General features: G+C 72.9%; 74 protein-coding genes and 1 pseudogene (1 of these 75 only partly in view). 22 read left to right on the top strand and 53 right to left on the bottom strand.

The genetic code is table 11. The annotated features are described in order from the left end of the window. The 8 genes and pseudogenes from ACN27A_RS28435 to ACN27A_RS28400 form a co-directional block, all read right to left on the bottom strand. Window positions 1-3,916 (bottom strand): annotated as a pseudogene (locus ACN27A_RS28435) (type I polyketide synthase); its annotated part reaches 5,297 nt to the left of the window's first position; the annotation flags it as partial. A 66-nt stretch (window positions 3,917-3,982) separates the two neighbouring features. Further along, a complete protein-coding gene (locus ACN27A_RS28430) occupies window positions 3,983-14,830 on the bottom strand; it encodes a type I polyketide synthase (protein ID WP_421457650.1) in 10,848 nt (3,615 codons plus the stop codon). A gap of 22 nt (window positions 14,831-14,852) precedes the next feature. Beyond that, the gene (locus ACN27A_RS28425) at window positions 14,853-25,217 is read right to left on the bottom strand and encodes an SDR family NAD(P)-dependent oxidoreductase (RefSeq protein WP_421457649.1); all 10,365 of its coding nucleotides are present in this window, start codon (window positions 25,215-25,217) and stop codon (window positions 14,853-14,855) included. A 4-nt stretch (window positions 25,218-25,221) separates the two neighbouring features. Continuing rightward, window positions 25,222-30,426: a type I polyketide synthase gene (locus ACN27A_RS28420; protein ID WP_421457648.1), complete on the bottom strand. Its 5,205-nt coding sequence runs from the start codon at window positions 30,424-30,426 to the stop codon at window positions 25,222-25,224. A 30-nt stretch (window positions 30,427-30,456) separates the two neighbouring features. Next, window positions 30,457-30,804 carry a hypothetical protein gene (locus ACN27A_RS28415; protein ID WP_421457647.1) on the bottom strand — a complete coding sequence of 116 codons (348 nt, stop codon included), beginning with the start codon at window positions 30,802-30,804 and terminating at the stop codon, window positions 30,457-30,459. A 5-nt stretch (window positions 30,805-30,809) separates the two neighbouring features. Further along, the gene (locus tag ACN27A_RS28410) at window positions 30,810-32,378 is read right to left on the bottom strand and encodes a fatty acid--CoA ligase (protein ID WP_225851891.1); all 1,569 of its coding nucleotides are present in this window, start codon (window positions 32,376-32,378) and stop codon (window positions 30,810-30,812) included. A 36-nt stretch (window positions 32,379-32,414) separates the two neighbouring features. Next, window positions 32,415-32,987, bottom strand: a complete 573-nt coding sequence (locus ACN27A_RS28405) for an FcoT family thioesterase (protein WP_421457646.1) — start codon at window positions 32,985-32,987, stop codon at window positions 32,415-32,417. A gap of 55 nt (window positions 32,988-33,042) precedes the next feature. Next, the gene (locus ACN27A_RS28400) at window positions 33,043-34,071 is read right to left on the bottom strand and encodes an AfsR/SARP family transcriptional regulator (RefSeq protein ID WP_421457645.1); all 1,029 of its coding nucleotides are present in this window, start codon (window positions 34,069-34,071) and stop codon (window positions 33,043-33,045) included. Window positions 34,072-34,362: 291 nt separating this feature from the next. Here ACN27A_RS28400 and ACN27A_RS28395 point away from each other — a divergent pair, with 291 nt between their 5' ends. The 3 genes from ACN27A_RS28395 (at window position 34,363) to ACN27A_RS28385 (ending at window position 38,918) form a co-directional block, all read left to right on the top strand. Next, window positions 34,363-36,669 carry a TOMM precursor leader peptide-binding protein gene (locus ACN27A_RS28395; RefSeq protein ID WP_421457644.1) on the top strand — a complete coding sequence of 769 codons (2,307 nt, stop codon included), beginning with the start codon at window positions 34,363-34,365 and terminating at the stop codon, window positions 36,667-36,669. 44 nt (window positions 36,670-36,713) lie between these two features. Then, window positions 36,714-38,183 (top strand): SagB family peptide dehydrogenase, encoded by a 1,470-nt coding sequence (locus ACN27A_RS28390; protein ID WP_421457643.1) that lies wholly within the window; start codon window positions 36,714-36,716, stop codon window positions 38,181-38,183. Window positions 38,184-38,312: 129 nt separating this feature from the next. Further along, the gene (locus tag ACN27A_RS28385) at window positions 38,313-38,918 is read left to right on the top strand and encodes a response regulator transcription factor (protein WP_421457642.1); all 606 of its coding nucleotides are present in this window, start codon (window positions 38,313-38,315) and stop codon (window positions 38,916-38,918) included. Here ACN27A_RS28385 and ACN27A_RS28380 read toward each other — a convergent pair. The 13 genes from ACN27A_RS28380 to ACN27A_RS28320 all read right to left on the bottom strand — a co-directional run bounded on the left by ACN27A_RS28380 (window position 38,814) and on the right by ACN27A_RS28320 (window position 56,625). Beyond that, window positions 38,814-40,013, bottom strand: coding sequence for a histidine kinase (locus ACN27A_RS28380; RefSeq protein WP_421457641.1), 1,200 nt, complete (start codon window positions 40,011-40,013; stop codon window positions 38,814-38,816). The genes ACN27A_RS28385 and ACN27A_RS28380 overlap by 105 nt on opposite strands. A 544-nt stretch (window positions 40,014-40,557) precedes the next feature. Continuing rightward, the gene (locus ACN27A_RS28375) at window positions 40,558-41,133 is read right to left on the bottom strand and encodes a sigma-70 family RNA polymerase sigma factor (protein ID WP_421457640.1); all 576 of its coding nucleotides are present in this window, start codon (window positions 41,131-41,133) and stop codon (window positions 40,558-40,560) included. Between the two features lie 263 nt (window positions 41,134-41,396). Beyond that, window positions 41,397-42,176, bottom strand: a complete 780-nt coding sequence (locus ACN27A_RS28370; protein ID WP_421457639.1) for an ABC transporter ATP-binding protein — start codon at window positions 42,174-42,176, stop codon at window positions 41,397-41,399. A gap of 171 nt (window positions 42,177-42,347) precedes the next feature. Further along, window positions 42,348-43,448: a FecCD family ABC transporter permease gene (locus tag ACN27A_RS28365; protein ID WP_421457638.1), complete on the bottom strand. Its 1,101-nt coding sequence runs from the start codon at window positions 43,446-43,448 to the stop codon at window positions 42,348-42,350. Between the two features lie 5 nt (window positions 43,449-43,453). Next, window positions 43,454-44,482 (bottom strand): ABC transporter substrate-binding protein, encoded by a 1,029-nt coding sequence (locus ACN27A_RS28360; protein WP_421457637.1) that lies wholly within the window; start codon window positions 44,480-44,482, stop codon window positions 43,454-43,456. Further along, on the bottom strand, window positions 44,479-45,960 hold the full coding sequence (locus tag ACN27A_RS28355) for an MFS transporter (RefSeq protein WP_421457636.1): 1,482 nt from the start codon (window positions 45,958-45,960) through the stop codon (window positions 44,479-44,481). The genes ACN27A_RS28360 and ACN27A_RS28355 overlap by 4 nt, the downstream gene beginning before the upstream one ends. Continuing rightward, window positions 45,957-49,787 carry an amino acid adenylation domain-containing protein gene (locus ACN27A_RS28350; RefSeq protein ID WP_421457635.1) on the bottom strand — a complete coding sequence of 1,277 codons (3,831 nt, stop codon included), beginning with the start codon at window positions 49,785-49,787 and terminating at the stop codon, window positions 45,957-45,959. Before ACN27A_RS28350 ends, ACN27A_RS28355 begins: the two co-directional genes overlap by 4 nt. Beyond that, the gene (locus tag ACN27A_RS28345) at window positions 49,780-50,049 is read right to left on the bottom strand and encodes a phosphopantetheine-binding protein (RefSeq protein ID WP_225851889.1); all 270 of its coding nucleotides are present in this window, start codon (window positions 50,047-50,049) and stop codon (window positions 49,780-49,782) included. Before ACN27A_RS28345 ends, ACN27A_RS28350 begins: the two co-directional genes overlap by 8 nt. 59 nt (window positions 50,050-50,108) lie before the next feature. Then, window positions 50,109-50,981 (bottom strand): (3R)-3-[(carboxymethyl)amino]fatty acid oxygenase/decarboxylase, encoded by an 873-nt coding sequence (gene scoE / locus ACN27A_RS28340; protein WP_132240686.1) that lies wholly within the window; start codon window positions 50,979-50,981, stop codon window positions 50,109-50,111. A 105-nt stretch (window positions 50,982-51,086) separates the two neighbouring features. Beyond that, window positions 51,087-51,932, bottom strand: coding sequence for an alpha/beta fold hydrolase (locus tag ACN27A_RS28335; protein WP_421457634.1), 846 nt, complete (start codon window positions 51,930-51,932; stop codon window positions 51,087-51,089). A 44-nt stretch (window positions 51,933-51,976) separates the two neighbouring features. Continuing rightward, a complete protein-coding gene (locus ACN27A_RS28330; protein ID WP_421457633.1) occupies window positions 51,977-54,526 on the bottom strand; it encodes a heavy metal translocating P-type ATPase in 2,550 nt (849 codons plus the stop codon). Then, window positions 54,513-55,526, bottom strand: coding sequence for a hypothetical protein (locus tag ACN27A_RS28325; protein ID WP_357579770.1), 1,014 nt, complete (start codon window positions 55,524-55,526; stop codon window positions 54,513-54,515). Before ACN27A_RS28325 ends, ACN27A_RS28330 begins: the two co-directional genes overlap by 14 nt. 76 nt (window positions 55,527-55,602) lie before the next feature. After that, window positions 55,603-56,625: a 3-oxoacyl-ACP synthase III family protein gene (locus tag ACN27A_RS28320; RefSeq protein ID WP_421457632.1), complete on the bottom strand. Its 1,023-nt coding sequence runs from the start codon at window positions 56,623-56,625 to the stop codon at window positions 55,603-55,605. Between the two features lie 615 nt (window positions 56,626-57,240). Between ACN27A_RS28320 and ACN27A_RS28315 the strand changes: the two genes are divergently transcribed. Further along, window positions 57,241-58,431: a sensor histidine kinase gene (locus tag ACN27A_RS28315; RefSeq protein WP_421458637.1), complete on the top strand. Its 1,191-nt coding sequence runs from the start codon at window positions 57,241-57,243 to the stop codon at window positions 58,429-58,431. An 81-nt stretch (window positions 58,432-58,512) separates the two neighbouring features. On the opposite strand, the gene idi is transcribed toward ACN27A_RS28315, so the two are convergent. From idi to ACN27A_RS28280, 7 genes are read right to left on the bottom strand one after another with little or no spacing between them, the layout of a single operon-like run. Next, the gene (idi, locus tag ACN27A_RS28310; protein ID WP_421457631.1) at window positions 58,513-59,097 is read right to left on the bottom strand and encodes an isopentenyl-diphosphate Delta-isomerase; all 585 of its coding nucleotides are present in this window, start codon (window positions 59,095-59,097) and stop codon (window positions 58,513-58,515) included. A gap of 21 nt (window positions 59,098-59,118) precedes the next feature. Continuing rightward, complete coding sequence (locus ACN27A_RS28305; RefSeq protein ID WP_357579774.1) at window positions 59,119-60,084, bottom strand: UbiA family prenyltransferase; 966 nt, start codon at window positions 60,082-60,084, stop codon at window positions 59,119-59,121. Between the two features lie 57 nt (window positions 60,085-60,141). Beyond that, a complete protein-coding gene (locus tag ACN27A_RS28300) occupies window positions 60,142-60,948 on the bottom strand; it encodes a TauD/TfdA dioxygenase family protein (protein WP_311414122.1) in 807 nt (268 codons plus the stop codon). Beyond that, window positions 60,945-61,931 carry an L-tyrosine/L-tryptophan isonitrile synthase family protein gene (locus ACN27A_RS28295; protein ID WP_421457630.1) on the bottom strand — a complete coding sequence of 329 codons (987 nt, stop codon included), beginning with the start codon at window positions 61,929-61,931 and terminating at the stop codon, window positions 60,945-60,947. Before ACN27A_RS28295 ends, ACN27A_RS28300 begins: the two co-directional genes overlap by 4 nt. Beyond that, window positions 61,928-64,675 carry an AAA family ATPase gene (locus ACN27A_RS28290; protein ID WP_421457629.1) on the bottom strand — a complete coding sequence of 916 codons (2,748 nt, stop codon included), beginning with the start codon at window positions 64,673-64,675 and terminating at the stop codon, window positions 61,928-61,930. The genes ACN27A_RS28295 and ACN27A_RS28290 overlap by 4 nt, the downstream gene beginning before the upstream one ends. Window positions 64,676-64,720: 45 nt before the next feature. Next, complete coding sequence (locus tag ACN27A_RS28285; protein ID WP_421457628.1) at window positions 64,721-65,512, bottom strand: thioesterase II family protein; 792 nt, start codon at window positions 65,510-65,512, stop codon at window positions 64,721-64,723. A gap of 54 nt (window positions 65,513-65,566) precedes the next feature. After that, window positions 65,567-65,740, bottom strand: a complete 174-nt coding sequence (locus tag ACN27A_RS28280) for a hypothetical protein (protein ID WP_421457627.1) — start codon at window positions 65,738-65,740, stop codon at window positions 65,567-65,569. Between the two features lie 500 nt (window positions 65,741-66,240). Between ACN27A_RS28280 and ACN27A_RS28275 the strand changes: the two genes are divergently transcribed. After that, window positions 66,241-67,083: an AfsR/SARP family transcriptional regulator gene (locus ACN27A_RS28275; RefSeq protein ID WP_421457626.1), complete on the top strand. Its 843-nt coding sequence runs from the start codon at window positions 66,241-66,243 to the stop codon at window positions 67,081-67,083. 89 nt (window positions 67,084-67,172) lie between these two features. Here the strand turns inward: ACN27A_RS28275 and ACN27A_RS28270 are convergent, their stop codons facing one another. After that, window positions 67,173-68,405 carry a cytochrome P450 family protein gene (locus tag ACN27A_RS28270; RefSeq protein ID WP_421457625.1) on the bottom strand — a complete coding sequence of 411 codons (1,233 nt, stop codon included), beginning with the start codon at window positions 68,403-68,405 and terminating at the stop codon, window positions 67,173-67,175. Between the two features lie 240 nt (window positions 68,406-68,645). Between ACN27A_RS28270 and ACN27A_RS28265 the strand changes: the two genes are divergently transcribed. Both ACN27A_RS28265 and ACN27A_RS28260 read left to right on the top strand, forming a co-directional pair. Continuing rightward, window positions 68,646-69,509: a 3-hydroxybutyryl-CoA dehydrogenase gene (locus ACN27A_RS28265; RefSeq protein WP_151453515.1), complete on the top strand. Its 864-nt coding sequence runs from the start codon at window positions 68,646-68,648 to the stop codon at window positions 69,507-69,509. 29 nt (window positions 69,510-69,538) lie between these two features. Next, the gene (locus ACN27A_RS28260; protein ID WP_421457624.1) at window positions 69,539-70,027 is read left to right on the top strand and encodes a pyridoxamine 5'-phosphate oxidase family protein; all 489 of its coding nucleotides are present in this window, start codon (window positions 69,539-69,541) and stop codon (window positions 70,025-70,027) included. A gap of 28 nt (window positions 70,028-70,055) precedes the next feature. On the opposite strand, the gene ACN27A_RS28255 is transcribed toward ACN27A_RS28260, so the two are convergent. The 7 genes from ACN27A_RS28255 to ACN27A_RS28225 all read right to left on the bottom strand — a co-directional run bounded on the left by ACN27A_RS28255 (window position 70,056) and on the right by ACN27A_RS28225 (window position 79,211). Beyond that, window positions 70,056-70,688 carry a hypothetical protein gene (locus ACN27A_RS28255; RefSeq protein WP_421457623.1) on the bottom strand — a complete coding sequence of 211 codons (633 nt, stop codon included), beginning with the start codon at window positions 70,686-70,688 and terminating at the stop codon, window positions 70,056-70,058. A 3-nt stretch (window positions 70,689-70,691) separates the two neighbouring features. Continuing rightward, entirely contained in the window at window positions 70,692-72,416 is a 1,725-nt protein-coding gene (locus tag ACN27A_RS28250; protein WP_421457622.1) for an acyl-CoA dehydrogenase family protein, read from the bottom strand. 102 nt (window positions 72,417-72,518) lie between these two features. Continuing rightward, window positions 72,519-73,568: a methyltransferase gene (locus ACN27A_RS28245; protein ID WP_421457621.1), complete on the bottom strand. Its 1,050-nt coding sequence runs from the start codon at window positions 73,566-73,568 to the stop codon at window positions 72,519-72,521. Continuing rightward, the gene (locus ACN27A_RS28240) at window positions 73,565-74,308 is read right to left on the bottom strand and encodes an N-acetyltransferase (RefSeq protein WP_421457620.1); all 744 of its coding nucleotides are present in this window, start codon (window positions 74,306-74,308) and stop codon (window positions 73,565-73,567) included. Before ACN27A_RS28240 ends, ACN27A_RS28245 begins: the two co-directional genes overlap by 4 nt. Before the next feature lie 17 nt (window positions 74,309-74,325). Then, the gene (locus ACN27A_RS28235; protein ID WP_421457619.1) at window positions 74,326-75,084 is read right to left on the bottom strand and encodes a leucyl/phenylalanyl-tRNA--protein transferase; all 759 of its coding nucleotides are present in this window, start codon (window positions 75,082-75,084) and stop codon (window positions 74,326-74,328) included. Beyond that, a complete protein-coding gene (locus ACN27A_RS28230) occupies window positions 75,084-78,098 on the bottom strand; it encodes an amino acid adenylation domain-containing protein (protein WP_421457618.1) in 3,015 nt (1,004 codons plus the stop codon). Before ACN27A_RS28230 ends, ACN27A_RS28235 begins: the two co-directional genes overlap by 1 nt. A gap of 246 nt (window positions 78,099-78,344) precedes the next feature. Further along, the gene (locus tag ACN27A_RS28225; RefSeq protein WP_421457617.1) at window positions 78,345-79,211 is read right to left on the bottom strand and encodes a helix-turn-helix transcriptional regulator; all 867 of its coding nucleotides are present in this window, start codon (window positions 79,209-79,211) and stop codon (window positions 78,345-78,347) included. Window positions 79,212-79,377: 166 nt separating this feature from the next. Here ACN27A_RS28225 and ACN27A_RS28220 point away from each other — a divergent pair, with 166 nt between their 5' ends. Continuing rightward, window positions 79,378-80,319: an isopenicillin N synthase family dioxygenase gene (locus tag ACN27A_RS28220; protein ID WP_421457616.1), complete on the top strand. Its 942-nt coding sequence runs from the start codon at window positions 79,378-79,380 to the stop codon at window positions 80,317-80,319. A gap of 132 nt (window positions 80,320-80,451) precedes the next feature. On the opposite strand, the gene ispH is transcribed toward ACN27A_RS28220, so the two are convergent. Continuing rightward, complete coding sequence (gene ispH, locus ACN27A_RS28215) at window positions 80,452-81,396, bottom strand: 4-hydroxy-3-methylbut-2-enyl diphosphate reductase (RefSeq protein ID WP_421457615.1); 945 nt, start codon at window positions 81,394-81,396, stop codon at window positions 80,452-80,454. A 104-nt stretch (window positions 81,397-81,500) separates the two neighbouring features. Further along, window positions 81,501-82,085, bottom strand: a complete 585-nt coding sequence (locus ACN27A_RS28210) for a TetR/AcrR family transcriptional regulator (RefSeq protein WP_421457614.1) — start codon at window positions 82,083-82,085, stop codon at window positions 81,501-81,503. 93 nt (window positions 82,086-82,178) lie between these two features. On the opposite strand from ACN27A_RS28210, the gene ACN27A_RS28205 reads away from it, so the two are divergent. Continuing rightward, window positions 82,179-83,570, top strand: coding sequence for an MFS transporter (locus tag ACN27A_RS28205; protein WP_421457613.1), 1,392 nt, complete (start codon window positions 82,179-82,181; stop codon window positions 83,568-83,570). Window positions 83,571-83,752: 182 nt separating this feature from the next. Here the strand turns inward: ACN27A_RS28205 and ACN27A_RS28200 are convergent, their stop codons facing one another. The 7 genes from ACN27A_RS28200 to ACN27A_RS28170 all read right to left on the bottom strand — a co-directional run bounded on the left by ACN27A_RS28200 (window position 83,753) and on the right by ACN27A_RS28170 (window position 92,576). After that, window positions 83,753-84,412: an NPCBM/NEW2 domain-containing protein gene (locus ACN27A_RS28200; protein WP_421457612.1), complete on the bottom strand. Its 660-nt coding sequence runs from the start codon at window positions 84,410-84,412 to the stop codon at window positions 83,753-83,755. 108 nt (window positions 84,413-84,520) lie between these two features. Continuing rightward, window positions 84,521-86,668, bottom strand: coding sequence for an alpha-N-acetylglucosaminidase TIM-barrel domain-containing protein (locus tag ACN27A_RS28195; protein WP_421457610.1), 2,148 nt, complete (start codon window positions 86,666-86,668; stop codon window positions 84,521-84,523). Window positions 86,669-86,670: 2 nt separating this feature from the next. Further along, window positions 86,671-88,005 (bottom strand): Gfo/Idh/MocA family protein, encoded by a 1,335-nt coding sequence (locus tag ACN27A_RS28190; protein ID WP_421457608.1) that lies wholly within the window; start codon window positions 88,003-88,005, stop codon window positions 86,671-86,673. 20 nt (window positions 88,006-88,025) lie between these two features. Next, on the bottom strand, window positions 88,026-88,886 hold the full coding sequence (locus ACN27A_RS28185; RefSeq protein WP_421457606.1) for a carbohydrate ABC transporter permease: 861 nt from the start codon (window positions 88,884-88,886) through the stop codon (window positions 88,026-88,028). Next, window positions 88,883-89,839, bottom strand: coding sequence for a carbohydrate ABC transporter permease (locus ACN27A_RS28180; RefSeq protein WP_132240876.1), 957 nt, complete (start codon window positions 89,837-89,839; stop codon window positions 88,883-88,885). The genes ACN27A_RS28185 and ACN27A_RS28180 overlap by 4 nt, the downstream gene beginning before the upstream one ends. Continuing rightward, window positions 89,836-91,209 carry an ABC transporter substrate-binding protein gene (locus tag ACN27A_RS28175; protein ID WP_421457604.1) on the bottom strand — a complete coding sequence of 458 codons (1,374 nt, stop codon included), beginning with the start codon at window positions 91,207-91,209 and terminating at the stop codon, window positions 89,836-89,838. Before ACN27A_RS28175 ends, ACN27A_RS28180 begins: the two co-directional genes overlap by 4 nt. Window positions 91,210-91,244: 35 nt before the next feature. Then, on the bottom strand, window positions 91,245-92,576 hold the full coding sequence (locus ACN27A_RS28170) for an alkaline phosphatase family protein (RefSeq protein WP_421457602.1): 1,332 nt from the start codon (window positions 92,574-92,576) through the stop codon (window positions 91,245-91,247). 132 nt (window positions 92,577-92,708) lie between these two features. Between ACN27A_RS28170 and ACN27A_RS28165 the strand changes: the two genes are divergently transcribed. After that, window positions 92,709-93,731: an Lrp/AsnC family transcriptional regulator gene (locus ACN27A_RS28165; RefSeq protein WP_416612060.1), complete on the top strand. Its 1,023-nt coding sequence runs from the start codon at window positions 92,709-92,711 to the stop codon at window positions 93,729-93,731. A 43-nt stretch (window positions 93,732-93,774) separates the two neighbouring features. On the opposite strand, the gene ACN27A_RS28160 is transcribed toward ACN27A_RS28165, so the two are convergent. Then, window positions 93,775-94,434, bottom strand: a complete 660-nt coding sequence (locus tag ACN27A_RS28160) for a kinase (protein ID WP_421457600.1) — start codon at window positions 94,432-94,434, stop codon at window positions 93,775-93,777. A 211-nt stretch (window positions 94,435-94,645) separates the two neighbouring features. Between ACN27A_RS28160 and ACN27A_RS28155 the strand changes: the two genes are divergently transcribed. Next, a complete protein-coding gene (locus ACN27A_RS28155) occupies window positions 94,646-95,767 on the top strand; it encodes a peptidoglycan DD-metalloendopeptidase family protein (protein ID WP_421457598.1) in 1,122 nt (373 codons plus the stop codon). Window positions 95,768-95,871: 104 nt separating this feature from the next. Here the strand turns inward: ACN27A_RS28155 and ACN27A_RS28150 are convergent, their stop codons facing one another. Together ACN27A_RS28150 and ACN27A_RS28145 are read right to left on the bottom strand one after the other, a co-directional pair. Next, a complete protein-coding gene (locus ACN27A_RS28150; protein ID WP_421457596.1) occupies window positions 95,872-96,180 on the bottom strand; it encodes an NIPSNAP family protein in 309 nt (102 codons plus the stop codon). Window positions 96,181-96,681: 501 nt separating this feature from the next. After that, window positions 96,682-97,731 (bottom strand): LacI family DNA-binding transcriptional regulator, encoded by a 1,050-nt coding sequence (locus tag ACN27A_RS28145; RefSeq protein WP_421457594.1) that lies wholly within the window; start codon window positions 97,729-97,731, stop codon window positions 96,682-96,684. Window positions 97,732-98,003: 272 nt separating this feature from the next. Between ACN27A_RS28145 and ACN27A_RS28140 the strand changes: the two genes are divergently transcribed. Continuing rightward, entirely contained in the window at window positions 98,004-98,573 is a 570-nt protein-coding gene (locus ACN27A_RS28140; protein ID WP_421457592.1) for a CGNR zinc finger domain-containing protein, read from the top strand. Between the two features lie 174 nt (window positions 98,574-98,747). Here ACN27A_RS28140 and ACN27A_RS28135 read toward each other — a convergent pair whose 3' ends face one another. Continuing rightward, a complete protein-coding gene (locus ACN27A_RS28135; protein ID WP_421457591.1) occupies window positions 98,748-99,488 on the bottom strand; it encodes a class I SAM-dependent DNA methyltransferase in 741 nt (246 codons plus the stop codon). 298 nt (window positions 99,489-99,786) lie between these two features. Between ACN27A_RS28135 and ACN27A_RS28130 the strand changes: the two genes are divergently transcribed. Further along, complete coding sequence (locus ACN27A_RS28130) at window positions 99,787-103,335, top strand: CHAT domain-containing protein (RefSeq protein WP_421457590.1); 3,549 nt, start codon at window positions 99,787-99,789, stop codon at window positions 103,333-103,335. Here ACN27A_RS28130 and ACN27A_RS28125 read toward each other — a convergent pair. Continuing rightward, complete coding sequence (locus ACN27A_RS28125; RefSeq protein ID WP_421457588.1) at window positions 103,312-103,884, bottom strand: restriction endonuclease; 573 nt, start codon at window positions 103,882-103,884, stop codon at window positions 103,312-103,314. The genes ACN27A_RS28130 and ACN27A_RS28125 overlap by 24 nt on opposite strands. Beyond that, window positions 103,871-104,110, bottom strand: a complete 240-nt coding sequence (locus ACN27A_RS28120; protein WP_421457587.1) for a transposase — start codon at window positions 104,108-104,110, stop codon at window positions 103,871-103,873. Before ACN27A_RS28120 ends, ACN27A_RS28125 begins: the two co-directional genes overlap by 14 nt. Window positions 104,111-104,653: 543 nt before the next feature. Here ACN27A_RS28120 and ACN27A_RS28115 point away from each other — a divergent pair. The 8 genes from ACN27A_RS28115 (at window position 104,654) to ACN27A_RS28080 (ending at window position 113,653) form a co-directional block, all read left to right on the top strand. Next, complete coding sequence (locus ACN27A_RS28115) at window positions 104,654-105,820, top strand: nucleotide disphospho-sugar-binding domain-containing protein (protein ID WP_421457585.1); 1,167 nt, start codon at window positions 104,654-104,656, stop codon at window positions 105,818-105,820. Continuing rightward, window positions 105,817-107,148, top strand: coding sequence for an aromatic ring-hydroxylating oxygenase subunit alpha (locus tag ACN27A_RS28110; protein ID WP_421457583.1), 1,332 nt, complete (start codon window positions 105,817-105,819; stop codon window positions 107,146-107,148). The genes ACN27A_RS28115 and ACN27A_RS28110 overlap by 4 nt, the downstream gene beginning before the upstream one ends. Further along, entirely contained in the window at window positions 107,145-107,672 is a 528-nt protein-coding gene (locus tag ACN27A_RS28105; protein WP_421457581.1) for an aromatic-ring-hydroxylating dioxygenase subunit beta, read from the top strand. The genes ACN27A_RS28110 and ACN27A_RS28105 overlap by 4 nt, the downstream gene beginning before the upstream one ends. Before the next feature lie 143 nt (window positions 107,673-107,815). Next, window positions 107,816-108,202 (top strand): carboxymuconolactone decarboxylase family protein, encoded by a 387-nt coding sequence (locus tag ACN27A_RS28100; protein WP_421457579.1) that lies wholly within the window; start codon window positions 107,816-107,818, stop codon window positions 108,200-108,202. Beyond that, window positions 108,192-108,728, top strand: coding sequence for a hypothetical protein (locus ACN27A_RS28095; protein ID WP_421457578.1), 537 nt, complete (start codon window positions 108,192-108,194; stop codon window positions 108,726-108,728). The genes ACN27A_RS28100 and ACN27A_RS28095 overlap by 11 nt, the downstream gene beginning before the upstream one ends. A 116-nt stretch (window positions 108,729-108,844) precedes the next feature. Continuing rightward, on the top strand, window positions 108,845-109,786 hold the full coding sequence (locus ACN27A_RS28090; protein WP_421457576.1) for a glycosyltransferase family 2 protein: 942 nt from the start codon (window positions 108,845-108,847) through the stop codon (window positions 109,784-109,786). A 194-nt stretch (window positions 109,787-109,980) separates the two neighbouring features. Next, on the top strand, window positions 109,981-111,876 hold the full coding sequence (locus ACN27A_RS28085) for an ABC transporter ATP-binding protein (protein WP_421458636.1): 1,896 nt from the start codon (window positions 109,981-109,983) through the stop codon (window positions 111,874-111,876). After that, window positions 111,869-113,653 (top strand): ABC transporter ATP-binding protein, encoded by a 1,785-nt coding sequence (locus ACN27A_RS28080; RefSeq protein WP_421457574.1) that lies wholly within the window; start codon window positions 111,869-111,871, stop codon window positions 113,651-113,653. Before ACN27A_RS28085 ends, ACN27A_RS28080 begins: the two co-directional genes overlap by 8 nt. A 27-nt stretch (window positions 113,654-113,680) precedes the next feature. Here the strand turns inward: ACN27A_RS28080 and ACN27A_RS28075 are convergent, their stop codons facing one another. After that, entirely contained in the window at window positions 113,681-113,989 is a 309-nt protein-coding gene (locus ACN27A_RS28075; protein ID WP_421458634.1) for a YcaO-like family protein, read from the bottom strand. On the opposite strand from ACN27A_RS28075, the gene ACN27A_RS28070 reads away from it, so the two are divergent. Next, window positions 113,954-114,310: a hypothetical protein gene (locus ACN27A_RS28070; RefSeq protein ID WP_421458759.1), complete on the top strand. Its 357-nt coding sequence runs from the start codon at window positions 113,954-113,956 to the stop codon at window positions 114,308-114,310. The two genes, ACN27A_RS28075 and ACN27A_RS28070, sit on opposite strands and share 36 nt — an antisense overlap. On the opposite strand, the gene ACN27A_RS28065 is transcribed toward ACN27A_RS28070, so the two are convergent. Next, window positions 114,271-115,236: a transcriptional regulator protein gene (locus ACN27A_RS28065; protein ID WP_421457572.1), complete on the bottom strand. Its 966-nt coding sequence runs from the start codon at window positions 115,234-115,236 to the stop codon at window positions 114,271-114,273. The two genes, ACN27A_RS28070 and ACN27A_RS28065, sit on opposite strands and share 40 nt — an antisense overlap. Window positions 115,237-115,343: the final 107 nt, after the last annotated feature.

Below are 115,343 nucleotides of genomic sequence, written 5' to 3'. Positions count from 1 at the left end.
GGCCGGGGTTCTCGGACGCGGCCGAGCGCAGCAGGCCCCACACGGCGGCGAGCGCCGGCCGGGTCGCGTCGGTGGCCCCCTCGGTCAGCACGACCAGGCGGGCGGCGGCGAACCGGTCGTCGGCGAGCCACTCCTGGACGGCGGCGAGGGCGTGCTCCACCGCCCGGTAGGTGGCCCCGACCAGGTCGTCGCCGTCGGCGGTGACCGGGAGGACCACGAAGTCGGGGACCTCGCCGATCGCGGCGAGGCTGTCGTACGCGGTGGCGCCGGGCAGCTCGCCGCCCACGACCGCCAGCGTGGCCGCGCCGTCGGTCACCGGGACGGGCACCCAGTCGAGCACGTGCATCGCCTGGTGGCGCGGGTTGGTCAGGTCGGCGAGCGCGTTCGCGGGCAGGCGGCGCACGGCCAGCGCGTCGATCGTGGCCACCGGCGCGCCGGCGTGGTCGGCGACGGTCACCGCGACGGCGTTCGGGCCCGCCGACCGGATGGTGACCCGCAGCCGGGCGGCACCGGTGGCGTGCAGGGTCACCCCGTGCCAGGCGAAGGGCAGCCAGGGCCCACCCTCGCCGTCGTCGGAGGTGAACACGCCCAGGCCGAGCGGGTGCAGCGCCGCGTCGAGCACCGCGGGGTGCAGGCCGAAGCCCGCGACCTTCGCCGCCTCGGGGGCGGTGACCTCGGCGAACAGCTCGTCGCCCCGCCGCCACACCGACCCCAGGCCGCCGAAGGCGGGGCCGTACGTCACGTCGAGCGCCGCGAACCGGTCGTACAGCTCGGCGGTGTCCAGGGCCTCGGCGCCCTCGGGCGGCCACACGCCCGCCGGGGCCGCCGCGCGGTCGTCGGCGCCGGAGGTCCCGGTGCCCAGGGTGCCGGTGGCGTGCCGGGTCCACGGCCCGTCGCCGTCGGGCCGCGAGTGGACGGTCAGCCGCCGGGCGCCGTCCGGGCCAGGCTCGCCGACGCGGAGCTGGACCTGCACCGCGCCCCGCTCCGGCACCACCAGGGGCGCTTCGAGCGTGAGCTCCTCGACCTCGGTGGCGCCCACCTCGTCGCCGGCGCGGACCGCCAGCTCGACGAAGGCCGTGCCGGGCAGGAAGATCCGGCCCGCCACCCGGTGGTCGGCGAGCCACGGGTGCGCCGAGGTCGACAGCCGGCCGGTGAGCAGCACCCCGTCCGCGCCGGCCAGCGACACGGTCGCGCCGAGCAGCGGGTGGCCGGTGGAGCCGAGGCCGAGGCCGGTGGCGTCGACCGGGCCGCCCGCCCCGCTGGGCCAGTAGGTGCGGCGCTGGAAGGCGTACGTGGGCAGGGCGACCGGTCCGGCGGGGGCGGTGACCAGCGTGGCCCAGTCCGGCTGCACGCCCCGGGTGTGCGCCTGCCCCAGCGACAGCAGGAACCGGCGCAGGCCGCCCTCGTCGCGGCGCAGCGTGCCGACGACCGAGCCGCCGCCCGCCTCGTCGAGCAGGTCCTGCACGGCGGGTACGAGCACCGGGTGCGAGCTGACCTCGACGAAGGAGTCGATGCCGTCGGCGATGACACCGCGTACGGTCTGCTCGAACTCGACGGTCTGCCGCAGGTTGCGGTACCAGTACTCGGCGACCAGCTCGGCGGTGTCGAGCAGCTCACCGGTGACGGTCGAGTAGAGCGGCACGTCGCCGGTGCGGGGCCGCACGGGGGCGAGGACCCGGAGCAGCTCGTCGCGCATCGACTCGACGTGCGCGGAGTGCGAGGCGTAGTCGACGTCGATGCGCCGGGCGCGTACCCCGTCGCGCTCGCACTCGGCGAGCAGCTCGTCGAGCGCCTCGGGCGCGCCGGAGACGACCACGGTGGACGGCCCGTTCACGGCGGCGACGGACAGCCCGGGCCGCAGCCGCCGGGCGAGGGTCGCGACCGGCTCGGACACGGACACCATGCCGCCCCGCCCGGCGAGGTCCACGGCGATCAGCTGGCTGCGCCGGGTCACCACCAGGGCGGCGTCGTCCAGGGTGAGCGCGCCGGCCACGCAGGCGGCGGCGATCTCGCCCTGGGAGTGCCCGACGACGGCGGCGGGCTCGATCCCGTGGGAGCGCCACAGCGCCGCCAGCGAGACCATCATGGCGAACAGCGCCGGCTGGACGACGTCGACCCGCTCCAGGGAGGCGGCGCCGGGAACGCCGCGCAGCACGTCGAGCAGCGACCAGTCGGTGTGCCGGTCCACGGCGGTGGCGCACTCCGCCATCCGCTCGGCGAAGACGGGTGCGGTGTCCAGCAGCTCGGCGGCCATCCCCAGCCACTGCGAGCCCTGGCCGGGGAAGAGGAACGCGGTGCGCTCGCCGGCGTCGGCGAGCCCGGTGACGAGGTTGCGGGCCGCACCGCCGTCGGCGAGCGCGTCGAGCGCGGCGGACAGCTCGTCCCGGTCCCCGACGAGGACGGCGCGGTGCGGGAGGCGGGCGCGGGTGCTGGCGAGCGCGTACGCGACGTCGTGCGTGCCGAGGTCGTCGCTCAGGCGGTCGCGCAGCCGGACCGCCTGCTCGCGCAGCGCCGCCTCGGTCCGGGCCGACAGCACCCAGGTGGCGGGGCCCTCGGCCGGCGGGGCGCTCTGCGGGGCCTCGGCGGCCGGTGGCTCCTCGATCAGCACGTGGGCGTTGGTGCCCGAGATGCCGAACGACGAGACGCCCGCCCGCCGCGGGTTCTCGCCCCGTGGCCACCGCACCGGCTCGCTGAGCAGCTGGACGGCGCCGTCGGCCCAGTCCACGTGGTGCGACGGCTTGTCGACGTGCAGGGTGCGGGGCAGCTCCTCGTGCCGCAGCGCCATGACCATCTTGATCACGCCCGCGACGCCGGCGGCGGCCTGGGTGTGGCCGAAGTTCGACTTCACCGAGCCGAGCCAGAGCGGCCGGTCACGCTCCTGGCCGTAGGTGGCGATGAGCGACTGGGCCTCGATCGGGTCGCCCAGCGTGGTGCCCGTGCCGTGCGCCTCGACCGCGTCCACGTCGGCCGTGGTGAGCCCGGCGTTCGCCAGCGCGGCCCGGATGACCCGCTGCTGCGACGGCCCGTTCGGCGCGGTGAGGCCGTTCGACGCGCCGTCCTGGTTGACGGCCGAGCCGCGCACCACCGCCAGGACGCGGTGCCCGTTGCGGCGCGCGTCCGACAGCTTCTCCAGCACGAGTACGCCGACGCCCTCGCCGAACGCGGTGCCGTCCGCCGCCGAGGCGAACGCCTTCACCCGGCCGTCCGGGGCGAGCCCCTTCTGGCTGGAGAACTCGATGAACGTGCCGGGCGTGGAGATGACGCAGGTGCCGCCGGCCAGCGCGAGGTCGCAGTCGCCGCTGCGCAGCGCGTGCGCGGCCACGTGCACCGCCACCAGCGACGACGAGCAGGCCGTGTCCACGGTGACGGCAGGGCCCTCCAGCCCCAGCACGTACGACACCCGGCCGGACACGACGCTGCCCGCGACCCCGGTCATCGTGTAGCCGATCAGCGCGTCCACGTCGCGCTGCATGGCGTTCAGGTACTCGACGCTGTTCGCGCCGACGAACACGCCGGTCCGGCTGCCCCGCAGCGAGTGCGGGTCGATCCCGGCGTGCTCGAACGCCTCCCACGACGTCTCCAGCATCAGCCGCTGCTGCGGGTCCATGGCGAGCGCCTCGCGCGGGCTGATGCCGAAGAAGCCCGCGTCGAAGTCGGTGGCGTCCGGGATGAAGCCGCCCCGCCGCACGTAGCTGGTGCCGGAGCCGCTGTCCGGGTCGAACAGGTCGTCCAGGTCCCAGCCCCGGTTGGTGGGGAAGTCGGTGATGCCGTCGCCGCCGGACGACACCAGCTCCCACAGGTCGTCGGCGGAGCGCACGCCGCCGGGGAAGCGGCAGCCGATGCCGACGATGGCGATCGGCTCCCGCTCCGTCGCGGTACGCAGCTTCCGCCGCGTCTCGTGCAGGTCGGCCGTCACGCGCCGGAGGTACTCGACAAGCTGCTCTTCGTTCGCCATCAGTAAGCCCTCCTCAGCGCGTCCGGTTCAGGCGGCGCCGAGTTCGTCGTCGATGAACCGCAACAGCTCGTCGGCGGAGGCGGTCTTCAGCACCAGGCCCACGTCGGGTCCGTCGGGTTCGGCGTCCACGTCGGACCTGCCACGCCAATTCGACATCACCGCGTGCAACCGATCGGTAATCCGTGCCTTGACCGCGTCCTCCAGACCCGCCGCACCGGCCTGGGCGAACGAGCGTTCCAGCCGGTCCAGCTCGGCCAACAGCCCTGCGGCCGGGTCCACCTCGGCCGGGGCCAGCCCGGCCAGCAGGTGGTCGGTGAGCGCCGCGGCGGTCGGGTGGTCGAACACCATGGTGGCGGAGAGTTTCAGGCCGGTGGCCGCCTTCAGCCGGTTGCGGAACTCGACAGCGGTGAGCGAGTCGAAGCCCAGCTCGGTGAACGGCCGGTCGGGGTCCACGGCGCTCGCGCCGGCGTGGCCGAGCACGGCGGCGGCCTGTGCCTTGACGAACTCCAGCGCGGTGTGCCGCCGCTGCGGGCCGCTCTGGCTCGCCAGGTGGTCGCGCAGGGCGCCGGGCGACTGTGCCGCCTGCTCCACCGACCGTCGGGACGGGCCCCGCACCAGGCCACGCAGCAGCGCGGGCAGCAGGCCCGACCGGCCCAGCTCGCGCAGTGCCGCCGGGTCCATCGGCATCGGCACCAGCAGCGCCTCGTCGACCAGCTCCGCCGCGTCGTACAGCGCCATGCCCTGCTCCACCGACAGCTCCAGCAGGCCGACGCGGGCCATCCGGGCGCGGTCGTTGGCGTCGAGGTGCGCGGTCATCCCGCTCGCCTCGCTCCACAGGCCCCAGGCCAGCGAACGGGCGGGCAGCCCGGCCGCCCGGCGCCGCGCCACGAGCGCGTCCAGGAAGGTGTTCGCCGCCGCGTAGTTGCCCTGCCCGGGGCCGCCCATCGTGCCGGCCGCCGCGGAGAACACGACGAACTCGGCCAGCTCGGCGTCCAGGGTCAGCTCGTGCAGGTTGACCGCCGCGTCGACCTTGGGCCGCAGCACCGCGTCGACCTGCTCCGGGGTCAGCGCGGCGACCAGGCCGTCGTCGAGGACGCCCGCCGTGTGCACCACGGCGGTCAGCGGGTGCGCGGCGGGCACCCGGGCCAGGGTCCCGGCCAGCGCCGCGCGGTCCGCCGCGTCGCACGCCGCGACGGTGACCTCCGCGCCGTACGAGGTCAGCTCGGCCACCAGCTCGGCGGCCCCGGGGGCGTCCGGGCCACGGCGGCTGGTCAGCAGGAGGTGCCGCACCCCGCGCCGGGTCACCAGGTGCCGGGCCAGCAGACCGCCGAGGGTGCCGGTGCCGCCCGTGACGAGCACCGTGCCGTCGGGGTCCCGCCGGGGCGGCGCGGTGAGCACGAGCTTGCCGACGTGCCGGGCCTTGGACATGAACCGGAACGCCTCCGGGGCGCGCCGGATGTCGTACGACCGCACCGGCAGCGGCGTGAGGTCGCCCGTCCCGAACAGGGCGACCACGTCGCGCAGGATCGCGCCGACCCGGTCCGGGTCGATGGCGAGCAGGTCGAACGCCTGGTAGGCGACGCCCGGGTGGTCGGCGGCGACCCGGTCCGGGTCCCGCACGTCGGTCTTGCCCATCTCGACGAACCGGCCGCCCGCGCCGAGCAGGCGCAGCGAGGCGTCGACGAACTCCTTCGCCAACGAGTCGATCACCACGTCGATGCCGGCCGCGCCGAAGCGCTCCTCGAACTCGAGGGTGCGGGAGTTGCCGATGTGCGTGTCCGGCAGCCCCATCGCGCGCAGCGCGTCCCACTTGCCGGTGCTGGCGGTGCCGTACACCTCCGCGCCGAGGTGCCGGGCGAGGCGGACCGCCGCCATGCCGACGCCACCGGCCGCGGCGTGCACCAGCACCCGCTCCCCCGGCTTGACCTGGGCCAGGTCGACAAGCGCGTAGTAGGCGGTGCAGAACGCGATAGGCGTCGACGCCGCCGTGGCGAACGACCAGCCCGACGGCACCGGCACGACCATCCGCGCGTCGGTGACGACCTCGGTGCCGAAGGCGCCGTAGAACAGGCCCATGACCCGGTCGCCGACCGCGACGGCGGTCACGTCCGGCGCGGTCTCGACGACCACGCCGGCGCCCTCGCCGCCCATCACGCCGCCGCCGGGGTACATGTCGAGGGCGATCAGCACGTCCCGGAAGTTCAGGCCGGCGGCCCGCATCGCGATGCGCACCTGGCCCGGCCCCAGCGGACGCGGTTCCTCCGCCTCGGGCAGCAGCGCCAGGTTGTCCAGCGTGCCGCGTTCGGTGACGTCCAGCCGCCAGCGCTCGGCCGGCGGCGCCGCCAGCGCGGGGCTGCTCGCCGCGCGGGCGAGCCGGGGGGCCAGCAGGACGCCGTCGCGGACAGCGAGCTGCGGCTCGTCGGCCGCGACCGCCGCCGCGAGCGCCCGGTGCGGCTCGCGGTCGTCGACGTCGAGCAGGACGAAGCGGTCCGGGTGCTCGCTCTGGGCCGACCGGAGCAGTCCCCACACCGGCGAGCTGGGCAGGTCGGGGGCCGCCTCCTGCACGCTCACCGCGTCCCGGGTGACGACGACCAGCCGGGCGTCGGCGAACCGCTCGTCGGCGAGCCACTCGCGCAGCACCGCGAGGGTGTCGTGGACGACCCGGTGGGCCGCCCCGGCGGCGTCGTCGGCCGCGCCGGCCGCGCAGGGCAGCACGACCAGGGCGGGCGTCGGCGCGCCGTCGGCCACCCGGGCCCGCAGGGTCGCCAGGTCCGGGTACGCGTCGGTGACGAGGCCGGCGTCCTGCGGCAGGGTGCACCCGCCGAGGGCCGCCCAGCGGGCGTCCGGCGCGGTCGCGGGGGCGGCGACCGGGGTCCACTCCAGGCGGAACAGGGCGTCGTGGTGCGTGGCCGGCTGTGCGGGGGCGCTGGCCTCCCGCAGCACCAGCGACTCGACCTCGGCGACCACGGTATTGCCCTGGTCGGCGACGGTCACCGCGACCGTGTTCCGGCCGCGCGGACGCAGCCGGACGCGCAGCTCCGTCGCCCCGATGGCGTGCACGGAGACGCCGCTCCACTCGAACGGCAGCAGCGCCCCGGTGCCGCTGGTGACGAGCGCGAGCGGGTGCAGCGCGGCGTCGAGCAGCGCCGGGTGCAGGCCGTAACCGGCCGCCGTCCGGGCGGCCTCCGCCGGCAGGGCCACCTCGGCGAAGATCTCCTCGCCCTGCCGCCACACCCGGCGTACGCCCTGGAACGTCGGGCCGTACGTGAGACCGGCCGCGGCCAGGGTGGCGTACAGCTCGTCGGACGCGACCGGCTCGGCCGCCGGCGGCCACGCGGTGTCGAAGCCGCCCGCCGGCTCCCCGGGGGCGAGCAGGCCGACGCCGTTGCGCACCCACGGCGCCGCGTCGGTGGCGACCCCGTCCGGCCGGGAGTGGACGGTCAGCTGCCGCTGCCCGTTCTCGTCGGGCGCGCCGACGCGCAGCTGCACCTGGACCCCGCCCTTCTCCGGCAGCACCAGGGGCGCGGTCAGGGTCAGCTCCTCGACCCGGCCGCAGTCGACCTCGTCGCCGGCACGCACCGCGAGATCCACGAGCGCGGTCCCGGGCACGAACACCTGCCCGCCGACCCGGTGGTCGGCCAGCCACGGGTGCGCGGCCACCGAGATGCGGCCGGTGAACAGCAGGCCGTCGGTGTCGGCCAGCGCGACCGCCGCGCCGAGCAGCGGGTGCTCGGTGGCGGCGAGCCCCAGCCCGGCCGCGTCGGCGGTGGCCGTGCCGACGGCCGGCCAGTACCGCTCGTGCTGGAACGGGTAGCCGGGCAGCCGGACCCGGCGCGCGCCCTCGACACCCCACGTGGGGTGCACGCCGTGCACGTGCGCCTCGCCGAGGGAGAGCAGGAAGCGCGCCAGTCCCCCCTCGTCGCGGCGCAGCGAGCCGACCACGGTGGCGGTGGCCTCCGCGTCGTCGATGACGTCCTGCACGCCGATGGTGAGCACGGGGTGCGGGCTGACCTCGACGATCGTGGTGACGCCCGCGTCGAGCAGGGCCCGGACGGCGGGCTCGTACCAGACGGTCTGGCGCAGGTTGCGGTACCAGTACTCGGCGTCCATCGCGACGTCGTCCAGCCAGCGGTCGTCCACTGTCGAGTAGAGCGGCACCTCGGGCCGGCGGGGCGCCAGCCCGGCCAGCACGTCGCGCAGCTCCTCGTGCAGCTCCTCCACGTACGCCGAGTGCGACGCGTAGTCCACGTCGATGCGCTTGGCGCGCACGCCGTCGCGCTGGCACTCCGCCAGCAGCTCGTCGAGGGCGTCCAGCTCGCCGGCCGCCACCGTCGAGCGCGGCCCGTTGACGGTCGCCACGGTCACCCGGCCGTCGAAGCGCTCCAGCCGGTCGCGCACCTCGGCCACCGGCAGCGGCACGGAGACCATGCCGCCCTTGCCGGACAGGCGCAGCAGGGCGCGGCTGCGCAGGGCGACGACCCGGGCCGCGTCCGCCACGGAGAGCGCGCCCGCCACGCAGGCGGCGGCGATCTCGCCCTGGGAGTGCCCCACCACGGCGGCGGGCTCGACCCCGTGGGAACGCCACAGCTCGGCCAGCGACACCATGACGGCGAACAGGACGGGCTGGACGACGTCCACCCGGTCCAGCTCCTCCCCCTGCCGCAGGACGGCCTCCAGGGACCAGTCGACGTGCGGCGCCAGCGCGGCCTCGCACTCGGCCATCCGGGCGGCGAAGACCGGGGCGGTGTCGAGCAGCTCCACGGCCATGCCGATCCACTGCGAGCCCTGCCCGGGGAAGGAGAACGCCACCTTCCCCGGCGTGCCGGCGGCGACCCCGGTGGCCAGGTTCGGCGCGGGCTCCCCCGCGGCGAGCGCGGCGAGGCCGGCGCGCAGCTCGTCGGCGCCGCCCACCACGACCGCGCGGCGCGGGTGGGTGGCCCGCAGCGCCAGCGAGTACGCCAGGTCGCGGGGCGCCACCTCGGCCAGAAGCGGCTCGAGGTCGGCGGCCTGCCGGCGCAGCGCCCCGTCGGAGCGGGCGGAGAGCACGAGCGCGACCGGCCCGTCGTCGGGCGTCCGCTCGGCCTCGGGCACCTCCGGCGCCTCCTCGATGACGAGGTGGGCGTTGGTGCCGCTGAACCCGAACGACGAGACGCCGCCGCGACGCGGGTGGCCGTTGCGGCCCCACGGCTGCGGTTCGGCGAGCAGCCGCACCCCGCCCGACCAGTCGACGTGGGCCGTCGGCTCGGCCACGTGCAGGGTCCGGGGCAGTTCGCCGTGCCGCAGCGCGAGCACCACCTTGATCACCCCGGCGACGCCGGCGGCGGCCTGGGTGTGCCCGATGTTCGACTTCACCGAGCCCAGCCAGAGCGGGCGCTCGGCGGCGCGGTCCCGGCCGTACGTGGCGAAGAGCGCGTCGACCTCGATGGGGTCGCCCAGCGTGGTGCCGGTGCCGTGCGCCTCGACCACGTCCACGTCGGCGGTGGAGAGCCCCGCGTCGGCGAGCGCCTGCCGGATGACCCGCTGCTGCGAGGGGCCGTTGGGCGCGGTCAGCCCGTTGGACGCGCCGTCCTGGTTGACCGCGGTCCCGCGTACCACGGCGAGGACCTCGTGGCCGGCGGCGAGCGCGTCGGAGAGCCGTTCGAGGACGACCACGCCGATGCCCTCGCCCCAGTTGGTGCCGTCCGCGCCGGCCGCGAACGCCTTGCAGCGCCCGTCCGGGGCGAGCCCGCGCATCCGGCTGAACTCCAGGAACGCGCCCGGCGTCGACATGGCGGTGACGCCGCCCGCGACCGCCATCGCGCACTCGCCCGAGCGCAGCGCCCGCACCGCCAGGTGCATCGCCACCAGCGACGACGAGCAGGCGGTGTCCACGGTCACGGCCGGGCCCTCCAGCCCCAGCACGTACGAGAGGCGACCGGAGAGGATGCTCGCGGCGTTGCCGGTGGCCATGAAGCCTTCCGCGCTCGCCCCGGCCGCGCCGGTGATCCGGGCGTAGTCGACGTTGTTGGCGCCGACGTACACGCCTGTCGCGCTGCCCCGCAGCCCGGTCGGGTCGATGCCGGCGTCCTCGAAGGCCGCCCAGGACGCCTCCAGCACCAGCCGCTGCTGCGGGTCCATGGCCTCCGCCTCGCGGGGGCTGATGCCGAAGAAGGCCGCGTCGAAGCCCGGCAGGTCGGCGAGGAAGCCGCCCTCGCGGACGTAGCTGGTCCCGGAGTGCTCCGGGTCGGGGTGGAACAGGCCGTCGAGGTCCCAGCCGCGGTCGGTGGGGAACGGGCCGATGCCGTCGCGCCCCTCGCGCAGCATCGTCCACAGCTCCTCGGGCGAACTGACGCCCCCGGGGAAGCGGCAGCTCATGCCGACGATGGCGATCGGCTCGTCGGCGGCGACGGTGCCGACGACCACCTCGGTGCGACCGGTCTCCAGCAGGTGCTCGGCCAGCGCGACCGGGGTCGGGTAGTCGAAGGCGACGGCCGCGGAGAGCCGTACGCCGGTGGCCTCGACCATCCGGTTGCGGAACTCCACGGCGGTGACCGAGTCGAAGCCCAGTTCCTTGAACGCGGAGGCCGGCTCGACCGCCTCCGGGCCCGCGTAGCCGAGCGTGAGCGCGACCTGGGTGCGGACCAGCCCGACGACGTGGTCGAGGCGGTCCGCCTCGGGCAGGTCGGCGAGCCGGCGGGCGAAGTCCGACGAGGTGGCGGTCTCGGCCGGCTCCTCGTCGGCCACGGCCTCGGGGATGGTGTCGAAGAGCCGGCTCGGTCGCAGCGCGGTGAACGACGGCACGAAGGTGGCCCAGTCCACGTCGGCGAGCACGACGTCCGTGTCCCCGGCCGCCAGGGCCGTACGCATGGCGGCGACGGCCCGCTCCGGGGCCATCGGCGCCAGGCCCCGCTTGCGCAGCGAGGCCGAGATGTCGTCGTCCACCAGCGTGCTCTCGGCCCACGGGCCCCAGGCGAGGGCGATGGCGACCTGTCCCCGGGCGCGCCGCGCCTCGGCGAGGGCGCACAGGTGCGCGTTGCCGGCGGCGTAGGCGGCCTGCCCGCCGCTGCCCCAGACGCCGGCCACGGAGGAGAAGAGCACGAACTCGTCGAGGTCGCGGTCTGCGAAGATCGCGTCGAGGTGGGTGGCGCCGGCGACCTTGGCGGAGACGACGTCGGCGTACTCGGCGAGGTCCATGTCGACGATGCCGGTCAGCTGTGCCAGCCCCGCCACGTGCACCACGGCGCGTACGTCGGGGTAGCCGTCGACGACCGCCGCCAGGGCTCCCCGGTCGGCCACGTCGCAGGCGACGACGTCGACCTGCGCGCCCAGTCCGCGCAGCTCGTCGAGCGCCTCGGCGGGGGCGGTGCCGCGCCGGCTCAGCAGCACGACCCGCTCGGCGCCGTGGCGCGCGTACAGGCGGGCGGCCTCGATGCCGAGGGTGCCGGTGCCGCCGGTGATCAGCACGGTGCCGGACGCGCCGCGCCAGCGCGGGGAGCCGGTCACCGGCGCGCGGTGCAGCCGGCGGACGAACACCCCGTCGGGGCGCACCGCGACCTGGTCCTCCCCGATACCCGCGAGCACGCCGGCCAGCGCGGCGGCGGCGCGCCCGTCCAGCTCGGCGGGCAGGTCGACCAGGCCGCCCCAGGTGTCGGGCAGCTCCAGCGCGGCGACCCGGCCGAGGCCCCACACCTGCGACTGGGCCACGGCGGTCAGCGGGTCGGCCGGGGAGGTCGCGACGGCCCCACGGGTGAGGCACCACAGCCTGGCGCCCCGCCCGGCGAGCGCGCGGATCAGGTCGAGGGTGGCGGCGGCACCCGCCGGGACGCCGGGGTGGCCGGGCAGGAACGCCTCGTCGAGCGCGAGGAGGGAGACCACGCCGGCCGGTTCCGCGTCGAGGTGGTTGGCCAGGTCCGCCGGGCCGGTGGTGACGACCGTGGCGCCGTGCGCGGTGAGCGCGTCGGCCACCGCCGCGCCCGCGTCGCCCGGAGCCGCCGGGTCGGCGACCACCAGCAGCCAGGTGCCGGTCAGCGTCGCCGGGGTGCCGCCGGGGCGGCGCTCCCAGCGGGCCTCGTAGCGCCAGCGGTCCAGCGCGGAGCGCTCCTGCCGTCCCCGGCGCCACGCGGAGAGCGCGGGCAGCACCGACGCCAGGGGCGCCTGCGGGTCCACGTCGAGCGTGGTGACCACCGTGTCGAGGTCACCGCTGTCCACCGCCGCCCACAGGCCGTCGTCGTCGCCGGCCTGGCCGGAGCCGGCCGGGTCCACGCTGTCCTGCCAGAAACGCTCGTGCTGGAAGGGGTACGTCGGCAGGTCCACCCAGGACCGTCCGGACCGGTGGTAGAACGCCTCCGGGTCCAGCGTGACACCCCGGGTCTCCAGCCGCGCCAGCGCCTCCACCAGGGCAGTCGGCTCGTCGCGGTCCCGGCGCAGCACCGGCGCGGCCAGCACGTCGCCGTCCAGGCAGTCCGCCGCCATGGTGGCGAGCACCGAGTCCGGGCCCAGTTCGAGGAACGTCGTGGCGCCGGTCGCGGCGGCGGCGCGTACCGCGTCCGCGAAGCGCACCGTCGCGCGGACCTGCCCGACCCAGTAGTCGGGCGTCGCCAGCTCGTCGCCCGCGGGCGCGCCGGTGACCGTGGAGACCAGCGGGATGTTCGGCGGCGCGTACGAGACCGTCTCGGCCACCGCCCGGAACTGCGCGAGCATCGGGTCCATCAGCGGCGAGTGGAAGGCGTGCGACACGGTCAGCCGCCGGGTGCGGCGGTCGGCGAACCGCTCGGCCACGGCCGCCACCGCCTCCTCGGTGCCGGAGACGACCACCGAGTCCGGGCCGTTGACGGCGGCGATGTCGGCGTCCGTACCGACCAGCGGCGCGACCTCGTCCTCGGTGGCCTGCACGGCGAGCATCGCCCCGCCGGCCGGCAGCGCCTGCATCAACCGGCCCCGGGCGGCGACCAGGCGGGCCGCGTCGGCGAGCGTGAACACCCCCGCGACGTGCGCGGCGGCCAGCTCGCCGATCGAGTGCCCGGCCAGGACCGAGGGGGTGACGCCCCACGAGCGGACGAGCCGGTACAGGGCCACCTCGACGGCGAAGAGGGCAGGCTGGGTCCAGCCGGTCAGGTGCAGGTCCTCGGTGTCGAGGACGTCGCGCAGCGGCCGGTCCAGGTGCGGGTCCAGGGCGGCGCACACCTCGTCGAACGCCGCCGCGAACTCGGGGTACGCCGCGTACAGCCCGCGGCCCATGCCGAGGCGCTGCGCGCCCTGCCCGGAGAAGAGCATCGCGACCCCGCCGTCGGCCACCCGGCCGCGGACCAGGTTGGCGGCCTGCTCGTCGCGGGCCAGGGCGCCCAGGCCGGCGGCCAGTTCCTCGGCGGTGCCGCCGAGCACCGCGGCCCGGTGCGCGAAGCGGGACCGGGTGGTGGCCAGGGCGTAACCCAGCTCGGCCGGCTCCACCTGCGACACCACGGCGGAGAGCCGCCGCGCCTGGTCCCGCAGCGCGTTGGCGTCGCGGGCGGTGAGCAGCAGCGACGTGACCGGCGCGGCGGCCGGCTCGGGCGCGGCGGCGGCCGGCGCCTGCTCCACGATCACGTGGGCGTTGGTGCCGCTGAACCCGAACGACGAGACCGCGGCCCGGCGCGGCTGCCCGGTCTGCGGCCACTGCGTGGCGGCGGTCAGCAGCCGTACGTTGCCGGCCGTCCAGTCCACCTGGTCCGACGGCTGCTCGGCGTGCAGCGTCGCGGGCAGGACGCCGCGCCGGATCGCCTCCACCATCTTGATGACCCCGGCGACCCCGGCCGCGGCCTGGGTGTGGCCGATGTTCGACTTCACCGAGCCGAGCCAGAGCGGGTCCTCCCGGTCCTGGCCGTACGTGGCGAGCAGCGCCTGCGCCTCGATCGGGTCGCCCAGGGTCGTGCCGGTGCCGTGCCCCTCGACCACGTCGACCTGGCGCGTCGACAGGCCCGCGTCGACAAGCGCGGCCTCGATGACCCGCTGCTGGGACGGCCCGTTGGGCGCGGTCAGCCCGTTCGACGCGCCGTCCTGGTTGACCGCGGAGCCCCGCACGACCGCCAGGACGCGGTGGCCGTGCTCGATCGCGTCCGACAGCCGCTCCACCAGCAGCACGCCGACGCCCTCGGCGAACCCGGTGCCGTCGGCGTCCGCCGAGTACGAGCGGCACCGCCCGTCCGGTGACAGGCCACGCTGGCGGGAGAACTCGACGAACGTCAGCGGCGTCGCCATGACCGAGACGCCGCCGACGAGCGCGAGGGTGCAGTCGCCCCGGCGCAGCGCCTGGATCGCCAGGTGCAGCGCGACGAGCGACGACGAGCAGGCGGTGTCGACGGTGACCGCCGGCCCCTCCAGCCCCAGGGTGTAGGCGACCCGGCCGGAGACCACGCTGCCGGAGCTGTTGCTGCCCGCGTAGTCGTGGTACATCAGGCCGGTGAAGACGCCGGTGGGGCTGCCGGCGAGCGAGGCGGGGTCGATGCCGGCGCGCTCCAGCGTCTCCCACGCGACCTCCAGCAGCAGCCGCTGCTGGGGGTCCAGGCCGACCGCCTCGCGGGGGCTGATGCCGAAGAACGTCGGGTCGAAGTCCGCCGCGTCGTACAGGAAACCGCCGCGCGAGGTGTACGAGGTGCCCTCCCGCTGCGACCGGGGGTCGTACAGCGACTCCAGGTCCCAGCCGCGGTCGGTCGGGAACGCGCCGGTGGCGTCGGTCCCGGACTCCACCAACCGCCACAGGTCCTCGGGGCTCGTCACGCCGCCGGGGTACCGGCAGGCCATGCCGACGATCGCGACCGGCTCGTGCGCGGACGCCTCCACCTCGTGCAGGCGCTGCCGGGTCTTCTGCAGGTCGACCGTGACCCGCTTCAGGTAGTCCCGGAGCTTGTCCTCGTTGGCCACTACGGTCGCCCTCCTCGCACTGTCATGAGATCCCCAGCTCGCTGTCGATGAGAGCGAAGACCTCGTCGTCGGTCGCGGATTCGATGTCGTTGCCGGTGGACGCCGGCTCGCCGCCCAGCTTCGAGAGCACGTCGCGCAGCCGCAGCGTCAGCCGGGTGCGGGACTGCTCGTCGACGTCCGACAGGACCGCCTCGAGGCGGTCGAGTTCGGCGAACGCGGCCAGCACCGCGTTGGTGTCGCCCGCCTCGCCGGAGAGTTCGGCGCGCAGGTACGCGGCGAGGGCCTTCGACGTGGGGTGGTCGAACACCAGCGTCGCGGGCAGTCGCAGCCCGGTCGCCGCGTTCACCCGGTTGCGCAGCTCGACCGCGGTGAGCGAGTCGAAGCCGAGCTCGTTGAACGGCCGGTCGGCGGCGACCGCGCCCGGGTCCGGGTAGGCCAGCACCCCCGCCACCTGGGTACGCACCACATCGAGCAGGATCGCCTCGGCCTCCTCGGCGTCCCGGCCGGCGAGCCGCTGCCGCAGCGCGTCGGCCGCTCCCGCGTCGGCGCCGGCCGTCCGCCGGGCGGGCACCCGGACCAGCCCGCTCAGCACCGGTGGCACCATGCCCGCGACGGCGCGTTCCCGCAGGGCCCGGTGGTCGAGCTTGATGGGCGCCACCATGCCCCCGGTGTGCAGCGCCGCGTCGAAGAGCTCCAGCGCCTCCTCGACTCCGAGCGCGCCGACGCCGGAGCGCGACATGCGCCGCAGGTCGGCCTCGGTCAGCTGCTCCGCCATGCCCGCCTGCTCCCAGCGGCCCCAGGCCAGCGACACGGCCGGCAGGCCGTTCGCCCGCCGGTGCTGGGCGAGCGCGTCCAGGTAGGCGTTGCCGGCGGCGTAGTTGCCCTGGCCGGGCCCACCGAGCACCCCGGAGGCCGACGAGAACAGCACGAACGCGGTCAGGTCCCCGGTCAGCTCGTGCAGGTTCGTCGCGGCGTCGACCTTGGGCCGCAGCACCCGGTCGACCCGCTCGGGGGTGAGCGAGGAGATGACGGCGTCGTCGACGACGCCGGCCGTGTGCACCACGCCGCGCACCGGGTGCGCCGCGAGCAGCGCGGCGAGGGCGGCCCGGTCGGCGACGTCGCACGCGGCGACGGTGACCTCGGCGCCGAGTGCGACGAGTTCGTCGCGCAGCTCGGCCACGCCCTCGGCGGCGGGGCCGCTGCGGCTGGCCAGCACCAGCTCGCGTACGCCGTGCCGGGCGACCAGGTGCCGGGCGACGAGCCGGCCGAGCGCGCCGGTGGCGCCGGTGACCAGGACGGTCCCCTCGAACCCGGTCGCGGCGGCCTCGTCGGTGGCGCCGGCCCGCGCCAGGCGGGGCACCAGGACATCGGCGCCGCGGACGGCGAGCTGCGGCTCGTCGGAGCCGAGCGCGGCCGACAGGCCGGTCCCGGCGGCCCGGTCGTCGTCGACGTCGACCAGGACTAACCGGTCGCCGTGCTCGGACTGCGCGGAGCGGACCAGGCCCCAGGCCGCCGCCCCGGCGAGGTCGGTGACGTCGCCGTCGGGGCGGGTGGCCACCGCGCCGCCGGTCAGGACGGCGAGGCGGGCGGCGGCGAACCGCTCGTCGGCGAGCCACTGCTGCGCCAGGGCGAGGACCTGGTGGGTGGCCGCGCGGGCCCGCGCGTCCTCCGCGACGCCCCGGTCCGGGGTGCACCGCGCCACCACCACCTCGGGCACCGCGGCACCGGCGTCGACGGCGGCGGCGAGGGCCGCCAGGTCCGGGTACGCGGGCGCGTCGAGGCCGTCGATCCGCTCCCCGAGCACCGCGAGGGTGCGCGGCCGGGGCGACCCGGTCAGCGGCGTCCAGTCCAGGCGCAGCAGCGACTCGTGCCGGTCGCGGCGCAGCGCCGCCAGCTGTTCGGGCGACACCGGGCGTACCGCCAGCGCCTCGACCGAGGCCACCGGAGCGCCGGCCGCGTCGGCCAGGGTGATGGCCACCGTGCCGTCGCCCGGCACGATCCGGGCCCGCAGCCGGTCGGCGCCCGCCGCGTGCACGGTGAATCCGCGCCACGAGAACGGCAGCACCGGGTCGCCGTCGCCGGTCGACGCCACCGCGTGCAGGACGGCGTCCAGCAGCGCCGGGTGCAGGCCGAAGCGGCCGGCGTCGTCGTGGGCCTGCTCGGGCAGGGTGAGCTCCGCGAACACCTCGTCGCCGCGCCGCCACGCCGCGGTCAGGCCCTGGAAGACCGGGCCGTAACGCAGGCCGCGCGCGAACAGGTCGTCGTACGCCGTGGCGACGTCGACCGGCTCCGCGTCCGGCGGCCAGGCCCGCAGGTCGGCGCCGGCGGTCCCGGCCGGGGTCAGCCGGCCCACCGCGTGGGTGGTCCACCCGTCCCCGTCCTCGGTCCGCGAGTGGACGCCCACCTCCCGGCCGCCGTCGGGCGCCGGTTCGCCCACCGTCACGCGCACCTGGACGCCGCCGGAGTCCGGCAGCACCAGCGGCGCCTCCAACGTCAGCTCCTCGACGCGCGGGCAGCCGACCTCGCGGCCGGTGTGGGCCGCCAGCTCGACCAGCGCCGCACCGGGCAGCAGCACCAGGTCCGCCACCGCGTGGTCGGCCAGCCACGGGTGGGTGGTCAGCGCGAGGCGGCCGGTGAAGACCGCGCCGCCGTCCGGCAGCTCGACCGCCGCGCCCAGCAGCGGGTGGTTGGCCCGCGTCTGGCCCAGCCCGCTCGCGTCGCCGGTGCCGGCGCCCGCCCGGGGCCAGTACGGCTGGTGCTGGAACGCGGACGTGGGCAGTTCGACGGTCCGCCCCGGCACCACCGAGGGCCAGTCGACGGGCGTGCCGCGCACCGCGAGCCGGGCGAGCGCGGTGGCCACGGTCTCCGGCTCGGCGCGGCCCTTGCGGCACGCCGGGATCCACTCGCCGTCGGCCACGTTGCGCCCGAGCGCGGTCAGCACCGCGTCGGGGCCGATCTCCAGGAAGGTGGTGGCCCCGGCCGCGGCCAGCGTGGCGACGGCGTCGGCGTACCGGACCGGCTCGCGCACCTGTCGCACCCAGTGCTCGGCGTCCAGCGTGGTGGGCCCGCCCGTGACCGTCGAGACCAGCGCGACGGCCGGCTCCCGGCAGTCCACCTGGGCCACCACCGCGCGGTACTCGTCGAGCATGGGGTCCATCAGCGGCGAGTGGAACGCGTGCGACACGGTCAGCCGCCGCGCCCTGCGGCCCTTCCCCGACAGCTTCTCGGCCACGGCGAGGGTGGCGGCCTCCTCGCCGGAGAGCACCACCGACTCCGGCCCGTTCACGGCCGCGATCGCCACGGCGTCGGAGAGCAGCGGGACGACCTCGTCCTCGGTGGCGCGTACGGCCACCATCGCGCCACCGGTGGGCAGCGCCTGCATCAGCCGGCCCCGCGCCGCGACGACCTTCGCGGCGTCGGCCAGCGACCAGACCCCCGCCACGTGCGCCGCCGCCAGCTCACCGATCGAGTGCCCCGCCACGAAGTCCGGCCGCACCCCCCACGACTCGAACAACCGGAACAGCGCCACCTCCACCGCGAACAACGCCGGCTGCGCCCACCCCGTCTGATGCACCTCCTCGGAGTCCAGCACCTCCCGCAACGGCCGCTCAAGGTGCCCGTCGAGTTCCGCGCACACCTCGTCGAACGCCGCCGCGAACGCGGGGAAGGCCATCAGCTCCCCCGCCATGCCCACCCGCTGCGACCCCTGCCCGGTGAAGACCATGGCGAGCTTCCCGCCGTCGGCCGTGCCGGTCACCACCTCGTCGCCGAGCAGCACCGCGCGGTGCGCGAACCCGGCCCGCCCGGTGGCGAGGGTGTACGCGACGTCGACGGGGCGCAGCGTCGGGTCGGCGGCCACGTGGGCGCGCAGCCGCGGGATCTGCTCCCGCAGCCCCTCCTCGGTCCGTGCGGAGAGCAGCCACGGCGTGAACGGCACGGCCGGCTCGTCGGCCGGCGGCGCCGGGTCGGCCTGCTCCAGTACGACGTGGGCGTTGGTGCCGCTGATGCCGAAGGACGACACGGCGGCCCGCAGCGGGCGGTCGGCGGCGGTGAGCGGGACGCTCTCCGAGGCGACGCGTACCGCGCCGGCGGACCAGTCCACGTGCGGCGAGGGCTCGTCCACGTGCAGGGTCTGCGGGAGCACGCCGTGGCGCAGCGCCAGCACCATCTTCATGATGCCGGCGACCCCGGCGGCGGCCTGCGTGTGCCCGAGGTTCGACTTGACCGAACCGAGCAGCACGGGGGTGGCCCGGTCCTGGCCGTACGTGGCGAGGACGGCCTGCGCCTCGATCGGGTCGCCCAGCGTGGTGCCGGTGCCGTGCGCCTCGACCACGTCGACCTCGGACGGCGACAGCCGCGCGTCGGCCAGGGCGGCCCGGATCACCCGCTGCTGCGACGGCCCGTTGGGTGCGGTGAGCCCGTTGGAGGCGCCGTCGGAGTTGACGGCCGAGCCGCGCACCACGGCCAGTACGGGGTGCCCGTTCCGCCGGGCGTCGGAGAGCCGCTCGACCACCAGCACGCCGACGCCCTCGGAGAGCGACGTGCCGTCGGCCGCGCCGGCGAACGACTTGCACCGCCCGTCGGGGGCGAGGTTGCGCTGCCGGGAGAACTCCAGGAAGGTGCCCGGCGTCGACATCACCGACACGCCACCGGCGAGCGCGAGGGAGCACTCCCCGTTGCGCAGCGCGGAGATGGCGAGGTGCAGGGCGACCAGCGACGACGAGCAGGCGGTGTCGACGGTCATCGTCGGGCCCTCCAGCCCGAGCGTGTACGAGATCCGGCCGGAGATGACACCGCCGGAGTTGCCGGTGGAGAGGAACCCGTCGACCGACTCGGCGGAGCGGCTCAGCACGGTGCCGTAGTCGTTGTACATGACGCCCGCGTACACGCCGGTGCGGCTGCCGCGCAGCCTGGTCGGGTCGAGGCCGGCTCGCTCCAGCGCCTCCCACGAGGTCTCCAGCAGCAGCCGCTGCTGCGGGTCCATCGCCAGCGCCTCGCGCGGGGAGATGCCGAAGAAGCCGGGGTCGAAGTGGGCCGCGTCGTGGAGGAAGCCGCCCCGGTCGACGTAGCTGGTGCCCGGCGTGTCCGGGTCGGGGTCGAAGAGCGCGTCGAGGTTCCATCCCCGGTTGCCGGGGAACGGCCCGATCGCGTCGCCGCCGCCGACCAGCAGCCGCCACAGGTCCTCGGGCGTACGCACGTCGCCGGGGAAGCGGCAGGCCATGCCGACGATGGCGACCGGCTCGTGGTCGTGCCGGGTCACGGCGACGTCCGCCGTCGCGGTCCGCCCGCCGGCCAACTGCGACACCAGGTGACCGGCCAGCGCCTCCGGCGTCGGGTAGTCGAACACCAGGGTCGCCGGCAGCCGCAGCCCGGTCGCCGCGCCGAGCTGGTTGCGCAGGTCGAGCGCGGTGAGCGAGTCGAAGCCCAGCTCCTTGAAGGGGCGCCCGGCCGGCAGCTTGTCCGCCCGGGCGTAGCCGAGGACGGACGCGACCCGGGTGAGCACCACCTCCAGCACGACCTCCGCCCAGCGCTCGCCGGGCACCTCGGCCAGCCGCTGGGCGAGGGAGGAGCCGCCCACCGCCCGGCGGGCCGGGGCGCGGACCAGGCCGCGCAGCAGCGTCGGCGGTTCCCGGTCGTCGCGGCCGAACGCGGCGAGGTCCACCGGCACCGGCGCGAGCAGTGCGTCGGCCGACCGGACGGCGGCGTCGAACAGCGCCAGGCCGTCCTTGCTGGACAGCTCGCTCATGCCGCTGCGCGCCATCCGGCCCAGCTGCGCGCCGCCCACGTCGGCGGTCATCTCGCTGCGCTCGGCCCACAGCCCCCAGGCGAGCGAGTGGGCGGGCAGTCCCGCGGCCCGGCGCCGCGTTGCGAGCGCGTCGAGCAGCGCGTTCGCGGCGGCGTAGGCGCCCTGGCCGGGGCTGCCGAAGATGCCGGCGGCCGAGGAGAACAGCACGAAGGCGCTGACGTCCCCGGCCAGCTCGTGCAGGTGCCAGGCCGCGTCCACCTTGGGTCGCAGCACCGCGGCCAGCTGGTCGGGGGCGAGCGTGGCGATGGTGGCGTCGCCCATCACGCCCGCCGTGTGCACGACGCCGGTGACCGGGTGGTCCGCCAGCAGCGCCGCGACCTGGTCGCGGTCGGCGACGTCGCACGCCAGCACCGTCACTGTCGCGCCCAGCTCGGCGAGTTCGTCGCGCAGCTCCGCCGCGCCGGCGGCGGCGAGGCCGCGGCGGCTGGTCAGCACGAGGTCGCGTACGCCGTGCCCGGTGACCAGGTGGCGGGCGACCAGCCCGCCCAGGGTGCCGGTGCCGCCGGTGACGAGCACCCGGCTGTCCGGCCCGAACACCGCCGGCCCGGCGACGTCCTGCTCGGGCACCCGGGCCAGGCGGGGCGCGCGCACCACGCCGTCGCGGACGGTGAGCACCGGCTCGCCCGTCGCCAGCGCCGCCGCCACCAGTTCGTCGGCGGTGTCGTCGGCCTCCAGCAGGACGATCCGCTCCGGGTTCTCCGCCTGCGCGGAGCGGACCAGGCCGTGCACCGCCGCGCCGGCGAGGTCGTCCGGGCGGGTCACCACGACGAGCCGGGTCTCGGCCTGGCGGGGGTCGGCGAGCCACTGCTGGATCGTGGTCAGCGCGTACGCCGTGAGGTCGGGCACCGCGGCGATGCCGGGCGCGGCGGAGAAGCACGGCAGGAAGAGCGTGTCGGCGGCCACGTCGGCCAGCGCCACCGGCGGCGCGCCGAAGATCGCCGTGTCGCCCAGCGTCTGCCACGTGCCGCGCTCGCCCCGGCCGGCGGGCAGCGGCACGTGCTCCAGCCGGAACAGCGACTCGACGAAGCCGCTGCGGCCCTTGAGCGCCTGCGGGGCCACCGTGCGTACGGTGAGCGCCGCCACGGAGGCGACGGGGGCGCCCGTGTGGTCCGCGAGGAGCAGGGTCGCGCTGTCCGCCCCCGTCCTGGTGAGCCGGACGCGCAGGCTCGTCGCGCCGGCCCCGTGCAGCGTCACGCCGTTCCACGAGAACGGCAGCTTCGCCGCCCCGTCCCCGACGTCCGCGGCGAGCGCGTGCAGGGCGACGTCGAACAGCGCCGGGTGCAGGCCGAACCCGTCGACGTCGACGCCCTGCGGCAGGGCCACCTCGGCGTACGTCTCGTCGCCGCGCCGCCACGCGGCCCGCAGGCCCTGGAACACCGGGCCGTACCGCAGGCCGAGCCCGGCGAGCCGGTCGTACAGGTCGCCGAGGTCGACGGCCAGCGCGTCGGCGGGCGGCCACTCGGTGAGCTGCTCCCCCGTTGCCGTGGCGGCGGCGAGGACACCGGTGGCGTGCCGGGTCCACATGCCGATCCTCGCCTCGGTGTCGGTCTGCCCGTAGACGCCGAGCGCGCGGCGGCCGTGCTCGTCCGGTGCCTCCACCGTGAGCCGCAGGGCCACCCCGCCGTGCGCCGGCACGACGAGCGGGGCGGTGATGACGAGTTCCTCGACGGCCGGGCAACCGACCTCGTCGCCGGCGCGGACGGCCAGCTCGACAAGCGCCGTGCCAGGCAGCAGGACGGTGTCCAGGACGGCGTGGTCGGCCAGCCACGGGTGCGTCTCCAGGCTGATCCGGCCGGCGAGCACGACGAGGTCCCGCTCCGGGACGGTGAGCGCGGCGCCGAGCAGCGGGTGGCCCACGACGTCGATGCCGAGGCCGCGGGCGTCCACGGCGGACGCCGCCGCGAGCTGCCAGTACCGCTGGTGCTGGAACGCGTACGTCGGCAGCGGGGCCGGGACGCCGCGGGTGTGCGGGGACCAGTCGACGGCGACCCCGCGCACGTACGCCTCGGCCAGGGAGAGCTGGAAACGCGACAGGCCGCCCTCGTCGCGCCGCAGCGAGCCGACGAGCGCGGCCGGGGCGTCGGCGCGGTCCAGGATCTCGCGTACCCCCATGCCGAGCACAGGGTGGGGGCTGATCTCCACGAGGACGTCGTGCCCGTCGGCGAGCAGGCGGTCGATGGCATCCTCGAACCGGACCGTGCCGCGCAGGTTCGCGTACCAGTAGTCGGCGTCGAGGGTGGCGGTGTCGACGACCTCGCCGGTGAGCGTGGAGTACAGCGGCACGTCGGCGCTTCGCGGCCGGACGTCGGCGAGGACGTGCAGCAGCTCGTCCCGGATGGCCTCGACCTGCGCGGAGTGCGAGGCGTAGTCCACGGGGATCATCCGCATCCGCACGCCGTCGGCCTCGCACGCGGCCAGCAGCTCGGCGAGGGCGTCGGGCTCGCCGGAGACGACGGTGGCGGCGGGACCGTTGACCGCCGCGACGGAGATCCGCTCGCCCCACCGGGCGAGCAGCGCCTCCACGTCCGCCCGGGGCGCCGCCACCGAGGCCATGCCGCCGCGACCGGCCAGGCCGGCGGCGATCGCCCGGCTGCGCAGCGCGACCACGCGGGCGCCGTCGTCGAGGGTGAGCGCGCCGGCGACGACGGCGGCGGCGATCTCGCCCTGCGAGTGCCCCACCACGGCGGCGGGCCGCACGCCGTACGAGCGCCACAGCGCCGCGAGCGACACCATCACGGCGAACAGGACGGGCTGCACCACGTCCACCCGCTCGAGCGACGGCGCGCCGGGCACGCCCCGGACGACGTCCAGCAGCGACCAGTCGGTGAACGCGTCGACGGCGCGGGCGCACTCGTCCATCCGGTCCGCGAACACCTCGGCGGTGTCCATCAGCTCGACGGCCATGCCCGCCCACTGCGAGCCCTGGCCGGGGAACATGAAGACGACCCGGGGCTCGTCGCTCAGCACGGCGCCGGTGGCGACGGTCGGCCCGGGTTCGTCCGCCGCGACGGCGGCCAGGCCGGCCCGCAGTTCGGCGGGGTCCGCGCCGACCACGACCGCGCGGTGCTCGAACCGGGCGCGCGTCGCCAGGGCGGCGGCGACGTCGGCCGGGGCGGCGGGGTGCCGGTCGAGGTGGGCCACCAGCCGGGCCGCCTGCTCGCGCCGGGCCGCGGGCGTACGGCCGGACACCACCCACGGCACCGGTCCGGTCGCCGCCACGGTGGGCTGCGCGGCCTCCGGCGCGGGCGGCTCCTCGATGATCACGTGGGCGTTGGTGCCGCTCACGCCGAACGACGAGACGCCGGCGCGGGACGGTTCCGCGCCCCGGGGCCAGGCGACGGCCTCGGTCAGCAGGTCGACCGAGCCCTCGGTCCAGTCGACCTGGTCGCTGGGGGCGTCCACGTGCAGCGTCTTCGGCAGCAGCCGGTGCCGCATGGCGAGCACCATCTTGATGATGCCGCCGACGCCGGCCGCGGCCTGGGTGTGACCGATGTTGGACTTGACCGAGCCGAGCCACAGCGGCCGGTCCCGGTCCTGACCGTAGGTGGCGAGGATGGCCTGTGCCTCGATCGGGTCGCCGAGGGTGGTGCCGGTGCCGTGCGCCTCGACCACGTCGATCTGGTTGGCCGACAGCCGCGCGTTGGCCAGCGCCGCCTGGATGACCCGCTGCTGCGCCGGCCCGTTCGGGGCGGTCAGGCCGTTGGAGGCGCCGTCCTGGTTGACCGCCGTCCCGCGGACGACGGCGAGCACCTGGTGCCCGTTGCGTCGGGCGTCGGTGAGCCGCTCCACGATCAGCATGCCGACGCCCTCGGCGAAGCCGGTGCCGTCGGCGGCGGCGGCGAAGGACTTGCACCGGCCGTCCGGCGACAGCCCGCGCTGCTTGGAGAACGCGACGTAGGTCTCCGGGGTCGCCATCACGGTGACCCCGCCGGCCAGCGCGAGCGAGCACTCGCCGTTGCGCAGGGCCTGCACGGCCAGGTGCAGGGCGACCAGCGACGACGAGCACGCGGTGTCGACGGTGACGGCGGGCCCCTCCAGGCCGAAGGTGTACGCCACCCGGCCGGAGGCGATCGCGCCGGTGGCGTTGTTCTCCGCGTAGTCGTGGTACATCATCCCGGCGAAGACGCCCGTGTCGCTGCCGCGCAGCCCGGTCGGGTCGATGCCGGCGTTCTCGAGGGCCTCCCACGACGTCTCCAGCAGCAGCCGCTGCTGCGGGTCCATCGTCAACGCCTCGCGCGGGCTGATCCCGAAGAACTCCGGGTCGAACTGGGCCGCGTCGTGCAGGAAGCCGCCCTCGCGGGTGTACGAGCGTCCCGGCGTGCCGGGCGTGGGGTCGTAGAGCTCCGCGACGTTCCAGCCGCGGTCGGTGGGGAAGCCGGTGATGCCGTCACCGCCGGCGGCGACGAGGTCCCACAGGTCGTCGGGGGTCCGCACCCCGCCGGGGTAGCGGCAGGCCATGCCGACGATGGCGATCGGCTCGCGCAGCGTCGAGTTGAGCTTGCGGTTCTGCTCCCGCAGCCACTCGTTCTCCTTGAGCGAGGCCCGCAGCGCGGTGACGAGCTTCTCCTCCGAGTTGGCCATGTGGTCAGCTCCCCGCTTCCGTCGTCGCTTCACCGAGGTCGGCGAGCGCCATGCTGATCAGTGCGTCGGCGTCCATGTCGTCGATGGATCCGCTGGGTGCGGCGTCCGGCTCGGCGGCGGCGACCCGGACGCCGCCCAGTTCGAGCAGGCTGTCCATCAGGCCGGCGTCCCGGAGCCGGCTGAGGGGGATGGCGAGCAGGATGCGGCGGACCTCGTCCTCCGGCAGCCCGCCGTCGCTGCCGGTGTCGGGGACGAGCCGCTCGTACAGCAGCTCCGCGACCGCGCGGGTGTTGGGCCGGTCGAAGGTCAGGGTGGCGGGCAGCCGCAGGCCGGTCGCGGCGTTGAGCTGGTTGCGCAGTTCCAGCGCGGCGAGCGAGTCGAAACCCAGCTCGGTGAAGGCGCGGCCGGGGTCGACGGCGTCGGGGTCGCGGTGCCCGAGCACCGTCGCGACGTTCGTGCGGACCAGGTCCAGCAGCAGGTCCGCGCACTCCGGTCCGGACCGGCCGGCCAGGCGCGCGGCGAGGCCGTCGCCGGTGGACGCCGCCCGCCGGGTCCGGGGACGGACCAGGCCGCGGTAGAGCGGGCCGTCGACCACACCGAGGTCGAGCCCGATGGGTACGAGGACCGGCGCGGCGCAGGTGAGCGCGGCGTCGAACAGCCGCAGGCCCTCGTCGACCGGCAGGGCGCGTACGCCCGCCTGGGCCAGCCGCTGCCGCCCCGCGCCGGTCAGCTCGCCCGCCATCCCCCCGTCCCACATGCCCCACGCCAGGGACTGCCCGCTCAGGCCGGCCGCCCGGCGTCGCACGACCAGCGCGTCCAGGAATGCGTTTGCGGCGGAGTACGCCGCCTGGCCCACGTTGCCGAACACGCCCGCCGCCGACGAGAACACCACGAACGCCGACAGGGGCGTCCCGGCCGTCACCTCGTGCAGGTGCCACGCCGCGTCCACCTTCGGCGCCAGCACCCGGTCGAGGCGCTCCGTCGACAACGACGCCAGCAGGCCGTCGTCCACCACGCCGGCGACGTGCACGACCGCCGACAGGTCGCAGCCGGCGACCAGCTTCGCCACCGCGTCGCGGTCGGCCACGTCGCAGGCCGCCCAGCGCACCGACGCGCCCGACGCGGTCAGCTCCGCCGCCAACTCCTCGGCGCCCGGGGCGCCCGCGCCACGGCGGGACACCAGCAGCAGGTCGCGCACCCCGTGCACCGCCACCACGTGCCGGGCCACCACCGCGCCCAACGCGCCGGACGCGCCGGAGACCAGCACCGTCCCGGCGTCGAGGTCCGTGGCGACCGGGTCGGCGGTGGCCGCCCGGGCCAGCCGGGCGGCGTACGGGACGCCGTCGCGGACCACGAGCTGCGGCTCGTCGTCGGCCAGCAGCACGTCGCCGTCGACCAGGACGACGCGGTCGGGGTGCTCGGCCTGGACCGAGCGGACGAACCCCCACACGGCGGCGCCCGCGAGGTCGGTGACGTCCTCGCCGGGCAGGGCCACCGCGCCGCGGGTACGCACGACGATCCGGGGTCCGGCGGGTTCGGCCAGCCACGACGTGAGCTCGTCGAGGACGCGGTGCAGCACGGCGCGGACGCCGGCCGGGGTGTCCGCCGGGGCGGGGCCGGGCGGGAACGTGGTCGTGTCGAGCAGCCGTACGTCCCCGTCCTGCCCTGCGGCTGCCGGCACGGGGGTCCAGGTCAGCTCGTACAGCGAGTCGTGGTGGGTCGGGCGGGCGTCGAGCGCGCCGAGCGGCCGGGTCTCCAGCCTGCCCACCGACACCACGGGAGCGCCCGTGCCGTCCGTCGCGGTGATCGCCCAGCCGGAGTCGACGGGGGCGATGCGGACCCGCAGGGCGGTGGCGTTCGTGGCGTGCAGCACGACATGCTGCCACGAGAACGGGAGCACGGTGTTGCCCGTGCCGGCGGGGTCGGCCAGCAGCGGGGCGTGCAGCGCGGCGTCCAGCAGGGCGGGGTGCAGCGCGAAGCGCTCGTCCGCCTCGGGGAGGGTGACCTCGGCGAACAGTTCGTCGCCGCGTTCCCAGACCGCCGTGACGCCACGGAACGCCCGCCCGTACTCGTAGCCGGAGTCGGCGAGCCGGTCGTAGGCGTCGGTCAGGTCGACCGGCCGGGCGTCGGCGGGGGGCCACTCGGTCACGGTGTCCGGCGCGGCGACCGCGTCCGCGGCGACGAGTCCGGTGGCGTGCGCCGTCCAGGTCCCGGTGTGCTCGCCGCGCGAGTGGATCTCGACGGTGCGGCGGCCCTCCTCGTCCGGCTCGCCGACGCGCAACCGCAGTTGCACCGCGCCGTCGGTGGGCAGGACCAGCGGGGCGACCGTGGTCAGCTCCTCCAGCACCGGGCAGCCGACCGCGTCCGCGGCGTGCACCGCGAGTTCGACGAGCGCCGCGCCGGGAACGAGCACGACGCCCGCGACGACGTGGTCGGCGAGCCACGGGTGGGTGCCGGTCGACAGCCGGCCGGTGTAGACGACGCCGTCGAAGTCGGGCAGCGCGACGGCCGCGCCGAGCAGGGGGTGCTCGGTGTCGGCGAGCCCGAGCCGGCTCGCCGCCCCGGTCGCGGCGGCGTTCTCCGCCCAGTACCGCTGGCGTTCGAAGGGGTACGTCGGCAGCTCCGTGGTCCGGGCGCCGGCGAAGAACGTGGGCCAGTCGACCGGGACGCCACGGGTGTGCAGGTCGGCGACGGCCCTGGTGAGGGTGTGCGTCTCGGATTGTCCTCGGCGGGTGGTGGCGATGGCGGTGGCGTCGCCGGCGGCGGCGGTGGCGAGGACGGTGTCGGGGCCGATCTCGAGGAAGGTGTCGACGTCGTGGGTGGTGGTGAGGGTGGTGACGGCGTCGTGGAAGCGGACGGCCCGGCGGACCTGGTCGACCCAGTGGTCGGCGGTGGGTCGCAGCGGTTGGCCGTCGACGGTGGAGACGAGGGGGATGCGGGGTTCGTGGTGGGTGACGGACGCGGCGACGGCCCGGTAGTCGTCGAGCATCGGGTCCATCAGGTGGGAGTGGAAGGCGTGCGAGACGGTGAGGCGCTTCGTCCGGTGGCCCTGGGCGGCGAGTGCGTCGGCGGCGGCGCGGGTGGCGGTGTCGTCGCCGGAGATGACGACGTTGGTGGCGGTGTTGACGGCGGCGATGCCGACGGTGCCGGTGAGGTGGGGGGTGACCTGGTCCTCGGTCGCCTCGACGGCGATCATCGCGCCGCCGGCCGGGAGTGCCTGCATGAGGCGGGCGCGGGCGGCGACGAGGGTGGCGGCGTCGGTGAGGTCGAGGACGCCGGCGATGTGGGCGGCGGCGAGTTCGCCGATCGAGTGTCCGGCGACGGCGTGGGGGTGCACGCCCCAGGATTCGAGGAGTCGGTGCAGGGCGACCTCGAAGGCGAACAGGGCGGGCTGGGTGTAGCCGGTCCGGTGCAGCTCGTCGGTGTCGATGACCTCGCGTAGGGGCCGGTCGAGGTGCTTGTCGAGGGCGGCGCAGGCTTCGTCGAAGGCGGCGGCGAAGACGGGGTACGCGGCGGCGAGTTCGGCGCCCATGCCCGGCCGCTGCGCGCCCTGCCCCGTGAACAGGAAGGCGAGCCGCCCGCCCGTGCCGGCGGGGGTCGGCTGCACGCCGGCCTCCAGCGCGCGTACCAGCTCCGCGAGGTCGCGGCCCACCACCGCGGCGCGGTGCTCGAACGCGGTGCGCCCGACGGCCAGCGTGAACCCGACGGCCAGGGCGAACCCGGCGTCCTCGGGGTCGCGGCCCGCCACCGCGCCGGCCAGGCGCGCGGCCTGCGCCCGTACCGCCTCCGGCGTCCGTCCGGAGAGGACCCACGGGATCACCGGCGGCTCGGCCGCGGCGACGGGCTCGGGGGCCTCCGCCGGCTCGGGCTCCTCCAGCACCACGTGGGCGTTGGTGCCGCTGATGCCGAACGACGACACGGCGGCACGACGCGGGCGGTCGCCGGCGGGCCACGCCACCGGCTCGGTCAGCAGCGACACCGCCCCCGCCGACCAGTCGACCTTCGGGGACGGCTCGTCGACGTGCAGGGTGCGCGGCAGCAGCCCGTGCCGCAGCGCGCCCACCATCTTGATCAGGCCGGCGACGCCGGCCGCGGCCTGGGTGTGGCCGATGTTCGACTTGATCGAGCCCAGCCAGAGCGGCCGGTCGCGGTCCCGCCCATAGGTGGCCAGGATCGCCTGCGCCTCGATCGGGTCGCCCAGGACGGTGCCCGTGCCGTGCGCCTCGACCACGTCGACCTGGCTCGCCGACAGTCGCGCGTTGGCCAGCGCGGCCCGGATCACCCGCTGCTGCGCCGGCCCGTTCGGGGCGGTCAGGCCGTTGGAGGCCCCGTCGGAGTTGACGGCCGTGCCCCGGACCACCGCCAGCACGCGGTGGCCGTTGCGCCGCGCGTCCGACAGCCGCTCCAGCACGAGCACGCCGACGCCCTCGGACCAGCCGGTCCCGTCGGCGGCGGCGGCGAAGGACTTGCAGCGGCCGTCCGGCGACAGCCCGCGCTGCCGGGAGAACTCGATGAACGTCTCCGGGGTCGCCATCACCGTCACGCCGCCGGCCAGCGCCAGCGTGCACTCGCCGTTGCGCAGCGCCTGCCCGGCGAGGTGCAGGGCGACCAGCGACGACGAGCAGGCGGTGTCGACGGTGACCGCCGGCCCCTCCAGCCCGAACGTGTACGCCACCCGACCCGAGGCGATCGAGCCCGTGGAGCTGTTGCCCGTGTAGTCGTGGTACATCATTCCGGCGAACACGCCGGTGGCACTGCCCCGCAGCCCCGCCGGGTCGATGCCCGCGTTCTCCAACGCCTCCCACGAGGTCTCCAGCAGCAGCCGCTGCTGCGGGTCCGTGGTCAACGCCTCGCGCGGGCTGATCCCGAAGAACTCGGCGTCGAAGTTCGCGGCGTCGGGCAGGAAGCCGCCCTCGCGGGTGTACGACCGGCCCGGCGTGCCGGGCGTGGGGTCGTACAGCTCCCCCACGTTCCAGCCCCGGTCCGTGGGGAAGCCGCCGATCCCGTCGCGTCCGGCGGCGACCAGGTCCCACAGGTCCTCCGGCGTACGCACGCCCCCCGGATACCGGCACGCCATTCCGACGATCGCGATGGGCTCGTGCGCGGCCTCCTCCGCGTCACGCAGCTTCCGCCGCGTCTCGCGCAGCTCCGCTGTCGTCCGCCTGAGGTAGTCGAGCAGCTTTTCCTCGTTGTCGGGCATCGACGTCACTCCAAGGGCGGACCGGTGGGGGATCGTGTGCTAGAGCGGGATGCGCCCGTGCGCGCCGCGCCGCCGGACGGGGCCGGCGGCGGGCGCGGACACGGGACGGGCCCGGGTGTCCTCCGGGCGGACGACCTCGGCGACCACGCCGAGGTCGGGTGCGCGGTGGGGGCCGCCCACGACCCGCCCGTGTTCTGCGACGCCACGCGCCACGAGTTCGCGGCGTCCGGTCCCGCCGGGCGCCGCGATCGTCGTGTGGTGGATGGCGGCGAGGGCGTCGAGCGGCGTGGCGTCGGGCGGCGTGGCGTCGAGCAGCGTGGCGCCGCGCCGCCGTGCCGGCCGGGGCAGCCGGTGCAGCGGGGCGCGGCGTTCGCGCTCGGTGGTCATCGCGATCAGCTCACCCTGCGCTCGTGACCCTGCCAGAATCGCTCGCGCAGCTCGCGGCGCAGGATCTTGCCGCTGGGGTTGCGGGGCACCCGGTCGATGAACTCGTAGTGCAGGGGCTGCTTGAAGGCGGCGAGCTTGCCGCGCAGGTGCAGGGCGAGGTCGCTCTCGGTGAGCTGCTGCCCCTCCACCGGCACCACGAACGCGTGCACGGCCTCGCCCCAGCGCTCGTCCGGCACGCCCACGACGGCCGACTCGGCGACCAGCGGGTGGCGCCCGATGACGTGCTCGACCTCCGCCGGGTAGACGTTCTCCCCCGCCACGATGATCATGTCCTTGATCCGGTCCCGGATGAACAGGTAGCCGTCCTCGTCCAGCACGCCCGCGTCACCGGTGACCACCCACCCGTCGACGAGCGTCTTCGCCGTGGCCTCGGGCAGGTTCCAGTACTCGACCATCGCCGCCGGCGTACGCAGCCAGACCTCGCCGATCTCGCCGGGCGGCAGCGGCTCGCCCCGGCTGTCGGCGATCTTGACCTCGAAACCCGGGTAGGGGCGCCCCGCCGCCTGCATCCGGCCGCTGTCCGGCGTGTGGTCGGCCGGGGGCAGGCAGATGGCCGTGTTGCCGGTCTCGGTCAGGCCGTAGATCTGGGCGAACTCGCAGCCGAAACCCTCGACGCAGCGGGCCAGCAGCGCCGCCGAGATGGGCGCGCCGCCATAGACCACCTTGCGCAGCGAGGTGAAGTCCTCCTTCGACACGCCGGGCTCCGCCAGCAGCAGCCGCAGCATCGCGGGCACCAGGCAGGCGGTGGTGACGCGCAGCGTCCTGATCAGCTCGACCGCGCCCGCCGTGGTGAACTCGCGCATCACGACGTTCGTCACGCCCGACACGAAGCCCTGCGTCGCCCACCACAGGCCGCCGATGTGGAAACCGGCCATGCCGACGAGGCTGACGTCGCCCTCGCGCCAGTCGATCCAGTCCAGTTCCGCCGAGGCGAGCGCCTGGCGTACCGCGAAGAAGCTGCGGTGCGCGAGTACGACGCCCTTCGGCAGGCCCGTCGTGCCGCTGGTGTACATCTGCACCAGCGGCGTGTCGGGGGTGACCCTGGCCAGCACGTTCGCGTCCGGTTGCGCCGACACCCAGGCGGTGAAGCCGGCCCCGGCGGCACCCGGCTCGTCGAGCCCGACCACCCCGGTCAGCGTCGGCAGTTCCGCCGCCAGCTTCTCGGCGACGGCGGCCGAGTCCGAGTCGACGAAGAGCAGGGCCGCGCCCGAGTCGCGCAGGATGTGCTCGACCTCGCCGGCGGCCAGCCGCCAGTTGATCGGCACCAGCACCACGCCGGTCTTCGCGGCGCCGAAGAGCAGCTCGTAGTAGTGCTCGGACTCCCTGCCCAGGTAGGCGATGCGGTCACCGGGGCGCAGGCCCGCCGCCTGGAGGGCGCGCGCGACCTGGTTGCTGACGCGGTGCAGGGTGGCGTAGTCGACGCGCCGGCCCTCGCAGACCATGGCGACGACGTCCGGCTGCTGGACGGCGTGCCTGCGCACCACGTCGACGAGGGTGCGCAACTGAACAGTCACCGGGTCCTCCTCAGGGGACGTACGGGTGGGGGCGGCTCACGCCGCGTCGGCCTGGAAACGCATGCCGGGCGGGTTGACCAGCGCCATCCGTACCTCGCCGTCGGCGACGCCACCCTGGGTGTCCCAGAAGCGCCAGGGCATGTCGATGATCTGGACCGGCTTGCTGCGGTTGCGCTCGCTGAACTCGGCGAAGGAGACCTCGCCGTGGAACGACGACGAGTCGATCGGCCGGCGGAACCTGCTGGTGAAGTTCGCGATCAGCATGTCCGGCAGCTGCTTGGCCCAGTAGTCCTCCATCGTCCACGCGGCCAGCGCGGGCACCGCCCGCTCCTGGACGCACTTGGCGATCAGGTAGTACATGAGCTGGTTGAAGCAGATGTTCACCTCGACCGAGTTGAGGTGACCGGTGTCGTCGATGTAGCACGGGTACGGGATGGCGAACTCGCCCTCCGCGCTCGCCAGCCCGTTGGCGACGGTGACCGTCGCGGACTTCAGGTACTGGGTCTTCGGCCTCGCGTACGGGCGCAGCACGTCCGAAAGCAGTCCCGGGTCGTTGGCAAATGTCGCACGCCCGATAGGCGCACTGTTCTTCACCGGCGATGTGGTCATTGCTATTCCTCCTTTGCGCACGAGTGCGAAATTGAAGGTAATCGCGGCCGGCCCATCAGCCGGTAACAGCGGAAGAACTCAGCCGACGCCCGTGGCGGACCCGGCCGACGAGCCGGTCCAGCAGCATGTCGGAGGTGAGCGACAGGTCCGCGAGCAGCGGGTCGGTCGACAGCAGCGCCAGGTGCAGCGCCTGGATCCGCTCCGAGGGCTCGATGCCGAGTTCGTTCATCATCCGCCGCCGGAACCGCAGGTAGACCTCCAGCGCCGCCGGCGTGCGGCCCGACCGGTGCAGCGCGAGCATCAGCATCGTGTGCGCCGACTCGTGCAGCGGGTGCTCCACGACCAGCGACGCGAGCTCGGAGGTCGCCTCCCGGTGCCGGCCCAGGCAGAGGTCGGCGTCGATCCTGGTGGTGTACGCGTAGAACCGTCGCTCCTCGAGCCGCGCGGCCTGGGCGCGCAGCTGCGGGCCCCACTGGCCCTGGTGCACGACGTTGCCGCGCCAGAGCGCCAGCGACCGGCGCAGGTGCGCGCCAGCCTGTTCGTAGTCGCCCGCGTGCATCGCCGCGGTGCCCGCCGTGACCAGCTCGTCGAACTCGACGATGTCGAGCTGCTTCGGGTCCGCCCGCAGCGTGTAGCCCCCGGAGCAGGTGAGCAGGACGTCGCGCGCGATGTCCTCGACGGAGCCGCCGAGCACGCCGCGGAAGAGCTTGCGCACCTTGAACATGTACGTCTGGAGGGTGGCGTGGGCGGTGCGGGGCGCCCCCGTGCTCCACAGCTCCCGGACGAGCACCGACGCGCCGACCGGCTGGTTCACGTTGAACAGCAACGCGGACAGGACCAGCCGCAGCTTCGGTGCGCTCGGTGCGATGTCGACCCCGTCGTGCCGGATGACGAGCGGGCCGAGCAGTTCGAACCGCAGCCCGGCGAGCGGGTTCCCCGCCGGGTGCCGGGGCGGCACGACCGGCGGCGGCTCGGCGCGCCGGACTTCCGTCGCGGGTTCGGCCGCCGACTCCAGCAACGCGGCGAGGAGCGTCAGTTTCTCCTCGTGCGACATCGATCCCAGTTCCGCAAACTTGGTAATCATTTCGCCGACCTCGCTATCAGTCGGATCCACCGCACTTTCCACTGCCGACGATCGTGTCGGCGTACTGGTTCCGTGACGGGAGCGACGATTCCGACCAGGGGGAGTCAGGACAGGCTTCTACGCTATTCCAAGCGAAGGTCGAGCCGATAGTGACCGCGTCATGGACGGGCATGACCAAACGAGGGGGCAGCATGTGACCGCGGCACTTGCCCGCAGCCTGCGCTGCCGCGAGGCTGGCTGGAGGCACGCTGGAGTGTCGCTGGAGCGGCACTGGTCGAGCAGGGAGCAGCCATGTCGGGTGGGGATGCACAGCTGCGCGTCGGGTTCAAGCGGCACCTGCGGGCCCACGTGGTACGCGGCGACGCGGTCTACCTGCTCTCCGAGCGCGGAGCGACCTCGGTCAGCGGGGCGCACGTCGAGGCCCTCGCCCCGCTGCTCGACGGCACCCGTGACCTGACGGAACTGGTCCGGGACAGTCCGGCCGGGATGTCGCCCGCCGAGATCGGCACGGTGGTCCGGCGGCTCGTCGACGCCGGCCTGGTGACGCTGCGGCCGGCGCGGGAGGCGGAGGCCGACGAGCCCGCGCTCGCGTACTGGGAGGCGGCGGGTCTGGACCCCACCGCCGCCGTACGGGCCACCGCCACCGCCCGGGTCGACCTCGTCCGCGTCGGCGGCCGTGCGGAGGACGCCGTGGCGGCGACGGACGCGCTGCGCGCGGCCGGGTTGACGGTGACGCCGGTGTCCGGGAACTTTTCGGCCCCGCCCGCCGACTTATCGATTGTGCTCTGTGAGGACTACCTCGACGAGGGGTTGGCTGCCGTCGACGCCGCGCATCGCGCGGCAGGCCGGCCCTGGCTCCTCGCGAAGCCGGGCGGCGCACAGGTGTGGGTGGGGCCCGTGTTCGACCCCGCCGCCGCGACGGGGTGCTGGCACTGCCTGGGGCACCGGCTGCGCGGCCACCGCCAGGCCGAGACGCGCCTGCGCGCCGTCGTCGGCCCCGGCACGGAGATCGGCACCCCGCCGGTGTCGCTGCCCCCGCTCGGCGCCGCCGCCCTGCACCTGGTGGCGTTGGAGGCAGCGAAGTGGACGGCCGGGCTCCGGCACGACGGGCAGCGCGCGGTGTGGACGTTGGACAGCGTCACCCTGCGCGGCGCCCACCACGAGGTGCGCGCCCGGCCGCAGTGCCCCGAGTGCGGCGACCCCGGCATCGAGCGGGACCGGGCGTTCCGCCCCGTGCCGCTGCGCAGCCGGCCGAAGGCGTCCCGCTCCGGCGGCAGCCACCGCGCCCTGCCGCCGGAGCGGGTGCTGCGCGACTACGGGCACCTGGTGAGCCCGGTCAGCGGCGTGGTCAAGGAGATCACCCGCGACGGGCGGGGCCCGGCCTTCTTCAACTCGTTCCGCTCCGGCCCGAATCTCGCGATGACCACGCGCAGGAACGCCGAGCAGATGCGTTTCGCGCTGCGGGCCGAGAACGGCGGCAAGGGCGTGACCCCCGTGCACGCCGAGGTGAGCGCGCTGTGCGAGGCCATCGAGCGGCACAGCGCGTACTTCCACGGCGACGAGGCCCGGGTCACGGGCAGCTACGCCGAGCTGGCCGGCACCGCCGTCCACCCCGACGACTGCCTGCTGTTCGACGAGCGGCAGTACGCCGACCGCGACCGCTGGAACGCCACCTGCTCGCCGTTCCAGTACGTGTGCGCGCCGTTCGACGACGCGGCCGTGACGAGCTGGACCCCGGTGTGGTCGCTCACCGAGCAGCGGCACCGCCTGCTGCCCACCTCGATGCTCTACTTCAACGTGCCGGAGCAGCACGGCGGGATGTCGCTGTGCGCGGACTCCAACGGCAACGCCGCCGGCAGCAGCCTGGAGGACGCGCTGCTCCAGGGCCTGCTGGAGGTGGTGGAGCGCGACGCCGTGGCCCTCTGGTGGTACAACCGCACCCAGGCCCCCGCGGTCGACCTGGACAGCTTCCGCGACCGCTGGATCGACGAGCTGAGGGAGGTCTACGCGGGCCTGCACCGCGAGGTGTGGGTGCTGGACGTGTCGTCGGACGTCGGGATCCCCACCATGGCCGCGCTGTCCCGGCGCACCGACAAGCGGTGCGAGGACATCATGTTCGGCTTCGGCGCCCACCCCGACCCGCGGGCGGCGCTGGTCCGCGCGCTCACCGAGATGAACCAGTTGATGCCGACCGTGGCGGAGGTCGGCGGCGACGACGACGGCGGGTACGGCTGGTCCGATCCGGACGCCGTACGGTGGTGGCGCACCGCCACCTGGGCCGGGGACGCCTACCTGCGGCCCGATCCGGCGGTGCCGGCGCGCCGGCTCGCCGACTACCGCCACACCCCGACGGACGACCTGCTGGCCGACGTCCGCTCGGTGCAGCACAGGTTGGAGGCACTGGGACTCGACGTGCTGGTGCTCGACCAGACCCGCCCGGACGTCGGGCTCCCCGTGGTGAAGGCCATCGTGCCGGGGATGCGCGGCTTCTGGGCGAGGTTCGCGCCGGGCAGACTGTTCGACGTCCCGGTGCAGCTCGGCAGGCTCGACCGCCCCACGGAGTACGAGAACCTCAACCCGATACCACTTTTCGTGTAGAGCGGGGTGCACGTGGCCCCAGCCACGCCCGTCGAGGAGCCAGGTTGCCATCCGACGCCGACACGTCCCGCCCCGGACCGAGCCTGTCGCTGTGGTCCTTCCGGGACGACGTGACCATCGAGACGGCTGAGGACGGCAGTCTGACCATCCTCACCCGCTGGGGCGACGTCCCGGTGGGCCGCCCCGCGCCCGCCGTCGAGGAGGTCCTGCACCGCATGACCTACGGGCCGGTCGCGCTCGGCAACGTCGCCGGGCTGGACGGGCACGCCCTCCGGTCGCTCCTCGACCGTCTGCCCGGCCGGATAGTCCGCTCGCTCGGCTCGCGGGACTCACCGGTGCCGCTGCTGTCCGTCCAGCCGGTGTCCCCGCTGGGGGTGTTCGAGCTGCCGGAGGTGGCCGAGGACCAGCCGGTCAGGTTGTCCCGTTTCGCGTTCGCCCACCAGCGGGACGGGGAACTGGTGCTCGAGTCCCCGCTGTCGCACCACCGGGTGCTGCTGCACCGGCCGCAGGTGTCGCTGGTGCTCGGCGCGCTCCCCCGCGCGACCACCGTCGTCGAGGTGGCGCGGCGGGTCGGCCTGGCGCTGCCCGGGGTGGCCGACGTCGTCGCCTACCTGGTCGGCGCGGGCATGGTCGTCGTCGGTGCGGCCGGCACGTCGCGGTTCCACGAGGACTCCGACCCCACGCTGGCGATGTGGTCGCCGTACGACCTGCTGTTCCACTCGCGCAGCAGGCTCGGCACGCACGACGACCCCGCCGGCGCGACGTTCCGTCACGTCGCGACCCTGCCGCCCCCTGCCGCCGTCAAGCCGGCGCCCGCCGGGCCGCGGATCCCGATGTACCGGCCGCCCGTCCCGGTTCCGCACGGGATGACGCTCACCGAGGCCGTCGACCAGCGCCGGTCCACCCGCACGTTCGCCGAGGCGGCGCCGTCGACCCGCGAACTCGGGGAACTGCTCTTCCACACGGCGCGGGTCCGGATGCAGACGGTGGCCACGGCTCCGGACAACGTGCGGTACACGGTGACGCGACGGCCGTATCCCAGCGCGGGTTCGCTGTACGAGCTGGAGTTGTACCTGACGGTGGACCGCTGCCCGGACCTGCGGCGCGGGATCTACCACTACAGTCCGGTCGAGCACGCGCTGACCCTCGTCAACTCCAGTCCGGCGGACATCGACGAGATGCTCGACAACGCCCGGGTGTCCGTCGGGGGCCGGCGGCCCCCGCCGGTGCTGATCACCATGACCGCGCGGGTGGGCAGGCTCTCCTGGGTGTACGACAGCATCTCCTACGCCACCACCCTGAAGCACGTCGGCATGCTCCAGCAGACGCTCTGCCTCGTCGCCACGATGCTCGGGCTCGCCACGTGCGCCCTGACCATGGGCGACGCCAGGGTCTCCGCATCGGCGTTCGGGCTCGACTGGCCGGCGGAGGTCGGAGTCGGCGAATTCGCCATCGGACTACCCGAAAACGACATGTCCTGTAACGACGAGTACCTGGGCGTGCACGGAATGTGAATAGGCCGATCGACCGCCGGCAAATGGTTCGGCGACACTTCGCGGGCGGGCGCGAAAACAGCATTCAGGATGCGTGCGGGCGCGTGATAGAACGGGGTTAATTGCGCCGGCCCGACAGGGGATGCCAAGTTGATCAAGGTGTTGTTGGCCGAGGACATGCACATGGTCCGCGATGCGCTGGTCGCGTTGCTCAACCTGGAGCCGGACATCGAGGTCGTCGCCGCGGTCGCCTCGGGCACGGAGATCCTCCCCATGGCGCGGCGGTTCCGGCCCGACGTCGCCGTGATCGACATCGACCTGCCGGGCAAGGACGGGCTCTCCGCCATCGCCGACATCCAGGTCCACCTGCCGGAGATCCGCACCCTGGTCCTGACCGCGCTCGGCCGACCGGGCACCCTGCGCCGGGCGTTGTCCGCCAAGGCGACCGGCTTCCTGCTGAAGGACGCCCCGACCGAGCAGCTGGTCGACGCCATCCGCAGCGTCGCCGCCGGCCGCCGGGTCGTCGACAGCCAGCTCGCGATGTCCGCCTGGGACAGCGCCGAGTGCCCCCTCACGGCGCGCGAGACCGAAGTCCTCCGCCTCACGGCGGAGGGACTCCAGGCCGTCGACATCGCGGCGCAGATGTTCCTGTCAGTCGGCACCGTCCGCAACTACCTGACCACGATCGTCAACAAGCTCTCCGCGCGCAACCGCGTCGACGCCATCCGGGTCGCCCGGGAGGCCGGCTGGTTGTGACCGGGACGCCCCGTGGCGCTCCAGCCGCAGGGGCACCCTGGCGCAGAGCCGGAACTGGTCCGGCTGCTGGTCGACCGTCAGCGAGCCGCCGATCTCCTCGGCGCGTACGCACAGGTTGCGCAGCCCGTTCCGACCGCTGCCCGGGTCCCTGGGCGGCCCGACGGCCAGGTCGTCGTTCACGATCTCGATCCAGGCGTCGTCCTGCGTCTGCCGGATGGTGATGTCGCAGCGCTTGGCCTTGCTGTGCCGCAGGATGTTGGTCACCCCCTCCCGCAGCACCGTGGCGAGCACCGTGCTCACCTGGACCGGCAGGTCCAGGTGGTCGCTGTCCAGCTGCACCTGGATGTCTGCGGCGGACAGCACGGACACGGCGGACCGGCACTCCTCCTCCAGCGACAGTTCGCGGTAGCCACTGGCGACGGTCCGCGCGTCCGAGAGCGCGACCCGCGATATCTCCAGGATCTCCAGCAGCTGGTCGCTCGCCTCCTGCGGTGACTTCTCCATCAGCCGGTGCACCAGCTCGATCTTGAGCGAGATGGCGGACAGACTGTAGCCGAGCAGGTCGTGCAGGTCGCGGGCGAACCGCAGCCGCTCCCGCAGCACCGCCATGCGGGCGATCTCCGCACGGCTCTCCTGCACCTCGACGACGAGGGCGGTCAGCCGGGACAACCCGTACACCACGAGCCCTGTCGTGACGGTGGAGATCGCGGTGTAGAGCATGTCGATCGGCGCGCGGGTGAAGATCCACTGCGCGACGGCCATCGACGCGACGATGAGGACGAAGGTCACCCACGCCGTGACCGCCCGCAGCACGAGCAGCACGCTGCCCGCCAGGAAGCCCGGCATGCCGACCCACGCCTGCCCGAAGGTCAGGATCGGCAGGTAGACCAGCGCGGCCTGGGTGGCGAGGACGCCGTAGCCCAGCGGCGTGCGCAGGCGTCCGTGGTCCCGGCCGTACCACAGCAACTGCATCGCCATCAGGACGGCGATGCACGTGAACGACAGCGCGATGGCGACCGGACCGACCGGCAGGAACATGACGTGGATGAAGCCGATGAGACTGATGCTTGCGAAGACGGCGGTGACGACGCCCATCGCGAGACGGGGCGCCGGTAGCGGCGCGGCCCCTCGCGATGATGAGCGCCCTGGTGTGACGGAGAGGTTCACGGCAGCAGCGCTCTCGTATGCTCTAGCGCAGCCGGTGTACGCCCAGAGGCCAACTGGCCCCGTACCCGGTGTGGCCGGCCCCCCGCCAGCCGCGATGCCCGGTGACGGGCGTCGATCCAACAACCACGACACACTCCCCAGTGATCGACCCGAGGGCGGGAATGCCTCGTCGACCCGCGCAGGAACCCGGTGCGGCCGATCGGACGCCGACAGGCGTCGCACCTCACCGAGTTGTTACGCAACGCAAACGATTTTGACGGATTCCCGGCCCCGAATTGCGATGTGCCCTTACGGACACCTTCCCCCTTGAGGGTCGACCTTTCCACAAAAAAATGACGGCCGTCAAGCCGTCCATCCCTGGCCGCCGAAGCGCGAAAGGGTCCTAATCGATGCTAGGGAACATTTGCCACCGTCACGTCATATCCTCTAGTAGGGACATTTGGCGCGGGGGCCGCCGCGCGGTGGTGAGGGCCTACCGGGGCAGCGCCGGACGCCGCCGAGGGGCCGGTGCCAGGACCGACACGAGGTCGCGGCGGGCCCGCGCGACGCGGGAGCGGATCGTGCCGACGGGACAGCCGCACAGTTCGGCCGCCTCCGCGTATCCGAGGCCGACGACCTGGGTGAGCACGAACGCGTCGCGGCGGGCCGCGGGCAGCGTGCGTACCGCGAGGTTGAGCGCGACCGTGTCGTCCGGGCCGGGCAGGTGGTGGGCCGCGGAACGCTCCGCGGTGGCCTGCCAGTCCTGGTCGGACACGATCCGGGGCCGGCTCGCGGCGGCGCGGAAGTGGTCGGCGGCCACGTGCCGCGCGATGGCCAGCAGCCAGGACCGTGCGTGGTGGCGCCCGGTGAACAGGTGCGCGCTGCCCAGCGCGCGGACGAACGTCTCCTGCGTCAGGTCCTCGGCGTCGGCGTGCCCCACCAGATAGACCAGGAATCGCCAGACGTCACGCTGCGTGCTGCGGACGAGAGGATCCGCCGCGGAACGGTCGCCGCGCCCGACGGCCAGGGCCAGAGCCGTGACCGCGCTTTCTTCCAGTGGCTCCGACATGAATTCACGGTAACCATGCGGGATGCGGAGAAGAACGGATTCCAGTGGCAGTCCAGTCGGCCTCATCGCCGGGAACCAGAATTCGGTGGAACCGTTCGGGCAGCGTGCCGGGCGTCCCGGGGACCGCGCAGCGCACGGGCGCGGGGAACGCGGCGACGGGCGCGCGCCCGACGGGGGCCGCCCGCCCGGGGCGCGCCGCCCGCCCGACGGGGTGCCGCCCGGCCGGGTCCGGCCGGGCGGCGGGCACGTGCGCCGCACCCGGCTCAGCCCGTCTTGGCCAGCGGCCGGGCGCCGTACGTGACGCGGACGACCCCGTCGTCGTGACGTTCCGTCTCGGCGGTGACCCCGAAGACCCCGGACAGCACCTGGGGGGTGAGCGCCTCCAGCACCGGCCCCGACGCGACCACCTCCCCGCGGTCCAGCACGACGAGGCGGTCGCAGCTGCGCACCGCGAGGTCCAGGTCGTGCAGCACCGCCAGCGTGGTGACGGCCAGCGTGTGCACCAGTTCCAGCAGCTCGAACCGGGCCCGGATGTCCAGGTGGTTGGTCGGCTCGTCGAGCACCAGGAGCTGCGGCTGCTGGGCCAGCGCCCGGGCGAGCAGCACCCGCTGCCGCTCACCGCCGGACAGCGAGCCGTAGATCCGGTCCGCGTGCCCCAGCATGCCGGTGCGCTCCAGCGCGTCGACGACGATGTCGTTGTCGTCGGCCGTCTCGCGGTCGAACACCCCCTTGTGCGGGGTCCGACCCAGCGCGGCGACCTCCCGCACGGTCAGGCCCGGCGGGGTGGGGCTGTTCTGCAGGACGGCGGCGGTCCGCCGCGCAGCCGCCCGCGCCGACAGCGACCAGACGTCCTCGTCGCCGAGCAGCACCTTCCCGTCGGCGGGCCGGACCGACCGGTAGATGGTCCGCAGGAGCGTGGACTTGCCGCTGCCGTTGGGGCCGATCAGGCCGACGACCTCGCCGGGCGCGACCTCCATGCTGACGTCGCGGAGGATCGGCGTGCCACCGATGGAGACGCACACCTGCTGCACCTGAAGCTTCATCGAAAACCTCCGTGGAAACCCCCGGCTCTAGCCGTGGGGAGGAAACGGAACTCCTGCGGAGCAGGACAGGAAAGGCCGATCCGCGGTCAAGGAGGATGGGGGTCCACCCGCACGTCAACGCAAGGCTTACTGGCTATGTTGCTAGGCTGTGAGCCATGGCCAGGTAGGAAGTCAAGAGTGGGACAGGCTCCTATCCCGGCGCATCAGCCAGATGAAGAACGGTGCGCCGAAGAGGGCGGTCAGGATGTTGAGGGGCAACTCGTTCGGCGGGTCGACCGTCCGGCACAGCAGGTCGACGACCACGAGGTAGACCGCGCCGACGAGGGCCGCGAGCGGCAGCACCCGGCGGTGGTCCACGCCGAACGCGAGCCGTACCAGGTGGGGCACCATCAGCCCGACGAAGCCGATGCCGCCGGCCACGGCGATGAGCACGCCCGCGAGCAGCGACGTCAGGACGATCGACACGATCCGCAGCCGCTTGACGTCGATCCCGAGCGCGGTCGCCGACTCGTCGCCGGTGACGAGCGCGTTGAACTGCCGGGCGTACATGGTCAGCAGCACGGTCACCGCGAGGACGACCACCCCCGCGACCTGGAGTTGCTCCCAGCGGGCGCCCGCGACGCTGCCGAGCAGCCAGAACATGATCTGGCGCATGTTGTTGGGCGTCGTCTGCAACTGGAGCAGGCTCGTGATCGAGGTGAACACGTAGCTGATCGCGACGCCCGCGAGCACGAGCCGGACCGGGTTGAGCCGACCGTGCTGCTGCCCGAGGGTGAAGACCAGCGCCACCGCCAGCATCGCGCCGACGAACGCCGCACCCGACACCCCGAGTCCGCCGGCCGCGCCGGCGCCCAGCGCCATCACGGTGACGGCGCCGACCGAGCCGCCCGCCGACACCCCGAGGATGAAGGGGTCGGCGAGCGGGTTGGCCACGAGGGCCTGCAACACGACGCCCGCGACCGCGAGCCCGGCGCCGCACAGCGCGGCCAGCAGCACCCGTGGGATCCGGAAGGTCCAGACGATCTGGTCGTGGGCCGGGTCCACGGCGGGGGTCGCCCCGGTCAGGTGCGCCCAGACGATCCGGCCGGTGTCGCCGATGGAGACCGGCACCGAGCCGACGGCCGCCGCGACGAGGATCAGGACGACCAGCAGTACGCCGAGCACGAGCAGACACAGCGGCAGGGGCGCGCCGTGCAGGGGGGCGGGCCGGGTGGCGGGGCGCTTCGGCGCGGCCGACACCCGGCTGTTCGTGGAACGCGACAAGGTGGTCATGGCGCTCAGAACGCCTCGGGGTGCGCGGCCTGCGCGATCTTGGCGACCGCGAGGTGGTTGCTGGGGCCGAGGTAGATCGAGTCGGACAACACGACGTAGCGGTTGTTCTTCGCCGCGTCCCACTGCGGGAACTGGGCGAGCAGCTTCTTCGCGTCCGCGTCCGGATCCTTCGACATGTAGTTCACGACGAGCAGGACGTCCACGTCGGCCTTGGCGACCTGCTCGCGGGAGAGGTTGGCGAACATCTGGTCGGTGGCGCCCTCGAAGGCGTTCACCGCGCCCGACTTGGCCATGATGTCGTTCCAGATCCCGTTGCCGCCGACCGAGCTGAACTCCCCGCCCATCGCCATGCCGGGGATGATCAGCATGACCTTCTGCTTCGGCAGGCTCGCGGTCTTCGTCCCGACCTCGGCGATGCGCGCCTTCGAGTCGGCGATGATCTTCTCGGCGCGCTCGGACACCCCGAAGATGGCCCCGAGGTCGCGCAGCAGCGCGTAGCTGTCCTCGACGGTCGGCGTGCCGGAGACCGTGCCGACCTCGCCGCACGAGCTCTTCGGGGCGTACGTGTTGGCCCCGACGGCCGCGAGGTCGTCGCGGGTCGCGAAGCCCGCCTCGGCGCGGAAGCCGCCGTCGTACGTGGAGATCACGAAGTCGGGCGTCAGCCCGATCATGGCCTCACGCGGGATGTCCGACATGTCGTTGAGCTTGATGTTGCCCGTCGGCAGCTTCTTGATCGCGTCGACCCGGCCGTCGACCTCGGAGGCGCCGTAGGACTGCGCGTTGGCGACGATCCGGTCGGCGACGCCGAGTTCCAGCAGCGCGGAGACCTCCGCGACCGACCCGCCGTTCATCACGACCACGCGGCTCGGCGCCTGCTGGTAGGTGTACTTCTTGCCGCAGTTGGTGATCGTCACCGGGTAGCCCGCCTTCGGCGGGTCGTTCGACTGGCCGGCCTCGCTCTTGGCCGTCGAGCAGGCCGTCGTGAGAAGCAGGGCGGCGACGGCCGCCGCGAAGGGGAGTCGCTTGAGTTTCATCCGGTCCTCCGAGCAGTTGACGTGGTGACGGGCGACGGCGCCGCCGCCTCTTCCGGTTCCGCTGCCGCGGCCGCGGGCTTGGGCAGGTGGTGCAGACGGACACTGACCAGGCCGGCGCAGATCGCGGAGGCCGCGAGCAGGAGCGCGGTGACCGCGAAGGCCGTCGCGTGGTCGGCGAAGGGCACGTCGGGGTCGCCGGGCGTCGCGCCGAGCACGGTGCGGTAGCAGACCCCCGCGACCGCGACCCCGAGCGCCAGGCCGAACTGCGTCACGGTGGTCGCCATGCCGGACGCCGCGCCCGCCTCGGCGGGCCTGACCCGGCCGAGGATCCCGGCCACCAGGGGTGAGACGACCAGGCCCTGCCCGAAGCCGGCCAGCGTGACCACCGCGACGAGCATGGGCGCCTGCGCGGACTCGGGCGCCTGGACGACGGCCGCGCTGGCCAGCAGGACGGCGGCGAGCAGGCCGCAGCCCACGGCCGGGGTCGGCGCCGAGACCAGGCGTGCCACCCGGCGGCTCGCCGCGGAGCCCAGCGAGAAGCCGATCCCGAGCGGTACGAACATCAGCGCCGCCGTGAGCGGCGTGAAGCGCAGCCCCGTCTGCAGGTAGTAGGTGAACACGAGGAAGAGCCCCGAGTTCGTGGCGAACAGCGCCAGCACCGTCAGCAGGGACAGCCGCATCCCGGGGGCGGTGACGACCCGCGGCGGGAACAGCGGCTCGCCGCCCTCGCGGTGCAGGCGCCGCTGCTGGCGCACCAGCACGACGGCCAGGACGAGGGCGAGCGGCACGCCGAGCCACAGCCACGGCGAGCCGTCCGTCCCGAAGACCAGGGGCACGAGCAGGGCGGGGGCCGCCACGATGGTGAGCGCCGCGCCCGCGAGGTCGAGGCGGTGCGGCGCCTTCGGCACGGTACGCGGCAGGATCCCGCCCAGCGCCAGGATCGCGATCCCGACGGGCACGTTGACGAGCAGCGCCGGCCGCCAGCCGAGACCGAAGAGGTCGGCCTCGACGATGAGACCGCCGCCCGCGATGCCGCTGATCACGCCCAGGCCGATGACCACGCCGTAGACGCTGATGGCCCTCGCCAGCCGGTCCGGATCCTGCATCGTGGCCCGGATGATCGCGAGCACCTGGGGCGCCATGAACGCCGCCGTGGCGCCCTGGAGGAAGCGGGCCACGATGAGCAGGTCGGCGTCCGGCGCGATGCCGCACAGCAACGAGGTCACCGTGAAGCCGGCGACGCCCCAGAGGAACACCGTGCGGTGGCCCATCCGGTCGCCGAGCCGCGCGCCGGTGACCATCAGGGCCCCGAACGCGATCACGTACGCGGCGCCGACGAACTGGATCTGGTCGAAGCCCGCGTCGAGGTCGCGCTGGATGGACGGGCTGGCCACGTTGACGACGAAGCCGTCCACCTGGGTCATGAACGTCGCGGCGAGGACCGCGCCGAGCCCGAGCCACTCACGCCGTTCGCTCATGTTGCCCTCCGAAGGTCGCCGACAGGTGCGAGTACGGCGCCGACCCGCGCCAGGGGACCGGCGGCGAGCATGCCGTCGTGGGTGCAGTCCAGCCGGTGCACGTCGATGCGCCCGTCGACGTGTGGCGCCCAGCTCCGCGGGCCGGGCCAGTCCGGTGTCTTGCCCTCGGTCGCCTCGACGACCAGCACGTCGGCGCCGAGGCGCCGGGGCGTCCAGCCGGCGGCGAGCTGCGAGTTGCGCGCGAAGGCGTCGTACGCGAGGCGACGCTGCGCCTCGTCGAGGCCGCCGAGCACGGCCTGGCCGAGCACTGCGGCGGCCGCCTCGTGCTCGGCGGGCGGCGGCAGCTCCCGCCAGGCGGCCGGCACCGGATACGAGTCGAGCAGCGCGAGCAGGGCCACCGCCTCGCCCGACTCCGCGAGCTGCGTGGCCATCTCGTGGGCCACCAGGCCGCCGAACGAGGCGCCGAGCAGGTGGTACGGCCCGGCGGGCTGGATCTCACGGATGCGGCGCACGTGGTCGGCGGCCAGGTCGGCGACGCTCGCGCACCCGGCGGCGGCGACCGACTGGAGTCCGTACACCGGGCGGTCGGGCAGGCTCGCCAGCAGCGCGGCGTAGGACCACGCCAGCCCGGTCGCCGGCGCGACGCAGAACAGCGGTGGCCCGCTCCCCCGCGTCCGCAACGGGAGCAGCACCTCCGTCGAGCCGCCGCCGGTGTCCGTGGCGAGCGCCGGCGCGAGCTTCGCGACGGTCGGTGCCTCGAACACCGTCCGGATGCTGATCTCCACGCCGAACTCGGCGCGTACCCGGCCCATCAGCCGGGCGACGAGCAGGGAGTGCCCGCCGAGCGAGAAGAAGTCGTCGTCGATGCCGACCTCCGGCAGGCCGAGCAGGTCGGCGAAGAGACCGCACAGCACCGCCTCGCGGTGGTCGCGGGGCGCGCGACCGCCGACCGTGGCGGCCAGGTCCGGCGCGGGCAGCGCCGCGCGGTCGAGCTTGCCGTTCGTGGTACGCGGGATCGCCTCCAGCGCGACGAACGCGGGCGGCACCATGTAGTCGGGCAGCCGCTCCGCCACGAACTGCCGCAGCGCGGCGGGCTCCGGCGCGGCGTCGCCCACCGGCACGACGTAGCCGACGAGCCGCACATGACCGGGCGCGTCCTCGCGGGGCACCACCGCCGCCTGGGCGACCGCGGGGTGGGCCAGCAGGACCGCCTCGATCTCCCCCGGTTCGATGCGGAAGCCCCGGATCTTGACCTGGTCGTCCGCGCGGCCGAGGAACTCCAGGGTGCCGTCGCGCCGCCAGCGGGCGAGGTCGCCGGTGCGGTACATCCGGCTGCCCGGGGGGCCGAAGGGATCCGTCACGAACCGCTCGGCGGTCTGCTCCGGACGGTCGTGGTAGCCGCGGGCGACCGGCGCCCCGGCGAAGTACAGCTCGCCCACCGTGCCGGGCGGGACGAGCCCGCGCGCCGGGTCCAGCACGTACGCCCTGGTGTTGGTCAGCGGCCTGCCCACGATCGGCTCGGCGCTCTCGGAGAGCCGGCACCAGAGGGTGTCGACCGTGCACTCGGTGGGGCCGTACAGGTTGTAGACGGTCGTGCCGGCGTCGCGCAGGGCCGTCCAGAGCGCGGGGCCGGTGGCCTCGCCGCCGAGCGCGAGCACGGCGGGCCGGTGCCGGCCGGCGTCGAGGAACCCGTTCGCCACCAGTTCCTCGGCGTACGTGGGGGTGATGTCCATGAAGTCGATCCCGTGCCGGTCGACGTAGTCGAGCATGGCGGCGGGGTCCCGACGCCGGTCGTCGTCGACGAAGTGCAGCTCGTGGCCGTCGAGCAGCCACAGCAGGCCCTCCCACGACGTGTCGAACGACAGCGACGCGGACAGCGCGGCCCGGCACACCCGGCCGGCGGCGGCCGGTCGGATCATCGTGTCGCGGTGGTGGTGGAAGAGGTTGACCAGGCCACGGTGCTCGACCACGACGCCCTTCGGCACGCCCGTGGAGCCGGACGTGTAGATGAGGCAGGCCGCGTGCTCCGGCGCGACGCCGGTGTCCGGTACGGGCGCGTCGGGCGCCTCGGCCAGTTCCGCGACGGTCGCGGGGGCGTCCACGAGCAGGACCGGGACCTCCGACTGCCGGTGCCCGGCCCACAGCGCCCCGGTGGCGAGCAGCACGACGGGCGCGCTGTCGGCGAGCATCGCCGCGACCCGCCGGGCGGGCAGGTCCGGGTCGACGGGCACGTACGCGGCGCCGGCCTTGAGCACGGCGAGCAGCGCCACGATCGCCTCGGAGGTGCGGGGCAGCAGGAGCCCCACGTGCCGGTCGGGGCCGGCCCCCCGGGCGACGAGCAGGTGGGCGAGGCGGTCGGCGCGGCGGTCGAGTTCGGCGAAGGTCAGCGTGGCGTCGCCGGCCACCAGCGCCGTACGGTCCGGCGTCGCGGCGGCCTGTGCCGCGAACAGCGCGGGTACGGTCACCGCCGGCAGGGGCCGGGCCGTGTCGTTCCACTCCTCCAACAGGAGCCGGCGCTCGCCGTCGAGGAGCAGGTCGACGTCGGCGACCGGAGTGTCGGCGGCGTCGGTCACGCGGCGCAGGAAGGCCAGGAACCGGGTCAGGTGACCGGTGAACTCCTCGTCGTCGTAGCAGTTCGGGTTGGCGTCGAGGACGATCCGCAGTCCGCTGCCGTCCGCCCGGTCGTACACGTGGACCACCAGGTCCTCGACGAGCCCGGCGCTGACGTTGTGCACGACGCCCCGGTGCCCGGCGAAGCGCAGGCCGTAGTCGAACGGCATGATGTTGACCGACGGGCCGAACAGCTTGCGCTCGCTGGCGACCATCCGCAGGTCGCGGCGCAGTTGCTCGTAGCGGTAGCGCAGGTGCGGGCGCCCGGCCCGCAGCTCCGCCGCGACCTGCGCGGTGAGGCCCGCCAGTGTGGCGGTGGGCTCGACGCGGACCCACAGCGGCACGACGTTGGTGACCATGCACGGCACCCGCAGCGACACCGAACCGAGCCGCGCCATGACCGGCAGCGCGAGCGTCAGCTCGTCCGCGCCGGTCATCCGGTGCAGGTACGCCGCGAAGGCCGCGATGACGGTCTCGCTCCACGTGGTTCCGGTGGCCTTGGCGACCGCCTTCAACGCGTCGACGCCGGCGGTGTCGAGGTCCGCGGTGGCGCGGCGCACCGTCCGCCCCAGCTTTCCCGTGCGGCGGGCGAGCACCACCGGCGCCGGCCGGCCCTGCGCCCGGGTCGTCCAGTGCTCGCGCGCGGCGGCGTACCTGTCCGAGTCGGCGTAGGCCCGGTCCTCGTCGACCACGGCGGCCAGCGACCCGAACGTCCGGGGCGGGGGTTCACGCCCCTCGACGAGGGCGGTGTAGAGCTCGGCGACCCGGCGGGCGACCAGGGACAGCCCGTACCCGTCCAGGGCGATGTGGTGCACCCGCTGGTACCACAGGAGGTGGTCCGGGCCGAGCCGGAGGAACGCCTGCCGGAACAGCGGGTCCTTGCGCAGGTCGACGGGGGTGTCGAGGTCGGCGCGCATCCAGGCCGTCGCGGCGGCGAGCGGATCCGCCTCGGCGCTGGTGTCGATGGTGTGCAGCGGCCACGAGCCGTCGTCGCGGGGGCGTTGCCACGGGCGCCCGTCGGCGTCCTCCTCGAACACCACGTTCAGCGCCTCGGCCTCGCCGACGGCCCCGCGCACCGCCGCCTCCAGCAGCGGCACGTCGACCGGGCCGCGGATCTCCACGTACTCGGCGGTGTTGAACGCGGGGCTGTCCGGGTCGAACTGCTGACCGGTCCAGATGCCCTCCTGGGCGGCGCCCAGCGGCAACGGCTCAGCCATCGCCGCCCACCAGCAGCTTCACCCAGTGCTCCACCGTCGGCCGCTCGGCCAGATCGACGAAGCTGACCTCGGCGCCGGCGTCGCGCCACCGCTCGATGAGCGTCATCAGGCGCACCGAGTCCAGGCCGCAGTCGAACAGATCCTCCGCGTCGAAACTCTCGTCCGGGCGACGGTGGAGCATCTCGGCGACGTCCGCCCTGATCCTCGCCGCCGTCAACTGACCTGCCACGTCATGCCTCTCGACCTCGTGCGATGTGGACATCGGTGGGATCCGACGGCGACGCCGTCGGATCCCACCGCGGATCGAACGTCCGTGCGGGACTAGGCGGCGTCCACGTCGTCGTAGACGGTGACGCGGTAGGACACGGCCGGCTCCGGCGTCGCGGTGTGCAGCGCCCGGTGGACCAGGCTCTGGTTGTCCCAGAGGAGCATGTCGCCCTTCTCGAACGTCTGGAGGTGGATGTTCTCGTGCTCGTAGGTGCGGTCGAGCTGGCCGGTGGCCGTGAGCAGCTCGGCCAGCAGTTCCGGCCGGTCGTTGCCGTCCGCGTCCTGCACCGACAGCGTGAAGCCCTCGCTCAGGTAGAGCAGGGTCTCGTCCGTGTGCGGGTGCGGGAACGCGAGCGGGCTCGTCACCGGCGGGGTCTTCGCGTTGACCTCGTCGATGATCTCCGAGATCGGCCGGTAGACGTCGGTCGGCCGGATCTTGAAGTACCGCAGCACGCTGTGCGTCGCCGTCTTGTCCTTGACGGCCAGCTTCAGCTCCTCGGAGAGCTGCTCGTAGGCGGTCGCCAGGTTGATGAAGTAGGTGCCCCGGTTCTTCGACGGCACGACCTGCGGGTAGATCATGGTGATGTCGAACGGACGCGGCATGAACTGGTAGTCCGAGTGCCAGAACTTTCCGGTCTTCGGCACCCCGATCTGGCGGCCGTCCTCCTCCTTGACGTTGGAGGAGACGAACACCTCCTTCACCTCGGGGTGGTGGTAGACCGGCTCGTAGTACTCCGCGACCCGGCCCAGCCGCTGGCCGAGCGCCAGGAACTGCCGCGGCGACAGGTCCTGGTTCTTCAGCACGACGATCTTGTTCGAGTAGATGGCCTTCTTCAGCTCGACGATGTCCTCCGGCGAGGCGGTTTCCGCGTCGAAACCCTCCACGATCACGCCGAACTTCTTTCCAGCCTGCGGGGTGATTTTCATTCGCACTCCTCTGAGCGGTGGTCCCGGGCTCCGCGTACCTCAGTAGTCGCGTCCGGTCGGTCAACAGTTCCCGCCCCGACAGATGTGTGGGGCCGAATTGCCTGCTCAATTACCGCGCTGTGGGTTCACATTTCCGCGAACTCCTCTGCGAGTCTCGGCCTGCCTCTCCCGCAGCACCTCGGCGTGACAGGCGTGGATGACGGCAGCGGCGGTGTGCGGGTCGTCGCGTACGACGAAGTGACCGCTGCCGGGAATGACGTAGTGCTGCGCCCTCGGGAGCACCCGCCGGGCCCGCAGCGCGTCGCGCAACGGGACCACGCGGTCCTGGTCGGCCCAGACGAGGTTCACCGGCGTCGTGTCGAAGGCGTCGGCGCGGAACGAGTAGAGCCCCGCGTACCGGCTCAGGGCGGACAGGTCGCTGGTGATCATCGAGGTCACGTCGGCGGCGGCCACGTCCGGCCGGAGGGCGGCGGGCCGGGCCGACACGCTGCCCATGACCATCCTGCGGACCACCCCCCGGTTGAGCAGCCGCCCCCGCGTCCTCGGCCCCACCGCGGCGCTCATCCGCAGGATCGCGTGGGTCCGCACCACGCACATCGAGGCGTGGCAGACCGCCCGGAACCCGATGCTGCACAGGGCGGTCACCGCCGCGACGGGCACCCGACGCGCCAGTTCGAGCGCGATCACCCCGCCGAGCGAGTGCCCGACCACGTGCGGCCTGCGCAGCCCCAGCGCGGCGATCCGCTCCGCGACGTACTCGGCGAGCCTCGGCACGACGTCCCGGTCGTACGCGAGCCCGGGCACGCTGCCATGACCGGGCAGGTCGATCGCGAGGGTCCGGGCGAAGCCCGGGATGCGTTCGACGACGGCGTCCCAGCTCGCCCGGCCGAGACCGGCCGCGTGCAGCAGCAGGAGCTGAGGATCCTCCGCGAGCCGGCTCGGCTCGGCCATGGTGCGGCTCCGTTTCTTCCGTACGGACGTGCGCGCTCGACGCGTCAGGAGGCGGTGACCATCGGGGCGCGCGACGCCTCGGCCGTGTCGGCCCGCTCCGGGAGTTCGTTGCCGGCGAGCGCCTTGAACCGCCGCAGCCGCAGGCTGTTCGACACCACGAACACCGAACTGCCGGCCATGATCAGACCCGCCAGCATCGGATTGAGCAGCCCGCTCGCCGCGAGCGGGATGGCCGCGACGTTGTACGCGAAGGCCCAGAACAGGTTGCCCTTGATCGTGCCGAGGGTGCGCCGCGACAGCCGGATGGCGTCCGCGGCCACCCGCAGGTCGCCGCGGACCACCGTCAGGTCGCCGGACTCGATCGCCACGTCGCTGCCGGTGCCCATCGCGATGCCCAGGTCGGCCTGCGCGAGGGCGGCGGCGTCGTTGACGCCGTCGCCGACCATCGCGACGACCTTGCCGTCGGCCTGGAGCCGCTTGACCAGCTCGACCTTCCCGGCGGGGAGGACCTCGGCGACCACGTCGTCGATCCCCACCTCCGCCGCGATCGCCGCCGCCACCGCGGCGTTGTCGCCGGTCAGCAGGATCGGGTGCAGCCCGAGCCGCTTGAACTGCGCCACCGCCGCCGCGCTTGTGGACTTCACCCGGTCGGACACGACGAGCATCCCCCGCAGGGCGCCGTCCCAGCCGACCATGACCGACGTACGGCCCGCCGCGTCGGCCGTCGCCTTGGCGGCGACCAGCTCCGGGGGCAGGTCGGTCGCCCACGCGCCCAGCAGCGACGCCCGGCCGACGACGACCTCGTGGCCGTCGACGGTGCCGCGCACGCCGACGCCGGCCTCGCTGGCGAAGTCCGCAACCGGGGGCAGTTCGCCGCACCGGTCCCTGGCTCCCGCGACGACGGCCCGGGCGATGGGGTGCTCCGACGCGCTCTCCAGTGCGCCGGCGAGCCGCAGCAGCTGGACGTCGTCCTCCCCGTCGACGGGGACGACCTCCACGACGGACATCTCGCCGGTGGTCACCGTGCCGGTCTTGTCGAGCACGACGGTGTCGACGGTCCGCGTGGACTCCAACACCTGCGGTCCCTTGATGAGGATGCCGAGCTGGGCGCCCCGGCCGGTGCCGACCAGCAGCGCGGTCGGCGTCGCCAGTCCCAGCGCGCACGGGCAGGCGATGATCAGTACGGCCACGGCGGCGGTGAACGCGGCCGCCGCCGGCTGGCCGGAGCCGAGCCAGTAGCCCAGCGTGGCGAGCGACAGCGCGATCACCCCTGGCACGAACACCGCCGACACCTGGTCCGCGAGCCGCTGGACGGCGGCCTTGCCGGTCTGCGCGTCCTCGACGAGCCTGGCCATCTGCGCGAGCTGCGTCTCGCCGCCCACCTTCGTGGCGCGGACGACGAGCCGCCCGCCGGCGTTCACCGTCGCGCCGACGACCTCGTCGCCCGGTCCCACCTCGACGGGCACGGACTCGCCGGTGAGCATGCTCGCGTCGACCGCCGAGGAGCCCTCCTCCACGACGCCGTCGGTCGCCACCTTCTCGCCGGGCCGCACGAGGAACCGGTCGCCGACGGCGAGGGCCGAGATCGGCACGATCGCCTCGGCGCCGTCGCGCAGCACCGTCACGTCCTTGGCGCCCAGCGACAGCAGCGCGCGCAGCGCGGCGCCGGATCGGCGCTTCGCGCGGGCCTCGAAGTACCGGCCGCAGAGGATGAACAGGGTCACGCCCGCGGCGACCTCCAGGTACATGTTGCCCTCGCCGGGCGTCCGCTCCAGGGTGATCCGGAACGGGTGCCGCATGCCGGGCACGCCGGCGGTGCCGAGGAACAGCGTGTACAGCGACCACACGAACGCGGCGAGCGTGCCCACCGAGACCAGCGTGTCCATCGAGGCGGCGGCGTGCCGGAGGTTGGCGAAGGCGGCCCGGTGGAACGGCCACGCCCCCCACACCACGACCGGCGCGCTCAACGTGAGGCAGGCCCACTGCCAGTACTCGAACTGGAGCTGGGAGAACATCGACATCGCGATGACCGGCACCGCCAGCACGGCGACGACCCAGAGGCGGTGGCGGGCCGCCCGCAGCTCACGGTCGTGCTCGGCCTCCTCCGCGGCCGCCGGATCCGGGACGTCCGCCGCCGGTGCCGCAGGCGGCAGCACCGGTCGGGCCGTGAAGCCGATCTCCTCGACGGCGGCGATCACCGTCTCCCGCGACACCTGGGGCGCGAGGAGCACCTTCGCCTTCTCGGTGGCGTAGTTGACGGTCGCCTCCACCCCGTCGATGTCGTTGAGGCGCTTCTCGATGCGCGCGGCGCAGGCCGCGCACGTCATGCCGCCGATCAGCAGTTCCAGGTGGTTCTCGGCCCTGGCCGTGCGCGGCTGCACCGGCCGGGCCGTGAAGCCGATCTCCTCGACGGCGGCGATCACCCGCGCCTGCGTGGTCCCGGGCGGGAGGAGCACCTTCGCCTTCTCGGTGGCGTAGTTGACGGTCGCCTCCACCCCGTCGATGTCGTTGAGGCGCTTCTCGATGCGCGCGGCGCAGGCCGCGCACGTCATGCCGCCGATCAGCAGTTCCAGGTGGTTCTCAGCCGTGGCCATGCTCGGTGCCCCCCTCCGTGCCGCCGCCGGTCGTGTCGGCCGGGACAGCGGCTCCGCCGTTGCGCACGGCCTCCTCGTTGCGGGCCTTGGCCGCCGCGAAGGCCTCCTCGCTCAGGCCGTGGGGCGGCGGGTTGGGGCCCTTCACGCGCAGCGTGAACGACGCCGTGCGCACGACGCCCTGGTGCTGGAAGTCCAGGAACAGCCGGTAGTCGCCGAAGCTCGGCGCGGTGGCGTGGAACAGGACGTCCGGACCGGGCGCGGTCTGCCCGTCGCCCGGCGTGCCGTCGGGGTGCACGTGCAGGTACGCCATGTCGCCGTCGCGCAGCGCGACCAGGTGCCCGAAGGCGCCGAGGTACGGCTCCAGGTCGGTGACCGGCTTGCCGTCCTTCGCGACGCTGAGCGTCAGCTTGCCGCTCTTGCCGGGCGTCAGCTCGCCGCCGAGGGTCACCGTGTAGCCGTCGACCGTCGAGGTGGTCGACGGCGCGGGCAGCGCCTCCGGCCGGTAGTCGCCCGACACCGACACGTCCGCCCCGAGCGTCTCGCCGTGGATGCCCCACAGCGGCATGTAGTCGGCGAAGACGCGGTACTCGCCCGCCGCCGCGAAGGTCAGCGGCACCCGCCACACGCCGTCCGAGCCGAGGTTCGGGTGGACGTGCTGGAAGTTCGACAGGTCGCGCCGCGCCACGATCAGGTGCATCAGCTTCTCGTGCTGCGGCTTGTACTTCACCAGCGGCGTGCCGTCGTGCTGCAGGATCTGGAAGGCGAAGGTCTGCTTCGTGCCCGCCCGGACGTTGTCCGTGATCACCTTCAGGTTCATGCTCTCGTGGTTGATGGTGAGGCCGTACGAGGACTCCTCGGCCACGGCGGCCGGCTTGGCGGCGGGTGCGGCCGCGGGAGCGGCGGTCGGCGGCGGTCCGACCACGCGGCCGACGGTGTAGGCGCTCCCCAGCACCAACACCAGGGCGAGCGCGAACGCGCCGAGCTTCGTCAAGGTCTTCATGAATAACCGTCCTGTTTCGACAGGGTTGGCGTGGAAGCGGGCAGGGTTTCGGGGGTGCGGTGGTCGGCCGGTGGGCTCACCGGTCCCCGCCGGGGTCCGGGCCGGGTGTCCGGCCCCACCGCAGCAGGCACGCCCCGAGCGACATCCCCCCGCCGAACGCCAGCAGGAGGACGAGGTCGCCGTCGCGGAGCAGCCCGGCCCGGTTGGCGTGGTCGAGGGTGAGCGGCACCGAGGCGCTGCCGACGTTCGCGTACTCCTCCACCGTGCGGTGCGTGTGCGCGGCGGTCAGCCCGCACGCGCGTACCAGCTCGTCGAGGAGCAGGCCGTTGGGCTGGTGCGGCACCACGTGCGCGACGTCCGCCGCGCCGACGCCCGCCCTGGCCAGCAGCTTGTCCACGAACGGCGGGACGTCCTGGAGGACGAGCTCGGTGACGCCACGGCCGTGCATGCGGAAGAAGTGGCCGCCGTCCGCCACCGTCGTCGCGGACGCCGGCAGCCTGCTGCCGCCCGCCGCCACCCCGATCAGGCCGCTGGCGTCGCCCCGGCTGGCCAGCTCGTACTCGACGACACCTCGCCCCGCTGCCGTCGTCCCCACGACGGCAGCGCCGGCGCCGTCACCGAACAGCACGGCCGTGCGCCGGTCGTCGAAGTCGAGGATGCGCGAGTACACGTCGGCGCCGACCACGAGCGCGTGGGTGCCGGGCCGGTCCGCCACCAGCGACTGCGCCAGCACCAGGGCGTGCACGAACCCCGCGCACACCGCGTTGACGTCGAAGCACGCGGCCCCGTACGCGCCGAGACGGTCCTGCACGAGGCAGGCCGTCGGCGGCTGCGGGTGGTCCGGGGTCGACGTCGACACGATGAGGTAGTCGACGCGGTCGGCACCGATGCCCGCGTCCCGCAGGGCGCGGGACGCGGCCCGCACGGCCAGGTCCGACGTGGCCTCCTCCGCCGCCGCGAAACGGCGCGAACGAATGGCGGTCTTGCGTACGATCCATTCCGGGCTGGCGCCCGGTACGCGACGCGCGATTTCCTCGTTCGACAATGCTCGCGCGGGCACCCAGGATCCGGTGCCCAGAATTCCGACGGATGAGGACACAGCAGCCTCCAGAGAGGAGAGGCATTTCGTGTCTGCAAATTAGCCGAGTCGAGCCATCGGCCGCAATCATGTTCGCCATCCGTCGACACGACTCGAAGCGCAAATTACCGAGCGATGGCGGTAACAATTTCAGGGCGATGGAACGCGCAATTTCCGGGCCGCCCGGGAACCCGCTGACGACACCCCGGCGCACGGTTCACCCGTGCAGTTCTCCCGGGTCGTACGTGACGCGCGGGGATGGGATCCGGCGCGTCCCCGCCGCCATGCTGACGGCACGACCGACCGCGTGGCGACGCCCGCGGCACGGCCGGCGACCCGCGGGGCGGACCGGCGCCCGCCGGCGCCCACGCGACCAGGACCGGACGGAGGCCCTCCGATGACAGCGCAGCTCCTCGAGACCACCCACCGCACGGGCGGGCCCGGCGGGTGGCGGCCCCGGGACGCGACGGCAGGGACGGATCCGCGTCGGCACGAACCGACGGTAACCGATACCATGCATTCCGTGGCGACCGTGATCCGGCAGGCGACGGCACCGAGCGCGCCGCTGCCCGGGGCGGCGCGGCCGGGCGTGCCGGGGCCCGGCACGCGCCACGTCCGCCGGGAGTCGTGGCGTTGATGGTCACCGGGATCCGGCCCACCGGCCTGACGGAGACCCCCGCCGCGCCGGCTGACGCCCTGTCCACCCCGGGCATGCGGCGGGCGAGGCTGTGCATCCTGGCGGGCGCCGCGAGCGGCGTGGCGGCGTGCGTACTGCTCGCCGCCCTGGAGCTGCGTCGCGAGCCCGACCCGCGCGGGATCGTGCTCGGGGCGGCGGGGTCGCTGCTCCTGGTCCTGGCGCTGGCCGCGGCGCTGCACCGGTCGGTCATGCCGTGGCGGGCGACGACGGCCGGCCGGTGGCTGGTCGCCGGCTGCGTCACGGCCGCCGTGCTGTCCGTCCCGCTCGTCGGGCCGGTCGGCGGCACCCCGGGGCGGGCCTGGGCGTTCGTGGGGGCCGCGCTCGTCGGGGCCGCGCCGCTGCTGCTGCCGGTCCGGTGCGCGGTGACCCTGATGGCCGGGACGGTGCTGGTGGCCGCGGCGACGGCCTGGTGGCTCGGCGGTCCCGTGCGCGACGCGGTGACCGTGACGGTGGTGCTCGGGCTGACGGTGGCGACGTGGAACGTGCTGCACCTGTGGTTCTGGACGTTCCGGGCACAGGCCCGGGAGGGGCACGACGCCCTGGCCCGCCTGGCGGCGGCCGAGGAGCGACTGCGGTGCGCCCGGGACGTCTACGCCCTGCTCGCGAACGAGTTGTCGGCGCTCGTCCTCAAGGCGGAGCTGGCGTCGCGGCTGGCGCTGGTCGACGGGGAGCGGACCAGGAAGGAGACCGCCGAGATGCGGGCGCTCGCGGCGGCCGCGTCGGCCCGGATGCGCGAGGCCGTGCACGGCTACCGCAGCGTCGGCCTGCGCGAGCAGACGCAGACGGTGGCACGGGTGCTGCGCAACGCCGGCGTACGGTGCTCCGTGACGCAGCCGGAGCGCGACCTGCCGCCCGCGCTCACCGCGCCGCTGGTGTCCGTGCTGCGCGAGGCCGGCGCCCACGTGCTGCGGCACGGCGAGGCGCGGTGGTGCACGATCGAGATCGCCGGCGAGGCGTCCGGGGCGCGGTTGACGGTGGTCAACGACGGGGCCGGCGACGGGGCGCCGGACCTCGACGGCAGCGGGCTGCCGGGGCTGGCCGACCGGCTGCGCGACGCGGGCGGCACGCTGCGCACCTGGCGGGAGGACGGCACGTTCACCGTGCAGGCCAGCGTCCGGGCCGGGTCGTGAGTGGAGCCGACGGCAGCACCCGCCGCAACGGACGACGGACCGCGCCCACCCCGCCGGTGGGCACGGTCCGCCGCGCGCCGCTCAGCCGGTGGCCGTCAGCGTCCCGCCGGGCAGGAGGCACTCGTCGGCCGTGGGCCACCGCGTCGGATCGTCGCCGAGGGTGACGAGCTCGGCGACCTGGAGGCGACACCACGGCGACACGGAGATGTCGCCGGTGCCCACCGCGTACACGAAGTCCGCCCAGGCGACCCACTCGAAGTCGCCGATGGCGGCCGGGTCGGGGGTGGGGCGGTCGTCGGTCACCACCCGGAACACCGGGGACACGGCGTTCTCCGCCACGCCGTTGTCCATCGTGGCGCGGTACCGGAAGGCGGGCAGGACCAGCTCCGGCGCGGGCGCGGACAGGCCGAGCTCGGCGCGTACGGTGCGGGTCACCGCCGCGGGGACCGGTTCCCCCGGCACGGGGTGCCCGTAGCACGAGTTCGTCCAGATCCCCGGCCAGGTGCGCGTCCGGTCGCTGCGCATGGTGAGCAGCAGCTTCGCGTCGCTGGTGAAGACGTAACAGGAGAACGCCAGGTGCAACGGCGTACGCAGGTGGTGCACCGTCGCGCCCTCGGTGGCGCCCACCGGCCGTCCCTCCTCGTCGAGCAGCACGACCTGCGCCATGGTGTCCCTCCCCACCGGGACTCAGCTCGCCTGTGCGAAGGCGGCGGCGATCACGGTTCCCCAGCCGGTGCTCGCCACCTGCAACGGCACCAGCTTCGCCCGGGGCCGCAGGAACGCCAGCGCGTCCGTGAGGGGCTTGCCGCGCACGCCGCGCCAGGTGCCCGACACGTGCACCAACGCGAACGCGATGGCGGCGATCATCGGCACGGCACCCCAGGTGAAGCCGCCGATGGCGAGCACCGACACGCACACCGTGGAGCCGCCGACCGCGATCAGCCCGCTCGCGACGGCCATCGCGCGGGTCAGGCCCAACGCGCGTACGCACGTGCGGATGTTGAACGCCGCGTCCTCCGGCCAGTCCTCGGCCGTGTTGACCATGACGATGCCGACCTGGTTCAGCCCGAAGCCGATGATCACGGCCAGCAGCGGCCACGACAGCTCACCGGGCACCGACCGGACGACGACGAGCATCGGCAGCCAGATCAGCACGGCGGCGAGGCCGGGGATCTGCCCCACGCCGGAGCTCTTCAGGTGGACCGGCGGGATGGAGTACTGGGCGCCGATCCAGAGGGTGAACGCGACCAGGGGCAGGATGTCCCAGTGCCCGGTGCGGAAGGTGAAGTAGGTCGCGAGGGCCAGCACACCCGCGCCCGTGGCGGCGATCTGCCAGCGGACGTTGCGCAGCCCCAGCCCGTACACCGCCTGGGACAGCCACGTCTTGTACACGGCGTCGACGTCGCGGTCGGCGTACGCGTTGGTCATGTCGATGAAGTGCATGATGGACAGCGCCATCACGATCACCAGCGCGAAGTGGACCGAGGCCAGGGTGCTCAGGTCGTCGACCGACAGCAGCGACGGGATCGCGTAGATGGCCAGCATCACGGGCAGGAACTCGACCCGGCGGATGCGGATGGAGTGGTAGATCGGGCGCCGCGCGGTGGCCGGCGCCGGTGTGGACGCGCCCGCGCGCGCCTCTTCGACGGTCATGGTGTCTTCCTTCGGGGTTGAGGACCTTCGGTGGCACCCGCGGGGCCCTGACCGGGGTCAGAGGATCTGGATCCGCTGGAGGTGCCGGGAGGAGTTGCCGCGGAAGGCGTTGCGACCGTGCAGCAGCGCCTGGTTGTCGACGACCACGATGTCGCCGTCGACCCACTCGTGGTGGTAGCAGACGTCCGGGTGGTGCAGCCGCTCGCGCAGGTCGGCCATGAACGGCTCGGCCTCCTCCGCCGACCTGCCGCCGATGGTCACCCACACCGGGTTGCGGTAGCGTTCCGGGTCGAGCGGCTCGCCGTACCGCATGATCGTCTCGCCGGTCTCCGAGTGCGTGGTGAGCAGCGGCGACACGGTCTCGCCGCCGTAGTAGCCGAGCTTCTCCGTGCGGTAGCTGACCTCCGTCGCCGCCCACTCGCGCACCAGCTCCGGCGAGGCGCGCCGGATCACGTCGGTGCTGTCGGAGAACACCGTCTCGCCGCCGCCGCCGGGCACCGGCGCCTCGAGGCACTGGAAGAGGAAGAACCGCGGCGCGGCCCGCGCGAACGCGCCGTCCCAGTGGAACGGCACGTCCGTACGGCTGAACAGGTAGTTCTTCGGGTCCTCCTGGACCACCAGGTCCAGGACGGCGCCGAAGTCCCAGGTCAGCACCTCGCCCCAGGTCTCGCAATAGGCGACGAGGTCCTCCGTGTCGAGCAGGGGGAAGCCGCGCAGCACGACCACCTTGGACTCGATCGTCCAGCGCTCCAGCGTCGCGGGCGCGATGTCCCGCAGGTCGGCGCCGTCGTGCTCCGCCGTCACCAGCGTGCCGAACGGCGCCAGCGGCGTCCGCTGCACCCGCAGCTCGTCTGCCGTGGTCATGAGGCGATCTCCTCCTGCCGGAAGTGGGGGTTGACGTAGTGGCTCGGCCGGCCGTTGCGCCAGACCAGCGAGGCCCGGTCCCGCTCGGCCTGGCTCCGCTTGACCAGCGTCAGGTTGACGCCGTCGTCGAGGACGACGCCGTGCCACGGCGTCAGCCAGCTGTCCCTGGTCCGGATGAGGTGCAGCCCGATCTTCTCGGCGTGCCGGGGCTGCGGGTGGATCGACAGCCGCAGCGAGTCGGGGAACTTCGTGCCCACCAGGTCTCCCCAGGCACGGCTGCGCCGGATCATCTGGTACGCGAACTCCTTGCAGTGCTCGCGCAGCTTGGTCCGGCTCAGCTCGGGGTGCAGCGGGCCCTGGTCCTCGAGCATGAACCGGTGCATGCCGTTGAACAGCGACCGGGCGCCCAGGTCGGTCAGCACCTCGGCGCGGATGTCCGCGAGCGGCGTGGCGTACCCGGCGAGGAGCCGAGCGCGCATCTCGTCGTAGGACATCGCCCCGAACGCGTCGTCGAGCGAGTACATCGAGACCGAGGACGCGCCGGTCTGGTCGATGATGCGTTGCAGTTCCGTGCGGTACGCGGTCACGTCCTCGTCGGGGATGCCGAGCAGGTCGGAGAAGACGTGACCGTCGGAGCAGATGAGGATCCGCGCGCCCGCCGGGTGGTAGTGGCTCACCTGCTCGCAGAAGGACTGGAGGAACTCCACGGAGATCCGCTCACCGAGGTCGGGTAGCGAACCGACCACCTTCTCCGGGTTGCGGGACTTCGCGGGGAACGCCGGCAGCACGAAGTGCAGCGGCTCGCCGCTGCGTACGTACCGGCCCACCCGTTCCTCGTGGGTCGCGAAGCAGTCGTCGCACGGCTGCGCCCCGCACGGGTCGTCGGCGTGCTCGAGACGGCGGAAGCGGAAGACCAGTTCGAGTATCTGCCGGGCGAGCGTGCGCTCCCGGCTACCGACCTGTTCGTCCTCGGCAACGGTCATGTCGTGTCCGATCGCATCGTGGTTTCCTTGTCGCCCGAGGGCGGGCCGACCGGGGCGACGCGCCGGCGCCGCGTGCCACGCGCGCCCTTCGGCGGGTCGATGTGCACCAGCTCCGTACGCGTGCTGATCTTCAACTTCCGGTAGGCCCGCGTCAGGTGCTGCTCGACGGTGCTGACGGTGATGAACAGGCGGTCGCCGATCTCGCGGTTGGTGTGCCCGCGGGCGGCCAGGTTCACGACGCGGCGCTCGGCGTCGGTAAGCGTGGCGAGCCCGTCCTTCGCGCCGGCCACCCCGGCTTCGAGGGTGTCGTCGGACGGCTTGAGCTTGCGCCGCAACAGCTCGGCGTGGCAGCCCTCGGCGAGCTGGAGGGCGTGCGCGCCCATCATCTTGGCGCGCCCGAACTCGCCGAGGGCGTGCCCGGTCTGGCTCAGGTCCGCGAAGACGTGCGCGAGTTCGTGCCGGTCGCCGCTGGCGTGCAGCAGGTCCATCGCCTCGCGCAGCATCACCTGCCGTTGCTTCGGCGCGTACGCCGCCGCCAACGCCCGCAGCCCCATGCCCTTGGCGCGCGGGGCGTCGCCACCCGGCAGCGCCAGGTGTTCCGTGACCAGCTTCCGGGCCTGGTCGGGCCGGCCCATCCGGACGTACAGCCGGGCGAGGTCGACCCGCCACGGCAGCGCGGACGGGTCGTCGGCGCCCCAACCGACGGCGAGCTGGCCGGCGGTCTGGAAGTCGGCGAGCGCGGCGTGCCGCCGGTCCACGGCGTCGTAGTAGACGCCCCGGGCCCGCAGGTACTGCGGCCAGAACAGGCTCTGGCGCATCGCGGCCGGCGTCGGCTCCCGCAGGGCCGCCTCGGCCTCGGCCAGCTGCCCGGTCATCGTGCAGGCCAGGACCAGGTGCGCGAGCGGCGAGCCGACGGCGACGCCCCACGCGGTGGGCGGCATCGTGGCCAGCGCGTCGCGCGCGTGCCGCTCGGCGGCGGCGAGGTCGCCGCGGCACAGCGCGACGGCGGCCCGTACGTCGGTCAGGACGGCCCGCCAGCTCGTGATCCCGTGCGACTCGGCCTCCTCCGCCAGCTTCTCGCACCAGTCGGCGGCACGGTCGAGCTGGTCGGCGCCGATCAGCACCCGCAGCGCGTGCCACACCGACACCAGGAGGGAGTCACCGGGGCGGGCGCGTTGCAGCACCTCCTCGGCGCGGTCGACCGCCGCGCCCGGCCCGGGGTCGCCCGGACCGTCGCCGCCGTGCGGGCGGCAGTGCCGCAGCCACTCGCGGGTGGCGAGGTCGTCGGCGCCGAGGTCGGGGTCCGGGTGCGTGGTGAGGTCGCCCACCCCGTCGAGCGCCTCCACCGCCTCGTCGTGCCTGCCCTGCCAGGCGAGCGACCGGGCGAGCAGCAGCGTGTCGGCCTCGTCGAGGAGGCCGGCGCGAGCCGCCCCCGCCAGCGACGACAGGTGCCGCGGAACCGCCTCGGGGTCGCTGCGCCAGTGCACCCGGACGAGGGCCGCCTCCACGGCGGCCCGCTCGCGGTCGTCCTCGGTGGATCGCAGCGCCAGTTCCAGGCAGTCCACGGCGTGCCGTGCGGCGCCGCCGGCGACGGCCTCCCCGGCCGCCGCGACCAGCACCGGCACGGCCCAGGATCCGGCCGGCCCACCGACGCCCACGAGGTGCGCGGCCACCTCGGCGGCGGACGCGCCGTCCTCGTGGAGCAGGAGCGCGGCCCGCGACCGCAGGTCCGACTGCGTCTGCGGCGGGCAGTCGTCGAGCACCGCCGCGCGTACCGCCGGATGGTGGTAGGAGTGCCCCTCGGTGAGGCCCGCCTCGGCGAGCGCGCCGAGCACCTGCCGGGTGGTCGCCGCGCAGAGGCCCACCAGCCCGGTGACGAGCCCGGGGGACGCGGACGGGCCGACGACCGCGAGGGCGCGGGCGACGTCGAGCAGCCGGGGGTCGCTGCGGTGCAGGCAGGCGAGCGCGGCCTGGACGAACGACGCGCCCACCGTCGGCGCGACGTCCCCGTCGGCGCCGGTGAGGGCGTCGTCGAGCAGCGCGTGTACGAGCATCGGGTTGCCGCCGCTGACGGCGTGCGCCGACGCGGCGAGCCGCCGGGCGGCCTCCGGCCGGATCCGCTCGGCGAGCAGTCGCCCGACGCCCTCGGGCGACAGCGGGAGCAGCCGCAGGTGACGGCAGTGCGGCTGCCGCGTGAGCTCCGCGCGGAACGCCGCCGCCTCGGGCCGCGCGCCCACGCATCCGCTCAGCACGAGCAGCACCCGCGCGAACCGGATGCGCCGTTGCAGGTACAGCAGCGCCTGCAACGACAGGGAGTCCGCGAACTGGACGTCGTCGACGACCACCACCAGGGGCTTGTCGGCGGCCACGTCGAGGAGGACCTGGCAGACGTCCTCCAGCAGTTGCGCGTCACCGTGCCGCAGGGTGGGGGCGTCCGGGTTACCCGCCGGCCCGGTGTCGCGCCGCAGCAGCGGCAGGTGGCCGGTCGAGGTGGTCTGGGCCCGGAGGCTGTGGAACAGCTGTCCCACCACCCCCAGGGGGATCATGCTCTCCGCGACCGAACAGGCGGCGGTCAGCACCAGCGCGCCCTCGCCGACGGCCACCTCGGTCACGGCGTTCACCAGTCGGGTCTTCCCGCTGGCGACGCCGCCGTCGACCAGCGCGACCCGGCCCTGGCCCGCGGCAGCCGTCGCGTACGTCTCGACGAGGTCGGACAGCAGGTGTTCTCTCTCGATCAGTGCCATTTGGGTCACCTCCGGACACTCCTGAGGCTCGGGTCGACCGGCGACTCACCCCGGTTGTTCGGCGTGGGCGACCGTGGCGGCGCCGCGCGAGGCCGAGCTGAGCGACCGGGTGTGCGCCCTGATGCTGCGCAGCACCGCGGACATGTTGTCGTTGAGATAGAAGTGACCGCCCGGGTGGACGACGAACTCGAACCCCGCGTCGGTGTGTTCCCGCCACGCCTTCGCCTCGTCGACCGTCACCCGCGGGTCGCTGTCACCGATGTGCGCGACGATCGGGCAGTCCAGGCGTGGCCCGGGCCGGTACTCGTAGGTCTCGGCCGCGGTGTAGTCCGAGCGGATGGCCGGCAGGACCATCCGCAGCACGTCCTCGTCCTCCAGCAGCGCGCTGTCGGTGCCCGCCAGGGCGCGTACCTCGGCGATCAGGCCGGCGTCGTCCCGCAGGTGGGTCCGCTCCTCCTTGCGCAGGTGCGGAGCCCGCCTGCCGGAGACGAACAGCGCGGTCGGGCCTACGCCCGCCTGCCGCAGCCGCAGCGCGACCTCGTAGCCGATGGTCGCGCCGAGGCTGTGGCCGAAGACGGTGAGCGGCCGGTCGACCAGCGGCAGCAGCACCGTCACCAGTCGGTCCGCGATCTCGTGGACCGAGGTGAGGCCCGGCTCCCGCAACCGGTCCTGCCGACCGGGGTACTGGACGGCGAGCACGTCGACCTCGGGTGCGAGCGTCCTGGCCACCCGGGCGAAGTAGCTCGCCGAGCCGCCGGCGTGCGGCAGGCACAGCAGCCTGGTCACCGCCTCGTCCGCCGGGTGGAACCGTCGCACCCACAGGTCGGTGTCCGTCATCTCGTTCCCCCGCGAATCAGCTCGTGGTCGCCGGTGGCGGTCGCCCCGGATCCGTCAGCGGGCCGAGTCCACCCGGGCCTCGCTCCAGCTGATGGTGGTGGGCCGGACCGCCGCCAGGTCGCTGGTGGTCCAGCTGTCCACGACGTCGATGCGCACGTCACCGTCCCCCGGAGCGTCGGCACCGTCGAAGAAGAAGGCATTGAGAATCTCGGTCGCGTTGACAGACATGGGAGTCCCCTCTCGCACAGCTTGGCCCGGTGGTGCGGAACGCCATCTAAACCTGCTGGACGGGTACGTGTTTCAACAAGGTCTGCGTTCACCGTCTGCGCGAAGGTTCGTCACAGCGCATTCGTGAATCGCTCATACCCGTCACACGCGGCAGGCCCGGTGACTTTTGTCAATACCTGACCCGGCCGTCCGGGCGCCGCGAGCGCGGTGTCCAGGGTGGACTCCCAGCCCAGGAAGCCCTTGCGTGGCAAGGGTCACATGCGGCGGGGCCGCCGGCGCCGCGGGCCGGGGGAATTGCTCCCCACCGGCCGTGGGAGCAACCTTCGGCAGCTCACCGGCACCTTTCCCCGTGTGCACGTGCGCCGTTCATCGGACCCGGATGACGGACTCACGCCCCACCACCACCCGACAATGCCTGACCAGCAACTCCACACTGCCAACCCAATAACCCCCACCATGCACCCACACCTCCTGCGGGGTGCCCTAGGGGTGCCTCCCCAATGACCACCGATGGGAAACTCAACACCCACCCCACCCCCACACCGAAACACCGGAGCACACCCATGCGCTTCTCCGTACTCGGCAGCACCGAAGTCACCAACAACGGCCACCACCTCGAACTCGGCGGAATCCGCCAACGCGCAATCCTCGGCTACCTCCTCCTCAACGCCAACAAAGTCGTCGCCACCAGCCAAATCCTCCACGCCATGTGGGACGGCAACCCACCCCCCACCGCCCGCAAAATGGTCCAGAACGCCGTCTCCGGCATCCGCCGCATGCTCACCCACAACACCGACCCCACCACCAACCCCACCCTGCGCACCCACCCACCCGGCTACCAACTCCGCATCGACACCGAAACCATCGACCTCTACCGCTTCCGCAGACTCGTCCGCGAAGGCCGCCACGCCACCACCACCAACAACCCCACCCGCGCCGCCCAACTCCTCACCGAAGCACTCACCCTCTGGCGCGGACGCGCCCTCGCCGACCTCGTCGAAACCGGCACCTGCTGGTCAGAACTCGCCGCCATCGAAGACGAACGACTCTCCGCACTCGAAGACCGCCTCGACGCCGAACTCGCCTGCGGCCGACACCGCGAAATCACCCCCGAACTCGAAATCCTCACCGCCACCGAACCCCTCCGCGAACGCCTCTGCCACCAATTCATGCTCGCCCTCTACCGCAGCGGCCGCCAAGTCGACGCCCTGCGCGTCTACCGACGCACCCGCGAAGCCCTCGTCGACGGCCTCGGCCTCGAACCCGGCCGCAGCCTCCAAGAACTCCAACAACGCATCCTCGAACACGACGCCAAAATCCAGATCCCCGCACTCACCCACTAACCCACGGCCGTGACCGCCCGCCGTACCGACGGCCCCCCGGACGCACCGCCGCCCGGCCCGCGTCGCGGGCCGGGCGGCGTCGTGTCCGCCTACCGGTGGTTCAGCAGCACCGGCAGCGACGCCACGTCGTTCGCCATGAACGAGCGCAGCGGCTGGATCTCGTCCGGCGCCACGGCCAGCGCGAGGCGCGGGAAGCGGGCGAACAGCGCCGGCACCGCCACGACCGCCTCCAGGCGCGCCAGGCGGGCGCCGGGGCAGAAGTGCGGACCCGCCCCGAACGCGAGGTGCTCCTTGTTCTCCCGGTCGATGTCGAACACGTCCGGGTTCTCGTGGACGGCCGGGTCGCGGCCGTGCGCCAGGTAGCTGATGAGGATGGCGTCGCCCGCCCGGATGACGACCCCCTCGCCGAGGTCGATGTCCTCCTTCGCCCAGCGCATCGGCAGTGCCGCCACCGGGCAGTGCGCCCGCAGCGCCTCCTCGATCGCGTCCGGCCAGCGGGCCGGGTCGGCCAGCAGGGTCGCCAGCTGGTCCGGGTTGGCGAGCAGCTCGCGGACCGTGTGGTCGATCAGCGTCACGGTCGTCTGGCTGCCGCCGCCGATGAGCAGCAGCAGCATGTCGACCAGCTCCTGCTCGCTGAGCGGCTCCTCACCCTCCACCCGGGCCGCCATCAGGAAGCTCGTCAGGTCGTCGGACGGCTCACGGCGCTTGAGGTCGATCAGCGTACGCATGGCGACGTTCATGTCGACGTAGACCGCGGCCGACTCCTCCTCCGGCACGTTGTCGGTGTTCAACACCACGCGCAGGATGCGCAGCACCTCGGGCCGCAGGTCGTCCGGCACCCCGAACAGGTCGCAGATCACCCTGGTCGGCAACTGCTGGGAGTAGATGGTGTGCAGGTCGACCGGCTCGTCCGCCGGGTGCGTCGCCAGGTCGTCGAGCAGCCGCCGGGCGACGAGCTCCACGTGCGGACGCATCGCGTCGATCCGCTTCGGGGTCAGCGCCGGCGCCACGAGCTGCCGCAGGCGCTGGTGCTCGCGGCCCTCCGCCGTGGACATGGACTCGACGTCCACCCACGGCGACAGCCACTTGATCTCGCCGGGGGTGTAGCTGGGCACGTTCTTCTTGACGTTGCGGGAGACCCCGGGGTGGGTCAGCAGGCGCCGGACCACGTCGCCGCGGGTGATCGACCAGGCCAACATGCCTTCCGGCAGCTCGACGGCCACCGCGGGGCCGGCCGCACGGAACTCGTCGATCTGCGCGTACAGGCACTTGCCGCCGCGACTGTCGATCTGGGTGGTGGGGGCAGCGCTGAAGTCGACCATAGTGCGCCTCCTACGATGGTGAGGGTACGCAGAGAAAGGTAACTGTCAATCGGGAACTGTCGGGTAACCGCTTTCTCGCGCCCGCCACGAATTCGCCTGGACAAAGGCGCAGATCATTGCGTCAGGCCGGCTGACCAACCTATCGTCCTACCACGACACGTGTCAGGGAGCGGCGATCCCGCCCTACTCACCGAATTCCGCGGCAACCCCAATTGTTAACGCGTGTGCGGAGGCAGAAACATGGACAGGATTCGCCGGGTCGGCGTCGTCGGGTGCGGGGTCATGGGCGCCGGGATCGCCGAGACGTGCGCGAGGGCCGGCTTGGACGTGCTCGTCGCGGTGTCGCGGCCGGCCTCCCTCGTACCGGGCCGGGCGCGGCTGACCGCGTCGCTGGATCGCGCGGTGGGCCGGGGCAAGCTCAGCGAGGCGGATCGGGACGCGACGCTGGGTCGGGTGTCCTTCACCGCCGACCTGACGGACTTCGCCGACCGGCAGCTGGTGGTCGAGGCCGCCTCGGAGCAGGAGTCGATCAAGCTCGACGTGTTCGCCACCCTCGACAAGGTCGTCGAGGACGAGGACGCGATCCTCGGCTCGAACACGTCCTCACTGCCCATCGTGAAGCTCGGCGGCGTCACCGCCAGGCCCGAGCAGGTGGTGGGCATCCACTTCTTCAACCCCGCGCCGGTGCTCCCCCTCGTGGAGGTCGTCGGCTCGGTGCGTACGGACCCGCGGACCGTCGAGACCGTCGACGCGTTCGTCACCGAGGTGCTCGGCAAGCAGGTCGTCCGCGCCAAGGACCGCGCGGGCTTCGTGGTGAACGCGCTGCTGATCCCGTACCTGCTCTCCGCCGTGCGGATGGTGGAGTCCGGGATGGCGTCGGTGGCCGACATCGACAAGGCGATGACGCTCGGCTGCGCGCACCCGATGGGTCCGCTGCGCCTCGTCGACCTGATCGGGCTCGACATCGTGGCCGCGATCAGCGAGTCGCTGTACCGGGAGTTCCGGGAGCCGCACTACTCGCCGCCGCCGCTGCTCGCCCGCATGGTGGCCGGCGGCATGCTCGGCAAGAAGTGCGGCCGGGGCTTCTACGAGTACGGGCGATGAGCCCGTCCCCCGCGGAGGTGGGCCGAACCATGGACCTCGTCGACCGTCTGCACCGCGTCGTCGCCGACGCGAAGTACCTGTCCCTGTCCACCGTCTCCCCCGACCGCCAGCCGTGGACGGCGGTGCTGCAGTACGCGTGGCTGCCCGACCCGCTGCGCTTCCTGTTCGGCTCCGCGACCCAGTCCCGGCACAGCAGGCACGTGGCGGCCCGCCCGACGGTGAGCGGGGCCCTCTTCGTCACCGGCGACGGCGGGCTCACCGAGGTCGACGGCGCCCAGTTCACCGGCACCTGCCGGGAGCTGACCGCCGACGAGGTACGCGCACACCACGCGACGTTCTACGACGCCCTGCTGCCGGACGAGGCCAGCAGGGCGGAGTACACCCTGCCCGTGTCGGCGCTGCTGCCGCCGGCAGAGCACCGCATCTACCAGATCTCGGTGGACCGCGTGTGGCTCGTCGACACCAGCACCTGGATCGAGGACCGGATCGACCGCCGGATCGAGGTGGACCTGCCCTGAGCGGGGCGGGTCCACCCCGGTCCCGGGGTCACTCGGCCATCGTCGCCCAGAACACCGCCTCGTAGGCGTGCACCATCCGCGCCGCGCGCAGCGCCTCCACCGGGTCGTCGCCCGCCGCGAGGCCGGTCGACACCACGCCGGCCGCCTGCTCCAGCACCTCGTCCGGCGTCTCGGCGAAGTAGCGGAAGTGCGCGACCGCCTCGTCGGAGAACCCGTAGCGCGCCTGGAGGGCGTCGGCCATCCGGGCGTAGAAGCCGCCCGACTCCTCGACGTTGACCAGCAGGGCCAGCGGGATCGCCGACCGCGGCCCGAACACGGCGGTCCGGACGATGAAGGAGGGGTACGCCTGGGCCAGCGGTCGCGGCTCGTGCGCCCGCAGCTCCTTCTCCCCCAGGCCCACGGCGGCGGCGAAGGCCGGCAGCAGGTCCAGCGCCTCCTCCTCGGCGCCCGCCATGGCCAGGAACAGCGGCTCGGGGAAGCGGGCCGCCAGGAACGCGAAGCTGCTCCGGTCGCTGGACACCAGGTGGTACAGCTCGCCGGCCAGGGCGCGCAGCCGGTCGGCCGACACCTCACCGCGCTCCAGCAGCTCCAGGAACCGGTTGGGCGCCAGCTCCAGCGACCGCCGGCCCTGTGCCACCAGCTCTGCCACGTGCTCGTCCACTAGTCACCTCCGAATCGTGCGGTGCAGGTTCGGGCCGCTCGCCGGTCCCGGTACGGGCTCGGCGATCCACGGCCCCTCGATGGACGCGTCGAGCACGCCCTCTTCCAGCCAGGTGAAGCTGCCGTCCAGCACCCGCCGGGCGACCGCGACGTCGTCGGCGTCGGTGTTGGCCCACAGCCCCCGGCAGAGTTCCGCCACCCGCTGCCGGGACTGTCGGCAGAACGCGTCGGCCAACTCGACCGCCGTGCCGCCGAGCGCCCTGGCGTACACGCAGGCGGCGGTCATCACGTACAGCTCGGCGGCGACGTCCACGACGCGGCCGAGGAACAGCTGCCGCTCGGCGACCGCCTCGCCCCACCGCTCCCGGCCCCGGTCGAGGTGCCGGGCCAGCTCGGCGCACGTCGCGGCGGCGGACGACAGGTGCCCGGCCAGCACGCCGAAGTCGGGCGGCGGCGCGGACGGCGCGGACCCCTCCGACGGGCCCTCCTCGTCCGCCAGCGCGTCGGTCCCGACGAACACCCGCAGCGCCTCGCTGGAGCCGTCGAAGATCCGGCCGATGCGCAGGTCCCGGAACAGCTGCTCGACGGGGACGCCGCGCTCGCCGCGCGCGGCGGCCGACTCGGCGGTCTCGTACCCGCGACCGCCCCGGATCTGCATCAGCTCGTCGACGATCCGCCACGCCTGCTCCGACGCGAACAGCTTCGCGAGCTCGGCCTCGGTGTGCGTGTCCAGCACGCCGGCGTCGGCGTGCCGGCCGGACACCTCGACCATGGCCTCCAGCGCGAAGGCGGTCGCCGCGATGTAGGCGATCTTGCCCGCCACCGCCTCGTGCTCGCCGATCGGCCGGTCCCACTGCACGCGGACGCCGGACCACTCGCGGGCGATCTTCAGGCTCCACTTGGCGGCGGCGGCGCAGACGGCGGGCATCGACAGCCGGCCGGTGTCCTGCGCGGCGAGCGCCACCTGGAGCCCCTGCCCCTCCGGCCCGATCCGGCGGCTCGCGGGCACCACGACCCGGTGCAGCCGGACGACCCCGTTCTCCAGGCCGCGCAGCCCCAGGAAGGAGCTGCGGTGCTCCACCGTGACCCCCGGCGCGTCGGCCTCCACCACGAACGCGGACATGCCTCCCGGGCCGCTCTCCGAGGGCGGGACCAGGGCCATCACCACGATCAGATGGGCGATGGTGCCGTTTGTCGTCCACAGCTTCACCCCGTCGAGGCGGTAGCCGCCGTCGCCGGTGGGGGTGGCGGTGGTCCGCATCCGGAAGGGGTCGTTGCCGATGTCGGGCTCGGTGAGGGCGAAGGCGGAGAGCTCGCGTACGCACCTCGGCAGCAGCTCGCGCTTCTGCGCGTCGGTGCCGAACAGCCGCAGCGGCTGGATGAGGCCGATCGCCTGGTGCGCGCCGAGCAGCTCACCGAGCGAGGAGTGCGCCGTGCTGACGATCATCAGCGCCCGGTGGTAGCAGACCCCGGACAGGCCGAGCCCGCCGTACTCCCTGGGGAGCTTGATGGCGAACGCGCCGAGGTCGCGCAGGCCGTCGACCACCTCGTCGGGGATCCGGTCCTCGCGCTCGATGAGCCGGCCGTCCACCTTGTCGGTGCAGAACGCGCGCAGCCGCGCGAGGAACGCCTCGGCGTCGGCGTCGAGGCCGGCGTCGGGCAGCGGGTCGAGCAGGTCGACCCGCAGCCTGCCGCGCAGGAGTTCGCTGCCGAAACTCGGTCTGGTCATCGTTGCCTCCCCGTTGCGCGGGTGGGTCTGGATCGGGACACGGGCCGGGCCACGTTCGACTCGCGTGAGCGGGTGCGCCCGTGGCCCGGTCCTCGACGTGGGTCAGCTCGCCGGCACGGCCTTGATCAGCGAGAGAGGGCCCGCGGCGCCGTGGCCGCACCACTCGACGGTGAAGCCGGTCTCGGCGAGCAGGGACCGGAACTCGCTCTCGGTGCGCTCCCGGCCGCCGGCGGTCACCAGCATGTTGATGTCCGTGTAGAACATCACCGGGTTGTCGGTGTTCGCGGTGTCCGGCAGCACCGATCCGACGATCAGCAGCGTGGCGTCGGCGGGGATGTGGGCACGCACCGTGGCCAGCAGCTTCCGGGCGTTCTCGTCGTCCCAGTCCTGGAAGACGCTCTTGATGACGTACAGGTCGCCGCCCTCGGGGACCGACGAGAAGAAGTCGCCGGCCACGATCTCGCACCGGTCGGCGACCCCGGCGGTGGCGAGCACACCGGCGGCCTCGGCCACGCCCGCGGCGCTGTCGAAGCACACCCCCCGCAGGTGGGCGTGGGTGCCGAGGATCGCGGCGAGCAGCGTCCCGTCGCCGCCGCCGACATCCACGACGGTACGCACGCCGGAGTAGTCGTACCCGTCGGCGACGAGCTGGGCGGACGCCCTCGACTCCTGCCCCATCGCCACGTTGAACAGCGCGGACAGCTCGGGGTTCTCGGCGAGGTGCACGTACGCGTTCTTGCCGTGCACGTGGTCGAAGGCGCACTCGCCGGTCTCGATGGTGTGCCGCACCTGCTGCCAGGACGCGAAGAGCGTGGGGTTGGTGAAGAACCGGGTGAACGCCCACAGCGAGTTCGGCGAGTCGGTGCGCAGCTGCTCGCCCACCTCGGTCAGGCGGAACTCGCCGGGCGCCGGCTCGACCAGCACGCCGATGGCCACGAGGGTGCGCAGCAGCCGGTGCAGCGACGGCGCGTGGGTACCCGTCGCCTCGGCGAGCTGCGCGCTCGTGACCCGGCCGTCGTGGATGTGGTCGGCGAGCTTCAGCTCGGCGGCGAGCGCGAGCGACTGCGAGGCCATGTAGCCGCCGATGATCTCGATCAGGGCGGCGCGGTTGCGGATCTTGGAGGCCAGGGTGGCCGGAACGGTGCTGGTCATGAGGCATGCCTTTCCGCGAGGGGGTGTCGAACCCACACGTTGGGCTCGACGTAGACGGCGTGGTCGTGGTCGACGTTCACCGCGACCGGGGTCAGGGCACCCGGCACGACGACCGGTCCGCTGGTGTCGAAGGGCAACCCGGTCCAGTCGCGCCACTGCGCGAGGCTGCCGGAGATCGTCATGGAGGCCGGGCAGACCTGGAGGACCTCCCCGCCCGCCCGGACGTGCACGCGCAGCCACGGGTCGGCCGGCAGCCCGTCGTCGCGGGTCCGGGCCGCGTACTCCGGCATCGGCTCGTGCGGCTCGGCGTGCTTGCCGCTGGGGCGCACCGGCCCGACGACGTCGCGGTAGCCGTGCCGGCGGGCGTTGTCCTTGACGGCAGCCAGGACGCGCCCCGACATGTTCCGGGCCTGCATGCCCGGCACCACAGCGATCTCCAGCGCGCACAGCGCGGTGAGCCGGCGGCCGGCGGCGGTGTCGAGCATGCTCATCCCCAGCACCGCGTCCCAGCCGGTGTCGGGCAGGCTCGCCGGGTCACCGTCCCAGGCGAACGGCACGGCGGCCGCGCGGGCCACCACCTTGTCGTCGGCGTCGAGCACCACGAGCTGGTGCTCCGGGTACCGGTCGAGGGCCCAGCCGACCACCATCGGCTCGGGCGGGATGTACTCGGGCCAGGAGGCCTCCATGTGGAGCATCCCGTCCAGCAGGTCCGGTCGCTCCGCGAGCGTCAGCACGCGCACGGGGTCACCTCCCTCGGTCAGGCGGCCAGGCTGCGCGCGGGCAGCGGGTCCGCGGGCATGGCGCAGTGGTCGTCGGCGTGCCTGCGCAGCAGCGCCAGGTATTCGGTACGGGGCACCGCGACCGCGCCGATGAGCTTCGCGTGGTCGCCGTCGTGCTGGACGTCGACCGCCACGCCGCCGCTCTCCGCGACGCGCCGCACCAGGCACGCGACCGCGACCTTCGCGGCGCCGCTGCGCAGGGCGAACTGGGAGTCGGCGCTGAACACGCCGCCGACGCGTACGCCGAACGTGCCGCCGACCAGCTCGTCGCCCTCCCACACCTCGACGCTGTGGGCGTGCCCCGCCGCGTGCAGCTCGCGCAGCGCCGACACGAGCCGGTCGGTCAGCCACCGGGGCTCGCGGCCCACGCGGCAGTGCTGGACCACCCGGTCGAAGCAGACGTCGAGCGTCGTCGTCCACTCGACCTTGTTGCGCAGCTGCCGCCGCAGGCTGCGCTGGATGCGGGCCTGGTCGACGCGGATCACCGGGCGCGGGTCGGGCGAGCACCAGGCGACGGCGTACGGGTCCGCGCTCCCGGCGAGCACCGCGATCCGGCCGGCGGCGACGTCCGCCTCGTAGGTGAACTCGCTGACGATCTTCCGCTCCTCGGTGTCGGCCGGGAAGGGGAACAGCCCGTGCCGGTAGGCGCCGAGGAGCGTCGTCGCGGACAGGTCGTCGCCGAACGCGACCGGGCCCTCGGTGGGGGCGTGGGTGAGGTCGAGCGTCTCCCAGCCCATCACGCGGCCCGCAGGAACCCGGTGCGGGTCAGGTAGCCGATGTAGCGGTCGAGCATCTCCGCGTCCACCGTCGGGATCTCGATGCCGCTGCCGCGTAACGCGTGCTCCACGTTGGTGCGGGAGAAGACGGGGAACGTCGTCTCCAGGTACATCTCCGCGACGCTCATCTGGCCCGTCGCGCAGCGGTCGATGAACAGCGGTGCGAAGGGGGTCATCGGATGGTCGGGTTGTTCGACCGCGACGCGCACCATCTCGTCGAGCCACTCGGCCCAGGTCACCTCGCGGATGTCGTGCCCGTACGCCCGCAGGCGCTCGACCAGCACCGAGATGTTGACCTTCCCGGGGTTGGTGAGGTGGTAGACCTCGCCGGCAGGCCGGGACGCCCGGGCGATGTGCGCGACCGCGGCGGCGAACACGTCGACAGGCGTGTAGTCCAGCGGCAGCTCCGCGACGGGGGCGGTGCCGGTGTCCACCACGAACTTCTTCATGGCGCACATCTCGGTGGCGATGTTCCACGCGCCGTTGACCCGGTCGCCGGAGATGTCGGCGGCCCGGTAGATCGCCACCGGCAGCCCCTGCTCCGCCGCCCGGTGCAGCAGCGCCTCGGCCACCCACTTGCTCTCCACGTAGCCGACGGAGAGGTGGTCGGCGTACGCCAGCGGAGTGTCCTCGTCGACGTGCCGGACGCCGGCGGTGCCGAAGCCCGCGACGACGGCCATGGTCGACGTGTAGTGGACCGGGACGTTGCGGTGCCGCGCGGCCATCCGGATGATCTCGCGGGTGCCGTCGACGTTCGCCGGCCGCATGTGCGAGTACGGGTAGATGAAGTTGACGGCCCCGCCGGGGTGGTGGATGACGTCGACCGTGCGCGCCAGCTCGTCGAAGGCCGCCTCGGACAGGCCGAGCCCGGGTGCCGCGAGATCGCCGGGGACGGCGACGATCCGGCCCGCCGCCTGGTGACCGGCGAGGTCCTCGCCGAAGTAGTGCCGCGCGTTGGCCTGGATGCGGGCCAGGCCCTGCTCCGGCCCGTCGGCGCGTACGAGGCAGTGCACCACGGCGTCCGTGCTCGTCAGCAGCTCCCGCAGCAGGTAGATGCCCAGGAAGCCGGTGGCGCCGGTGAGGAACACGTGGCGGGGGTCCTGCCAGCGCGGCTCGTCGGACACGTCGCGCCGGACCTGCACGTCCAGCTCCGTCTCGGCGGCGAAGTCCACCCGCTTGCGGGTGTCGTCGCCGGCGAGCGTGCCCTCCCGGGCCTCCCGCACCGCCCGCGCCAGGCCGCGCGGCGTCGCGTCCTCCAGCAGCAGCCGGATCAGCGGACGTACCTGGGTGATGAGCACGCCGAAGGAGCCGCGGATCTTCGCGAGCAGCTCGGCGGCGAGGATCGAGTTGCCGCCCTGCGCGAAGAAGTTGTCGTCCGGCAGCACCCGCGGCACGCCGAGCACCTGCCCCCACAGCCGGGTCACGCCGCGCTCCACCAGGTCGACGGGTGCGTCGTCCGCCGCCTCGGCGGCGACCGTCGCGGTGCCCGGCGCGGGCAGCGCGGCCAGGTCGACCTTGCCGTTGGTCTTCAGCGGCAGTTCGTCGAGGGCGACGAACGCCGTCGGCACCATGTAGTCGGGCAGGTGGCGGCCGACGAACTCGCGCAGCTCCGCGACGTCCAGGGGCCGTGGGCCGGTGTGGTACGCGACCAGGCGCCGCTGGCCGTCGTGCTCGTAGGTGGTGACGGCGACCGTGTCGACGTCGTCGTGCGCCGCCAACGCCGCCTCGATCTCGCCGGGCTCCACCCGGAAACCACGGATCTTGACCTGCCGGTCGATGCGCCCGATCACCTCGAGGTTGCCCTCGGCGGTCCAGGCGCCCAGGTCGCCGGTCCGGTACATCCGCGCGCCGGGCTCGGACGCGAACGGGTCCGCGCGGAAGCGGCCGGCGTCGTCCTCGGTCAGGTAGCCGCGCGCCACGCCGCGACCGCCGATGTGGATCTCACCGCGCTCGCCGGGGCCGACCGGCCGGCCGTGCTCGTCGAGGACGTACACGACGGTGCCGGGCAGCGGCCGGCCAACGGGGGCCGCGCCGCGGGCGGGCAGCACGTCGGCGGTCAGCTCCATCAGGCAGGAGGTGATCGTGGTCTCGGTGAGCCCGTAGGCGTTGACCAGCCGTACCCCGGGCATCAGGTCCAGCGCCGTGCGGCAGTCCTCCGCGTTGACCGCCTCGCCGCCCACGATCACCAGCCGGACCGGCAGGTCGCCGGCCCCCGCGCCGGCCTCGGCGAGGAAGCGGCGCCAGTACGCGGGGGTCAGGTCCATCACGGTGACCCCGTGGTGGCGCAGCCGCTCCGGCAGCTCGCTGGGCGCCCAGCTCAGCTCGGGCAGCACCAGCGTCGCCCCGCCCAGCAGCGCGACCGTGATCTGCTCGATGGAGGTGTCGAAGGAGAGCGCGCCGAACTGCAGCACCCGGTCGTCGGGGGTGACGCCGTAGCGGCCGACCAACTCCCCGCACAGGTGGCTCAGCGAGTCGTGGTTGACCACGACGCCCTTCGGCGTACCCGTGGATCCCGACGTGTAGATGATGTAGGCGGCGTCCCCGCCGCCCTCCGCCACGGCCGGGGCGGTCGCGGCGCCGTCCGCGACGCCCGCGGTGAGCGCCCTGACCGGCAGGTCGGCGAAACGCGCCAGGTCGCGGGCGTGGGTGATGACGGTGGTGCAGTCGGTCTCCTTCACGAACGCCTCGACCCGGCTGTCCGGCAGCCCCGGATCCACGGGCAGGTAGGCCGCGCCCGCCTTCCAGATGGCGAGCAGGCCGACGATGGCGTCGATGGAGCGTTCCAGGTGGACCATGACCACGGAGTCCGCGCCGACGCCCTCGTCGACGAGGTGGCGGGCCAGGCCGTTCGCCCGGCGCTCCAGCTCCGCGTAGCTGACGTGCGCGTCGCCCTGCACGACCGCGGTCCGGTCGGGCTGCGACGCCGCGCGGACGGCGATGAGTTCGTGGACACGCGGTTGCGTACGGATGTTCATGTTTTCCCTCGGGTGTGAGCACGGTCGTACCCGTGGATTTACCTGCCGCTGACCCAACGAAATTCGATACGGGCGACACTACTGCCTGAGGGCGGTTCCCCCGACTACCAGAATGAGCATGGAACCAGAATTGACACTACTCATCAGGGTAGTCATTTGGGCGCGGTCCACCCTTCGTCGAATTCAACGTGAAGGACGCCGGAAATCGCTATGTCGCAGTGCTGTCCGGAAGGTCCGGAGCGCCCGCTACGCCGCGGAGGAGACCGGCACGTGGCGGACGAGTTCCGCCCGCGACGAGATGCCCAGCCGGCGGAACAGGCCGCGCAGGTGGTAGTTGACCGTGTGCGGCGACAGCCGTACCCGGGTCGCGATCTGCCGGTTGGTCATGCCCTCGGCGACGAGCCGCGCGATGGCCCGCTCGACGCCGCTGAACGACTCCCACGCGCCGCCGGCGTCCGGGCGGTACTCGCGGGCGGCGGGCGCGGAGCGCAGCCCGATCCTGCGCCGCAGGTCGGCGGGGGCCACGGGCTCCGCCGACGGGTCGGCGGCGCGGGACGCACCGGTCACGGTCCGGCGCCGGCGCAGCCGGTCGCGGTCGGCGCGGAGCGCCTGCCGCACGGCGGGCGGCAGGGCGTCGAGCACCGCCCACCACACAAGTTCGTGCCGGAAGGCGAGGTCGTCGCCCACCCAGTCGAGCAGACCGGCGTCGAGCAGCGCGTCCAGGTCCGGCAGCAGCTGGGCGGTGTTCCGCCGGGTCATCGCCGTCAGCTCCGCGAGCTGGCAGGACCGACCGAGCACGGCGGCCACCCGCAGCAGCTGCCACGATCCGGTCGGCGCGCCGCGCAACGTGGCACGGACCAGCTCCTGGACCCGCTTCGGCGTCCGCGCCCGGCCGGGCCCGGCGGTGACGCCCTCGACGCGGATCCCCTCGCGCAGCGCGGCCAGCAGCAGCGGGTCCCCCGCCGCGGCGGCGACGAGCAGGCGCATGGCAGGATCCGCCACGACACCCGGCGGATCGGCGACGAGCCGACCCACGGCGTCCCCGGACAGCGGGCGGCCCGCCTGGGCGAGCGCCCCGACCATCTGCGACAACTGCTCGTCCTCGTATGCCACGACGCAATCGTGCACGTGAATGTCTGCCGGTCTCAACATTGCCTTACCGTCAGGTACGCCGAGCAATTACCCGCACGTGGGGGAAGCGACACCGCAGCGGCTTGCCAACGGGTGACCCGGGATTGCTTCGATCAATGTAATGACGTCGCGAGAGAGGCGGGCAGTTGTGGAACCCGTTGTGGTCCAGGATTTCGTACCGGCGATCGACCTGTCGGGCCGCACCACCGCCGAGGGGCGCGCGGCCATCGCGGCAGCCATCGGCAAGGCGTGCGAGGGTTCGGGGTTCTTCACCGTCGTGGGGCACGGCGTGCCCCGGGAGCTGGTGAACCGCATGTACACCACCACGAAGACCTTCTTCACCCGACCGGAGGAGGAGAAGGACCGGAGCGCGAACCGCGGCTCCGGGGTGTCGGGCCTGCGCCGCCCGGGCGGCCCGTACGAGGCGTTCGCCGCGCACGTGACGGGCGACCTGAGCGACGAGGAGCGCGCGCGGCTCGGCACGCACCCGGCCACCTGGAAGGCGGCGAACATCTGGCCGGACGACGACTTCAAGGCGGTCTGGTACGAGTACATCGCCGCCATGACCGAGCTGTCGGCCGACATCATGCGGCTGTTCGCGCTCGCCCTCGGGCTGCCGGAGAACTTCTTCGACAGCAAGTTCGACGAGCACGTGTCCCTGATCATCGCCAACTACTACTACCCGACGCCCGACGACGGCGTGCTGCGGCGGGAGATGCACACCGACTGGGGCAGCCTGACGGTGCTCTACGTGGAGGACGAGCTGGGCGGGCTCCAGGTGCGGCGCGGCGACGACGACTGGCTGGACGTGCCCGCCATCCCCGGCAGCTTCGTGGTGAACATCGGCGACCTGATGGCGTTCTGGACCGGCGGCCGGTGGGCGTCGACCGTGCACCGGGTGGTCAACCCGGAGGGGACGGACGCGCCGTCGCGCGTCTCCATCCCCTTCTTCTACCTGCCCAACCACGACACCACCATCGAGCCCATGCGCCCGCTGGCCCAGGAGAGCGCCGAGGCCGGGCTCGACCGGGTGACCGTCGGCGAGTGGTTCTCGCACAAGATGCAGTCGACGTACCAGGCTTCCGCGTAGCCGACCCCGCGGCGCCCGCCGGACCGCCCCGCAGACGCGGTCGGCCGACGGGCGCCGCGCGGTGGCGGCCGCCGGGCGTTCGGCACGCCCAGCGCATCGGCACCGGGCGGCCCGCCGGGCGGCGGTCCGGTGTCAGAGGGAACGCACCGCGCCCGGCACGGTGAACTCGATGGTCTCGCGGGCGACCTCGCGCTCCACCACCGTCACCGGCCCGCGCGCCCGCAGCGCCTCGACCACGCCCTCGACCAGGCGCGGCGGGGCAGACGCGCCCGCGGTGACCCCGACCGTACTGACACCCGCCAGCCACTCCGGCAGGATCTCCGCCGCGTCCTCGATGAGGTGGGCCGGTCGGCCCGCGCGGCGGGCCAGCTCGACGAGCCGTTGTGTGTTCGCCGAGTTCGTCGAGCCGACCACGAGCACGAGGTCGGACTCCTCGGCGACCGTACGCAACGCCGCCTGCCGGTTGGTCGAGGCGTAGCAGATGTCGGCCGAGGACGGCCCGCGCAGCGCGGGGAACCGCTGGCGCAGCACGTCGAGCACCTCGGCGGTCTCGTCCACGGCGAGCGTGGTCTGGGTCAGGTACGACACCCGGTCCGGGTCGGGCACCTGGACCGCGTGCGCGTCCTCCAGCGACTGCACGAGGAGCATCCGCTCCGGTGCCTCGCCCAGGGTGCCCTCGGTCTCCTCGTGCCCCGCGTGCCCCACGAGCAGGACGGTGTCCCCACGGTCGGCGTACCGGCGCGCCTCCGTGTGCACCTTCGCCACCAGCGGACACGTCGCGTCGAACACCTCCAGGCCGAGCCGGTCGGCCTCGGCGCGCACCACGGGCGACACCCCGTGCGCCGAGAACACCACGGTCGCGCCGGCGGGCACCTCGGCGAGTTCCTCGACGAACACGGCGCCGCGCGACTCCAGGTCGGCGACGACGTGCGCGTTGTGGACGATCTGTTTGCGGACGTACACCGGGCTGCCCCGGCTGGCGAGCGCACGCTCGACGATCTCGATCGCACGCTCGACACCGGCGCAGAACGCACGCGGTGCCGCGAGCAGTACCGTTACGGACTCGGCTTCGGACATCGCGCACTCCTTCCCACGCATCTCCGCAGTATCGAGCCGCGTCCTCGCAATCCGGTGGGGTCCCGATGGAGCACCAGCGACGACGCCCGGCGCCGGGACGTCCGCTACCCGTTCACCTGGTAGGCGGCGAGGACCGTCTCGGAGATGAGGCGGGGGGCGTCCGCCCGGTCCACCTGCCCGCTGGCCACGTCGGCGGCGGCGCCCTTCATGATGTGGTGCAGGACGCCGGTCAGCCAGCTGGCCGGCAGGTCGACCCGGAACACCCCCTCGTCCTGGCCCCGGCGGATCAACTGGTCGACGCGTCGCGCCGGCTCGGCGTGCAGCTGGTGCACGCGCTCGGGCGGCAGCGACGCCTGGGCCGCCTCCAGCACGGCGCTCGACTGGGCGATCAGCAGCCAGCTCGACCGGATCAGCACGCGCAGCGCGTCCCGCGGGTCGCCGGTCAGGTCGAGGCCCGCCAGGAGTTCCTCCCCCTCGGCCAGCACCCGGGTCAGCGCGGCCTCGACCAGGGCGTCCCGGGACGGGAAGTGACCGTAGAGGGTCACCCGGCCCACCCGCGCCGCCTGCGCGATGTCGCTGACGCTGGCGTCGGGGTCGCGGCTCAGGCAGCTCACCGCCGCCTCCAGGATCCTCTCCACGTTCTGCTGGGCGTCGGCCCGGCGGGTCGGCTTGGCGAGTGGGCGAGTCATGGAACTTCCCCTAAGTCGAACAGGCGTGCATGAGTTAACGTGTCTCCGTAACTTGAACACTACCGTTCAACTTGGCGGAGGAGCCTGGCAGCCATGGCGGAACCTGTGACCGCAACCGAAACTCACACACCCGCGAGTCCGCATCCGCAGCGCTGGCGGATCCTGGGCCTCGTCGGCATCGCCCAACTGATGCTGATCCTGGACGTCACCGTCGTCGCGATCGCCCTGCCGCACATGGGGTCGGACCTGGGGATGGACCGGGAAGCCCTCACGTGGGTGGTGAGTGGATACACCCTCACCTTCGGCGGCCTGCTGCTGCTCGGCGGGCGCGCCGCGGACCTGTTCGGCGCCCGGCGCCTCGTCCTCGCCGCGCTCCTGCTGTTCAGCGCCGCGTCCCTGACGGCAGGGCTGGCGACCAGCGGCCCCATGCTGCTGGGCGGTCGCGTCGGGCAGGGCCTCGCGGCGGCGCTCCTCTCCCCCGCCGCCCTGTCCCTGGTCGTCACGATCTTCGACGGCGACGAGCGCAACAAGGCGCTCGGCATCTGGTCGGCGCTCGGCGGCGGCGGTGCCGCCCTGGGCGTCCTCCTCGGCGGCCTGCTCACCGCCGGGCCGGGCTGGCCCTGGGTGTTCTTCGTCAACGTGCCGGTCGGGATCATCCTGCTGCTGGCCCTCCGGATGCAGCTTCCGCCCCAGGCGCCCACCGGCGCGCCGGGCCGGCTCGACGTGCCCGGCGCGGTGCTGGTGACGGCCGCCACCGGATCGCTGATCTACGCGCTGATCCGCGCCGGCGACGTCGGCTGGGCCGACCCGACGATCCTGGCGCTGCTGGTGGCCGCCGTGCTCCTCTACGCCGCGTTCGTCGTCTGGCAGCGCCGCGCCGCGAGCCCGCTGATGGACGTACGGCTGCTGTTCCGCCGGCCGGTGGCGACCGGGGCGCTGCTGATCCTCGTCGCGACCGCGCTGATGATCACCGTCTTCTTCCTGGGCACGTTCTACCTCCAGAACCACCAGGGCTACGGCGCGCTGCGCACCGGGCTGCTCTTCCTGCCCGTGGCGATCACGACCATGCTCGGCGCGAACGCCGCCGGCCGCGTCATCGGCCGGATCGGGGCGCGCACCCTCGGCGTCCTCGGCCTGCTCGTCGCGGCGGCCGGCATGGCGGTCCCCGCCTTCGTCGACGGGACCCTGGCCCTCGTCATCGGGGTGGCCGTCGCCGCCTCCGGCACGGGCGTCCTCTTCGTCGTGGCGTCCGCCGTCGCGCTCGGCCAGGTCGCGCCGCACGAGGCCGGCCTGGCGTCCGGCATCGTCAGCACCTTCCACGAGTTCGGCGCCTCGCTCGGTGCCGCCGTCGTGTCGAGCATGGCCGCGGCGAGCATCGCGGGCACCAGCACCGCCGGCTTCTCCCGAGGCTTCACCACCGGCGCCGTCATCGCCGTCGCCGCCGCCGTCCTGGCCTTCGTCATCACCCCCCGGCCGGCCCACTGAGCCCCGACCCGGTGGCCGGTGGGGGCCCGCCCACCGACCACCGGGTCGGACATCCTCCACCACGCCCCCGACAGGCGGGCGCGGGAACGACCGGTGGGCCCGCCCACCGGCCGCCGGGTCGGAGCCCGGCACGCCCCGGGGACGCGCGGGCGCCGGCCACCGTCACATCGACGGGCCGGCACTCACCGGCGGACCCGCGGCGCGATCCAGGCGCCGAGGCTGTCGCCGTGGCACTGCTCGACGCTTGTGGTGCTGACCCGCAGCGACACCTGAGTCGAGTCGCTGATGTCCACCTTGACCGGGCGGGTCCGTCCGAGGCCGACCGTGGTGGTGAAGACCTCCTTGCGGTCGGAGAGCACGGTGAACCGCAGCGGCATGCCCTTCGGGGACTCGTCGGCGATGCCCACGGCCGCCTCGAAGACCCTGAACTGCCGGCTCACCACGAACGTGACCGTGTAGTTGTCGTTCAACCAGCACGGGGACGCGGTCAGCACCGCCTCGTGCCGCTTCCCGGCGACCATCAGCGGCTCCTGCTCCCAGCCCTCGAAGTCGTCCACCTCGCGCATCTCCGTCAGCGGAACCACGCCGGCCGGGGGCGACGACGCGGTGACCGGGGACGAATCGGGTGCAGGGGTGGGGTCGGTGGACGCCGCCGGCGGGGTCGGCGAGGGCTGCCCGCTGGACGGGGCACCCTCGACCGGCGGCGCGGCACCGCCGCCGCCGCTGTCGCGGGTCAGCTCCAGCGCGACGGGAATGGCCGCCGCGACGACCGTGGCCACGGCGGCGATGACCGCCCCGACGATCGCGGGATTGGACGAGCGGAGGCGCCTCGGGACAGACACCGTTCGATTATGGCAACGTCGCGCACGCGCGCCGGACGACCGGCGGGCCGGGTCCGGCGGCGATCCGCGCGCCGGGTCCGACGGGCGGACGCGCCGGGCCGCCGCCGGTCAGTGCCCGAGCCGGTCGAGGATCCTGGCCGCCACGTCGAGGGTGTTCCCCTCGGGCGCGGCGGGACAGCCGCCGATCGTCCCCCGCCAGCGCTCCTCGTGCGCGACGACGCGGGCACGCAGGACGTCGACGTCCGGCGCCTGCCCCGTCGTCGCCGCCCGGGCCAGCCAGGTCGCCCACAGCTCCCACCGGGGCAGGTAGTAGTCCCGGACGAGCCCGGCCCAGTGCCGCCCGGAGTAGTCGTGCAGCCCGCTGGTCTGGTGGCCCCACACGGAGACCAGACTGCGGGCGTCGCGCTCCATGACGTCGGCCTCGGCGGGCGAGTCGCCCCACGCGCGGGCGTCGTCGATCCACCGGCCGACGCGCGATTCGGCGCGCGTGCCGGCGAGCTCGTCGAGGTCGAGCAGATCCGCCCGGAACCGGGCGAAGTGGTCCAGGACCCCGTCCCCGTCCCGCTCGGCGAAGGCCGCCAGCATCCCACGGATGTGGATCCGGGATCCCTGCGCCAGGACGTGACCGACCAGCTCGACCAGGTCCCGCTCGACCTGCTCCCGGACCCCGGCCTCCGGCGCCCGCCCGAGCAGCAGCCGGGCGGCCGAGGCGATCCGCGGCAGGGCGCCGAGGACCATGGGGTCGTTCTCGGCGTCGATGTTGGCCGACTGCCGCTGCGGCTCCGCGTCCTGCGGGACGAACTCGCCGGCCAGCCGCTGGGCGGCGAACGGCGCGTCGGCCGACCACGGCCGGGCGATGACAGGGGACGGGATGGACCGGGTGCGCCCCGGCGCGTAGAGCGTGTCGGCCAGGAGCCGCCAGGCCAGGGCGAAGTCCTCGTGCCCGGACGCGTAGCGCTGCCGTGCGAACGACCGCAGCCAGTCGTCCAGTCGGGGCACGCCCCAGGTCAGGTCGGTGGCCAACTCGTAGAAGACGCTGTTGTTCTCGACCGCCTCCGGTGCCAGCCCGACGCCCGCCAGCCGGGCCGGCCGCGTACGCCGCAGCTCGTCGACGTCGCGACGCAGCCCGTCCAGGTCGCCGAAGAGCGCGAAGCGGCCCCCGAAGTTGTGGATGGCGCACCACACCCAGCGCCGCCCGAACATGCCGTCGCGGCGCCACATGGGGGCGTGCTCGCCCCACAGGTCCAGCAGGAGCAGCCGCTCGTCGGGCACGTCGGCCAGGAACGCGCGTACGCGGTCGGGCCGCCAGAAGTCGCGCTGGTAGTGGAACGGCCAGCCCTGGAGCACCCAGGTCGCCTCCGGGTCGCCGTCCGCCATCGCCCGGTAGACGGCCCGGCCGACCGACGCCAGGTAGTCGGGTTCCCCGGACGGCGGCACCGACTCGATGAACGGGTCGACGGCGTAGTGGTGGTCGGTGCCGAACAGCTCCCGCTGGATGCCCAGGAACTCCGCCGTCAGCGACGCGAACCGCTCGCTGTCGGGGCCGAGGATCGGGGTACGCCAGCCCTGCCACTCGATCTCGCCGGCCGACGGGTCGGCCAGCTCCGGGGGGACGTGCCCGCCGAACACGGGCAGGACGGGCGTCATGCCCAGCGCGCGCTGCCGGTCGAGGATCCGCTGCCCCAGCTCGACGTGGCGGCTGATCCAGCGCGACGGCAGCGGCCCGCCGAACGAGTTCGTGTTGCCCATGAACGTCCACGGGAAGTGCGCCGCGCTGCCGATCCACTCGTCGACCCGGGCCGCGTCGAGCCCGGCCCGCCGGAACGTCTCCGCCAGCACCGCCTCGTGGCCGACCTGCATGAGCGGATGGGTGACGCCGTGCAGCGCCATCCAGTCGATCTCCCGCTCCCAGCGGTCCCAGTCCCAGAACGCCGCCGAGTAGCCGTAGGTCACGGTGTTGAGGTGGTAGCGGACCGCGAACGGGCTGTTCAGCCGCGTCGGGGGCGCGTCCGGCCAGGGCATCGGCCGGGGCGCGAGCCGGGGCTGTTCCCAGGTCACCTGACGGCCGGCGTACGCCTTCAGGTACTGCCCGAACGCGGCGGCAGCGGCCACCGGATCCGACCCGCGCAGCGTCAGGACGCCGTCGCGGCACTCGTAGCCGGCGACGGCCGCGTCGTCACCGGCGGGGATCCGCTCCACCCGCACGTCGTCGGCCGTGCCGGCGACGCGGGCCACGAGGGCACGCACCTCGTCCACCGTCACAGCTCCTCGACGGTGCGGTTCAGCCGCGACCGCTCGGCGGCGAACGCGACGAGGTGGCTCTCCACGCTCTCCTCCAGGGAGCTGGGGGCCGCCTCGACGTCCTCGCCGGACAGCCGGCTCCGAACCCGCCCGGTGAAGTCGAGCATCAGCCCGGCGTCGCCGCCGCCGTGTCCGGAGAACGCCTCGATGACCTCGTCGACGACCCCCTGACTGCCGCTGCCGACCTGGAACGTCTCGTCGGTCCGCCGCCCCTCCACCGTGGGCGGCGTGTCGGTGAAGGTCGCCAGGCTGATCCGGCCCGAACGCATGTCCGCGGTGATCTGCCCGTGGCTGCCCATCAACGTGAGCGTGCGGGTGTTCCACGCGGTGAACGCCGAGACCACGAGCGACGCCGTGACGCCGTTGCCGAAGCGCAGCGCCGCCGTCTGGTGGTCGACGACGTCGTTGTCCATCCGGTAGACGCACCGGCCGTAGTCGGTCAGCCGCAGGGCCCGCCGCCGGCCGGCCACGCTCGTGTCGTTCGTGACGACCGTGACGGGTGGCCCGTCGACGTCGGCGAGCTGGTCGACGTAGAGGCGCTCGGCGTTGTACGGGCAGGTGTCGGCGACGGCGCACCCGTCGACGCAGCGCTCGGTCGAGCCCTTCGGCGCGTGCTCGACCCGGAAGTGGCGGCGCTCGCCGAACGAGGCGACAGTCGTGCAGGGCGACCCGACCAGCCACCGGAGGATGTCGATGTCGTGGCACGCCTTCGCCAGCAGCATCGGGCTCGACTGGTCGGTCCGGTGCCAGTTGCCGCGCACGTAGCTGTGCGCGAAGTGCCAGTACGCCACGTTCTCGATGTGCGAGATGCCCTGCAACTCGCCGATCCGGCCCTCGTCGAGCAGGCGGCGCAGGGTCTGGAAGAACGGGGTGTAGCGCAGCACGTGGGCGACGGTGACCGTACCGGCGCTGCCGCGGGCCGCGACGGTCAGCCGGTGCAGGTCCTCGGCGGTCGGCGCGATGGGCTTCTCGAGCAGGACGTGGTGTCCCAGTTCGAGGGCCCGGAGGGTGGGGTCGACGTGGTCCCGGTCCGGGGTGGCGACGATGACCGCGTCCCACGGTCCGCGCGTCGAGAGCGCCTGCTGCCAGCCGGTGAAGCGTCGGTCCGCCGGGACGGCGTGGGCGTCGCCCAGTCCGTCGCGGCGCTCCGCGTCGGGCTCGGCGACCGCGACGACCCGCGCCGCGTCGGGGTGCTCCAGGCACCACTGGGCGTACGCGTGCGCGCCGCGCCCTCCCGCGCCGAGCACGAGCAGTCGTACCGGTCCCGATCCCGGGGACACAGGGCCTGCCACGTCGATCATCCTTTCGGTGTTCACTTGTCCGCCCCGGAGGTCAGTCCGGTGACGATGTAGCGCTGGGCGAGGAAGAAGATGACGATGACCGGTACGGTCACCGCGATGGAGCCGGCCAGGAGCACGGTCACGGGCACCTGGAAGTCGGTGAGCTGGGCGAGGCCGAGCGGAGCCGTCCACCGGGACCGGTCCTGCACGAGGAAGAGCAGCGCGTAGAAGTACTCGTTCCAGGCGATCATGAAGACGTAGATGGCGGTCGCCACGACGCCGGGCAGCGCGATCGGCAGCACGACCTTGCGCAGCATCGTCGGCAGCGAGCAGCCGTCGAGCAGCGCCGCCTCCTCGACGCTCTCCGGCAGGGCGAGGAAGTAGTTGCGCATCATGTAGAGCGCGACCGGGACGGTGGCGGCGACGTAGATGACGAGCAGCCCCACGAGCGACCTGGTCAGCCCCAGCCGGCTCAGGATGACGAACTTCGGCACCGCGAGCACGATGCCCGGGAAGAGGTAGACGGCGAGGATGATCCCGCTCGTGAAGCGCCGGCCCCGGTAGCGCAGGCGGGCCACGGCGTACGCGCCGAAGATGCACGCGACGATCGACACCGCGACGGTGGCCAGGGCGACCAGCAGGGAGTTGACCACGAACCGGCCGAGCCCGAAGCCGCCCGCCGACTCGTCCTTCATCGCCGTCACGTAGCTGGACAGGTCGATCTCGCCGAGGCCGGGGACGACGTCGAGGGGTTCCAGCAGCACCGCCGAGAACGGGCGCAGCGAGAGCAGCACCCCGTAGAGCACGGGTCCCACGGCGCAGACGAGCGCGACGGTGATGAGCGTCCACCGCAGGACGTTGACCGGGCGCGAGGGCCGCATCGCCGAACTCACAACGCCTCCTTCCGCCGGGAGAGCAGGACGTAGCCGGCCAGCAGCACGCAGAGGATCAGCGACATCAGCAGTCCGTACGCCGCCGCGCTGCCGATGTCGGACCGGGTGACCAGCTCGGTGTAGACCTTGATCGCCATGACCTGGGTGCCGCCGGCGCCCTCGGTCAGCAGGTAGACGTCGTTGAAGTTCTGGAACGACCAGATGAACCGCATCAGCAGCAACAGCAGGAGCACCCCCCGCAGCTGGGGAAGGATGATGTGGCGCAGGTTCTGCCACCGGGACGCCCCGTCCAGGGCCGCGGCCTCCTCGATCCCGCCGGGCACGTTCTGCAAGCGCGCCATGACGAACAGGAAGGCCAGCGGGAACGACTTCCAGATCTCGAAGGCGACGACGACGAGCAGCGACACCGGTACGGGCAGACCCGCCACGTCGGTCGAGGTGGTGCTGAGGAAGCCGATCGGGCTCTGCCAGCCGAGGTACTCCATGCCGATCGCGTTGACGATGCCGTACTGCGGGTTGAGCATCGTGCGCCAGATCATCGCCGCCGCGATGACCGGCAGCACGTACGGGATCAGCAGCAGCGCGCGGACGAGCCCGCGCCCCCGGAAGGGGCGGCGCAGGGCGAGGGCGAGGGCCGTTCCGACGCCGATAGACCCGAGCGTGGTCAGGGTCGCGTAGGCGACGGTGGTCCAGAGCGCACCCCAGAACGCGTCCGACCGCCAGGCGTCGGCGATGTTCTCGAAGGTCCATTCGATGGTGGACGGCGACAGCCGGGGGATGTCGATCAGCCGCGTGTCGGAGAACCCGAAGATGACGACCAGGACGAACGGGAGCAGGACGACCAGCGCGAGCAGCAGCAGGGTCGGACCGGTGAGGAGCTGGCCGTTGAGGTTCTCCCGCTGGGAGCGGCTGAGCCGCTCCCAGCGGGAGGACCGCACTGTCGGCGTGCTCACAGTTCGGCCTGGACCTTCTTGACCTCTTCGGCCATCGCCTTCGTGATGTCGCCCGGCGACTGCCCGCCGTAGAGCCGCTCGAGGAACTGCGCGAGCACGTTCTCGGCGGTGACCGCGCCGGCCAGCGGCGAGTCCTTCGTGCCCATGCCCCACAGGCTCACGGCGTTGACGCCCTCGCGGATCTGGGTCACCATCTCCGGGCCGTACAGCTCGGCGACGGAGCTCTTGGCCTCCGGGCCGATGCCCAGCTTGCCCCACGCGTCGAGGTACGCGTTCGGCTCGGCCTTGGTGCCGTTGCGCAGCGGGATCCGGCCCTCGGTCGCCGAGGCGAGCGTGTCCGAGTAGCCGTCCTCCAGCATGAACTTGATGAACTCCTTCGCCCCGGCGGTGTTGGCGCCCTCGGGGATGCCGTAGCCGAGGGTCGCGCCGTACTGCGCCGGGTGGTTGCGGTCGAGCACGGTGATGAATCCGGAGTTCTTCGACAGGAACGCCGGGTCGGCCTTGCACTGCGCGCAGGTCGGCGGGTTCGCCGAGTCGAGGCCGGCCAGCTCGTCGAGGATGTGGGTCGAGAAGAGCAGCATCGAGGACTTGCCGGCGAGGTAGGCCGCCCGCGCGCTGGTCACGTCGAAGTCGCCCTGCGCGCTGGAGTCACGCAGGACCTTGAACTGCTCGGCCGCCCGGGTGCACTCCGGCGAGTCGATGGTGACCTTGCCGTCCTGCACGAGCTGGCAGCCCGCGCTCTGGAACATCGAGTAGATGGCCTCGGTCCCCGAGGCGGTGCCGGACTGGGTGCCCAGGGCGATGCCGGACACCCCGGTCGCCTTCATCGTGGTGGCGGCCTTCGCCACCTCCTCGAGGTTGGTCGGCACCGCGACGTTCGCCGCCTGGAGGAGGTCCTTGCGGTACACCAGCAGGTGCACCCAGCCGTCGCTCGGCACGGCGCCGACCTTGTCGTCCAGGCTGAACGCCTTCAGGGCGTTGGCGTTGAACGTCTCGGCCCCGAGGTCCTTGACGACCTCCTCGGCGGCGCCGGTGTTCAGCAGCCCCTGGGAACGCCAGGCGGCCGTGGTCGTGGAGCTGTGCAGCATCACGTCGGGCACGTCCCCGGAGGCGGCGCCCGTCGCCAGGGCCTGCTTCTGGTCGGCCTCGCTGAGCGGCACGACCTTCACGGCGATGCCGGTCTTCTCGGTGAACCGGGCCGCGACCTTCTCCTGCGCCGCGACCCGCTGCGGGGTCGTCTGCGGCGTCCAGAAGGTGATCTCCTTGGCCTTCTCCGCCTCCGACTCGGACCCGCCGCAGGCGGCGAGCATGGTGAGCGCGGTCGCGGCGGCGAGAGCCGCCGCCCACCGGCGCTTCGTCAGGTGGACCATGTGCTGTCTCTCCTCGATCTGCTTGGTGACGACGGTCAGGACCGCTCGACGGCCCCGCGCATGACGTGCCCCTGGGAGTTCGCCGGCGGGCGCACGCCGAGCAGGGCGCTGATGGTGGCGGCCACGTCGACCAGGCCGACGTTGCGCAGCGGGACGCCGCGGCGGATCCCGGCGCCGGAGAGCACCATCGGGACCTGCGCCTCCGGCAGGGCGCCGTGCGAGGCGCGGGGGGCGCCGTCGGCGAGCGTGGAGAGGTGGTACGGCTCGACCGGCTCCACCACGAGGTCGCCGAGCTTGTCGCTGGCCTTCAACCGGCGCAGGTTCTGCTGGTCGCGGACGGCCGCGATGCCCGGGATGCCCCGGATGATCCCGGCGATGCGGCGGGCGTTCTCCGGGGTGTCCGCCCGGCCCCGCAGGGTGATGTCGGCGGTACGCGGGGCGGGCACGACGACGATCTCGCTGGCCGGATCCGGTACGCCGCCCGAGCTGGCGACGACCTGGACCTTGAGGCCGGTCGCGGAGAGCCGGTCGAGCACCTCGGGCAGCAGCGGGACGGTCCACTCCCGGGCGCCGTGGTCGGCCGTGACGACGAACGCCGTCCGGTCCAGGACGCCGGCCTCGCGGGCGGCCTCGCGGACCCGCCCGATCTGGGCGTCCACGCGGGCCAGGGCGGCGGGCAGGTCGGGGTCGGAGAACCCGCCGTCGTGCAGTACGCCGTCGACGTCGTCGCAGTAGACGGTGATCAGGTCCGGGATCGCGGCGGGGTCGACCATGGTGCCGCCGGAGTTGACCGGTTCGCCGCGCAGCAGCGCGATCGCCTGGTCGGCGCGGGTCTCGCAGTTGCCGCCCGGCTGGGTGTACAGCGCGGCGGGGTCGCCGTACGTCGCGCCGTAGTTCTGCACCGCGTACCACTGGAGGTAGGCGGCCGTGCGGTCCTGCCGCTTCAGCGAGTGGGCGATCGTCTCCACGCCGGGCTCGATGTAGCGCTCCTGGGAGACGCCGCGGTCGGCCTCCTGGTTGTAGTAGTAGCCGGTGTTGCGGTGCACGGCCGGGTACGCGCCCGTCGCGGTGGTCGTCCGCGACGAGTTGGAGTACGACGAGTACGAACCGTCGGCCACGCCGAAGGTGCCCTCCCCGATGAGCGCCCGGAGGTTCGGCAGCTCGGCCAGTCCGGCGTAGCGCCCCGTGAGGAAGCGCGGGTCGAACCCGTCGAAGTCGAACATGATCACGTGCTGGGCGGGCCGCGCACCGCCCGCCGCCGGTGCCGACACCGCCGGGGTCGCCGGCAGTACGGCCGCCGCGAGCAGCACGACCGCGCCGGCCGCGCCGGCCCTGACCGCGCTGGAACGCCTGATCGGATGCGCCACCCTCTGCCTCCTCGAACCGTCGGACCCGTGGGCGAGAGTCTGCCGGAGACACGAGGGAGATTGTCAAGATGCCAGTGTGAGATGCAAGATACGCGCATGCAAAACCTCTCGGCTGACGGGAATGGTCGATCCTTGGACGAACTCGACCGCCAGATCGTCGGCGCCCTGCTCGCCCACCCGCGGGCCACCCACGCGCAGATCGGCGAGGCGGTTTTCACCTCGGAGGCCACCGTCTCCCGCCGGGTCCCGCGACTCCTGCGCAGCGGTGCGGTGCGGATCATCGGGGTCATGGACGGCGAGGCGACCCGCCGGGCGCGATCGCTGTTCGTACGGCTGCGCTGCCGCCCGGACGCCGCCGGCCGCTCCGCCGAACACCTGGCCCGGTGGCAGGAGTGCGGCTCCGTCAAGCTGCTCACGGGCAGCGTCGACTGCGTGGCCGAGGTCTCCTACACCTCCAACGAGCACCTGCTCCAGCTCATGTTCGAGCAACTGCCCGGCCTGGACGGTGTCCTGGCGATATGGAGCAACCAGGTCATCCGGAGGTTCTGCACACCACACAACTGGAGCCCGAGCCTGCTGCCGGCCGAGGTCGTCGACGAGCTACGGGCGCAGCGGACGGACCACTGGAACGAACAGACACCCGTCGAGACGCCGTCCCGGCTCAGCCGACTCGACGAGCTGATCATCGCCAGTCTCGCCACGGACGGTCGCCAGGGCTGGCAGCAGCTCGCCGAGCGGTGCGGCGCGAGCCCCGCCACCGTACGGCGGCGGGCCGAGGCGATGATGGCGGCGGGATTCCTGCGCATGCGGACCGTCGTCGAGCCCAGCCTCGTCGGGCTCGCCGTGAACGCCTTCGTCACCCTCAGCGTCAACCCCACACAGCTCGGACAGGCCGGCGAACTGCTCGCCGCGCACCCCGCCGTACTCATGATCTCCGCGACGACCGGGGACCGGAACCTGTGCGGCGAGATCGCGCTGGAGAGCGACGCCGCCCTCTACGAGTTCCTGTCCGGCACCATCGGCCAACTCCCCGGCCTCCAGCACGCGGACGTGGCCGTCGCCCTGCGTTCCGTCAAGCGGGCGGGCATGATCCTGCCGCCCGCGCCGCCCGCAGGCGAGACCAACCGTCGCAGTGTGGCCGCCCCACCCAGATGACCGACCTGCTCGACCGCGGGGCAGCGGGAACGCCTCGCGTGGGCTACGAAACGATCGGGAGCACGTCGGCGTCGCCCCCGGTCTGGGGCAGCCCGGCGGCTGCGGCGACGACCTGGACGGCGTCCTCCAGCGTGGTGGACTCCGGGAGGACGAGTTCGTCGGGCCAGCCGAGGACGTCGTGGGCGGCGTACCAGCCACTCATCTGCGCGGCGGTGAACTCACCGGCCTGCGGGCGCGTCAGGTGCCGGCGCAGGGTCTCGGGCAGGGACACGTCGAGGTAGACGAAGAGCGACCGCCCTCGATGGCCGTCCCGGAGCGCCGTCAGGACGGCCCGGTGGCGGACGGTGTGCAGGATACCCTCCAGCACGACGTGGTAACCGTGGTCGAGCGCGAACCGTACGGTCTGTTCGATCAACGCCGGCGCCGCGCCGCCGGGCTTGTCGCGCTCGCGCAACACGACGCGGCGCAGGTAGTCCTGTTCGACAAGCGCACAGCCCCGGCCGTGCCGACGCCGCAGCTCCCGGGCGATGCTGCTCTTGCCCGAGCCGGAGTTGCCCCGGATGCAGACGAGGATCGTGTCCGCGCTGCCGGTCGGGACGGCGTCGGCGTCGGCGTCGGCGTCGGCGTCGGCGTCGGCGTCGGCGTCGGCGTCGGCGTCGGCGTCGGCGTCGGCGTCGGCGTCGGCGTCGGCGTCGGCATCCATGGTGCCCCCTCGCGGTCTGGTCGTTGCGTACGGTCAGGCCCAGGGCGACGACGCATGGAGCCATTGGCGATCTTGACAGTCTCGGCCTCGTTGGGACACCCTCTGGGCCAGATCGCGCCCGAAGGTCCATGGCTCACGGGCGTGCAGCTGCACGGTCGATATTCCACATAGGTACATGGAGGCTCACTTGCGTCGGAATATCGCAGTCAGCATGGCAGCGCTTGTCGCCGCGCTCGGGATCCTGGTTCCTCAGGGCTCCGCGCTCGCCGCCAGTGGCGCACCGTTCAAGCTGCCCTACCGGGCTGGACACGCGTACACCATCACCCAGACCCCCGGGAGCGGCTACTCCCACAACGACGGCTACAACCGGCATGCCGTCGACTTCGCGATGCCGCAGGGCACCCCGATCGTCGCCTCGGCCGCCGGCACCGTCCGCTTCGAGGGATGGAGCAGCGGCGGAGGCATAATCGCCCTGATCGACCACGGCAACAATCGATGCTCCCAGTACGCCCACCTCAGCACCACCATCGTCGACAGAGGGCAATGGGTGGCGCAGGGGCAGCACATCGGCGCGTCCGGCGCCACCGGAAATGTGACCGGTCCACATCTGCACTGGAACGTCGTCTACTGCGACTCTCAGCTCAGTCGCGAGATCCCCAATACGGTGGAGAACGGCACCAGCTATCCCACCGGCACCGCACCGGTGAGCCAGAACCGCCTTTCCACCAGCCTGCCGGGAGCTGACGGCGAACGGGTGTCCGACTTCAGCGGTGACGGTGCCGCCGACGTCCTGGGGGTCGCCGCCAACGGCGACTTCTGGTACTACCCGCACAACCTCTCCGGTCTCAGCACCCCGGTGAAGATCGGGGTCGGTTGGGCAGCCTTCAGGCACGTGATGGCCGCGGACTGGAGCGGCGACGGCGCCGCCGACGTCCTGGGGGTCGATTCCTCAGGAAGGCTGCTGTACTACCCGAACAACAGCTACAAACTGTCTGGCTACACGCAGATCGGGAATGGCTGGGCGGGCTTCAAGCACGTGATGGCCGCGGACTGGAGCGGCGACGGCGCCGCCGACGTCCTGGGAGTCGACGCCAACGGAAACCTCTGGTACTACCCCCACAACGGAGCCAGCCTCGGCGACCCCGTCAAAATCGGGAACGGCTGGGCCACCTTCAGACACGTCATGGCCGCCGACTGGAGCGGCGACGGCGCCGCCGACGTCCTGGGAGTCGACGCCAACGGAAACCTCTGGTACTACCCCCACAACGGAGCCAGCCTCGGCAACCCCGTCAAGATCGGGAACGGCTGGGCCACCTTCGTACACGTCATGTGACGGTGACGATCCACCAGGGCGGGTCGGTTCAGGCACCAGACCGGGTGCCCCGGCCGACCCGCCGGCCGGAGCGCCGCGCCGGGAACGGGCGAGGCGCGGCGCGTTCAGTCCGGCAGGAGCGGACGCATGAACGTCCTCTCGTAGCGCAGGACGCATCCTGACTCGTCGCGGATCCGGTCCGCGTCGACGAACTCCGGATCCTCACCGAACCGCGAGCGGTAGCGCTCGTAGGCGGCCAGGCTGTCGAAACTGAACAGGGCCTCCGCCCGGTCGCTGGCACCCTCGGCCGGCAGGAAGTAGCCGTGATGGACACCGCCGTGCCGTGCCACCAGTCGCATCCACTCGCGGGCGAAGCGCTCGAACGCCTCCAGCTTGGTCGGATCGATGGTGTAGTGCACCACGCAAGTGATCATCAGGCCACCATAGGCCGCGCGGAAGCGTCAGGCAGATATCGGCCGGTGCCGCCCAATCAACGCCGACCGGGACGCGGTGGTCATCGTCGTACTGCAACTGCTGGTGATCGGCCGTCTCAACGGGCGCAGCCGCTCGTGGGCCCTCGCCGCCGTCGGCCTCGTGTTCGCCATCTCCTGGCTGGTGCTCGGCATCGGTGGCCTGGCGGGCCGGGACAACGCCCTCCTCGCGGCCTGCTGTGTGGTGGCCTACGCGGCGATCTTCGCGTTGGGCGAGACGATGCTCGCCCCGGTGCTTCCGATGCTGACGAACATTCTCGCCTCGCGACGAGTTGCGCGGCCGCTACAACGCGATGAACTCGATGACCACCGGCATCAGCGGGGTGATCGGCCCGGTCACCGCCGGCCCGCTGATCGGCACCGGCAACGCCACGGCCTGGGTGGTCATGGTCGTCGGTGGTTGCCTGCTGGCCTCGGCCGTGGGGCTGTCGCTGCGCCGCCTGCTCACCCCGTTGCAGGACGGTCGGGTGCCGCCCGGGACGGCCCACCCACCACCGCGCTGCTCTCCCGGACCAGCACCGTGTGCGGCGCGATGATCCGGGTCGGGGCCACGTCGGGCAGGGCGATCCGGCTCGTGACCCGGGCGACGGCCTCGCGGGCGATGAAGGCGGTGTCGACGCTGACGGTGCTCAGGGCGGGCCGCGCGTACCGCGCCTCCTCGCTGTTGCCGATGCCGACCACGGCGACGTCTTCCGGGACGCGCAGGCCCGCGTCGAAGACGGCCCGCATCGCACCGATCGCCAGCAGGTCCGAAAAGCACAGCAGCCCGTCCGGACGCTGGTCCTGCGCCAGCAGCGTCCGGGCGGCACGGTAGCCGTGGTCACGGCGGTGCAGCAGCGCGGGTTGGAGGTGTCCCGGCGACTCGGCGAGGCCGGCCCGCTGCAGGGCCCGTCGGTAGCCGACCGTCCGACATCGCGCCCGGGTGGAGGACTCGTCCGGACCGACGCCGATCGCGGCGATCTGTCGACAGCCCGCGCGCAGGAGGTGCTCGGTGGCGTCCTGGGTCGCCCCGGCGTGGTCGACGGTGATGTTGTCCCACCGGTGGTCGCTGCTCTCGCCGAGCAGCACGAGTGGCGCGCCGGCGCCGGCCTGTTCCCTGACCAGTTCCGGCGGGGCGTCGTCGGCCACCAGGATGATGCCGTCGACCAGCGCGTGGTGGGTGCCTCCGGGCGGGGGGTGGCCGCAGTGGTCGGCGCCGGCGTGGTCGATGACCACGCGGTATCCCAGGCGGCAGGCGCTGCTGACGATCTCGCGGGCGAGGCTGTCGAACCGGGGGGCCTCGCCGCCGGGCACCACCAGCGCGAGCAGGTGGGTGTAGCCGGTACGGAGGTTGCGCGCGAACAGGTTGGGACGGTAGTTGAGCTGCTCGATGGCGTCCTGCACGCGCTGCCGCAGGTCGTCGCTGATGTACGGGTAGCCGTTGACGACGTTGGAGACGGACTTCACGGACACCCTGGCGAGCCGTGCCACGTCCTTGAGAGTGGCGGCCACCATGCCTCCTCCGCTGTCGCCTGCTCGGAGCCGACACCCCGTGATCGGCAAAGGATCAGCCACAGGCGTCCGGCCAGGCGCCGCTGACACTGCCAAAGCCGTTTTGCCGGTGTAACTGGGATGTTCGCAAGGACCACCAACCCTGTCAAGGGACGCGACTGGTGCCCGGTGCGCGCCTGGTCGACAATGTCCGCAGGCCGGTAGGGGTGGAGCAGGTGGTGGCGCCGACTCCGGCGACGACCGGCCACCAACCGTTTCATCGCAGGAGGTTGGCCGTGAGCGACCAGGCAGGGGTGCCCGCCGCCGCCCGGCTGGTGCTGGATCTCGTCAACACCTTCGAACCCCAGGTGGGCGAGGAGACCCTGACGTCACCCGACCGGCTCCGCGACTGGTTGGTCGAACGGGATCTCGTCGAAGCCGGTACGCGGCTGGCACCGTCCGACGTCGCCACGATCACCACGATCCGCGAGCACCTGCGCACGGTGCTCCGGGCGCACGCAGGGCCGCCCGTCGACGTCGTGCCGGTCGCGCACCAGCGGCTCAACCAGGCGCTGGCCGGGTTCCCCGTGCGGCTGGTCTTCGCCGGCGGGTCCTTCCGACTGGTCTCCGTCGAAGACGAGCCGCTGCACCGTGCCCTGGGTGGGCTGATGGACGCGCTCCGCCGCTGCGCGGAGGAGCACTCCTGGGGCCGGCTCAAGGTGTGTGACCGGGACACCTGCCGGTGGGCCTTCTACGACGCGTCCCGCAACCAGACCCGCCGATGGTGCTCGATGGCCGGTTGCGGCAACTACGTCAAGATGCGGCGCGCCCACGCCGTCCGGAAGAGCCGGGCGGCGGCCCCGTGACCATCGGCCGGAGCTACCCGGCGCGGATGACGAGCAGGGGTACGCGATGAGAAATGCGGTCGTCATCGGCGCGAGCCAGGGGCTCGGCGCCCACCTGGCGACGCGGCTGGCGCAGGATGGTTGGGCTGTCACCGGGGTGCGCGGACGGCCCGCCGTGCGGCCACCCGCGCCGGTTCACCCCCGCCGGGCGACCGTGATGATCTCCGGGCTCGTCTCGGTGAACGCGCCGCCCTGCCAGTCGCCGAACCGCTCCTCGACCACCAGACCGGCGCCGGTCAGAAACGACGACAGCGTCGCCACGTCCAGGAACCTCAGCGCGCTGTGGCTGGTACGCGGTCCCGGCCCACGCGGGCTGGAGAACGTCGTGGTGAACCGCACGATGCCGGGCTCGGCCGGCGGCTCGGCGTCGTACTCCATCCGGACGGTGCCACCACGGGCGTCGACGCCCTCCACCGCGTGCTCCGGCGTCCACCGTTCCCAGGCCCGCGCCGCCGGGTTACGGGTCTCGAACAGGAACCGGCCGTCGTCGGTCAGTGCCGACCGGACCGCCGCCAACGCGGATCGCAGCTCATCGTCGGTGACGAAGACCTGAAACGCGTGGCCGGTCATCACGACGAGGTCGAACTCCCCCTCCCAGCGCACCGAGCCCAGGTCACCCAGCACCCACTCGACGTCGGAACGGCTACGGGCCCGCGCCAGCATGCCGGCCCCAGGGTCCAGCCCGCACAGACGCCCCTGGTGCCCGGCCGCACGCGCCCGGTGCAGCAACAGGCCCGTCCCGCACCCCACGTCGAGCACGGCACGCGCCGACATCACCCACGGCAGGTAGAAGGCCAGGTCGTCGCGCTGGTCCCAGGAGCAGAACACGTCGTACAGCTCGGCGAGATCGGGATCGGCGTACTGGTGATCGACCACCCCATCTGTCTACCCGCGCGCCTCGCGACCCACAACCGGCCGAACCCGCGGATCAAGAGATTGGTGTTGATCGAGTCGTTCGTCTACGAAAGGGCAGCGTCACGCCCTCGGACGGAGTACCGACGCTGAGGTCTGATCGCCCGGAACCTTGATCCCATTCGAAGACCGTCGCGCCCTACGCAGGGCACTCTGCGTGGACACCAGGGCAACGGTAAGGTACCGCGATCAATGTGGACTTGGCACTGGGGACGGGGTTTCGAGCTTGAGAGAACAACGGCTTGCCCAGCTGCGAGACCGCGTGCAGCGGCACCTCACCACCCGTGCCCCGGAGCCGGTACTCGCGCCGGAGGCGATCGGCGAGCTGGTCGACCTACTCTGCTCGGTGCCGGACCCTCTCGACGACCTCCCGGTCACCCAGGCCGCAGGGCTGTTGCTGATGGCCCAGGTCTCCGCCGCTGCCAACCCCGATGCGGTGCCGAAGGCGATGGTGGCGCTGGAGCTGCTCGCCCCTGTGTACCTGTGCGGGTATGAGGTGCCGGACGTGGTCCGCGAGCAGTTCGAGCGCCATCCGCCGGCCGAGCCGGACACGGCCTCGACGCTGGCGTCGCTCGGCCGACTCCTGTACGGGCGGGCGCTGTCCAGTCCTGACGAGAACACCCTGGACCAGGCCGTCGCCCTGCTGACCCGCGCCGTCGCGCTGGCCGAGCCCGACCACGCCGAGTATGCGCGCAGCCTGACCAACCTGGGCAGCATGCTGCTGACCCGATTCGAACGCGCAGGCGACCTGGACGACCTGGAAATCGCGATCAACCTCACCGAGACGGCCGTCGACGCCACCGCACCCGGCGACGCCGAGCGCGGTACCTATCTGAGCAACCTGGGCAACGCCCTGCTGACCCGGTTCGAACAGCTGGCGAGCGAGGCCGACCTGGACGCCGCGATCGAGGCGCATCAGGCGGCGGTGACCGGCTGGCCCGACGATCCGGAGCACGCCGCAATGCGTGCCAACCTCGACCTCGCTCTGCGGGCCCGGGCCAGGTTCCGCGACCAGATCAGCGAGCTCGACCGGATGATCGAGGTGGCGCGGTCCGGGTCAGCGGAGCAGCTGAGCGATCTGCTGCAGATCCGGTTCGACCACGCCGGCGATCGAGCGGATCTGGAGGAGGCGATCCAGGTGCGTCGGGCCGCCCTCGCCGCAGCGGTCGACGACGCCGAGCGGGCCGATCACCGGGCCCGGCTCGCCGATCTCCTCCTGAGCAGGTTCGTTCACCTCGGACGCAGCGAGGACATCGGGGACGCCGTTGCCTACGGCCGCGCGGCGGTGGCGGCGACCCCGGCCGGGGATCCGGAGCTTGCCGGGCGCCAGCTGCATCTCGCCAACGCACTCAATCGCCGGTATCGGGTGACCGGTGGTCTGGATGACATCGAGGAGGCCGCCGCACTCGGCCGCAGGGCCGTGGACGGCACGCCCGCCGCCGACCCCAACCGCGCCGCGCACCTCTCGTCGCTCTGCGTGACTCTGTGCTCGCTGGCTGAGCGCACCGGCCGAATCGCCGACCTCGACGAGGCGATCGAGGCGGGGCGGACTGCCGTCGACACCGCGCCGCCGCACACCCCGTACCGGTCGGCTTTCCTGGGCAATCTCGGTGCCGCTCTGCTGGCCCGGTTCCGGCATACGGGCGGTCAGGCCGACCTGGCCGCATCCCTGGACGCGCTACGCCATGCCGCGCTCGCCGCGCCTGCGGCCAGTCCCGAGCGGGCGACCGTGCTGGCCAACCTCTGCGGCGCCCTGCTGACCAGCTACGACTCGCTGCGCCGACGCGAGGATCTCGACGAGGCGATCGACGCTGGCCGCTCGGCCGTCCAGCTGACGCCGGCCGGTCACACGGCCCTCGGGACGCGGCTGTCGAATCTCGCCGGCGCGTTGCGGACCCGGTTCACGGTGGGCGCGGACGTCGCCGACCTGGACGAGGCGATCGACGCGAGCCGGTCGGCGGTGCAGGCGCTGCCGCCGGGCCATCCGGGCCGGCCCGCCGCACTGTCGAACGAGTCACTCGCCCTGCATAGCCGATACGAGCACCTCCACCGGCCGGACGACCTCGACGAGGCAGTGCGGGCGGTACGGGCCGCGATCGGCGAGACGCCGGCCGATCACCCGTACCACACCGCGTACCTGCTGAACCTGGGCCAGGCGCTGCGCCAGCGCTGGACCCGGACCGGAGATCCCGCCGATCTCGACGAAGCCGTCGCCGTGTCCCGGGAAGCGGCGTCCGCGGAGGTGGGACCGACCCGGTTCCGGGCGGCGGCAGCGGCCTTCCAGGCGAGCCTCGCCGCTGCCGAGGGCCGCTGGACCGACGCGATGACGGGGTACGCGGCCGCCGCCGACCTCACGGCTCGGACCGTTGCCCGGCACATCACCCGCAGCGACCGCGAACACCTGCTCGACGGCATGGGCGGCACGGTGGCCGACGCCGTCGCGTCGTGTGTGCGGGCCGGTGCGATCGGCCGCGGCGTCGAACTGTTCGAGCAGGGACGCGGCATACTGCTGAGTGAGGCGCTCGACAGCCGCACCGACCTCACCGCGCTCGCCGAACGCCACCCCGAGATGGCCGAGCGGTTCACGGCGCTGCGTCAGGAGCTCGACTCGCCCGACCCGGCGGGCGACGCCGTGGCGCTGCGCAGGGCGGCCGCAGCATACGACCGGCTCGTCGCGGACATTCGAGACCTGCCGGAGTTCGGCGCCTTCCTGCGTCCGCCAACGATCGAGCAGCTCCGGCCGGACGAGGGCCACGCGGTGATCGTGACCGTGTCGGCGTTCGGTTCCTACGCGGTCGTCCTGCCGGCCGCCGGCGACCTCACCGCCGTCGCGCTGCCCGAGCTCACGCCGGACGGCCTGCTGACGGAGGTCCTCGCGTACCTGCACGCGCTCGACGACATCAACGCGAACGCGGCGCGGCGACGGGCGCGCAGCCAGGACCAGCTGGCCCGGACGCTGGGCTGGCTGTGGGACACCATCGCCGGCCCCGTACTCGACCACCTGGGCATCACCGGGGCGCCGGTCGCCGGGCAGCGCCCGCCGCGGCTGTGGTGGTGTCCGGCGGGCCCGCTGACGCTGCTGCCCCTGCACGCCGCGGGCCACCACGGCACGGCCTCGGACGCGGTGCCGCGGGCGGTGCATGACCGGGTGATCGCGTCCACCACGCCGACGCTGCGAGCCCTCGCTCACGCCCGCCGCACCGGCACGGAACAGCCCCGGGATCTCCAGGGACTCGTGGTGGCGATGCCATACACCCCCGGCGGCACCGCCGACCTGTTCGGCGCGGAGACGGAGGCGGAAATCGTCGAAGAGTACTGCCCCGGCAGCGTCGATGTCCTCAGCGGTACGGCCGCGACGCGCGACGTCGTGCTCGCCGCCCTGGCCGAGGCGCGGTGGGCGCACTTCGCCTGCCACGGCTACACCGACCTGCACGACCCGTCGAGCAGCCGGCTCCTCCTCGCCGACCACCACGACCGGCCGCTCACCGTGGTGGACGTGGCCGGGCTACGGCTCGACGGCGGCGAACTGGCATACCTGTCCGCGTGCTCCACCGCACAGCCCGGCGCCCGACTGAACGACGAGGTGATCCACCTGGCGTCAGCGTTCCAGCTGGCCGGCTTCCGGCACGTCGTCGGCACGCTCTGGCCGGTCGGCGACCGGCACGCCGTGGACGTCGCCGAACTCGTCTACGCGGCACTCGCCGACGGCGCAGACATCGCCACAGCCGTGCACGACGCCGCCCGGCGTATGCGCGACCGCTGGCCCGACAACCCATCGGTCTGGGCGTCACACATCCACATCGGCCCCTGACGGACGGCCCAGCACCAGCGTCGCAACGCACTCCGCATGGTCCTCGTCCGCTGCCGACAGCACCATCCCGCCGGTACCGGTGCCGCACTCGACATAGGCCACGAGAGCCGGGTGCGCACCAGTCTCCGGCGTGCGGTGCACGAACACGAACCGGCCCTCCACGACCGTCACCAGGGCGATCCCATGGGCCCGCGCGAACGCGACCGCCCCGGACTGGTACGGCGCGGTGGCCACCATGACGCCCTTGTGCGCGCCGACGCTCTGCACCTTCTGGTAGAGCACCTGGACGAGCTCGCGCTTGATCGGATTGCGGTGCAGCTTCGCCTCGACGATCACCAGGAACGCCAGGCCCGCGAACCGGTACCGGACGGTCGCATCCAGATCGTAGCCGCCATCCAGACCGGTGAGCTTGTCGTGCAGCGTGACCACGAGGTCGTCCACCTCCGGCCCGGCGGATCGCAGCAGCTCGTCGGCGACGAAAGCCTCGAACCGCGCCGGGGTGATCTCGGCCGGCGGAAATCTCACCACGGCGTGGTCATCCTCGATCACACGCGAACGCTACCCGTTGCGCCGTACCGCAGTCAGCACAGGGCGATTCCCACCGGTGCGACCGCCCAGTCAGCCTGACCGGCCGATCGGGCTGCACCCAGTCGGTCAGGGTGCTGTTGATCCCCAGATCGCGCGCTACCTGCGCGATCGACTTCCCGGTCTCACGCACGATTTCGACCGCACCCGCGCGGACCTCCGGATCAAACCGGCGTCTCGTCCCAGCCATGAACCCCTATCCCTCAAGTTCCGGCCTCCACGTTACGAGGGGAAGAGAATTGCATGAAATCCGGCGACTCGGCCGGAAGGCCTGTAAGCCCACGACCTCCACGCCTTCGTTGCGGAGGAACCGGACCCGCGCGCCCCAGGTCGAGGCGGAGTCCGGTCGCAGTCAGCGGCTCGCGGGCGTACCGACAACTTAAGAGCATTGACACTGATCAAGCTTTCGGGCACACTTTCCGCAGTCGCCTCAGCGCAGACGGTGAGCCCCTTGTAGCAAGCGTGTTTTTCGAGCAGGGCACATAGATCGGGCCGCGTCCTCACAATGGTCGTGAGGGATGCGTAAAACCTTGCAAGAGCATCTGGTCGTCGGTGGGTCTTCGCCTGCCGGGCGCTTTCGCGCGCCTGCGTGACTGCGTGGCGGAGTTCTGCCAGTCGTGCGTAGTGGTCTCGATTAGCGCCTGAAGGCCGGGTGTCGTATTCGTGGCCGAGGCGGTTGATCCAGGCCCAGATCGTGAGTTCGCCTGTTCGTTTTCCATGAATCGGAGATCTAGTGCGCATCGCCTTTCTCACCACGACTCAGCATGGTCACCTCAACCCGTACATTCCGGTGGTCAGTGCGCTCCAAGCCGCCGGCAATGAGGTTGTGCTGCTGCTGCTGTCTGCGGACGGTGGCGCGCTCGGCGAGCAGCGTCGCCAGGCTCTGGGCGCGGCGGTGGTCCACATGGTCGGAGAGGTCCAGATGGCGCCGTGGAGCGACGATCCGGCAAAGATCGGTCCGATGCTCGAGTCGTCACCGGTGGCGGACCAGGTGGCTGATGCGCTGCGGGCGGCGGCGCCGGACTTCACGCTACTCGATTCGCTGCCGGTACTGGCGGCAGCGATGGCCGGGGCGCAGGCGTCCGGTGTGCCGTACGGGATGATATGGGCAAACCTGGGCGGAGTATGTCCAAGGGAGCGCCGGCAAGGTCGCTGGCTGTACGACGAACAGGTTGGCGACTACCTGACCAGGCGCGGAGTGTTGTGGTCGACCCGGACTCATTCGGCGCGTTCGCCGATTCTCAATCTCATGCCGACGATTCCCTCGCTCGTCGGAGATGAAGCGGTCACCGACGACGGTGTGCAGCTGGTCGGGTTGCCGGGTGCGGCAGGAAGACGCGGCGACGAGGTCGCCTTTCCCGGCCTGGAGGAGATCGACCCCGGCCGGCCGCTGGTGTTCGTCTCCTTCGGCACGATCTTCTTCAGGCGGCCCGACCTCCTCCGCACGGTGATCATGGGGGCGGTGAAGACCGGTGCGCAGGTGATCGCCTCAGTGGGAGATCTCGCTGAGGAACTCGCGCTGCCCGCTGACGTGCTTACCGCCCCGTACGTGCCACAACGTGAGGTGCTCGAGCGCGCCGATGCGTTCATCACCCACGGCGGCTACAACTCGGTGGCGGAGTCGATCCGGGCGGCGACACCAATGCTGGTGATCCCGCTGGCTGTGGACCAGCCCATTCAGGCGCACTTCGTAAAAACCGCAGGCTTCGGGACGGCATTGGAGCCGGCCGACGTCACAGAACAGGCGGTCGCCGACGCTGTCACCAATCTGCTTGATCCCGGCCGGGACTACCGGGCGCGGCTGCGCGCGGCGCAGCCCGAGTGCGGCGATTCCGCCGCGCGCACGGCAGAACTGGTCATCAGCATGGGCGAGAAGCTACCGCGAAAGGGGGAGCAGTGACGATAGAACTGCAGCGGCCGGTGGGCGAGCGGATCGTCTTCGACGATCTTGACAGTTTCTCATTCCGGGTGGACCGCCGGGCCTATACAGACGACGACGTGGCCGCACAGGAGATGACCAAGATCTTCGATCGTTGCTGGTTGTACGTCGGGCACGAATCGGAGGTGCCCGCGCCGGGCTCCTACGTGTCACGTGACGTGGGAGGGCGCCCGGTGGTCATGGCGCGCGGCTCCGACGGGGTGATTCGGGTGTTTGCCAACAGCTGCCCGCACCGCGGGGCTCTGATCTGCTCGCAGTCAGCCGGGCAGGCCAGATCGTTCCGGTGCCCGTACCACGACTGGACGTTCTCCAACCGGGGTGACCTGGTCGGAGTTCCGCTCCCGGACGGGTACGGCCCCGGCTTCCGCAAGTCCGACTTCGGCCTGTCGCGGCACCGCAGCGACAGTTACCGGGGTTTCGTGTTCGCGACCTTCGATCCTGAGCAGCCGCGCACCCTGACCGAGCATCTGGCGGGCGCGACGGAGTACCTCGATCTGATCGCCGACCAGTCCGAAGTGGGAATGGAGGTGATCCAAGGTGCGCAATTGCACGGGGCTCGGGCCAACTGGAAGCTCATGATGGAGAACAGCGTCGACATCTACCACTTCCGCGCCCTGCACAAGCGTTACGTGAGCTACATCGAGTCACTTGGGACGACGGCACCGCGACGACGAGGCGGCTTCGCCCGCGCGCTCGGACGGGGGCATGGCGCCAACGAGTTGGTACCGGCGGCAGCCCGACCGCTCGCCTACTGGACGCCGATGTTCCCCCCCGAGGTCAGGTCACGGATGGAGGCGACGGCCGCACGGTTCGTCGAACGGTTCGGCGCCGAACGCGCTCAACGGATCACCGGCGCCAACCGGGCGTTGATGATCTTCCCGAATCTGATGATCATCGACGCGATCGGGATCACCATCCGCAAGATCGACCCGGTCAGCGCCGGCCAGATGTCCATAACCTCAGTCGCGCTGGCCCCCAGGGACGAGGATCCGGACATCCGGGAACTGCGTAAGAGTCACTACCTGACCTTCCTCGGTCCCGCCGGCTTCGCCACCCCCGACGACATCGAGATCATCGAGTCCTGTCAACGGGGCTACCTCAATCGCACGCTCCGCTACTCCGACCTGTCACGCGGAATGGCCAAGGATGTCCCCGAGACCACCGACGAACTCCCGGCCCGCGAGTTCTGGCGGCAGTGGGACCGGCTGATGCACGACGGCGACGACGACCACGAGGAAGCTCACCACGTCACTCAGCGGGCCGAGAGGCAAGGGGCGCAACGGCGATGACCACCGACACGATCAACACCGAGCCGGCGGTAGACGAGTCGGCCCAGATGCGGCTGTGGCACCGGGTGAGCCAGTTCCTCTTCCGTGAGGCGCGGCTGCTCGACGAGTGGCGCCTGCGCGAGTGGTACGACGAGATGCTGACCGACGACATCCGCTACCTGGTGCCGGCTACCGACGTCCGGGGCGAGTCGACCGATGCGCTCGGGCTCATCGACGACAACGCCGCCCGGCTGCGCCAGCGGATCGAGCAACTCCTCAACGGCGAGGTGTGGTGCGAGAATCCCCGGTCGCGGACGAATCGGATGATCAGCAACGTGGAGATCCTGGCCGATCGGGGCAAGCACCTCGATGTGGCGGCGAATGTCGTCGTGTACCGGTTCGGGCACGGGCGCTCTGACTCCTACGTCGGAAAATGTCGGCTCGAACTCGCCGTCGAGGGCGAGTCGTTCCGGGTCCGGAGACGTCTCGTGGTGCTCGACCACGAGAGTCTTTACGAACACGGAAAGCTCAGCGTCATCCTCTGAGACCTGACAGGACACGGCCCTCCAGCCTTGGCGCAGGGGTGGGTCTGGTTCTGGCTGCGCCGTACCGCTGCTCGTCGCCTTCGTGGCGTCGTAGAAATTCACCGCTGTCCGACAGGCCACCTGGCAACACGAAGGAGTGATCGATGGACCAGTCGCTTGCCCGACATGAGCGGGGTGAGGCCATGTTCAAGCACGTCTTCGGCCGTGAACCCCGCCCAGGCTCCTATCCTGACTTCCTCCGGCTCACCATCGATCACTTGTTCGGTGAGATCTGGACCCGCCCGCACCTGAGCGTCGAGGAGCGCGAGTTGATCGCGCTGACCGCGGTCACCCTGGCCCGGACCGACTGGGAGCTGCGCGGCCACATCGGTGCCGCCCTGCACCTCGGGATGCCACGGGAGAAGATCGTCGAAATCATCATCCAGCTCGCCTACTACGGGGGCTGGCCGGTCGCCAACAACGGGCTGCGCATCGCCCAAGAGGTGTTCGCCGAGCTCGACGCTGGCAAGGACACCGACAATGACCAGTGACCCCGCTCCCCTCGACCCCGCCGTCAAGGTCGATCTCTGGCGCCAGCGGTTCTTCGAGGCCCAGGCGGCCGCCGAAGAGTTCATCCTCGGCGTGCACGGCGATGAGGGCGTGTCCGCGTGGATCCAGGCGAACTCGCGCATCACTGCGGACCTCCTGCAATCGCAGCGGCCCGCCGGAGAGTCTGCCACCGTCCACTTCATGACCCGGCTGCAGCGCCAACTGCTGCTCTACGACTCGGCAGTGACCAGCGAGCCCCAGCCCTCTGGCACCGTCCTGCGCAACGCCGAGTGTGGGATCCTGCGGTACCGCAGACAGGCCGCCAGCGCCGGCGTCAAACTGACTTTCGCATCACCATGTCCGTACTGTCAGGAACTCAACACCGCCATCGCCGCCCGCTACGTCGAATCGGACGTCACGGTGTCGTGCGAACAGTCAGGCGACGGATGCACCTGGCGCGCGGAATCCCGTCACGTTCCAGGGGACGGCGCGACCGGGTCACCTGACCGCGGCGGAACCGTAGATTAGACCGACAGCAGCGGCGTCGATCTTCGAGTGTCGGGCCGACATCGAACTTCTGGCAACTTGTTGCTCGGCTTCCCACGTCGGGAATTCCGGCTTCTGATTCGGAATGGAGACCGCCGATGAAGGCATCAGTCATTGTGCCGACATTCAACTCGTCCGCGCTGCTGGACAGATGCCTTCGCACGTTCCGTGCACAGAGGCTGGCCGCCTCCGATTCCCTCGAAGTGCTCGTCGTCGATGATGGATCGACCGACCCGACAGCAGAGACGGTGCAGCGTCACCTGATGGCCGACTCCCGGTTCCGCTACCTGCATCTGCCTCGTTCCGCGACGTCGTCGAGAAGTGCCGCAAGAAATCGCGGTGCGGCAGAGGCGACCGGCGACATCCTGATTTTTGTCGATGGCGATCAACTGGTTCCGCCCACCTTCGTCGATCGACATCTTCGCCACTACCGAGTCATGCCCGAGAAGAAGGCCGTCATCGGCTTCAGAAAATACCTGCGGGCTCCGGACGCGTTCGACGATCGCTTCATCAAGGACGGCGCCGAGGAATTCCTTGGCGGCTTGATCAAGAGCGACATCAGGCTGGACCTGCTGGATCGCCTGAGCCATCTCGGTGGCGACCTGAAGACGTCGTGGCATCTGTTCTTCACCTGCAACGTCTCTGTTCCGAGCGTCGACTACAAGCGCGTCGGTGGGTTCAACGAGGGATTTCGGGGATGGGGCCTGGAGGATTCCGAGTTGGGGTACAGGCTGGGGCGCTCCGGCACGCAGATCGTCTTCGACGAAGAAAGCTTCGCCTACCATCAAGGGCCGCCCCTGAGCCCCAACAAACCTGCCTACGAGGGGTGGCTGAAGAACTTGATCCTGTTCACTGCGCTGCACAAGGAAGCTCCCGAGGTGATCCTGCAGGCCATGCTTGCGCCGATCTTCAACCCTGCGGTCGGTGCCAACTGGACCGACCTCTACGAGCAGTTCGAGATGTGCGCAAGGTCGACCCCCGCAACCTTTCCTGGGTCACGTGTCCAGGTTGAGGACGACTTTCCTGCTCCTGTCGCGTAGGCAGAGCTGGGGACGGTTCCGACACGCTTCGGTGAACGTCCTCGCCTACACCTCCCTACGTCACTAGATTGATGAAGTCGCATACCCCGACCGAAGTCGTCGATGTTGCCGGCCTCGGTCGGCACGTCACGTGCAGGGCTCCTGCCATGCGCCGATAGGGTTCACAGCCGCACGGGAGGCGCCTGGTGGTGACGATGCACGAAAGGTCAGTGTGGGCGGAATTCGTTCACGGCCACAGGTCGCGCCTTGACGGGCGCATGAGCATCCTGCACCTGGTGCCCAACGCCGGTTGGCCGCTGGTTTCGTCCGCCGTGATGGTCCAGATCGCCGCAGGGATCCTGCCGGTCGCGTTCATCCTCGCCACCTCAGCCGTGGTCGCCCGAGTGCCGGACGCGGTAGCCGGCGGGCTCGGGTCGGTGGCCTGGAGCGATCTTCGGACCAACTTGATCCTCGCGGCGGCCGCGTTCTTCGGAGTGCAGCTGCTGCTGCCGGTACAGGAACTGCTCGGCAACCTGATCCGCCGTCGCCTCGACGACCTCGTCCGTGACCGGTTGATGGCGGCCTCCCAAGCGAGCGGCGGCGTGGCCGTCATGGAGGATCCAGAGCTGCTCGATCACGTCGCCGACGCCAAGGACCGGCTGCGGACCGAAATGTGGTCGCCGGGTGCCGCGGGCGCCGGTCAGATCGCGCTGATCTCGCGGTACCTACAGACCGTGCTCGCCGCTGGGCTCACGTCGGTCGCCTTCGTGTGGTGGGCCGGGCCAGCTCTGCTCGTCGCGGCCCTGACGATCCGCTTCGGCTACCGCCTCGGCCTGTCGGTGTTCACGGAGGTCTTCCGGAGCACCGCCCGGCTGCGGCGCCGCAGCGAATATCTCCGCACCATGCTGCTCCAGCCCGCGGCGGCGAAGGAGTTGCGGGTCTTCGGCCTTCTACCTTGGTTGCAGCAGGAGTACACGTCGGCCGCCATGGACGCCGTGCTCCCGGTCTGGCGGGCCCGGCGTCGGCTGTTCTACGGCCCGTACATTCTCTATGTTCTTGCCGCCTTCGTGCTGCTGGGCGCGGTGCTGACGGAAGCGGCTCAGGCAACGGCAGCCGGACTGCTCGGCTTGGGCGGGTTGATACTCGTATTCCAGGCGTCCCTGGCCGCCATGAGGATCGGCGGGTTCATCGCCGAGTCCGATGTGGCGACCGAGCAGGGCCTCAATGCCTACCGGTCGGTGGAGCGGATCGAGAGGATGAGCGAAGCCGACGCCCGCGCCACCGAGAGCGGCAGGGGTGATCCGGCTGGACTGCCCAGGACGGTGCTGAGATTCGACAAGGTGTCCTTCGCCTACCCGGGCGGGCCACCGGTGCTGAACGACCTTGACCTCACCATCGAGGCCGGCCGGTCGCTGGCGATCGTCGGCCTCAACGGCGCAGGCAAGACCACCCTCGTGAAACTGTTGGCCCGGCTCTACGAGCCGACGGCCGGGGTGATCACCGCTGACGGCGTCGACATCCGGACCTTCCCGGCCACGGCGTGGCAGCGCCGGGTTGCGGCGATCTTCCAGGACTTCACCCACTTCGAGTTGCCAGTGCGCGACAACGTCGCCTTCGGCGCGATCGAGATGCTCACAGAGACGGAGCGCGCCGACAAGGTGGTCCGGGCTGCCCTGGAGAAGGCCGGCGCGGCGGATTTCGTCAGTCATCTCCCCCGCGGCCTGGAGACTCCACTGTCGCGGCGATACGCCGGCGGCACCGAGCTGTCCGGCGGGCAGTGGCAGCGGATCGCGATCGCCCGCGCTCTCGTCGCCGTCGAGGGTGGCGCCAGCATTCTCGTCCTCGACGAGCCGACCGCCAACCTGGACGTGCGGTCGGAGGTGGCGTTCTTCGAGCGGTTCCTCGACCTGACCCGGGGAGTCACCAGCGTGGTCATCTCGCACCGGTTCTCCACGGTGCGCCGTGCCGACCGGATCGTCGTGCTGGAACACGGTCGCGTCGTCGAGGAAGGCACCCACCAAGAACTGCTCGCCCTCGACGGTCGCTACGCGGAGCTGTTTCGGCTTCAGGCTGCGCGGTTCACCGAGGAAGAGGGAGAAGGCAGTGAATAGAATTCCGCGCAGTGTCGGCGCGACGCTGGCCTCGGCGTGGCGACTCGACCCGGGAAGGCTGATCACCGCCGCCCTGTTGATGATGCTCGGCGCCGTGAGTGGCCCCCTGCTGGCGCTCTTTCTGGGTGTGGCAGTCGACGCGGCCCTCGACCGGCGGACCGATGTCGCGGTCTGGACAGCGGCGGCCGCCGCCGTGAGTGTCCTGCTCAGCTTGACGATGGAGCACTTCGCCCACATCTTCTTCTTCGAGCTCGGTGATCTGCACAAGCAGGATACCGAGCGTCAGCTCGGCGACCTGGCGCACGGGCCGGTCGGGCTGGCGCTGCACGAACGGCGGGACGCCGCAGATCGCTTCGAGCTGCTCCGACAGCAGTCGTGGACGCTGAGTCAGAGCGTGCAGACCGTCCTGACGATCGGGGTGCTACTCACCCAGATCACCCTGACCGCTGTGCTGCTCGCCCGCATCGAGCCGTGGCTGCTCCTGCTGCCGGTCTTCGGTGTCCCCCCGCTGATCGCCGGGCGGCTGGCCGAGAAGCGGCTGGAACGTGCCGAACTCGCGACCGCCGAGTCGACCCGCATGAGCTGGCACCTGTTCGATCTGGCCCTCAGCTCGATCGCTGCCAAGGAGATTCGGCTCTTCGGGCTCGGCGGAGAGCTCCGCCGCCGCCACGGGATGGTCCGCCGCGAGGTGGACAGCCGCTTGCGCCGGGCTGAATGTGCCGGCGCGGCCCTGCGGTTCACCGGTCAGCTGATCTTCGCGCTCGGGTACATCGGCTCCATCGTCCTGGTCGTCCGCGCCGCTATCAGCGGCGAGCGCACCGTCGGCGACGTCGTCCTCGCCATCACGCTGGCCGTGCAGACCAACGCGCAAGCTGCCGGCGCCGTCGCGCTCGCCCAGGCGCTGCAACGCAACGCCCGCGCCTTCGGCTGGTTGAGCTGGATCCGCGACGCCACGCCGCCGGAACCCGGCCCGCCGGCTGACCAGACACCGCCCGCCGTCCTCACCGACGGCATCGAGCTGCGTGACGTCGCGTTCCGCTACCCGGGCACCGATACCGACGTGCTGCAAGGCCTCAACCTGCGCATCCCTTCCGGCACGATCGTGGCCATCGTCGGCGACAACGGTGCCGGCAAGTCCACCCTGGTCAAGCTGCTCTGCCAGTTCTACCGGCCGACCGCAGGCGAGATCACCATAGATGGCGCCGACCTGCGGCGGCTCGACCCGCTGGGATGGCGCCGACGGATCTCCGCCAGCTTCCAGGACTACGTCCGGCTGGAGCTGCGGGCCAGAAGCAGCGTCGGCCTCGGTGACCTGCCTCGATTCGACGAACCAGGCGTGGTGGAGCGGGCGGTCCGGCGAGCAGACGCGCAGGAGGTGATCGACCGGCTGCCGATCGGCCTGGAGACCTACCTGGGCAAGTCCTACGACAACGGCGTTGAACTGTCGGGCGGGCAGTGGCAGCGCATCGCGTTGAGCCGGTCGATGATGCGCGACGATCCGCTGCTGCTGTTGCTCGACGAGCCCGCCGCCGCCTTGGACCCGCTGACCGAGCATGCCTTGTTCGACCGGTACTCCGACGCGGCGCGTGACGTGGGGATCCGTACCGGCGGCGTCACGGTCTTCGTGTCACACCGGTTCTCGACCGTCCGGATGGCTGACTTGATCCTGGTCGTGTCGGACGGGCGGATCGCAGAGTCCGGCAGCCACGACGAGCTTCTGGCGCTCAACGGGATGTACGCCGAGTTCTTCAGTCTGCAGGCGGCCGCCTATCGCTGATCGCTGATCGTCAAGGCTTCACAGGTGTCACCGGGCCAGCTCGACGAGCCCCGCCCACAGCGCCCGCTCGGGATCGAGGTGGGCGCCGGCATCGCAGAACGCCTTGGGCTGGCCCGGCCGCCCCTCCCCGTCGACGAGCATCAGCCACAGGGCGGGGATCTTCTCCGGAATGGTGATGTCGAAGACGTGCAGCCGGCTGCAGTGGCCGTTGCCCAACACCCTCGGTGCCCTCGGCGCTGCCGGGACCATCGCCCTGCTCAGTCGGCCGGTGCAGGCGCGCCTGGTCGCCAGCCTGCGCCCGTGAACAGCCCTCGACCGGCGACGCCCTCCGTCCACGGCGTACCGCTGCCCGCAGCCGGCCTGGACGAGTTCCAGCACACCCCCGCCCGGTTGAACGTCTGCGCTCTGCTCGCCCCGGCCGAGTGGGTGCTGTTCTCCTTCCTGCGCGACAGCATCGGCACCAGCGACTCCAACGCCTACCTGGCCAGCCGTGAAGATCTCGTCGCGCGAGCGCGCGGCACAGCCGAAAGCGCACGCCAGCGTCCGGCTGGCGGTGACCGGCTCGCCGACGACGGTGGGCGCCCCCTGCCGGTGGACGACCGCTTGTCCGAAAGCGGTCAACCCACTCGGGACGGCGTCTTCTCGTCGCCGAACTGATCGGCGAAGTCGAGCCAGCCGCTGGCACAGGCACGGGCGACCGCGTCCAACGAATGCCGGCAGTGCACGGGTGCCACGCCCTCCATCGAGCCGGGCTGCTCGAGGAACGCCAGCGTGGCCGACACCAGTCGGAGCAGCGCCCGGCCCTGGTCCGTGTAGCGCAGCGCCGGCTCCTGGACCAGCCACTCCAACTGGGCCCGAATCCTGCGCACGCTGAGCTGGCCGGCGTCCGCCGCGACCCGCTGTGCCGCCACGGGCCGCGCCGCGCCAGCGGTGTGGCTGACCAGCTCGGGCTCACCGCCCAACATCCGCCGCCGTACGTCCAGGGCGGTGCCGACGGACACGCCGGCGCGGCGGGCCACCTCGCGCAGGCTGGTGGACGGTTCCTCGCGCATGATCTCCTCGGCCGTCCGGCGGCCCGCCTCGGCGGAGAGCGGGTGGCGCCTGCCGTCGCGGCCGATCCGGGTCCCGAGCCGCTGACCGAGGTCGGTCGAATCCTGTCGCACCTTCGCGACCGTACGCGGCGCGACCCCGCACACGGAGGCGATCCAGCGGTCCGACCAGTCGGGATACGTGTGCAGGATGCGCCGTACCGCCGCCGCCCGGTCCTTCCCGCGCAGTGCCTTGCCGTGGGCCGCGTTGAGCCGCACCGCGAGGACGAACGCCTCCTCGGGGGTCCCGTCGAAGTACACCACGGGCACCTGCCGCTGGCCACGCGTGCGCGCCGCGGCCAGCCGGTGCAGCCCGTCCACCACCCGCATCGTCGACCGGTGCACGACCAGTGGCGGCAGCTCGTCCGCCAGCCCGGCCAGGTGTCGCACATGAGAGCCATCGATGCCGTCGAGCCGGGGTGAGAGCCCGTCCCGCAGCAGGGCGACGTCCACCTGTTCGACCTTGCCACGGATGCGCTCGAGCGCATCCGCCACATGATCCGCCGCCGAAGCGGCCTGCGGAAGTGCGACGTCGGTCCTCGCCGCCGGTACAGGACACATCTGCCTTTTTCCCATCAGGAAGCCGCGACCCGGACAACCCC

This window comes from Micromonospora sp. WMMD737 (assembly GCF_049179055.1).
In the GTDB taxonomy this organism is placed as follows: domain Bacteria; phylum Actinomycetota; class Actinomycetes; order Mycobacteriales; family Micromonosporaceae; genus Micromonospora; species Micromonospora reichwaldensis.
This window is presented reverse-complemented; position numbering and strand designations above follow the sequence as displayed.

What these genes read in the sequence shown, in the direction of transcription:
- ACN27A_RS28325 (WP_357579770.1), bottom strand. Translation starts at nt 55,526, where the DNA reads ATGAAGACCTTGACGAAGCTCGGCGCGTTCGCGCTCGCCCTGGTGTTG.
- ispH (WP_421457615.1), bottom strand. Translation starts at nt 81,396, where the DNA reads ATGTCCGAAGCCGAGTCCGTAACGGTACTGCTCGCGGCACCGCGTGCG.
- ACN27A_RS28305 (WP_357579774.1), bottom strand. Translation starts at nt 60,084, where the DNA reads ATGACCGTCGAAGAGGCGCGCGCGGGCGCGTCCACACCGGCGCCGGCC.
- ACN27A_RS28280 (WP_421457627.1), bottom strand. Translation starts at nt 65,740, where the DNA reads ATGTCTGTCAACGCGACCGAGATTCTCAATGCCTTCTTCTTCGACGGT.
- ACN27A_RS28375 (WP_421457640.1), bottom strand. Translation starts at nt 41,133, where the DNA reads ATGTCGGAGCCACTGGAAGAAAGCGCGGTCACGGCTCTGGCCCTGGCC.
- ACN27A_RS28230 (WP_421457618.1), bottom strand. Translation starts at nt 78,098, where the DNA reads ATGAACATCCGTACGCAACCGCGTGTCCACGAACTCATCGCCGTCCGC.
- ACN27A_RS28100 (WP_421457579.1), top strand. Translation starts at nt 107,816, where the DNA reads ATGGACCAGTCGCTTGCCCGACATGAGCGGGGTGAGGCCATGTTCAAG.
- ACN27A_RS28090 (WP_421457576.1), top strand. Translation starts at nt 108,845, where the DNA reads ATGAAGGCATCAGTCATTGTGCCGACATTCAACTCGTCCGCGCTGCTG.
- ACN27A_RS28290 (WP_421457629.1), bottom strand. Translation starts at nt 64,675, where the DNA reads ATGGCACTGATCGAGAGAGAACACCTGCTGTCCGACCTCGTCGAGACG.
- ACN27A_RS28265 (WP_151453515.1), top strand. Translation starts at nt 68,646, where the DNA reads ATGGACAGGATTCGCCGGGTCGGCGTCGTCGGGTGCGGGGTCATGGGC.
- ACN27A_RS28355 (WP_421457636.1), bottom strand. Translation starts at nt 45,960, where the DNA reads ATGAGCGAACGGCGTGAGTGGCTCGGGCTCGGCGCGGTCCTCGCCGCG.
- ACN27A_RS28415 (WP_421457647.1), bottom strand. Translation starts at nt 30,804, where the DNA reads ATGACCACCGAGCGCGAACGCCGCGCCCCGCTGCACCGGCTGCCCCGG.
- ACN27A_RS28275 (WP_421457626.1), top strand. Translation starts at nt 66,241, where the DNA reads ATGACCACCGATGGGAAACTCAACACCCACCCCACCCCCACACCGAAA.
- ACN27A_RS28330 (WP_421457633.1), bottom strand. Translation starts at nt 54,526, where the DNA reads ATGGCCACGGCTGAGAACCACCTGGAACTGCTGATCGGCGGCATGACG.
- ACN27A_RS28425 (WP_421457649.1), bottom strand. Translation starts at nt 25,217, where the DNA reads ATGGCCAACTCGGAGGAGAAGCTCGTCACCGCGCTGCGGGCCTCGCTC.
- ACN27A_RS28205 (WP_421457613.1), top strand. Translation starts at nt 82,179, where the DNA reads ATGGCGGAACCTGTGACCGCAACCGAAACTCACACACCCGCGAGTCCG.
- ACN27A_RS28150 (WP_421457596.1), bottom strand. Translation starts at nt 96,180, where the DNA reads ATGATCACTTGCGTGGTGCACTACACCATCGATCCGACCAAGCTGGAG.
- ACN27A_RS28300 (WP_311414122.1), bottom strand. Translation starts at nt 60,948, where the DNA reads ATGACCACGGCAGACGAGCTGCGGGTGCAGCGGACGCCGCTGGCGCCG.
- ACN27A_RS28250 (WP_421457622.1), bottom strand. Translation starts at nt 72,416, where the DNA reads ATGACCAGACCGAGTTTCGGCAGCGAACTCCTGCGCGGCAGGCTGCGG.
- ACN27A_RS28235 (WP_421457619.1), bottom strand. Translation starts at nt 75,084, where the DNA reads ATGGGCTGGGAGACGCTCGACCTCACCCACGCCCCCACCGAGGGCCCG.
- ACN27A_RS28380 (WP_421457641.1), bottom strand. Translation starts at nt 40,013, where the DNA reads ATGGGCGTCGTCACCGCCGTCTTCGCAAGCATCAGTCTCATCGGCTTC.
- ACN27A_RS28335 (WP_421457634.1), bottom strand. Translation starts at nt 51,932, where the DNA reads ATGGCCGAGCCGAGCCGGCTCGCGGAGGATCCTCAGCTCCTGCTGCTG.
- ACN27A_RS28105 (WP_421457581.1), top strand. Translation starts at nt 107,145, where the DNA reads ATGACCACCGACACGATCAACACCGAGCCGGCGGTAGACGAGTCGGCC.
- ACN27A_RS28285 (WP_421457628.1), bottom strand. Translation starts at nt 65,512, where the DNA reads ATGACGGACACCGACCTGTGGGTGCGACGGTTCCACCCGGCGGACGAG.
- ACN27A_RS28145 (WP_421457594.1), bottom strand. Translation starts at nt 97,731, where the DNA reads ATGGTGGCCGCCACTCTCAAGGACGTGGCACGGCTCGCCAGGGTGTCC.
- ACN27A_RS28120 (WP_421457587.1), bottom strand. Translation starts at nt 104,110, where the DNA reads ATGGCTGGGACGAGACGCCGGTTTGATCCGGAGGTCCGCGCGGGTGCG.
- idi (WP_421457631.1), bottom strand. Translation starts at nt 59,097, where the DNA reads ATGGCGCAGGTCGTGCTGCTCGACGAGGAGGGACGGCCGGTGGGCGCC.
- ACN27A_RS28345 (WP_225851889.1), bottom strand. Translation starts at nt 50,049, where the DNA reads ATGTCCACATCGCACGAGGTCGAGAGGCATGACGTGGCAGGTCAGTTG.
- ACN27A_RS28405 (WP_421457646.1), bottom strand. Translation starts at nt 32,987, where the DNA reads ATGACCACATCGCCGGTGAAGAACAGTGCGCCTATCGGGCGTGCGACA.
- ACN27A_RS28260 (WP_421457624.1), top strand. Translation starts at nt 69,539, where the DNA reads ATGGACCTCGTCGACCGTCTGCACCGCGTCGTCGCCGACGCGAAGTAC.
- ACN27A_RS28315 (WP_421458637.1), top strand. Translation starts at nt 57,241, where the DNA reads ATGGTCACCGGGATCCGGCCCACCGGCCTGACGGAGACCCCCGCCGCG.
- ACN27A_RS28370 (WP_421457639.1), bottom strand. Translation starts at nt 42,176, where the DNA reads ATGAAGCTTCAGGTGCAGCAGGTGTGCGTCTCCATCGGTGGCACGCCG.
- ACN27A_RS28365 (WP_421457638.1), bottom strand. Translation starts at nt 43,448, where the DNA reads ATGACCACCTTGTCGCGTTCCACGAACAGCCGGGTGTCGGCCGCGCCG.
- ACN27A_RS28210 (WP_421457614.1), bottom strand. Translation starts at nt 82,085, where the DNA reads ATGACTCGCCCACTCGCCAAGCCGACCCGCCGGGCCGACGCCCAGCAG.
- ACN27A_RS28175 (WP_421457604.1), bottom strand. Translation starts at nt 91,209, where the DNA reads ATGGTCCACCTGACGAAGCGCCGGTGGGCGGCGGCTCTCGCCGCCGCG.
- ACN27A_RS28245 (WP_421457621.1), bottom strand. Translation starts at nt 73,568, where the DNA reads ATGACCAGCACCGTTCCGGCCACCCTGGCCTCCAAGATCCGCAACCGC.
- ACN27A_RS28085 (WP_421458636.1), top strand. Translation starts at nt 109,981, where the DNA reads ATGCACGAAAGGTCAGTGTGGGCGGAATTCGTTCACGGCCACAGGTCG.
- ACN27A_RS28160 (WP_421457600.1), bottom strand. Translation starts at nt 94,434, where the DNA reads ATGGATGCCGACGCCGACGCCGACGCCGACGCCGACGCCGACGCCGAC.
- ACN27A_RS28400 (WP_421457645.1), bottom strand. Translation starts at nt 34,071, where the DNA reads ATGATTACCAAGTTTGCGGAACTGGGATCGATGTCGCACGAGGAGAAA.
- ACN27A_RS28360 (WP_421457637.1), bottom strand. Translation starts at nt 44,482, where the DNA reads ATGAAACTCAAGCGACTCCCCTTCGCGGCGGCCGTCGCCGCCCTGCTT.
- ACN27A_RS28295 (WP_421457630.1), bottom strand. Translation starts at nt 61,931, where the DNA reads ATGACCGTTGCCGAGGACGAACAGGTCGGTAGCCGGGAGCGCACGCTC.
- ACN27A_RS28395 (WP_421457644.1), top strand. Translation starts at nt 34,363, where the DNA reads ATGTCGGGTGGGGATGCACAGCTGCGCGTCGGGTTCAAGCGGCACCTG.
- ACN27A_RS28095 (WP_421457578.1), top strand. Translation starts at nt 108,192, where the DNA reads ATGACCAGTGACCCCGCTCCCCTCGACCCCGCCGTCAAGGTCGATCTC.
- ACN27A_RS28155 (WP_421457598.1), top strand. Translation starts at nt 94,646, where the DNA reads ATGGCAGCGCTTGTCGCCGCGCTCGGGATCCTGGTTCCTCAGGGCTCC.
- ACN27A_RS28270 (WP_421457625.1), bottom strand. Translation starts at nt 68,405, where the DNA reads ATGGTCGACTTCAGCGCTGCCCCCACCACCCAGATCGACAGTCGCGGC.
- scoE (WP_132240686.1), bottom strand. Translation starts at nt 50,981, where the DNA reads ATGAAAATCACCCCGCAGGCTGGAAAGAAGTTCGGCGTGATCGTGGAG.
- ACN27A_RS28350 (WP_421457635.1), bottom strand. Translation starts at nt 49,787, where the DNA reads ATGGCTGAGCCGTTGCCGCTGGGCGCCGCCCAGGAGGGCATCTGGACC.